The sequence below is a fragment of the Agrobacterium sp. YIC 4121 genome, from assembly GCF_002008205.1.
Classification (GTDB): domain Bacteria; phylum Pseudomonadota; class Alphaproteobacteria; order Rhizobiales; family Rhizobiaceae; genus Agrobacterium; species Agrobacterium leguminum.
The window spans coordinates 285178-400520 of record NZ_MRDI01000004.1 but is presented as its reverse complement, the minus strand read 5'-3'; the positions used below and the strand labels follow the sequence as shown (position 1 = coordinate 400520).

Here is a 115343-nt window from a genome sequence, read left to right as displayed (position 1 = left end):
GGCACGCTGGAGGCTGGAAAATCCGCGGATTTTGCCATCTGGGACATCGAGCGTCCGGCAGAACTCGTCTACCGCATCGGTTTCAATCCGCTCCACGCCCGCATTTTCAAGGGACAGAAGGTTTGCCCATGACCATGAAGACCATCACGCTTCACCCCGGCAATGTGACCTTGGCCGATCTCGCCGCGATATACTGGGAGAACGGCAGCGCCAAACTCGACCGCAGCTTCGATAAAGGCATTGAAAAGGCGGCGGCCCGCATTGCGGAGATCGCTGCCGGCAATGCGCCGGTCTATGGCATCAATACCGGTTTCGGCAAGCTCGCTTCCATCAAGATCGACGCGGCCGATGTGGCGACGCTGCAGCGCAATCTCATCCTGTCGCATTGCTGCGGGGTCGGCGCACCGCTTCCTGAAAATGTCGTGCGGCTGATCATGGCGCTGAAGCTGGTTTCGCTCGGTCGCGGCGCATCCGGCGTGCGGCTGCAACTTGTGCGGCTGATCGAAGCCATGCTGGAGAAGGGCGTCATCCCCGTCATTCCAGAAAAGGGTTCGGTTGGGGCTTCCGGCGATCTCGCGCCGCTTGCCCATATGGCGGCGGTGATGATGGGCGAAGGCGAGGCCTTTTATGCGGGCGCGCTTCTGCCGGCCGGCGAAGCGCTTGCGAAAGCCGGACTGTCCCCGGTGGTGCTTGCCGCCAAGGAAGGACTGGCGCTGATCAACGGCACGCAGACTTCGACGGCGCTGGCGCTCGCCGGTCTTTTCCGAGCCCACCGCGCAGCACAGGCGGCACTTATTACCGGTGCGCTTTCCACCGATGCCGCCATGGGCTCATCTGCACCTTTCCATCCCGATATTCACAGCCTGCGGGGTCATAAGGGCCAGATCGACGCGGGAGCTGCGCTTCGTAATCTGCTGGAGGGTTCGGAAATCCGCGTCAGCCATATCGAGGGCGATGAGCGGGTGCAGGATCCCTATTGCATTCGCTGCCAGCCGCAGGTGGATGGCGCCTGCCTCGATCTTCTGCGGCAGGTGGCCCGCACGCTGGAAATCGAAGCCAATGCCGTGACCGACAATCCGCTGGTGCTTTCAGACAATTCCGTCGTCTCCGGCGGCAATTTCCACGCCGAACCGGTGGCCTTTGCCGCCGACCAGACGGCGCTCGCCATTTGCGAGATCGGCGCAATCGCCCAGCGACGCGTGGCGCTGCTGGTCGATCCGGCCCTCTCCTATGGTCTGCCGGCCTTTCTTTCCAGGAAGCCCGGGCTGAATTCCGGCCTGATGATCGCGGAAGTCACCTCCGCCGCGCTGATGAGCGAGAACAAGCAGATGGCGCATCCGGCGTCGGTGGATTCCACGCCGACCTCCGCCAATCAGGAAGACCATGTCTCCATGGCCTGCCATGGCGCGCGCCGCCTGCTGCCGATGACGGACAATCTCTTCGCCATTCTCGGCATCGAGGCGCTTTCGGCCGTGCAGGGCGTGGAACTGCGCGGGCCGCTGAAAACGAGCCCCGAACTGCAAAAGGCGATTGCGGCGTTGCGCGCGGCGGTCCCTTCGCTGGAGGAAGACCGCTATATGGCGCCGGACCTGAAGGCTGCGGCGGAATTGATTGCCTCCGGCGCGCTGGTCGCGACGATTTCGGACGGCATTCTGCCGAAGCTGGAGGTTTGAGATGCGTGTCTTCGACGTCAAGGAAGGTTCATCGCCGATCATTCTCGGCTTGCCCCACACCGGCACGGATGTCCCGGCGGATATCTGGCAACGCCTGAACGATAACGGCAAGATTCTCGCCGATACGGACTGGCATATCCATGAGCTCTATGCCAGCCTTCTCGAAAGCGCGACAACCGTAAGGGCGACCTTCCATCGTTATGTGATCGACGCCAACCGCGATCCGGCCGGGGTAAGCCTTTATCCGGGCCAGAACACAACCGGGCTTGTTCCGGAGACCGATTTCGACGGCGAGCCGATCTGGAATGAAGGACAGGAACCCGCAGCGGACGATATCGCCTACCGTCTGGAAAACTTCCACGCGCCCTATCACGCGGCCCTTGCGGCGGAAATCGAGCGGGTCAAATCCATCCACGGCATCGCGATTCTCTATGATTGCCATTCGATCCGTTCGCATATTCCCTTCCTGTTCGAAGGCAAGCTGCCGGATTTCAACATCGGCACGGATATGGGCAAGACCTGCGATCCGACCATCGAGAAGATCGCCGTCGAGGTGACCGCCGCAGCGGACGGCTACGACAGCATTCTGAACGGTCGTTTCAAGGGCGGCTGGACGACGCGCCATTACGGAAAACCGCAGAGCGGCGTGCACGCCATTCAGATGGAGCTGGCGCAATCCACCCATCTTCAAAGCGAGACGCCGCCTTTTGCCTATGACACGGGCAAGGCCGAACGGCTTCGCTCTCATCTCAAAACCATTCTCACGCGCATGGAAAAATTTGCGCTCGACACGAAACGATAAGGGGAAAACACATGAACAATCCACGCCACAATATTCGCGATGTCCGCTCGCCGCAGGGCACTGACCTCAATGCCAAAAGCTGGATGACGGAAGCGCCGCTGCGCATGCTGATGAACAATCTCGACCCTGACGTGGCCGAGCGCCCGCATGAGCTGGTGGTTTATGGCGGTATCGGCCGCGCCGCCCGCACCTGGGACGATTTCGACCGTATCGTCGCGACGCTGAAGGATCTGAACGAGGATGAAACCCTCGTCGTGCAGTCCGGCAAGCCGGTCGGCGTGTTCCGCACCCATAAGGACGCGCCGCGCGTCCTGATCGCCAATTCCAACCTTGTGCCGCATTGGGCGAACTGGGATCATTTCAACGAGCTGGATAAGAAGGGCCTTGCCATGTACGGCCAGATGACGGCCGGTTCGTGGATCTACATCGGTACGCAGGGCATCGTGCAGGGTACCTATGAAACCTTCGTCGAGGCCGGCCGCCAGCATTATGACGGCAACCTGAAGGGCAAGTGGATTCTCACCGGCGGTCTCGGCGGCATGGGCGGCGCACAGCCGCTCGCTGCCGTCATGGCCGGCGCCTGCTGCCTCGCCGTCGAATGCGATGAAACCCGCGTCGATTTCCGCCTGCGCACCCGTTATGTCGATGCGAAGGCGCATACACTCGATGAGGCACTGGCCCTGATCGACCAATGGACCAAGGCGGGCGAGGCGAAATCCGTCGGCTTGATCGGCAATGCGGCGGAAATCTTCCCGGAACTCGTCCGTCGCGGCGTTCGTCCCGATATCGTTACCGACCAGACCTCGGCGCACGATCCCGTCCATGGGTACCTTCCGGCCGGATGGACCGTTGCCGAATGGCGCGCCAAGCAGGAAAGCGACCCAAAGGCCGTTGCGGCTGCCGCCCGCGCCTCGATGAAGGTGCATGTGCAGGCCATGGTCGATTTCTGGAACGCCGGCGTTCCCACGCTCGATTACGGCAACAATATCCGCCAGGTCGCAAAGGATGAGGGCCTCGAAAACGCCTTCGCCTTTCCGGGCTTCGTGCCGGCCTATATCCGCCCGCTGTTTTGCCGCGGCATCGGCCCGTTCCGCTGGGCCGCCCTTTCCGGCGATCCGGAAGACATCTACAAGACCGACGCCAAGGTGAAGGAACTGCTGCCAGACAACAAGCACCTGCACAACTGGCTGGACATGGCGCGCGAGCGCATCGCTTTTCAGGGCCTGCCGGCGCGTATTTGCTGGGTCGGCCTTGGCGACCGCCACCGTCTCGGCCTCGCCTTCAACGAAATGGTGAGGAACGGTGAGCTGAAGGCGCCGATCGTCATCGGACGCGACCATCTGGATTCCGGCTCTGTCGCCTCGCCCAACCGCGAGACCGAGGCCATGAAGGATGGCTCGGACGCCGTTTCCGACTGGCCGCTCCTGAACGCGCTGCTCAACACCGCATCCGGCGCGACCTGGGTGTCGTTGCACCACGGCGGCGGCGTCGGCATGGGCTTCTCGCAACATTCCGGCATGGTCATCTGCGCCGATGGCACCGACGATGCCGCTCGCCGGCTGGAGCGCGTGCTTTGGAATGACCCGGCAACCGGCGTCATGCGCCATGCCGATGCCGGTTACGACATCGCCGTGGAATGCGCCAAGGAACAGGGCCTGCGCCTGCCCGGCATTCTCGGCAATTGATCCTCTTTCGGCCGGAAAGAGAAACACCTTTCCGGCCGATCCCTCTCAAAAGTGGAAAACCATGACCCTGCTGCGCGCAAGCGATTACAAGCGAATGCCCTGGAAAAACGGCGGCGGCGAAACGGTGGAAATCGCCATCTTTCCACCCGCCTCTTCCGTCGAGAATTTCGACTGGCGCATCAGCATGGCGACAGTGGCGAGCGACGGGCCGTTTTCGATCTTCCCCGGCATAGACCGCACCCTCTCCATTCTTGAGGGAAACGGCATGGCTCTGGCAATTGCGGCCGGCGATCCGCTGTTGCTGACAATGGAAAGCCCACCCCTGCCCTTTCCGGCCGATGTTCCCGTGAATGCGACCCTGCCCGATGGCGCGATCACCGATCTGAACGTCATGACTCGCCGCTCGCGCTTTCGTCATGTCGTTAAAAGGCATTCCGGCCCGTTTTCGGGAAAAGCCGCCGGAAACACGACGCTTGTGCTGGCACTCGACCCGCTGGCGGTTTTAACCGGTGAAGGCGAGAACCGATTGGGGAAGCTGGACGGTCTGCTGATCGAAGGCGGTTTACCGTTCACCGTCGAAGGAGATCGAAACGAAAGCGCGTTTTTCCTGATCACCCTCGAGCGTCTCTGAAGCCTTCGGGAAAAGGCTTCACAAATTTTGTCCAGATAACGCCCAAACCGCTGCCGCCTCAGTCCAGCCCCAGCGGATCGGCCACCCGTGGCCAAAGCTCAAGGCTCGCCTTGCGATAGGGCGTTTTCGCCGGATCGGTCGGATAGGATGTCGGGGCCGCTATGTAAACGATCTCGGAGGCTACAGGCGCAAACCCCGCATGGAAATGGTTGGTGGACTTGACCAGCAGCACGTCTTTTTTCGCGAAATCGACGCCGAGATTGGAAAAGATATCCGGCTCATAAGTTTGTGTGCGGCTGGTGATGAGGATGATATCGATCTGCGTACCGAGCGGCCGAACGACAGCGGCACGGCCGAGCGTGACGCGGCTGTTGCAGAAACTCTGCCAGCCGGCCTCGGTCGTGCGCATCACCTTTATGCGGAAATCGAGCGGCTCGCCGCCTTCCGGGCTGGATTTGCCGCCGATGCGCAGATCTATCTCCGCGCCCTCGCCCGCCGCGTGACAGAAGGAAACCGCAATCGGGTCCCAGATCGTCGCGACGGCGATATTGTCCATGCCGCGCTCCACCATGCGCCGCAGAATATGGGTGGCGTCACCGGCGACACCGCCGCCTGGATTGTCCCAGATATCCGATACGACGACCGGCCTGTCCGGATTGTTGCTGCGAATGGCAAGAACCTGGTCGAGACCGGATTCCGTATCCAGCATCGGCATGGCGGTCAGTTTCCGCATGACATAAAGCTCATGGCCGAGCTTTTCGGCCAGCGCATCGCCCTTTGCCCTGTCATTATCGGTCACGACAACGATGCGCGTTCCCATATCCGGCACATCGCCCGCCATAAAACCGTGAATGACGGAAATCGACAGGATGCCATCCTTGCCTTCCATCGCCTTCAACCGGTCGACGTAAGAGCGCATCGGCTCACGGCTGGTGGGATAAATGGTGATCATACGGCAATCGAAAGTGGAGATGACCGGCTTGATCTCCCCCCGAAGCGTGCGCAGCGCCATTTCCACGACATGCTCGCCGCGCTCTTCGAAATCCGTATGCGGAAACTCCAGAAACGTTGCCATAATATCGAGATTTTTGACCCGAAGCGCGGTCAGATGGCTGTGCGGATCGAATTCCGCCGCGACCAGTACATCCGGTCCAACCAATGCGCGGACGCGTGACAGGAAATCCCCCTCCGGATCGTCATAACCCTGCGCCACCATCGCGCCGTGCAGACCGAGCACCACGGCATCGACCGGCAGGGCAGCATGGAGTTCGGCAAGAATGGTGTCCCGCAGCGTTTCATAGGTCTGGCGCTGGATAAGGCCCGCCGGTTCCGCCCAGCAGGAAGTTCCTTCTATTACCGTAAACCCTTCCGCCTTACCGCGATGACGCAAGATCGGCACTGGCGATGAGCAGAGCGTCGGCGTTTCTGGATGTTCCCCCGGCCCGGCATAAAAAGCCGCGCGAAAGGCGTCCATATCCGTCGGGACGGGTGAAAACGTGTTGGTTTCGGTGGCGAGTGACGCCGTGAAGATGCGCATGTCTCTAGATTCTCGTTACCGCAGTCTGCCCTTCGGCAGCTTTATTTCAGAATTTAATTAGCCGGGTAATTTTACCAGACCGTACCGCGGGCCGCGACCTGCTCAACCCGCGTCACGACACCGTTTCGATGGAAAACCATCCTATCGAAAAGATTGCTGACAACGCAGGTGTGGTTCGGAACGACCTTGACCACATCGCCGATTTCAGGCCGGCCCGAGGCACAGCGGGATAGATCGACAACCGCATGTTCTTCCGAAAGCGAGATGATTTTCGCTCCTTCATAGCCTTCGAGCAGCCCGTAATCGCTGAAACCCAGAAGATCCGAGGTCAGGGCCTTGGAGCCGCAATCCAGCACCGCCCGATCGGCTGTCGGTCGCGATACGACGGTGGCAAGAACATGCATGGCGAGATCGTCCGCCGTGCAATGTCCGGCGCGCAGCATGGCGCGATCATTATAGACATAGGTGCCGGCCCGATGTTCGGTGGCGCAAGGAACGAGATGGGCGGCGTAAAAATCCGGAGAACCGCCGCTGGATCGCACCGGGCAATCCATGCCCTTTGCCGCCAGCAATGCCATGGTCTCGCGAAGGAAGTTCTCCACCGTCGCGGCGCCTCCCGGTGCCGGGTAGGTCAAAATGCCCTTGAATGTGAGGCCCGGTGCCGCCGCGATCTTTTCCGCAAGCGCCAGTGCCGCTTCCGGCGTCTGCACACCACAGCGCTTGCCGCCCGTGTCGCATTCGACCAGTACGGCAAGCGGCCTTGCCGCATCGAATGTATCGGCAAGGCCGGCAATCGTGACCACGCTATCGGCAACCACGCTCAACCGGCCGATGCGCGCATTCAGCGCCTTCAGCCGCGACAGCTTTGCTGCACCGAGAATATTATAGGTAATCAGAATGTCATCAAAACCGGCATCCGCAAAAACCTCCGCCTCACTGACTTTCTGGCAATTAATGCCGATGGCGCCGGCCTGAAGCTGCTGCTTTGCGACGGCGGGTATCTTGTGCGTCTTGATATGCGGCCGAAAGGCCTTGCCGTGGTCATCCAGATAAGATTGCGCCCTGAGGATATTGGCGGCGAGCCTGTCCTCGTCGATGACAGGCATCGGCGTCGAAATCGCATTGAGGGGTGTGCCCGCATCAGGCCAGGGATAGGTCATCATCTACTCTCAAACATCGGCAAATTGGGCTTCAGGTCAGCGGCTTATAGGCGATAACGTCCATTTCCACCTTGGCATCGACCATCAACGGAGATTGCACGGTGGAGCGTGCGGGCGGATGATCGATGAAATATTTCTGGAAGACAGCGTTAAAGCTCGAAAAATCCCGGGCATCGTCCAGCCAGACATTGACCTTGACCACATCCGCAAGCGTACAATCGGCAAGCGCCAGAACATCCTTGATATTCGCAACCACCTGCTCGGTCTGCGCCACGATTCCGCCGGTCACCACCTCGCCATCGACGGTCGGCACCTGCCCGGAAACATAAACGAAATCGCCGGCCCGGACGGCCTTGGCAAATGGTCGCCGCTGTCCACCAGCCTGATTGTCCGCCGCCTCATATCGTATCAGTTTCGGCTTTTGCATAAGTCCTCGCAAATTATTTTCATAATTTCAGAAATTTTCGCGATTTGTAGCCGATTTCATGGCGCATTTCCATAAGCAATGTAAATTATTTAGCAATCGGGCACATTACGTGCGAAATCCGCCGCCACGCTTTCTGCTGTTGATTACAGGGAAATATACGGCTTATGGTCGATATATGCCATGATTCAAGTAAGAACAGCGCGCTTATCCTGCGGTTCCCATCGGCATTCGCGCTGCGTTCCACTCGCCAATTGGGCATCCATGGAATTTCCAGCACATTATTCAGAGAACAAGTTTGCCGCGGCTAACCTCTTAGGACAGGTACTAGGCACGTCTGACTGCGGCCGGCCCTTCACCAGCTCATCCCCGTGCGGAAAGCCGATCGCTCGCTGTCACTCTGTCCGTGATCTCTTGCGCGATCTTCTGCGCCTGCACACGAATATCCGGAACGGCGGTAATTTCCCAGAAGCGGCCCGCCGTCAACGCACCGGCGGCGAAAAGACCGGGCCAGCTTCGTCCGTCAGTCCGCAGCAAACGAGACTGGCGATCGACTTCTACACCGAGCCCGAAGGGATCGAGCAAAATAACACCGTCCCCGCGCATCGTTTCAAGAAGCCGCGAATGGCCGATGCCGGCCCGCTCCATTCCCGTGCAATTGATGACCCAATCGACCTGCAGTTCCTTCAATATCTGCGTATGCCTGCGGCGGTAACGCACGGCGATCCCCTCCTCCCCTTCTTTTATGGAGCGAAGGTAACCCGCATGAATTTCAAGAACACCATCTGAAAGCAACTTCCCGAAAGCGCCAGACACTTCAGGCGCGATACGGTGCCGATGGATGTTCCACCACGGCAAGGCATGCCGAAGAAACCGGCTGCGCTGCGGAGGTGTAAGACGTTGCCAAAGCGATTGGGTTTGCGGCCGCAAGCCATCCATGACGGTGCGCCACGGCGCCCCATCGCGCACCTGCTTGCGCAGAGAGTGCAGCAACCAGCTAATCTCCGTCGAGCCTTCGGGTAAATTCGGCTCCACGGGCGGTGACGGTGGGCTGACATGCGGATGCGGCACCAGACCACGGCGGGACAGAACATGGATTGGCCCTTGATGTCCTTTTCCCCTCAGAGTCAAAACCTGATCGATCATCGTCAGGCCCGACCCCAGAATACAAATGCGATCTCCGGCTCTAATTTTGGACAACCATCCCGGCTGCCAGCAGTGGCCGATGACACGTTGCGGGCCCTCTTCTTCCCTTGCGACAGTTTGCACCGGCAAACTCGCCGCGCCGACACCCAGACACAGAACGACATTCTGCGCGCGCAGCTGCTCACCATTTTCCAGCGCAAAAGAAAACCCGCCTGCACCATCCGGCCGACAGGCAGAAGCCTTGGCCCGAACGAAGTCCACCCGGGCCCGTTGCTCCCTGCTTCTGAGCAGGCCGGCCAACCTGTCGCGAAGATAAAGACCGTAATCACCGCGCGAGGCGAACAGCAGGGGATTGTCCGCGATCCCGTTTTCCGCCAACCAGTCGACAAAGTCATCAGGCTTGTCAGGGAAGACACTCATTCGCCCGGCCGGCACATTCAGACGATGATAGGGCAGCTCCGTGCGATAGGCGGTGCCGCGCCCGAAATCCGACTCATCGCCGACGATAGCGATAGAGGCTTCCGCGGGCAGTGACGATAGAAGATGGGCAGCGGTACAGATTGCCGAAAAACCCGACCCGACGAGAGCGACATCATAGGACATTCATTCCTCCAACCTGCGACAGCTTGAACAGCCAGACGACGGGTGCCGAACCCAATGATACTCTAGTCAACGAGTAGAGATTAAACAGATGCGAATGTCCACCCTTCACTTTCTGGCGCCGGGATTATCGGAGGCATAGAAGATCAAACCCAAAAGTTAGCCGCGGCAAACTTCCGCACGGGGGCGGATATTCGGGCACCAAACGACGCGACAATGCCCTTCTTTATGATCAACAACGAGAAGTTAGCCGCGGCTAACCGTCAAACGGTCACAAAAAGCAAATGTGATTCTTCCACAATGCTTTAGCGGCACTTTCCAACCTGAGAAAAAAGCCTATTGCGCCAAAAAGAGAATCGGCGCTTATATCTCAGTTGCGGAAAAAACCGCCTTTTTCGAAAAAAACCGCTACTGCAATTTCGAGCGAAAGAAGACCGATGACACAGAGTGCCGATTTAAGACGTGCCGCAGGAGCACCCGACCTGACGAGTCTTATACAACAGCATTCGGCTGCGTTGTCAGCCCAATTGCAGGCTCATAATGCAAATACATTTTCACCGCACACCGAAAAGAGCATGCGCCATTTTTCACCGGCGGAAACCGCACGGTTGATCGGCATCGGCGAAGCCTATCTTCGCCAGATCGCCGCCGAGCGTCCGGAGCTCGATGCGGCGCAGGCTTCCGGCCGTCGTTCCTATTCCGTCGAGGATATGGACGAGATCAGAAAATTCCTCGATCAGGGCGCGCGTGGCACACGCCGTTATCTGCCGCATCGCCGTGACGGTGAAGAGTTGCAGGTCATTGCGGTCATGAACTTCAAGGGCGGTTCGGGCAAAACCACGACATCTGCGCATCTGGCGCAATATCTGGCGCTGCGCGGTTACCGGGTACTTGCCATCGATCTCGATCCGCAGGCCAGTCTGTCCGCTCTCTTCGGTCATCAGCCGGAGATCGATGTCGGTCCGAATGAAACGCTTTACGGCGCGATCCGCTACGACGATGAACGCCGACCGATCGCGGAGATCGTTCGTGGTACCTATATTCCCAATCTCCATATCGTTCCGGGCAATCTGGAACTTATGGAATTCGAACACGACACGCCCCGCGCGCTGATGCGTCGCGCACCGGGAGATACCTTGTTTTTTGCCCGCATCGGCCAGGCAATAGCCCAGGCGCAGAACTTCTATGACGTTGTGGTCATCGATTGCCCGCCACAGCTCGGTTATCTGACACTTTCGGCGCTGACGGCTGCCACATCGGTTCTTGTCACCGTTCATCCGCAAATGCTCGATGTGATGTCGATGAACCAGTTCCTTGCCATGACCGGCGATCTTCTCGCTGAAATCGGCAGGGCGGGCGCGCGTTCTGACTACAACTGGATGCGTTACCTGATCACCCGTTTTGAACCGAGCGATGGGCCGCAAAACCAGATGGTCGCGTTCCTGCGCTCGATTTTCGGTGAAAACGTCCTCATCCACCCGATGCTGAAGAGCACGGCCGTCTCGGATGCCGGACTGACCAACCAGACACTTTTTGAAGTGGAAAGAACCCAGTTCACCCGGTCCACCTATGACCGCGCACTGGAAGCCATGAACAACGTAAACGCTGAAATCGAAGGACTGATTAAAAAAGCGTGGGGTAGGGCAGCATGAGCAGAAAACAGATTTTCGCCAATCTCGGTACGCCGGGCGCCGACAGCAACGAGGCTGCCACCGAGCGGTCGCGTCCGCGTATCCGGCCCATCCTCGGTTCTCCTGAACTCGTGACGGATGTTCTGAATTCCCCGGTCGGCATGATCGGCCAGTCGCTCAACGAAGTATCGGAACGCGCCAAGCGGGCAGAAGAGATCGAAAAGCAGCTCGCCGAAGGTCTTACGATCGTTTCGCTCAACCCTGCCGACATCGATCCCTCTTTCATACCGGATCGCATGCCAGCCTCGGAAGAGGCGGATGCTGGCCTGATAGAGGCCATTCGTGAACAGGGCCAGCAGGTTCCCATTCTGGTGCGCCCGCATCCCGAATTCCCCGGCCGTTATCAGGTCGCCTTCGGCCATCGTCGCCTGCGCGCCGTTTCCAGCCTCGGTATTCCGGTCAAGGCGGTCGTTCGTGATCTCAGCGACGAGCAGCTTGTCGTTGCCCAGGGACAGGAAAACAACGAGCGCCGCGACCTCACCTATATCGAAAAGGCGCGTTTTGCCCAGAAACTGCAAATGCGGTTTCCTCGCGATACGATCATGGCCGCCATGTCGCTGCACAAGGGCGATCTCTCCAACATGCTTTCGGTTGTCGGCCGTATTCCCGAAGATTTGGTCGATCTGATTGGCCCGGCCCCGACTGTCGGCCGTCGTAACTGGATGGATCTTGCCGATCAGCTTTCCTCCTCTCAGGTCAAGGAAGCAGCCCGCGCCTATGTCAAGGACGCATCGGTTGCCGCCCTGCCATCGGAAGAACGTTTCAAGTCGCTTCTGGATTTTCTGAAGCCCAAGGCGCAGGCGAAAAAAACCGGCGTCTGGTCATCGCAAACCGGCGGTCGACTGGCAAAGGTGGTCGAAAGCGACCGCAAGCTGGATATCTCCATCGACAAGAACGAAGCCCCGGAATTTGCCGAGTTCGTTCTCGAACATCTTCAGACGCTGTTTGCCGAATACCGGTCCAAGCAGTGATTTTTAACTCGAACGACTAACAGGAGACGCATCACAAAAGAAAAAAGCCCCCGAACGTTGCCGCGCGGAAGCCTTTCTTTGATTTAAGCACCCGAAGAATCTCATTTCCGCGAATCATAGTCAAGAGTCTTGGCATCGAATTTTTCGGTGAGCGATTTTCTTTTGCCTTGTGAAAGGTGAAAGACATGGACAGCACATGTGTAACGACGCCCTTTGGGCGGCGAGCGATGTCGTTTGGCGTCCTCGCAACCCAGTTTGCCGCGCAGAAAAACAAGAAAATCGAAGCGGTCGATAAATGGAAACTCTATCGTTCGGTCTGCGAAGCCAGGCCATTGCTCCGCGTGACTGATCGCTCGCTCGCGGTTCTGAACGCGCTTTTGAGTTTTTATCCGAAGAACGAGCTTTCCAGCGAAGCCGGATTGGTCGTCTTCCCGTCGAATACGCAATTGTCACTCAGGGCCCATGGCATGGCCGAGCAGACGTTGCGGCGGCATCTCTCGGCTCTTGTCGAGGCCGGTCTTATCATTCGCAAGGACAGCCCGAACGGAAAACGATACGCCCGCAAGCATAGGGGAGGGGAAATCAGCGAGGCTTACGGTTTTTCGCTGGCGCCGCTTCTTGCCCGCAAAGCGGAAATCGAGGAACTGGCCGAACGCATCGTCAGCGAGCGGCTCGATCTTCAGCGGCTTCGTGAAAACATCAGCCTATGCCGCCGCGATATCCAGAAACTCTGCGAGATGATTGCCGCGAGCGGAGAAGTCGAAACCTTCGAAGGGTTTCAGACCCGCTACAATTCCATTGCCCGCTCTCTCGGCCGCAATTCCAAGCCGGCGGAGCTTCGAGAAATCGCCGGATTTTTGGCCTCGTTGCGCGCGGAAGTGACCAACTATCTGGAAAATATTGAAAAATCGGAAAAAACGGGCGGCAATGACTGCCAAAATGAGCGCCTCATAAAGAATTCAGAATCCGAATCCATATCTGAACGGCAAGATTTGTGCGAACCGGCAACCGTTGCACCTGCCAGCACGGCAAGCACCCAGCCGGCATATGTGGCACCCGTAAGTGCAAAAGCTTCGCCGCAGTCAGCAAAGCCTGTTCTTCATAAGCATTTTTTTGTTCCTGATATTGTTTTGGTTTTGAAGGCTTGCCCGGATATCTCGCTCTATGCCCCAGGCGGAGCGGTTACCGGATGGCGCGATCTTGAAGTGGCGACATCCGTCATCAAAACCATGTTCAACATCAGCCAGTCGGCGTATCAGGATGCCCTCCTCACATTCGGCCGACAGGGAACGGCAGCCATTCTCGCATGCCTTTTGCAGAAAGCGGACCAGATAAGCTCGCTCGGCGGATATCTGCGTAATCTGACCCGTAAGGCGCAGGAAGGCGGCTTCGATGTGCAGACAATGCTTCTGGCGCAGTTGCGAGGGCGTAAGGACACCATGGAGGCGAACATGCTTTCGTGAGTTCTCACGGGCCGCGCGAAATGGTCATCGCTTGCGGAAAAAGCAGACGGAAGTTACATTAACGCCGTTTCCGCAAGTAGAAAGAGATTCGCATGAGGGTGCTGTAGCAACAGTGCAGCCTGTGGATTTCTATGGTTAATGCAAAGTAATGAAAACTAAGTTCTGTTTAGCTTTCGTTTGCGTTTTTCCGTGATTGGTTTCAATCGCTTGAGTCGAGGGTGTTTTTCGTCGAAATTGCGACGAGAGGAGCGGAAAGCGCAATTTGTCTGCGCAGAGCACCTGGCAAAACAGGCGTGTGGTACTGAATAGAAGTGCATACGCGGGCGCCACAAAACCACGATATGGCCCGTCGGAAGTAAATGCACTGTCGACAGACAAAGCCCCGCGCCGAGGGCGGCGAAGTTGAACTTTCTGCAAGGTCCTGCGTTTGGGCTTGATTGCTTGAACGGATGGCTGAGCTGATGAATTTTCCGGATGACATGGAACTGGCCGTCGCCCTCTACATGGCGGATAACGCCTTGCCGCGGGAAAGGGCTATCGAAAAGCTCCTGAGAGCGGAGCTCGAAAACACTGGCCATCTGCCCGGTGGCGAAGGTCGACCGCCGGAGATTGTCGGTGGGCAACCAAGCGCCGACTATGTTCAATATAGCTCCTACCTTGATGGGGATCGCTGACGAGCGGCGGAACCAAAGCGGGCGAGGGCTGTTTATGGCGCAACTAATTGTGCCAGGATATGCGTCCCATGTTTCCAAGATCATTTATTCTCTCAGCCGCACTCACCGCAATGACGAGCCTGCCTGCAATTGCCCAGCCTCTCGAGGTCAGCACGCTTACGGTTTCCAGCGCCGACAGCATTCCACTTTCGCCCAAGGCTGCGACCCCGAACTACATTACCGACGTCTCTGGGAAGAAAGTCCGTCTGGTTGGGCCGCGCTTTTATCCCGACAATGCGCGGGCGCTGGAGCTTCCCGGCCGAAGGTCGAACCCGGTTGCATCGGGGAGCGAAGAGGCTTTGTCGCAACGGTGAGGGGGCGTGGTGAGAAGACCGGTCGAAATCTTGCGGCGGAGGTGGAATGAGAACCGGGGGTGAGCGTCAACGACGCAAAGCGGATGCGGAAAGCTGGATAAGGCAGGAGGGCCAGGACGCCGGCAAGGCCAGCTTCCCCGAACTGTTCTTCGATCTGGTCTTTGTTTTCGCGCTGATCCAACTCTCCCACGCTCTGGCCAAGGATTTTGGGCCGACGGCTGCGCTTGAGGCTGGCATCCTGATATTGTCGCTCTGGTGGCTATGGATACACACCACCTGGATCACAAACCTGCTGAACACGGAAAAGGAGCCAGTCAGGATCCTGCTGTTCGTGCTGATGTTCGGCGGCGTTCTGCTGGCGATCGCGCTGCCGGAGGCTTTTTCGGAACAGGGCCTTGTCTTCGCCCTGATCTACAGCGTGATGCAAGTCGGTCGAAGCCTGTTCGCCCTCTATGCGTTCAGGGGTGAAGACCGGCAGTCTTATCTGGTCTTCGTGCGCGTGACGATCTGGCTCGTGGTATCGAGCCTGTTCTGGCTGGCCGGTGGGCTCGTCGATCTGGCCGATCGCATTCTCCTGTGGGGCATCGCACTTGCAATTGAATATGCCGGCCCCGCCTGCCGTTATGTCGTGCCGGGCGTAGCCTCGAGCGACGAGGACAGGCTGCATCTTTCCGGCGAGCATCTGGCGGAGCGATGTGCGCTCTTCGTCATCATCTGCCTTGGCGAAACGATCCTGACCACGGGACGCACGGCCACCGAATATATGAATTCGGGCCTGACATTCATCGTCTTCTGCTCCGCTTTCGTCAGTACCGTGGCGATGTGGTGGATTTATTTCCATCACGGGCAGGAGGAGGCGTCGAGAAAAGCGGAGAATGCCGAAGAAAAGGCGAAGATCGCCCATAATCTTTTTAACTACGGGCATTTGCCCATCGTGGCCGGTATCATCCTGACGGCGGTGGGGGAGGATTTCAGCCTCTCCCATGCGCGGGATGGCGCAACGATGCGCGAGGCGCTCGCCATTCTCGGCGGTCCGGTTCTGTTTCTGGTCGGCAATATCGGCGTCAAGATCGCCGTCGCCTATCAGCGACCGGTTTCGCATTTTGCCGGCGTGGCGGCGCTCTGCCTGCTTTTGCCGGTGCCGGGTATTCCGCTTTTCGTGCTGCAACTGGTGAGCACGGCAATTCTTCTGCTTGTCGCCCTTTGGGAATATCTGGCGCTGAAAAGGGCCGTCGCCAATGCCTGATCGCTGATCAGGCGTTGACGAGATTGCGCGCCCTGTCGTTCCAGAGCCGAAGGCTGCGGGCATAGGCTTCCTCAAAGGGCAGAGCCATATCGTTGACCAGCATCAGCGCGATGGCTGCCGTCGAGATGATAATGGTTTCTGCCCTTTCGTCCCTTGCGGCACCCGTCCATACCGCCCGCCAATATTCGAAGGTTGTGAACATGGTCGGCATTTCGGCGGGCGGCGTTTCGCGTGCGGGAACGATAAATTCCACATCCCTGCCCTTTGAAAGACCGAAAATCCGGGTGCTGCGAAACGGCGTGAATTGCGCGAAATCCCGCGTATTGCCGAGAATGGCGAGGTTTTCCACCGAAAGCAGTCGCGCGGTGTCCCGATGAAGTTCCTGATAGGACGGGCGGGCGACGCCGATGATCGTGCTTCTGGCGCGAAGCGGATTGAGAAGATGCACGACCGTGTTGAGCGGCAGGCGCATCTCCAGAATGCCGTACAGGCCGAGCAGGCTTTGAAACTGCTGGGACAGACCACCGATCGGCAGGTAGGCGATGCGTTCCGAGGCTGTGGCTTTCGCCGCCTGCGAAAGCGAGTGGCAAAGGGGAATGCCGCAGGCCTGTGCTGCAAGTTCAAGCTTGCCGCCGTTTTCTCCCTGCCCCACATGCCCGTGCAGCAGGACGCTGTATCCCGCCATGGCGACAAGACGCGCGGAATGGAGGAACCACGGCGCATCGCGATGTTTCGGCGACATATAAGCGGGCCAGTCGAGATCCGCCGATGCAGGAGCTTGCTGGTCCCTCTCTATATGTCGCCACATGGCTTCGATGAAACCGGCAAGCTCCGCCGCGGTCACTCCGCGATAATTCATGGTGGCGAGCAGCGCGCCTATCTGTATAGGGTCGGCATCGCCGTCGAGAATGATCGAGAGCGCATCCATCGCTTCCACCTGGCTGAGCGGGCGGCTGTTGCCGATGCCCATCGCGCAGGTTGCGATATATTTGGCAAGCCTCTGCTGCGGATCGGCATTGTGGCCGATGCGCGCAAGACGGTCGGCGATGTTTTCCGGTGTTGGCTGACCTTCCAGAAGAACGCTGGGGCGAAGCGAAAGCGGCGGCGCCTTCATCAGCACGGGCCGCTCCCAGCCGCTTGCACTGGCGTTGGCCGGGGCGGCGGGTTTTTCCTGCGAATAGTCGATAAGGTTCTCGGCCTCCGCCGCCAGCGAACGAATGCGCAGCCGCATGTTTTCGGCAAAGGGGGTGGGACGCAGGCCCTGGCCGGTGCGCAGAAAAAGCTGATCGCCATATCTTTCGCGCAGCTGCTGCAAGATGCGGCTCATGGAAGATGTCGGCAGTCCCATGCCCGCCGCCGCGCGGCTGACGCTGCCTTCCCGCAACAACGCATCGAAAGCGACAAGTAGTTTCAGCTGCCCAAGCCTGTCGGGCCTTGTCGTGGAAGCTGGTTCATCTTTTCTCTTGCCGGTTGTCATCTTGCGATTTTTTTACTCCACCGCTTGTCCGGGGAGCCCTTTTTGCAATTTCTGGAATTTAGAACTGTTCGAAAACAAACGCGTTGCGCCCGCACTCCCTCCTAAATAAGTGGGGTTAAATTCTCAAGTTAAATGCGGGGGCATAACATGGAATTGAAGTACCGCGGCCGCGAAAAGTCCGCGACGGTAATAAAGGCCGGTCTTTCGGCAGCAATGGCGGGAACGGCCCTTAGCATTGCTCTGCCCGTTTTTGCGCAGCAGGCGTCTGAGGGGAACACGGTTCTTCAGCAGATCGTCGTCACCGCATCCGGTTTCGAGCAGAATGTGAAGGACGCTCCGGCCAGCATCACGGTTGTGACGCGGGAAGATCTGGAAAAGGGGTCCTATCGCGATCTGACCGATGCCCTGCGGGAAGTTCAGGGCGTATCCGTCACCGGCATTGCTAATGAAAAGGATATTTTCATTCGCGGTCTGCCCGGTGCTTACACGCTGGTTCTGGTTGACGGCAAGCGGCAGAGCACGCGCGATGCCCGCACCAACGGCAATTCCGGTTTCGAACAGAGTTTCGTGCCGCCGGTTTCGGCGATCGAGCGCATCGAAGTGGTGCGCGGGCCGATGTCCTCGCTTTATGGTTCGGATGCCATGGGCGGTGTCATCAACATCATCACCCGCAAGGTCGGCGATGTCTGGTCAGGTTCCGTCACCACCGAAGGCACGGTTCAGCAGCATTCCAAATTCGGCAATAGCGGCCAGGTCTCCTGGTACGCTAACGGACCGATCCTGAAGGACCAGCTCGGTCTGCAGCTCTGGGGCAGGGGTTTCACACGCGGCGAAGACCGTATTCTGAGCGGCACCACGGGCGCCAAGGAATATGATTTCAACGGTCGTCTGACGTTTACGCCGAACGAGGATCACGACATCTATCTCGAAGGCGGCAAGACGCGGCTGCGCCGCAGCGCCGAGCCCGGCGACACGCTGGCGGCAACCGACGCCAACGGCACCTACAATACCAATACGCGCGACCATTGGTCATTGTCGCATACCGGCCGCTGGGGGCCGACCACATCCGAATTCTCGTTCCAGCAGGAATGGGCGGAGCGTACCAACTTCACCAGAAATATCCGCACCGGCCGCGTGACTGAAAACCCGCGCTCGCCGGAAGTGCGTAACACCGTTCTCGATGGCAAGTTCACGACGCCGTTCGAATTGTTCGGCAACCACACGCTGGTCACGGGCGGACAATATTTCGAGGCGCGGCTGACCGACCAGAACCCGGGACGCCGCACCGGCCGCGATGAGACATTTTCGGCGACGCAATGGGCGCTCTTCCTTGAGGATGAATGGCGCATTGTCGATAATTTCGCGCTGACGGGCGGTCTTCGTCTCGATAATCACGAGAAATACGGCAATCATTTCAGCCCGCGCCTTTATGGCGTCTGGAGCGCGACCGAGGAACTGACCATCAAAGGCGGCATCTCTACCGGTTTCCGTGCCCCGGAAATCCGCCAGATCGCACCGGGTTATGCCTATACGACGGGCGGCGGCGGTTGCACCTATGGCCCGAGCGGCACCTGCGGCGTGATCATCGGCGATCCTAGCCTCGAAGCGGAAAAGAGCTCGAGCTATGAAGTGGCTGCGCTTTGGGACAATGGCGACGTCGCTCTCGGCGCTACCTATTTCTATACCGATTTCAAGGACAAGATTTCCAACGCGCTGGTGCTCAATCCGGATGGAACGCCTGCCCGCTGGAGCGAAGACCGCAACTATCGTCTCTGGTACAATTACAACATCGATGATGCGGTCATTCAGGGCGTGGAACTGACGGCGACATGGTATGCGACGCCGGACCTGACGCTGCGCGGCAACTATACCTATACCCATTCCGAACAGAAAACCGGCGATTATGAAGGCTTCCCGCTGGCGCGCACGCCGGAGCATATGGCCAATCTGCGCGGCGACTGGGTGACCCCAATCGACGGTCTGGAAGCCTGGGCCTCGCTGAACTACCACGGGTCGGAAATCAATGCCGGCCCGCGCATCGGCACCAACGGCACGCCTGTGACGATCAACGGCAAGGCCGGGCGTAAATATGACGCCTACACGACCCTCGATATCGGCGCGAAATATGCGGTTGCCGAAAATGTCGACCTCAATGCCGCCATTTACAATGTCTTCGACAAGGATGTCGGCACCGACGATTTCAACACCGTCATGGAAGGCCGCCGTTTCTGGATCAGCATGACAGCGAAGTTCTGATCCGTGGCCACATTCACGAAATTTGGAGGCGCCTTTGGGCGCCTCTTTTTTTTGGGCTATCGCCTATTGACCTCAACTATGGTTGAGGAATTATACCGGCTGCTCTTTACTATGTTTCCGCGTTTCCGAGCGGAAATCGTGACGGAAGCAGGAGCCAGAATGGAAAGTACCGTATTCAAGCACAGCCTGACGGTTGGGGAGGTTGCCCGCCGCAGCGGCATCGCCGTGTCCACCATCCATTTTTACGAGGCGAAGGGGCTGATTGAAGGTTGGCGAACCGCCGGTAACCAGCGTCGTTATCATCGCGCCGTCCTGCGGCGTATCGCCATCATCCGCATCGCGCAGCGGGCGGGTATACAGCTCAGCATCATCAGGGATGCGATGGCCGATCTGCCGCAGGATCGGGTGGCAACGACGGCCGATTGGCGCAGGTTTTCCCAATCCTGGCGGGAAATGCTGCAGCTTCGCATCAACAGCCTTATCATGCTGCGCGATCAGCTTACCGGCTGCATCGGTTGCGGGTGTCTTTCGCTGGATGATTGTCCGTTGCGCAATCCGAACGATGTTCTGGCCGATGACGGCGCAGGTCCGCGCCGCCTCGTTTCTGCGGAATGAACGGGATTTCCGAACCGGAACGCTTGTTTCTCACTCGGAATCGGCGGCAACCCAGACGCTGACGCTGCCGCCATTGGTGGGAAAGACGCCCTTGCCGCTCTCATCGAGGGTAATCCGTTCTTCACGGTGCCCGAGAAAGTCATGCCAGACCGCCCCGGCGTGATCGGGACCGAGATCGATCTGCTTTTCTGCGGGCTCGCCATTCGACATCACCACCACGCAGCCCGGCGCATCGGCGGCGCCGTGGCGAATAAAGGCGATGCAGCTTGCATCGTCGAGAATATCCGTCTGGGCTCCGTTGGCGAAACGGCTGCGGGCCTCGATGAGTTTCGGCAGGCATTCAATGGCGGGCATATCGATTTTATATTCGTTGCCGTCATTGCCGGTGTCGGTATAGCTCGTGCCGAACAGATCGGGATAAAAGACGCAGGGCACACCCTCTTCGCGCAGCAGAATGATTGCATAGGCCAGAGGCTTGAACCAGGGCTCCACCGGCGCTTCCAGCGATTGAAGCGGCTGCGTGTCGTGATTGTCGACCAGCGTGACGGCATGGTCTGGAACGGCGGACACAAGCGAACCATCGAAGATGCTGCGCATATCGAAATCGCCGCCCTGTTTCGAGGCGTCGTGGAAGCTGTGATGAAGCGCGACATCGAAAAGCATCAGCTGCTTGTCGACGAGTTCGAGATAGCTTTTCAGCGCCTCGAGATCGGGGTGCCAATATTCCGCCACGACGAAAAGATCGGGATCGACCGTTTCGCGCATATGGCCGACCCAGTCGCGGAAGAACCAGGCCGGAATATGTTTGGCGGCATCGAGGCGGAAGCCATCGACCTGCACCTGCTCGGAGAGCCAGCGGCCCCAATATTTGAGCTCTTCGTAAACCGCCCGGTTCCTGAACTCGACATCGGCACCCATCAGATAATCGAAATTGCCGTTTTCCTGATCGACTTCCTCATTCCATTCCCCGTCGCCATACTCATTGACGAGGCGGAATATACCGTCTTCGGTCGGCTCTTCGATGTGATCGACACCGCTGAAGCACTTCAGGTCCCAGATGAATTTGGAGTGTTTGCCGTTGCGGCCGGGAAAGGTGAAGCGGGTAAAAGCCAGCGCCTGAAAGTCTTCATCGTCGATTTCGGTACGGTCTTCGGGATTGACGCGGCGAACCCGTACCTTTTCCTTTTCATCCGCACCCATCTTGTGATTGAGAACCACGTCATGAATAACGCGGATGCCGTTTTCCTTCAGCGCCCGGCCCGCATGTTCGAGGGCGGCGCGATCGCCATATTTGGTGGCGACGGTGCCCTTCTGGTCGAATTCACCGAGATCGAAAAGATCGTAGGTATCGTAACCGACCGAATAACCGCCGGCAGCACCCTTATAGGCGGGTGGCAGCCAGATATCGGTGATGCCCATTTTCGCAAGGCTTTCGGCCTTTTCGGCTACCTCGCTCCATAATTTCCCTCCGTCCGGATAATACCAATGGAAGAACTGAAGCAAGGTGCGTCCGGCCATATTTCCCTCACAGTCGTTAGCAGGTCGCGCCATAAACGGCCCGGCGGCGAAAGGGTTCCGCCGCCGGCCATGCGCGATCTGCAATTGTGAGGCCGCTGGCCTGTCCGTATATTAGCCGGCTATCTCGAGAAGGGCTGCGCCCGCCTGCAGATAGTCGCCTTCCTTGACAATGAGGCGGACTTTGCCCGCCTTGGTGGCGACAATCTGCGTCTCCATCTTCATGGCTTCCATGACGGCCAGAAGATCGCCTTGCGACACCGCATCACCGTCTTTTACTTTGAAGGATTGCAGGGTGCCGGAAACCGGGGCGGTGATTTCGCCTTCCTTTTCCTTGGGGGCGGCGGTGCCGGGAACGGCCCCGCTGTTGCCGCTAACCGCACCGAGGCTGGAGAGCAGCAGGCTGGGCAGACCTACCGATACACGCTTGCCGTCGATTTCCAGAAAAGTGCGGGTGACGGAAGGGTCGTCGGCCGGTGCCGGGCGCTCCATGGCATCCGGCATGGCGGCGAAATCGGTCTCGATCCAGCGGGTGTGAACCTTGAAACCGTCAGTTCCGACGAAGTCTTCGGTTTCGATTGCGGCCCGATGGAACGGCAGGACGGTGGCGATGCCTTCGATGCGGAATTCTTTGAGCGCGCGGCGGGCGCGGCGCAGAACCTGATCGCGGTCGGCGCCGGTGACGATCAGCTTCGCCATAAGCGAGTCGAATACGCCCGGCACGCTGGAGCCGCTGACGACGCCGCTATCCACGCGAATGCCGGGACCGGAGGGGGCGTTGAAAACCGAGATCGACCCGGGGGTCGGCAGGAAGCCCCGGCCGGGATCTTCGGCATTGATGCGGAATTCCATCGAATGGCCACGCGGTTCCGGCGTTTCGAGAACCCGCAGCTTTTGGCCTTCAGCAATACGGAACTGCTCGATGACGAGATCGATACCGGTGGTTTCTTCGGTAACGGGATGTTCCACCTGCAGGCGCGTATTGACCTCGAGGAAAGAAATCGTGCCATCGACGCCGAGCAGGAATTCGACCGTGCCGGCGCCGGAATAACCGGCAGCGGCGCAGATAGCTTTTGCAGCCGCATGGATTTTCTGCCGCTGTTCGGCGGAGAGGAACGGGGCGGGAGCCTCTTCGATCAGCTTCTGGTTCCGGCGCTGCAGCGAACAATCGCGGGTGCCAAGGACGAGCACATTGCCATGCTTGTCGGCCAGAACCTGCGCCTCGATATGGCGGGGCCGGTCAAGGAAGCGCTCAAGGAAACACTCGCCGCGGCCAAAGGCGGCCGTTGCCTCGCGCACGGCGGATTCGTAGAGATCGGCGATCTCTTCCATCTTCCACGCAACCTTCAGACCGCGACCGCCGCCGCCATGGGCCGCCTTGATGGCGACGGGCAGGCCGTGTTCTTCGGCGAAGGCCGTGACTTCGGCAGCGGAAGAAACCGGGCCGTCACTGCCGGCGACCAGCGGTGCGCCGACGCCGGTGGCAATGCGCCGTGCCTCTACCTTGTCGCCCAGTGCCTCGATGACGTGCGGGTCGGGGCCGATCCAGATGAGGCCGGCATCGAAAACGGCACGCGCAAATTCGGCGCGTTCGGACAGGAAACCGTAACCGGGATGAATGGCATCCGCGCCGGCGCGTTTGGCAATCGCAATCAGCTTGGCGATATCGAGATAGGTCTCGGCGGGACGCACGCCCTCCAGCGCATAGGCCTCATCCGCGAGCCGGACGAAGAGCGCATCCTGATCGGGATCGGCATAAACGGCGACCGATTGCAGGCCGTAATCGCGACATGCGCGGATGATGCGGACCGCGATCTCGCCGCGATTGGCAATCAGCACTTTTTTCATCGCTCTTCTCCTCGGAATTCTGTGTTCTTGGCCGCGATTTCGGCGAAGGGGCCGATTGGGCGGAATTTGATTTTGGCGTTGACGGGGATTTGTCCCGCAAGATCGAGATGATATTCGGCGACAGCGCCGATGACGGGATAACCGCCGGTTAGCGGATGGTCGGCAAGGAAGAGAACCGGCTGGCCGCTATGGGGAATCTGGATCGCCCCTGTCGCCGTGCCTTCGCTCGGCAATTCGGCGCTGTCCTTGCGCTCCACCGGCACGTCGCCGGCAAGGCGGATGCCAACGCGGTTCGATTGCGGCGTGACCTGCCAGAGCTGGCCGGTCAGCGTCTCGACGCCCTTTTGCGTGAACCAGTCGGTGCGGGGGCCGAGAACGACGTCCAGCGTGACGACCTCGCCCATTGCCGGCGCTTCGAAGGCCGGAACCTCGTCGATCGATACGCTGGAAAGGCCGGTCTTTTCGCCTTTGAGGGAAAGGATGGCGCCTGTACCCACCGGCTCTGGGCCGACGACAGCCAGCGTATCCGTTGCGAAACTGCCGAGCACCGGCTCGACATCGAAGCCGCCGCGCACCGCAAGATAACAGCGCATGCCCTTTGGCGGCTGGCCGAAAGTGACCACATCACCGGGTTCGAGCGGCACCGGGCCAAGGGTCTTTGCCGCGAAGCTGCGATCTGCCGTGGTGATCGTGACGGGGCAGGGGGCGCCTGCAATGCCGATGACGACGCGGCTTGTGCTTTTAAAGGAAAATCCGCCGAGCGTCAGTTCGAGACAGGGCGTGTTGACCGGATTGCCGACGATGCGGTTTGCGGCATTAAACGCGCCGCGATCCAGCGCGCCGGAGGCGGAGACACCCTGCCCGGTCTGGCCGAAACGGCCGAGATCCTGAAAGATGGCAGGCATCGGCGCGGCCAGCACCTCGAAATGCGGGCCATCCTTTCTTGGTACTTTCCTGGCCGGTGCCGGAGCTGGGATATCGACCGTTCGGCCGGTCCTGTCCATGTCGAAGAAACGCACACGGTAGCCCGGCTGGAAAAGCGCGCCGGGATCGCGGTCTATATCCCACATCTTCACCGGCGTGGTGCCGATGATCTGCCAGCCGCCGGGGCTGTTTTGCGGGTAGACGCCGCTGAAGGCGCCGGCCAGCGCCACCGAACCTGCCGGAATGCGGGTGCGCGGGCTTTGCCGGCGTGGCACATGCAGCGCCGGATCGCCGCCGACCAAATAACCGAAGCCGGGAGCGAAGCCGCAAAAGGCCACGGTGAATTCGCTTTCGGTGTGGCGGCGGATGACCTCTTCGATGCTCATGCCGGTCAGTTCGGCAACATCGGCGAGATCCTCACCATTATAGTGGACGGGGATTTCCACGAGATTGTCCGAAGGCGCGATTTTTGCCGAGAGATCGCGGCTTGCCAGTCGCGCGGCCAGCGCTTCGGCATCGATCTTCTCAGGGCGAAAGCGGATCATCAGGGTGCGGGCAGCCGGCACCGTCTCTTCGATACCTTCGACCGGATCGTTCTGAAGCGAGGCGAAAAGCGCCAGCGTTTCATCGAGATCGGCGAGTTCGACAAGAATGGTGGTGAGGCTGACGGGGAGAAAACGCATCATGTCCTCACGCGTGATAGGCTGAATCGGGAATGTCGGTGATGAACATGTGCCCCGGCGCATGGGTGATCGCAAAGGGCACGCCCGACGCCATCACGGCGGCCTGGGGTGTGACGCCGCAGGCCCAGAACACCGGAACTTCGCCCGGCTCGATTCGCACCGCATCGCCGAAATCAGGTTTCGAAAGATCGGTAATGCCGATCTCTTCCGGTGCGCCGACATGCACGGGCGACCCGTGTACGGCCGGAAAACGTCCCGAAATGGTCGCAGCATCGGCGACCCGCGAGGCCGGGATCGGCCGCATGGAAACGACCATATTGCCCTTCAGCCGACCGGCCGGGCGGCAGGGCCGGTTGGTGAGATACATCGGCACATTGCTCTTGTCGGTCATATGGCGGATTTCGATGCCCGCTTCCACCATCGGCGTTTCGAAGGTGAAGCTGCAGCCGATCAGGAAGGCGACGAGATCGTCACGCTCCGCCCAGGCGGCGGTTGCATCCGCTGTTTCCTCGACGAGCTTGCCGTCCCGCCAGATGCGGTAGAGCGGCAGGTCGGTTCTCAGATCTGCGCCGGGCGCGAGCAGTGTTGTCGGCGAACCGGGATCGGAGACATCCAGCACCGGGCAGGGTTTGGGATTGCGCTGCGCGTAAAGCAGGAAATCGAAGGCCCAGTCGCGCGGCAGCACAATCATGTTCGCCTGCGTGAAGCCGGGCGCAATGCCGGAAGTTGGGGCGACGAGGCCGTCGCGATAGGTCGCACGGGCCTTTCGTGCGGCGTCCGCGTCGGTGTGGTTGAGATAGGATGTCGGTATCGTCATCGGCTATCCTTTCAACGATTGGATGCGAAAGAGCGGATGTCGATACCATCAGCCTCGAAACGGCGACGGATTTCCTGGGCGATGGCGACGGCACCGGGGCTGTCTCCGTGCACGCAGATGGATTGCGCTTCGATTTTTATGATGCTGCCATCGATGGCCTCCAGCGTGCCTTCGCGGGCAAGCTGCACCATGCGGTCGGCGATTTTGGCCGCGTCATGCAGCACGGCACCGGCTTCGCGGCGGGAGACGAGTTGGCCCTGAGGCGTATAGGCGCGATCCGCGAAAGCTTCTGCGACGACGGCAAGACCTGCCTTGCGGGCAAGATCGAGGATGGGCGCGTTCGCAAGACCCATCAGCACCAGCGAAGGATCGACGGCCTTGATGCCGTCAATGACGGCCTGCCCCTGTTTCGCATCGTTGGCGATGCGGTTGTAAAGCGCGCCATGCGGCTTGACGTAACGCACCGTTGTGCCGGCAGCGGCGGCGACGCCTTTCAGTGCGCCGATCTGGTAGATGACATCGGCGATCAGTTCTTCCGAGGTCGCGTCCAGATCGCGGCGGCCGAAGCCGACGCGGTCCGGATAGGAGACATGGGCCCCAACGACCACGCCTTTTTCGGCGGCGGCCTTGACGGTGCGGTAGATACCGGCCGGATCGCCGGCATGAAATCCGCAGGCGATGTTGGCGCTTGAAACGATAGCGAGCATCGCTTCGTCGTCTCCCATGCGCCATGCGCCGTAACTTTCGCCAAGATCGCTGTTGAGATCGATAGCGGCCATGTTTGCCTCCCTTCAGAGCATTTCCAGCAAAAGTGCGTAGCGGTTTTGCGTCCGGAAAATGCGTAAAACACTAGTTTATTACAGGCCGAGCAGGCCGAAGATGGTGCCGGCGGACTTGTAGCCCATGTACCATGTCAATGCGCAGGTCAGGACGCCAAGCACAAGCAGGATGCGTGGGTAACGATAGCCGCCCATCAGGTCTTCGCGTTTCCATGCGGCGAACAGGAAGATGCTGAGGCCGATGGGCAGGATGAGGCCGTTCAGGCCGCCGACGAAGACCAGCATGGCGGCGGGCGGCGTGGTGATCAGCAGGTAGCAGACAAGCGAGACGGCGATGAAAACGACCGTCGCCATGTTGCGGGCACGTTCGGTCATGTCCTGCTTGAAGACGGGCAGGAATGAAACCGAGGTATAGGCCGCGCCGATGACGCTGGTGATGGCCGCTGCCCAGAAGATGATGCCGAAGAGCCGGAAGCCGAGATCGCCCGCGGCCGAACGGAAGGCCTGTGCGGCCGGATTGGCGGCCTGGCCCGACGTATCGATGATGACGCCGCTGGCGACGACGCCGAGAATGGCGAGGAACAGCACATAGCGCATGACGCCGGTGACGGCGATGCCGGTCAGCGCCGCGCGGTTGACGGCAGGCAGGTTTTCGATGCCGACCATGCCCCGGTCCAGCAGCCGGTGTGCGCCGGAATAGGTGATGTAGCCGCCGACGGTGCCGCCGACGATGGTGGTGATGGTTGCGAAATTGATCGTATCCGGCAGGAAGGTCTGGCGGAAGGCGTCACTCACCGGCGGTGCGGAAACGAAGGCCACATAAAGCGTCAGCACGATCATCAGGATGCCGGCGAAGATGATGAACCGGTCGACGGCAAGGCCTGCGCGTTTGGAAACGAAGATGGCAATGGAAAAGACCGCGCTGATGGCGCCGCCGATTTTCGGGTCCAGCCCGAAAATGGCGTTCAGGCCAAGGCCGGTGCCGCCAATATTACCGATGTTGAAGAACAGGCCGCCGATAATGACGAGAATGGCCAGAAGATAACCGGAACCGGGAATGGCGGCATTGGCGATGTCGGATGCGCGCATGCGCGTCAGTGTAACGATACGCCAGATGTTGAGCTGGACGACGAAGTCGATGAGGATGGAGGCGAGGATGCCGAAGGCGAAGGCGGCACCGAGCTGGGTCGTGAATGTCGCCGTCTGCGTGATGAAGCCGGGACCGATGGCGGATGTCGCCATCAGGAAGATCGCCCCCATCAGGGATGCGCGTTTTGACATTTTCATATCGGCAGTCGGGGTGAGCTTTTTCTGCTCCATGGATTTTCTCCGCTCCTGTCGCAATCCGCCCCTCGCGGATGCTTTATGCGGACGATCTTGTCCTGTTCTGCGAAATTGTCAACTTTGTTCAACAATATAAAGTTATCGTTCTTTCATTTTGTCCATTTGTTGGACGTAATGAGCAGGATTTAATCACGTTTTTTTCGTGCTTTGCTAATGCTTTGTGCTATGGGCAATCATGCCGTGTCCGAACATGCCTGTCACGGAATTCCCGATGCTGCATTGCTCTTAAGGAAAGGAGCGCCATGACCGAAACGATAGAGGGTCTGCCGCTTGCGGATCGATTGGCCAAGGGTATTCGCACCCTGCTGATCTCCGGCGAGTTGATGCCGGGACAGCGCCTATCAGAGGCAGCCTTCAGTGAACGTTTCGACGTCTCGCGCAATTCGCTGCGCGAAGCTTTCCGGCTGCTGACCAAGGACGGGCTTCTGCGCCACGAGGCAAATCGCGGCGTGTTCGTCGCCGTTCCCACCATATCCTCGGTCATCGATATTTACCGGGTGCGACGCATGGTGGAATGCGGCGCACTTCGCCAGGCCTGGCACAAGCATCCCGCAATCAAGACGATGCGGGCAGCGGTCGAGGACGCCAAGGTCAAGCGTGAAGATGCAGACTGGCTGGGTGTGGGCAGCGCCAACATGAAATTTCACGCCGCCGTCGTCGATCTTCTCGACAGCGCTCGCCTCAGCGATTTTTACGAGCGTATCGCCGCTGAACTCAGGCTTTGTTTCGGCTTGCTGAAAGATCCCGAACAGCTTCATTCCCCCTTCGTGGACATGAACAGCAAGATCCTGTCGCTGATGGAAGAGGGCAAGGCGCAAGAGGCCGGCGACGAGATGGAAATCTATCTCAATCTGTCCGAGCGGACGGTTCTGAAGGCGCTTGAACGCGCCGTCGAACACGCTTCCTGACATGACGGGCGGCAGGGTAGGAAACGACCCTTGCCGCTCCCGCCATTTTTTGCATCCGCAACCGATTGCCAAGTTTGCTGCGCTGCGTCATCAATGCTGACATGACGCTTCGCGACCTGACCATTCTCGTTATCGACGAAAACGCGATCCGCGCCTCCATCATCGAGGAGGGGCTGCGCGAGGCCGGCTATCATCGCGTCACGGTCATCCATGAGGTGAACGGGGTGGCGCGCACCATCGAGACGCTGCAGCCCGATGTCATCTTCATCGATCTTGAAAATCCCAATCGTGACATGATGGAGCATTTGTTCCAGCTTACCCGCACGGTCGGCCGGCCGATCGCCATGTTTGTCGATCGCTCCGATACCGCGTCCATCGAGGCGGCCGTCGAGGCGGGCGTTTCCGCCTATGTGGTGGACGGGCTGAAGAAGGAGCGGGTCAAACCCATTCTCGATATGGCGGTCAGCCGCTTCAATGCCTTCAGCCGTTTGCAGCGGGAACTTGCCGAAGCGAAATCGGCGCTTGAGGAACGTAAGGTCATCGAGCGTGCCAAGGGCATTTTGATGAAGATGCGCGGCCTTTCCGAAGAGGAGGCCTTTGCGCTTTTGCGGCAAACGGCGATGAACGAGAAGAAGAAGATTTCCGAGATCGCGCAAAGCGTGGTCACCGCGGCCGGTCTGTTGATGTGACGAACCGCCGGTCGGACAGTGTGGAGTGAATGATATGGCGGCACCGGAAAAAACGGCCGGATCAGACAGCGGCGTAACGCAAGCACCGGCAATCGTCGGCAGCGACCGGCAGAAAATCCTGCGCGCCGGCTTTATTCCGCTTGTCGACGCATCCGTCCTGATTGCTGCGGCCGAATTCGGTTTCGCGGAACGCGAAGGCCTTTCGCTCGATCTCGTCAAGGATGTTTCCTGGGCGAATGTGCGCGACCGGCTGGCGTTTCGGCAATTCGATATCGCCCACATGCTGTCGCCGATGCCCGTCGCCTCCATGCTCGGGCTTGGCTCAAATCCGTCGCCGACGATCACGCCCTTTTCACTCGGGCGCGGCGGCAATGCGATCACGCTTTCGACCCGGCTGTTTGCACGGATGAAGGCTTTGACCGGGCTTTCCGAAACGGCCGGAGCGCTCGAAAATGCCGAGGCGTTGAAGCGGGTGCTCGATGATATGCGCGCCCGCGGCGAACCGACTCCGACGCTCGGCATGACCTATCCGTTTTCATCGCACAATTACGAGTTCCGCTACTGGCTTGCCGCCGGCGGCATTCACCCCGATCACGATGTCAAGCTTGTGGTCGTGCCGCCGCCATTGACCTCGGATGCGCTTGCCGCAGGGGCCATTGACGGTTTCTGCGTCGGAGCGCCGTGGAACATCGTCGCCGCCGAGCGCGGTGTCGGCCGGATCGTTGCGGCCAAGCAGGATTTGTGGCCTTCCGCACCGGAAAAAGTCATCGGCATGCGACCCGAATGGGCGGAAAACCAGCAGGAAACGGTCGGACGGTTGCTGAAGGCGCTCGATGCCGCCGCGCGCTGGTGCGACCTAGCCGAAAATCACGATGATCTCAGCGCTGCCCTTGCCGATCCCCGTTATATCGGCGCACCGGAAGGTATCATTCGCCGTGTGCTTGCCGGTGAATTCAGTATCGATAGCCAGGGCAACCGCCGGGTGATCGACAATTATTTCATCTTCCACGGTGGTCACGCCAATTATCCGCGCCAGAGCCAGGCATTGTGGATCTACAGCCAGATGATCCGCTGGGGGCAGGCCGAGTTTTCACCGGCCGGTGTGGAGGCCGCCCTGTCTGCCTACCGGCCGGATATTTATCGGGCGGCGCTGGGCGACGCCAATGCACCTGACGATGCCGATATCCGCATCGAGGGGCAGGAAGAGCAGGACCGTTTCGTTGATGGCCTCGTATTCGATCCCGCCGACATTGCAGGCTACGTGAACGCCTTTTCCGTGCGCACCGCCGCACCGTTTTCTCCGACTTCAGGCGAGACGTAAGCGGCGTCATGCCTTGCGGGCTGCGCAAATTTCAAGCGCAGGATTCTGCTCTTTGCACAAATGGAAGACACAAAATGCGCTGGTTAAAATTTAATCAGTAGATAGATTTTTAAAAATACTCTTTTATTTTCAATAATATAATCTGGTCTTTATAAACTGGCACGCCTCTTGCTTCTTGTTTTTTGCACCGGTCAACGGCGATCGGGGCAAAGCAAGGCGCGGCATAGGCGCTTTCAGAAGACACAGACGTCGCAAGGTTTTGCTGCCCGGAACACCTCCCGTTCCGCAGGCGCAAACACCGAGCGGCGTTTTTTTATTTTCAGGTTTTTTCGCAAGCGAAAGCGTCACCCGCAGAGGTGGGCCAATAAGGGGAACATGCGAATGAAAAAGATATTCTCCGGCGATGTCAGCCGCCGCACGATACTGAAGACGACAGCCACCGCCGCCCTTGTCAGCGCCGTGCGCGTGGCCTTTCCGTGCGGTGCTTTCGCAGCCACCGCTGAGCCCGAGGTGAAAGGCGCGAAAATCGGCTTCATCGCGCTCACCGATGCCGCCCCGCTCATCATTGCGGCGGAAAAGGGCCTGTTCGCCAAACACGGCATGCCGGATGTCGAGGTTCTGAAACAGGCCTCCTGGGGCGCGACGCGCGACAATCTCGTGCTCGGCGGCGCATCGAACGGCATCGACGGTGCGCATATTCTGACGCCCATGCCCTATCTCATGCATACCGGCAAGGTGACCCAGAACAATGTGCCGGTGCCGATGGCCATCCTCGCCCGCCTCAACCTCGACAGCCAGGGCATTTCCGTTGCCAAGGAATATGCCGAAACCGGCGTTCAGCTGGATGCCTCCAAGCTGAAGGCGGCTTTCGAGAAAAAGAAGGCCGAGGGCAAGGAAATCAAGGCCGCCATGACCTTCCCCGGCGGCACGCATGATCTCTGGATCCGCTACTGGCTGGCCGCCGGCGGCATCGATCCGGACAAGGACGTCTCGACCATCGTTGTTCCGCCGCCGCAGATGGTCGCCAATATGAAGGTGGGCAATATGGACGTCTTCTGTGTGGGCGAACCCTGGAACGAACAGCTCGTCAATCAGGGCATCGGTTTCACCGCCTGTACCACCGGCGAACTCTGGAAGGGCCATCCGGAAAAGGCGCTCGGCATGCGCGCCGACTGGGTGGAAAAGAACCCCAATGCCACCAAGGCGCTGCTGATGGCGGTGATGGAAGCGCAGCAATGGTGCGACGAGATGGCGAACAAGGAGGAAATGTCCACCATCCTCGGCAAACGCCAATGGTTCAACGTGCCGCCGAAGGATGTGCTTGGCCGCCTGAAGGGCAATATCAATTACGGCAACGGCCGCGTGCTCGAAAATACCGGCCTGCAGATGAAGTTCTGGCAGGACCATGCCTCCTATCCCTTCCGCAGCCACGACAGCTGGTTCATCGCGGAAAACATCCGCTGGGGCAAATTCGCACCCGATACGGATGTGAAAGCGCTGGTGGAGAAGGTGAACCGTGAAGATATCTGGCGCGCGGCGGCCAAGGATCTCGGCGTTGCCGATCTTCCCGCCTCCACCTCGCGCGGCAAGGAAACCTTCTTCGACGGCAAGGTCTTCGACCCGGAAAATCCGTCGGCCTATCTCGAAAGCCTGTCCATCAAGGCGGCCTCCTGAGGAGGAGACCCGGGGTATCGCCCCTCATCCGCCAGATGCGCTGCCCAACCGGCGCGACTGAAGACCGGATGAGGGGCGAGCCCCAGACCGCAACCGAAATCAAGAGGAAACGCCCATGTCCGCATTGGCCCGAAAATTCAACGAAGAGCCGCAGCAGCCGGTAGCGCAGAAGGCAAACGTCGTGTCGCTTGCGCCGAAACAGTCGCCGCGGATCGATCTGCGCAAATGGGGTGCGGCCGCTGCCCGCAACATTGTACCGCCGTTCATCGTCCTCGCCATTCTGCTGGGCGTCTGGCAATTGCTCTGTTCCGCCCCCGGCTCATCGCTGCCGCCCCCGAGCCAGGTTTTCGAGGAGAGCTACGATCTCATCGTATCGCCGTTCTTCCATAATGGTTCGCAGGATATCGGCCTTGGCTGGCGCGTGCTGGTCTCGCTGGAGCGTGTGGCTTACGGTTTCGGCCTCGCCGCTATTGCCGGTATCATTCTCGGCGCTGTCGTCGGTCAGTCGGTCTGGGCCATGCGCGGTCTCGATCCGATCTTCCAGGTGCTGCGCACCGTGCCGCCGCTTGCCTGGCTGCCGCTTTCGCTGGCCGCCTTTCAGGACAGCAATCCTTCGGCCATTTTCGTGATCTTCATCACCTCCATCTGGCCGGTCATCATCAATACCGCAGTCGGCGTGCGCAATATTCCGCAGGACTACCGCAACGTGGCGCAGGTACTGCGACTCAACCAGCTGGAATTCTTCTTCAAGATCATGCTGCCTTCGGCGGCACCCTACATCTTCACCGGCCTGCGTATCGGTGTCGGCCTTTCGTGGCTCGCAATCGTCGCGGCGGAAATGCTGACCGGCGGCGTCGGCATCGGTTTCTTCATCTGGGATGCGTGGAATTCCTCGCGCCTGCCCGACATCATCGTGGCGCTCGTCTACATCGGCGTCGTCGGCTTCGTGCTCGACAAGCTGGTGGCGGCGCTTGGCAAGGTCATCACCCGCGGCGCTGCGGCAAATTAAGAGGGCGACGATCATGAACGCTTATCTGAAGCTCGATCACATCGACAAATATTTCGACAAGGGCGGTTCGCGCGCCGAGGTGCTGAAAGGCATCAATCTCACCATCGAAAAAGGCGAATTCGTCTCCGTCATCGGCCATTCCGGTTGCGGCAAATCCACCATGCTCAATCTCATCGCCGGACTGACGAAAGTGTCTGCCGGCGCCGTTCTGCTCGAAAACCGCGAGGTCAACGAGCCCGGCCCGGAACGCGCCGTCGTGTTCCAGAACCACAGCCTGCTGCCATGGCTTTCGGTTTATGAAAACGTCAATCTTGCCGTGGAAAAGGTCTTCCGCAACACCAAGACCCGGGCCGAGCGGCATGACTGGGTCATGCGCAATCTCGATCTCGTGCAGATGGCCCATGCCAGAGATAAGAAACCCTCTGAAATTTCCGGCGGCATGAAACAGCGCGTCGGAATTGCCCGCGCGCTCGCCATGGAGCCCAAGATCCTGCTGCTCGACGAGCCTTTCGGTGCGCTGGACGCGCTGACCCGCGCCCATCTCCAGGACGCGGTGATGGAAATCCACGCCCGGCTTGGCAACACCATGGTCATGATCACTCATGATGTCGACGAGGCGGTGCTGCTTTCCGACCGTATCGTAATGATGACCAACGGTCCGGCAGCCCACATCGGCGAAGTGCTGGAGGTGCCGCTGGCACGCCCGCGCAACCGCATCGAGCTCGCATCCGACAAAACCTACCTCAAATGCCGCGAGGCCGTGCTGAAGTTCCTTTACGAACGTCACCGCTTCGTCGAAGCTGCGGAGTAACGCCCATGACGCAAAAACTCGTCATCATCGGCAATGGCATGGCGCCGGGACGCATGCTGGAAAACCTGTTCGAAACCGCTCCCGGCCTCTACGACGTCACCATTTTCAACGCCGAGCCGCGCGTCAATTACGACCGCATCATGCTCTCGCCGGTGCTTTCTGGCGAAAAGAGCTATGAAGACATCGTCATCCACAATGACGAATGGTATGCGGCTAACAATGTCACGCTGCATAAGGGCGCGAAGGTCACCGGCATCGACCGCGACAGGAAGACCGTGTCCAGCGAAAACGGCATCACGGTTTCCTACGACAAGCTGGTGATCGCCACCGGTTCGTTGCCCTTCATCATTCCCGTCCCCGGCCATCAATTACCGGGCGTGCTCGCCTACCGCGATCTCGACGATGTGACGAAGATGCTGGAAATCGCCGAGGGCAAGGGCCGCGCCATCGTCATCGGCGCTGGTCTTCTCGGACTCGAAGCCGCTTATGGCCTCAAGCGTCAGGGCATGGATGTCACCGTCATCCACCTGATGCCGACGATCATGGAGCGCCAGCTCGATCCGGCAGCGGCCTATCTTCTCGAAAAGGCGCTCAATGAGCGCGGCATCGACATCATCACCAAGGCCAATACCAAATGCATTCTTGGTGAGGAGAAGGTCGAAGGCATCGAGCTGGAAGACGGCCGGGTCATCAAGGGCGACATGGTGGTGATGGCGGTCGGCATCCGTCCTGCCTCGGGTCTCGCCAAGGAGGCGGGTATAGCCGTCAATCGCGGCATTGTGGTGGATGACGGCATGATGACGTCCGACGCTTCGATCTATGCGCTTGGCGAATGCGCCGAGCATCGTGGCATGTGTTATGGCCTCGTTGCGCCGCTTTATGAATCGGCACGGGTGCTGGCGGACCGGCTGTGTGGCGGCTCGGCCGAATATCACGGCTCTGTCACCAATACCAAGCTGAAGGTCACCGGCATCAACCTGTTTTCCGCCGGTGATTTTGCAGAAGGCGACGACCGCGAGGAAATCGTGCTGCGCGATGCCACCGCCGGTGTCTATAAGCGCCTGATTCTCAAGGAAAACCGCATCATCGGCGCGGTGCTTTACGGCGAGACGGCGGACGGCTCGTGGTTCTTCGATCTGATGAAGAAATCGACCGATATTTCCGCCATGCGCGAAACCCTGATTTTCGGCCAGGCCTATCAGGGAGGGTCGCCGCTGGACCCTATGGCGGCCGTTGCAGCCTTGCCGGATGATGCGGAAATCTGCGGCTGCAACGGCGTCTGCAAGGGCAAGATCACATCGGCCATCACCTCCAAGGGGCTGACATCGCTGGACGATGTGCGCGCCCACACCAAGGCGTCCGCCTCCTGCGGCAATTGCACCGGCCTCGTCGAGCAGCTCATGACGATAACGCTCGGCGACAGCTACAATCCCGCTGCCGTGCAGCCCATGTGCAAATGCACCGATCTCGGCCATGACGATGTGCGCCGTCTCATCAAGGCCAAGGGGCTGAAGACCATCCCGGCCGTGATGCAGGAGCTGGAATGGAAGACCTCCTGCGGCTGCGCCAAATGCCGACCGGCGCTTAATTATTACCTCGTCTGCGACTGGCCGGATGAATATGCCGACGATTACCAGTCGCGTTTCATCAATGAGCGCGTCCACGCCAATATCCAGAAGGACGGCACCTATTCCGTCGTGCCCCGCATGTGGGGCGGCGTCACCTCTTCCTCCGAACTGAGGGCGATTGCGGATGTGGTCGACAAGTTCGAAATCCCGATGGTGAAGGTGACGGGCGGCCAGCGCATCGATCTTCTCGGCATCGAGAAAGAGGATTTGCCGGCGGTCTGGGCCGATCTCGGCAAGGCCGGCTTCATTTCCGGCCAGGCCTACGCCAAAGGTTTGCGCACGGTCAAAACCTGCGTCGGCCAGCAATGGTGCCGCTTCGGCACGCAGGATTCCACCGGACTTGGCATCCGCATCGAAAAATTCATGTGGGGTTCGTGGACGCCCGCCAAGCTGAAGCTTGCCGTTTCCGGCTGTCCGCGCAACTGCGCGGAGGCCACCTGCAAGGATATCGGCGTCATCTGCGTCGATTCCGGTTTCGAGATCCATTTCGCCGGTGCCGCCGGTCTCGATATCAAGGGCACGGAAGTTCTGGGTCTCGTCAAAACCGAGGATGAGGCGCTGGAACATATCGTGGCGCTGACGCAGATGTATCGCGAACAGGCGCGCTATCTCGAGCGCATCTACAAATGGGCCAAGCGCATCGGTTACGACGAAATCCGCCGCCAGATCATGGACGATGCGGAAAAGCGCAAGGCCTATTTCGATCGCTTCGTCTTCAGCCAAAAATTCGCGCAGGTCGATCCCTGGTCGGAACGCGTATCCGGCCACGACAAGCACGAGTTCAGGCCCATGGCGGCGATCGGTTTCAATCAGGCGGCGGAGTGAGAACGATGGACAGCAACTGGATCGATATTGGCGATATCTCCGACATTCCCCTGCGCGGCGCGCGTTGCGTCAAAACGCCGATGGGCAAGATCGCCGTGTTCCGCACGGCGGAAAATCAGGTCTTCGCCATCGAGGACCACTGCCCGCACAAGGGCGGGCCGCTGAGCCAGGGCATCGTGCATGGCGCTTCGGTGACATGTCCTTTGCATAATTGGGTCATTTCGCTGGAAACTGGCAAGGCGCTGGGGGCGGATGAGGGCGAGGTGCGGACCATTCCAGTGCGTAATCTGGATGGGAGGCTTTCGATAGCGCTCGAAACCCTGATGATTGCGGCGGAGTGAATTGCGATGGCGGTGGCATTACCCCCCTCTGTCCTGCCGGACATCTCCCCCTCAAGGAGGGAGATCACTCGCGGCACAAACTTCCATTCACAACTGGCGTCGTTGCCGGTGGAGAGGGAACGGGGAGCCATCCGCTTTTCGATCTCCCCCCTTGAGGGGGAGATGCCCGGCAGGGCAGAGGGGGGTAACCGCCACGCACTGAGGCGGGGTAAGCGCCACCCACTGAGGGGGCAAACCCATGCCCGTTGAAACAAAAACCACCTGTCCCTATTGCGGCGTTGGCTGCGGCGTCATCGCCACCGTCAACGACGATGGCGCGGTATCCGTCAGAGGCGATCGGGACCACCCCGCCAATTTCGGAAGACTGTGTTCCAAAGGTTCGGCTCTGGCCGAAACCATCGACCTCGACGGTCGCCTGCTCCACCCGGAAATCGCCGGCAGGCGGGCGTCATGGGACGAAGCCCTTGACCTCGTCGCTTCCCGGTTTTCTCAAGCCATCGCCGAACACGGCCCGGACTCTGTTGCCTTTTACGTCTCCGGCCAATTGCTGACAGAAGATTATTACCTCGCCAACAAGCTGATGAAGGGTTTCATCGGCTCGGCCAATATCGATACCAATTCAAGGCTGTGCATGTCGTCTTCCGTCGCCGGCCATCGCCGTGCCTTCGGTGCCGATACGGTGCCGGGCACCTATGAGGATATGGAGCTTGCCGATCTGGTGATCCTCACCGGTTCCAATCTCGCCTGGTGCCATCCAGTGCTTTACCAAAGGCTTGCGGCGGCAAAGGCGGCGCGGCCGGAAATGAAAGTCGTCGTTATCGATCCGCGCCGGACGATGAGCGCCGATATTGCCGACATGCACCTCGCCATCCGCCCGGATGGAGATGTGGCGCTGTTTACCGGTTTGCTGGCGCATCTTTCAGATAGTCCTGCAGTCGATCGCGGTTATGTGGAAAATCACACGGTCGGTTTTGATGCAGCGATGCAGGCAGCAAACGAGCATAGCCTGCCGGAGATCGCCGAAGCCACCGGCCTGACGATTGCCGAACTGATTTCCTTTTACGAATTGTTCGAACGCACCGAAAAAACCGTCACCTGCTACAGTCAGGGTGTCAACCAGTCTGAAAGCGGCACCGACAAGGTCAACGCGATCATCAATTGCCACCTTGCCACCGGCCGCATCGGCAGGCCGGGCATGGGTCCCTTTTCGCTCACCGGCCAGCCGAACGCCATGGGTGGGCGTGAGGTCGGCGGGCTCGCCAACATGCTGGCCGCCCATATGGCCATCGAAAATGCCGAGGATCGCGACCGTGTGCGGCGCTTCTGGGCCTCGCCCGCCATTGCGGAAAAACCCGGACTGAAGGCGGTGGACATGTTCAGGGCCGTGGCCGATGGCCGCATCAAGGCGCTGTGGATCATGGCGACCAACCCGGTGGTTTCCATGCCGGATGCCGGTGCCGTCGAGGCGGCCATCAAGGCGTGTCCTTTCGTCGTGGTGTCCGATGTCATGGCGAGTACCGATACGGCCCGCCATGCGCATGTGCTTCTGCCATCGCGTGGCTGGGGTGAAAAGGACGGCACCGTCACCAATTCCGAGCGGCGCATTTCCCGCCAGCGCGGTTTTCTCGATGCGCCCGGTGAAGCGAAATCGGACTGGTGGCAAATGGCGGAAGTGGGCCGGCGCATGGGTTTCGGCACGGCCTTCGCCTACGGCCAGCCATCGGATATTTTTGCCGAACATGCCGCTCTTTCAGGTTTCGAGAATGCCGGCAGTCGCGATTTCGATATCAGCGGCGTCGAGCGGAATTCCTATGATGCGATGACGCCGTTTCAATGGCCGAAGGCCGGGCAGGGCGATGCCGTCGTTACCCGCTTTTTTTCGGATGGGCGGTTTTACCATGCCGATGGCAAGGCGCGGTTCATCGCCACCGCTTTGCCGGAGACAGGCAGGACATCGGCGGATTACCCGCTGACACTGAATACCGGCCGTATCCGCGATCAATGGCACACCATGACCCGCACCGGCAAAAGTGCGCGCCTGACCGCCCATATCGCCGAGCCCTTCGCCGAGCTTCATCCGCGCGATGCGCAGGCGCTGGGAATCGAAAGTGCCGATCTGGTGGAACTGGAAAGCCCTCATGGCAAGGTTCTGCTGCGGGCGCTGGTGAGCGAAAGGCAGGCGCGCGGCTCGGTGTTTGCGCCGATGCACTGGAACGACCAGTTCGCCTCGCAGGCGCGCATCGATGTTGTGGTTGCGCCGGTGACGGACCCCTATTCCGGCCAGCCCGCCTCGAAAAACGTGGCAGTAAGGGCAAGGCGCTTCGAAGCTAAAGCCTATGGTTTCGCCATCTCCCGCATCCGGCCGGATGCGCCGGATTGTGCGTACTGGGCCACGGCCAAAGCGGATGGCGGCTATCGCATGGAGCTTGCCTTTGCCGAGGAGCCGCAGGACTGGACACTCTGGGCGCGACAGGTCTTCGGCATCGAGGCCAGGGTCGAGCCGCTGGGTTATAGTGACCGGCAGACGGGTGACCTGCGCCTCGCCTTCTTCGACCGCGATATCCTGCTGGCGGCGCTGTTCGTCGCCAGGCAGCCGGTGGCCGTTGCCCGCAACTGGGCCATCTCGCAACTTGCCGAGCGTCATGAGGATCTGCGCATGCGTTTTGCGCTGGTCGCTGGTCGCCCCGGTGCCGGCCGCGCCGATCCGGGCGCCACCGTCTGCTCCTGCTTTAACGTCGGAGTGAACCAGATTACCGCGGCCATCCGCGAAGGCTGCCGCAGCGTCGAAGCCATCGGCAAGGCGTTGAATGCCGGAACCAATTGCGGCTCCTGCCGCGCCGAAATCAGGGGGATCATCGATGGATGCCTTAAAACCGCAGCGGAATGAACCGGCCCGCATGGAAAGATTAGCCAAGTTGCCGGTCTTCTGGGGGCTTGAGGGCAAGCGCGTGGTGCTGGCGGGCGGATCGGACGGGGCCGCCTGGAAGGCGGAACTGCTGCTGGCCTGCGGGGCGGAATTGCATCTTTATTGCGAGGCAAGCGAGCTTTCGGAAAGCTTTGCAGTGCTTGTCGCAAAAAGCCAGATGCTGAGATGGCATGACCGTCCGTGGGGTTCGGATATCTTCGGCGGCGCGGAACTGGCGCTGGCGGATTGCGAAACCGATGCGGAAGCCGCGAGCTTCTACGCTGCCGCGCGCGCGGCCGGCGTTCCCGTCAATGTCATCGACAAGCCGAAATTCTGCCAGTTCCAGTTTGGCTCCATCGTCAATCGCTCGCCCGTGGTGGTGTCGATCTCTACCGATGGCGCAGCACCCATTCTGGCGCAGGCTATCCGCCGGCGCATTGAGACATTGCTGCCGCTTTCGCTGAGGGATTGGGGCGCGCTTGCCCAGACAATCCGCGAGCGCGTCAATCTGCGGCTCGCTCCCGGTGCGTCGCGGCGCTCTTTCTGGGAAAAATTCGTCGATCGGGCTTTTACCGAAAGGCTGGATGAGGGCAGCGAGGAACGGCTGCTTGCGGATATCGGAATGCAGGCTGCGCGGGCAGGATCGGGGCGAGGCCTTGTGACGCTTGTGGGCGCCGGACCGGGCGATGCCGAACTGCTGACACTGAAAGCGGTGCGCGCTTTGCAGGCGGCCGATGTCATCCTGTTCGACGATCTCGTCTCGGCGGAAGTGCTGGAACTGGCGCGGCGGGAGGCGAAACGCATGCTGGTCGGAAAGCGTGGCGGCCGGGAAAGCTGCAGGCAGGAAGATATCAATGACATGATGATCCGTCTCGCCAAGGCCGGCAAACGGGTGGTGCGGTTGAAATCCGGCGATCCAATGATTTTCGGGCGCGCCGGCGAGGAAATCGCTGCGCTTGAGGCTGAAAATATCCCGGTCGAGATCGTTCCCGGCATCACTGCCGCAAGCGCCATGGCCTCGCGTCTGGGTGTGTCCCTGACCCATCGCGACCATGCCCAGTCGGTACGCTTCATCACCGGCCATTCCCGGCAGGGAAGGCTGCCGGAGAATATCGACTGGAAATCGCTGTCTGACCCTTCCGTAACCACGGTCTTTTACATGGGTGGGCGCACCGCAGCCGAGATCGAAGCTGTCCTGCTTGCCCATGGCATGCCTGCCTTGACGCCCGTTGCCATCATGATTTCCGTCAGTCGCTCAAACGAACAGCGTTGGTGCGGTTCGCTTACGCAACTGGCTGCGGCCGTTGAGAGGCTGGGTGTAAACGAACCGGTGCTAATCGGCATCGGCGATGCATTTGGTGCCGCGTCCTCGGCGATGTCCCGTTCCAGCCCGCTCATTCAGAAAGTCGGCTAAATAATATCGTCAAATGGCGTCGTGGGGTTCACGACCTGTTTTCATCCCGCCACTATCGCTGCTGCAAAACCGTCCCTTGACATTGGTTTTTCGTTCGCTCTTCAATAAAACGAAAAAATTGAAAGAGGAGGGAGGGTGAAATGCTGCTCACACCGCGTCAGGATGAAATCGTTGCGCTGGCGAAAGCGAACGGGCGGGTGCTGGTCGACGAGCTGGCGGCGCGGTTCTCCGTCACTCCCCAGACGATCCGTAAGGATCTGAACGATCTCTGCGATACGCGGGTTTTGACCCGCATCCACGGCGGCGCGCTTTTTCCAAGCGGCAATGAAAACGTCAAATACGAGGCGCGTCGGGCGATAGCCTCTTCCGAAAAGCAGGCGATAGGCGCCGCCGCCGCCGCCCTTATCCCGAACAACTCGTCACTCTTCATCAATATCGGCACGACGACCGAAGCCGTGGGCGAAGCGCTGGCGGATCATCACGAGTTGATGGTCATTACCAACAACATCAATGTTGCCAACAGGTTGCGTGTCTTCCCCGGTATCGAGGTGGTGATTGCCGGCGGTGTCGTGCGCGGTTCCGATGGCGGTATCGTCGGCGAGGCGGCGGTGGATTTCATTCGCCAGTTCAAGGTGGATTTTGCGGTCATCGGCGTTTCGGCCATCGATGAGGATGGCGCTTTGCTGGATTTCGACTTTCGTGAGGTCAAGGTCGCGCAGGCAATCATCTCCAATGCACGCCATGTCATTCTGGTGTCGGATTCGCTCAAATTCGAGCGCACGGCTCCGGTTCGTATCGGCCATCTTTCCCAGGTGCATACTTTCATCACCGATCATTGTCCGGTGGATTCGATCCGGGCCATCTGTGCCGATCATGACGTCCGGTTGATCGAAACCGAGATGGTCGAGTCCTGATCGGGATAGCCCATGAATTTCGTTTGACATTCGTTTTGTCTTCGAATTAGATGTCCGTGCTTTCAGTATATCGATGAGGAGAGCGTCGATGAAAGCGCGGGAGGGTCCATGTCTGACGAGGCAATCCACGATATTTTCGTGATCGGCGGCGGTATCAATGGCTGCGGCATCGCGCGTGACGCCGTGGGCAGGGGCTATTCCGTCGCGCTTGCGGAAATGAACGATTTCGCCTCCGGCACCTCTTCCGCCGCTACCAAGCTTATCCATGGCGGTTTGCGTTATCTCGAACATTACGAGTTTCGTCTGGTGCGCGAAGCGCTGATGGAACGTGAGGTGCTGTGGGCCATGGCGCCGCACATCATCTGGCCCATGCGCTTCGTATTGCCGTTCCAGAAAGGTGGCGTGCGCCCGGCCTGGCTCGTGCGTCTCGGGCTGTTTCTGTACGACCATCTCGGCGGCCGCAAGCTTCTGCCCGCGACCCGCTCGCTCGATCTGCGCCGCGATCCCGCCGGGAAACCTTTGAAACCGATTTTTGCCCGCGCCTTCGAATATTCGGATGGCTGGGTGGATGATGCCCGCCTGGTGGTGCTGAATGCCCGCGACGCTGCCAATCGCGGCGCGCTCATCCTCAACCGCACGCAGGTGGTTTCGGCCCGACGCGAAGGCACCTTCTGGCATGTCGAAACGAAAAATGCGGCCGGAGAGGCCAAAACCTACCGGGCGCGCATGCTGGTGAATGCCGCGGGTCCCTGGGTGGACAAGGTGCTGTCCTCGGCGTTCGGCAAAAACAATGTCCATAATGTCCGCCTGGTGCAGGGCAGCCACATCATCGTGCGCAAGAAATTTTCCGATCCGCGTGCCTATTTTTTCCAGAATCCGGACGGGCGGATCATCTTCGCCATTCCCTATGAACAGGACTTTACGCTGATCGGCACGACGGATCGCGACTATACCGCCGACCCCCGGGCTGTTAAGATCAGCGACGAGGAGATCAGCTATCTTTGCAATGCGGCGAGCGAATATTTCGCTGAACCGGTGGAGCCGGCGGATATCGTCTGGACCTATTCCGGCGTGCGCCCGCTGTTCGATGACGGAGCATCGAAAGCGCAGGAAGCGACCCGCGATTATGTGCTGAAAACCGAAGGGGCGGAAGGTGAAGCGCCGCTTCTCAATATTTTCGGCGGCAAGCTCACCACCTATCGGCGGCTTGCCGAACATGCTCTTGAAAAAATCGGCGATGCGCTGGGTGAAAAGGGTGCGCCATGGACGGCGGGCTCGCATTTGCCGGGTGGAAATTTCGGCGCCGAGGCCTACACCGCGGAAGTTTCGGCGCTGCGGTCGCGTTACCCCTTTCTTGAAGAGCGTCATGCGGAGCGGCTTGTGCGCTGCTACGGAACGGATGCGGCGGTGCTGATCGGCAATGCCACGGAGGCGGCGGCGCTCGGGCGGTATTTCGGCGGTACGCTGTACGAGGCTGAGGTTCGCTGGCTGATGGCGCGGGAATGGGCGCTGACGGCGGAGGATATTCTGTGGCGTCGCACCAAGCAGGGGCTCTTTTTTACCCCGGAAGAGGTGCGTGAGCTGGAGGATTATGTCGAAGACATTGCAGGTGGGCGCTTAAGGGCAATCTGACGATCCGGATAAAAGCGGAGGAGGCTTTGGATCACCATGCTTGAATTGCGAAACGTCTCTAAGATGGTTGGCGGTGAATATCATATTCACCCGACCGATCTGACGTTGCAGCGCGGAAGCCTGAACGTCCTGCTTGGACCGACACTTTCGGGCAAGACGACGCTAATGCGGCTGATGGCCGGGCTGGACAAGCCGAGCGCCGGCTCGATCTTTTTCAATGGCGAAGATGTGACGGGATGGCCGGTGCAGAAGCGCAACGTCGCCATGGTCTATCAGCAGTTCATCAACTATCCGGCGCTCAGCGTTTACGAAAACATCGCTTCGCCCATGCGCGTTGCGGGCAAGGACCAGGCGACCATCGACAGGGAAGTGAGGAAAGCCGCCGAGCTTCTGAAGCTGACGCCCTATCTCGACCGTACGCCGCTCAATCTTTCCGGTGGCCAGCAGCAGCGCACAGCACTTGCCCGCGCCATCGTCAAGAACGCCAATCTGGTGCTGCTCGATGAGCCGCTGGCCAATCTGGATTACAAGCTGCGCGAAGAGCTGCGCGAAGAACTGCCGCGCATTTTCGCCGAATCCGGCGCCATCTTCGTTTATGCCACCACCGAACCTTCCGAGGCGCTGCTTTTGGGCGGCAATACCGCAACGCTCAACGAGGGCAGGGTAACGCAGTTCAGCCGTACCATCGAGGTTTACCGGCGTCCGGTGGATATCGTCACCGCGGAAATTTTTGCAGACCCGCCGCTCAACACCATCGAGGTCATCAAGGCGGGCGGTGCATTCACCCGTGCCGACCAGGCGGTGATTGCGGTGCCGGCGCATCTTGCCGCCGTGCCGGATGGACCTTTGACCATTGCGTTCCAACCGCATCATCTTTTCCCGCAGGCGAAGGGCGAGGCCCGGCAGTCGATCCGGGCGCGGACGCTGATTTCGGAAATCGCCGGATCGGAAAGCTTCGTGCATGTGGAATTTTCGGGCCGGCGCTGGGTCATGCTCGCGCATGGCATTCACGACATCGAGCCGGACAGGGACATAGAGCTGTTTCTCGATACAAAACACCTGATGGCCTTTGACGCGAATGGCCGCGCCATCGGCGAAGCGGCTTGAGGGAGATCGGTCATGGCACGCATCACGCTCGATCACATCCGCCACGCCTATAACGCAAAGGCGCAGGCTGCCGGCGACTATGCGCTGAAGGAAGTCCACCATGAATGGGAGGACGGCGGCGCCTATGCGCTGCTCGGCCCTTCCGGCTGCGGCAAGACAACGCTGCTCAACATCATTTCCGGGCTGCTGCGCCCCTCCGAAGGCCGCATCGCCTTTGATGGAACCGACGTGACGGATTTCGCCACGGAAGACCGCAATATTGCGCAGGTATTCCAGTTCCCGGTCGTCTACGACACGATGACGGTCTATGACAATCTGGCCTTTCCGCTGCGCAACCGGCATGTGCCGGAGGCCGAGGTGGACCGTCGGGTGCGGGAAATTCTCGAAATGACCGATCTTTCCGGCATGGCCAAACGCCATGCGCGTGGTCTGACGGCGGATCAGAAACAGAAGATTTCGCTGGCGCGCGGGCTGGTGCGGTCCGATGTCAACGCCATCCTCTTCGACGAGCCGCTGACGGTGATCGATCCGCATATGAAATGGGTGCTGCGCTCGCAGCTGAAACGGCTGCATCGCCAGTCCGGTTTCACCATGGTCTATGTGACCCATGACCAGACCGAAGCGCTGACCTTCGCCGATAAGGTTGTGGTCATGTACGACGGGCAGATCGTCCAGATTGGCACGCCGGCTGAGCTTTTCGAACGGCCGGGACATACCTTCGTCGGTTATTTCATCGGGTCGCCCGGCATGAACGTGCTGCCCGCCAGTATCGACGGCGCGACCGCAATGGTCGGCGGGCTTGGTGTGCCGCTCGCCGGTGCGCCAAAGGTTGAAGGAGCGCAACGCATCGAGATCGGCATCCGCCCGGAATTCGTCCGGCTGGAACGGGGCGGCATGCCCATAACTGTCGACAAGGTCGAGGATATCGGCCGGCAGAAGATCGTGCGCGCCCGGTTCGCCGGCCAGAAACTCGCGATCGTCGTTGCCGAAGACGAGGAAATCCCGGCGGAAGCGGGTGTTCGCTTCGATCCGGCCGCCATCGGCGTCTTCGCCGACTCGTGGCGTGTAAAGATGGGGGCCTGACCATGGAAAAGAGCTGGAACAACAAGGCATGGTTCATGGTGCTGCCGGTGCTGGTGCTGGTCGCCTTTTCCGCCGTCATTCCGCTGATGACCGTCGTGAATTATTCGGTGCAGGATACGTTCGGCAATAACCAGTTCTTCTGGGCTGGAACGCAATGGTTCGAGGAAATTCTGGCCTCGGACCGTTTCTGGGATGCGCTGGGGCGCAACCTGCTGTTCTCCGGCATTATCCTGGCAATTGAAATTCCGCTCGGCATCTTCATCGCGCTCAAGATGCCGAAATCCGGCATCGGCGTGCCGGTCTGCCTCGTCACCATGGCGCTGCCGCTGCTGGTGCCGTGGAATGTCGTCGGCACCATCTGGCAGGTTTTCGGCCGCAGCGATATCGGGCTGCTCGGTTATTATGCCAATCAGCTCGGGCTCGACTACAACTATGTCAACGATCCCGTCGATGCATGGATCACCGTCGTTATCATGGATGTGTGGCACTGGACGAGCCTTGTCGTCCTTCTGTGTTATGCCAGCCTCGTTTCCATTCCGGATGCCTATTATCAGGCGGCAAGGATCGACGGCGCCTCGCGTTTCGCGGTGTTCCGGTTCATCCAGCTGCCGAAGATGAAGCGGGTGCTGCTGATCGCCTTCCTCCTGCGCTTCATGGATAGTTTCATGATCTACACCGAGCCTTTCGTCGTTACCGGCGGCGGGCCAGGTAATTCCACAACATTCCTGTCCATCGATCTCGTGAAGATGGCGCTCGGCCAGTTCGACCTCGGGCCGGCGGCGGCCATGTCGCTGATCTACTTCCTCATCATCCTGCTGCTGTCCTGGGTGTTCTACACCGTCATGACCAGCCACGACGCGGAGACTTGAGACATGAGCGCCTCGAATGTCACCACAAGCGTGGAGCGCAACGGCATCGGCAGTTCGCCGGTGAGAGCCACTGCGACGGGACGATCCGGCCTTGCCGTCAATGCGCGGCGTCGCCACCATGGGCCGTCGCGTTTTTCCTGGCTGGTGCCGACGATCTATATCCTGCTGCTGCTGGTTCCGATCTACTGGCTCGTCAATATGAGCTTCAAGACGAACACGGAAATCGTCTCCTCCATGACGCTTTATCCGCATCAGCCGACGTTGCAGAACTACCGGACGATCTTCACGGATTCATCCTGGTATTCGGGCTATATCAATTCGATCATCTATGTCTTCATGAACATGGTGATCTCGGTCGCGGTGGCGTTGCCGGCGGCTTACGCCTTCTCGCGCTATCGTTTTCTGGGCGACAAGCACCTGTTCTTCTGGCTTTTGACCAACCGCATGGCCCCGCCCGCCGTCTTCGCGCTGCCGTTCTTCCAGCTTTATTCGGCTTTTGGCCTGATCGACACGCATATCGCCGTGGCGCTGGCGCATTGCCTGTTCAACGTGCCGCTGGCGGTGTGGATCCTCGAAGGTTTCATGTCGGGCGTGCCGAAGGAAATCGACGAGACAGCCTATATTGACGGCTATTCCTTCCCGAAATTCTTCGTGAAGATTTTCATGCCGCTCATCGCTTCCGGCATCGGTGTCGCCTGCTTCTTCAGCTTCATGTTCTCGTGGGTCGAGCTTCTGATCGCCCGCACGCTGACGACGACGGACGCCAAGCCGATTGCCGCGACGATGACGCGCACCGTTTCTGCCGCCGGCATGGATTGGGGCCTGCTTGCCGCCGCCGGCGTGCTGACACTGATCCCCGGCGCGCTGGTGATCTGGTTCGTGCGCAATTACATCGCCAAGGGCTTTGCGCTCGGGAGGGTTTGACCATGACGAAGATGCCCGATTTTACCTGGATGGCATGGACTTGGCAGACGGCGGCCTTTTTTGGCGCCATCGCCCTGCTGCTCGTCGGCATGTGGTTTTGGGAATATCTCTCGCCCGGCGGTAATCCCCGCTTCGGCCTTTTGCGCTTCGAGACCACGCGCGGTGACAGGCTGTTCATCTCGCTGCTCGGCAGCGCCTTCATTCATCTCGCATGGCTCGGGCTGGTCGGCCCGAACCTGTGGTGGGCTCTCGCTCTATCCTTGGTTTACGCCATCGGCGTTTTCCGTTTTGTCTAGAGCAGGAAAACGGTGCGGCGGAGGAAAACCGCACCCGCAGACTTCATGCAATCGCAAACCCCTGGGAGGACTGATATGCGACGGCATCTGATGACGACGACGGCGGCCATGCTGCTGGCAATGACGGGTTCCGCTTTCGCCGGAATGGAGGAAGCAAAGCAGTTTCTGGACAAGGAAATCGGCGATCTTTCGTCGCTTTCGCGTGGCGATCAGGAAAAGGAGCTGCAATGGTTTGTCGATGCCGCGAAACCCTTCGCGGGCATGGAAATCAAGGTCGTTTCCGAATCTCTGACGACCCATGAATATGAATCCAAGGTTCTGGCTCCGGCCTTCACCGCCATTACCGGCATCAAGGTCACGCACGACCTGATCCAGGAAGGCGACGTCGTCGAAAAAATCCAGACCCAGATGCAGACCGGCCAGAACCTTTATGACGGCTGGGTCAACGACAGCGACCTTATCGGCACGCATTGGCGCTACCAGCAGGTGCGCAACCTGACCGACTTCATGGCCAATGAAGGCAAGGACGTCACCAATCCCGGCCTCGACCTCAAGGACTTCATCGGCAGCGCCTTTACGACGGCGCCGGACAAGAAGCTCTACCAGCTTCCCGACCAGCAGTTCGCGAACCTCTACTGGTTCCGTTACGACTGGTTCAACAACGAAAAGAACAAGGCCGATTTCAAGGCCAAATATGGTTATGACCTCGGCGTGCCGGTCAACTGGTCGGCCTATGAGGATATTGCCGAATTCTTCACCGGCCGCGATGTCGACGGCAAGAAGGTCTTCGGTCATATGGATTACGGCAAGAAGGATCCGTCGCTCGGCTGGCGCTTCACCGATGCCTGGCTCTCCATGGCCGGCAACGGCGACAAGGGCCTGCCGAACGGTTTGCCGGTCGATGAATGGGGCATCAAGGTCAACGACAAGTCACAGCCGGTCGGCTCCTGCGTGGCGCGCGGCGGCGATACCAACGGTCCGGCGTCGGTCTATTCCATCGAGAAATACCTCGAATGGCTGAAGAAATATGCGCCGCCGGAAGCGCAGGGCATGACCTTCTCCGAATCCGGTCCGGTGCCGGCGCAGGGCAACATCGCCCAGCAGATCTTCTGGTACACGGCGTTTACCGCCGATATGGCCAAGCCCGGCCTGCCAGTCGTGAACGAGGACGGTTCGCCGAAATGGCGCGTCGCACCTTCGCCGCACGGCGTCTACTGGAAGGACGGTATGAAGCTCGGTTATCAGGACGTGGGTTCGTGGACGCTGATGAAATCCACCCCCGACGACCGCGCCAAGGCCGCCTGGCTCTATGCGCAGTTCGTGACCTCCAAGACCGTGGATGTGAAGAAGAGCCATGTGGGCCTGACCTTCATTCGCGACACCACCATCCACCACAAGAGCTTCACGGACCGGGCGTCCAAACTCGGCGGTCTCATCGAGTTCTATCGTTCGCCGGCCCGCGTGCAGTGGTCGCCGACCGGCACCAACGTTCCGGATTATCCGAAGCTGGCGCAGCTTTGGTGGCAGGCGATCGGCGATGCTTCGTCGGGTGCGAAAACCGCCCAAGCGGCGATGGACTCTCTCTGCGCCGAGCAGGAAAAGGTCATGAGCCGTCTGGAACGCGCTGGCGTGCAGGGCTATATCGGCCCGAAACTGGCGGAAGAGCACGATATCGAATACTGGAACAAGGATGCCGTTTCGAAGGGCAATCTGGCGCCGCAGCTGAAGATTGCCAACGAAAAGGAAAAGCCGGTCACCGTCAATTACGACGAACTGGTCAAAAGCTGGCAGAAGTAATGTCTGCGTAAAATCTGAAACCGGGGCGGCTTGCCGCCCCGGTCATTGCGTCTGAAAGGGAGTAGCATGATGGGCGGTTATATTCTGGCGATCGATCAGGGAACGACATCGACACGGTCGATGGTCTTTGATCGCGACATGCGGGTCATCGGTGTCGGACAGCGAGAATTTCCGCAGCATTTTCCGGCCTCCGGCTGGGTCGAACACGATGCCGAGGATATCTGGAAAAGCGTGCTCGAAACCATCCGGCTGGCGCTTGCCGATGCCGGCATCGCCGCCTCCGATATCGAGGCCATCGGCATTACCAACCAGCGCGAAACGACCGTGCTGTGGGACCGGAACACGGGCGAGGCCGTGCATCGGGCCGTGGTTTGGCAGGATCGACGCGCTGCTCCCGTCTGCGAGGAGCTGAAAAGAAGGGGGCTGGAGCCGCTTTTTTCGAAAAAGACCGGTCTGCTGCTCGATCCCTATTTTTCCGGCACGAAGCTGAAATGGCTTCTCGATAGTGTCAGCGGCCTTCGCGAAAAAGCCGTCAAGGGCGAAATCTGCTTCGGCACGGTCGACAGTTTCCTGATCTACCGTCTCACCGGCGGCCGCCGCCATGTGACCGACGCCACCAATGCCTCTCGAACGCTGATCTACAATATCGAAGACAATGCATGGGACGATGAACTCCTGTCGATCCTCGATATCCCCCGCGCCATGCTGCCGGAAGTGCTGGATTGCGCCGCCGATTTCGGCGTGACGGATAAATCGCTTCTGGGCGCGGAAATTCCGATCCTTGGTGTCGCCGGCGATCAGCAGGCAGCCGTGATCGGCAATGCCTGCTTCGAGCCGGGCATGATGAAATCCACCTACGGCACGGGCTGCTTTGCATTGCTCAACACCGGCACGGATCGCGTCGCCTCCACCAACCGGCTGCTGACGACCATCGCTTACCGTCTCGACGGCGTCACCACCTATGCGCTGGAAGGCTCCATCTTCATTGCCGGTGCCGCCGTGCAATGGCTGCGCGATGAGCTTGGTTTCATCTCGGTCGCTTCCGAGGTCAGCGCGCTTGCGGAAAAGGCCGACGCCAATCAGCGTGTTTATCTGGTTCCGGCCTTCACCGGCCTTGGTGCACCCTACTGGGACGCGGAGGCGCGTGGCGCTATTTTCGGGCTGACGCGTGGCACCGGTCCGGCGGAATTCGCCCGCGCGGCGCTGGAAAGCGTCGCCTATCAGACCTTCGACCTGCTGGACGCCATGCGCAAGGACTGGGCGGGTGACAATGGCAAGACGGTGCTCCGGGTCGATGGTGGCATGGTCGCTTCCGATTGGACCATGCAACGGCTGGCGGATATTCTTGCGGCGCCGGTCGACCGGCCGGTCTTCCTGGAAACGACCATTCTCGGAGCGGCCTGGCTTGCCGCCTCACGCGCCGGCATCTGGCCGGATCGCAAGGCCTTTGCTGAACATTGGCGGCGTGACCGCCGTTTCAGCCCCGCAATGGAAGAGGCTAAACGGAAAGACGCCATTGCCGGCTGGCGTGACAGCGTCGGCCGCTGCCTGTCGCGGCGGGAGAATTGAACAGGCTATACGAAACTGCCGGGTGCGATGCTCTTGCTGGAAACGAGATCGGAAAGGGCGCGCACCAGCTTCGCATCCGCGCCCTTGCTCGGCTGAAGCACAAATTCCACGTCCTCCAGCGGTGGTAGCACGCCTGCGGCAATCTCCTTCAGACCTGCCGGCACCATGCTGCGCGGCTGCACCAGAATGCCCATGCCCGCTCTTGCCGCAGCGGTCAGTCCGCTGAGACTGCCGCAGGTGCAGACGATCCGCCAGGCGAGGCCGGCCCGGTCTAGCGCCTCCTGCGCCGCCTTTCGGGTGATGCTCGGCGGCGGAAAGGCAATCAGGGGCAGGGCGTCCGGCTGGTTCAGCATTCGCTCCGGGTCGCGCGCTAGCCACACGAGCGGTTCGCGGTAGAGAAAGTGCCCGAGCTTGTCGCCGAGACGGCGTTTGGCAAGCACCACATCCAGTTCGCCATTGTCCTGCATCTGGTAAAGCACGCCGCTCAACGAAACCGTCAGTTCCAGATCGACGAGGGGATAAAGGCGGATGAACTCTTCCAGAATGGCGGTCAGCCGGCTGGCGACGAAATCTTCCGAAACGCCAAGCCTCAGCCGTCCGCGCAGACGGTTCTCGCTGAATAGCGATGACACCTTGCTGTCGATTTCCAGCATGTTGCGGGCGTAACCCAGCAGCGCCTCACCTTCGCCCGTCAGTTTCACCTGATGGGTGCTGCGGGCAATCAGCCGGCGGCCAAGTGCGGCCTCAAGCCTTTGAATATGCTGGCTGACAGTGGACTGGCCAATCCCCAGCCGTTCGGCCGCCAGCGTGAAGCTGCCGGTTTGCTGAAGCATCACGAAGCTCGCAAGATGTTGAAGGTTCAGCATTATCCTGAATCACGATAACTGTTAATCTTTGCATCGGAATTCATGATGAGCGATAGTAGCGCGCGTTTCAAGCAAAACCGATGCCGGAAAGATCTCCCATGACCCGCTTCCTACCTGATCGCTTCACCATGATGCTGGTCGCCACCGTGATTTTGGCCTCCATTTTGCCGATCAGCGGTGAGCCGGCGGAGTATTTCGGGCTTGCGACAAAACTCGCGATAGCGTTGTTGTTTTTCCTCCACGGCGCGCGGCTTTCCCGGGATGTGGTGATTGCAGGTATTCTGCACTGGCGCCTGCATCTGGCGATCCTTCTCGTGACCTTCGGCCTGTTCCCGCTGCTTGGTGTGGCAATCGGCTTCATTCCCGAGAATATTCTGCCTGCGCCGCTTTATATGGGCGTGTTGTTCCTCTGCGTCCTGCCATCCACCGTGCAGTCCTCCATTGCCTTCACCTCCATGGCGGGCGGAAACGTGCCGGCTGCGATCTGTTCGGCCTCCGCTTCGAATATTTTCGGCATGTTCCTGACCCCGCTGCTGGTCGGCCTTCTGTTTACGGTGGGAGGCCATGGCGGTGGATTTTCGCTGGATGCGTTCCTGCAGATATTCCTGCAGCTGCTTTTGCCCTTCATCGTCGGTCAGGTGCTGCAGCCGTGGATCGGCGACTGGATCAGGGCGCGCAAGAAACTGCTGGCTCCGGTCGATCGCGGCTCCATCCTGATGGTCGTTTATCTGGCTTTTTCCGATGCGGTCATCGAAGGCATCTGGCACACGTTTTCGCTCAGGGATATCGGTGTGGTCATCGTCATCAATATCCTGCTGCTGGCGCTTGTCCTGTGTGTGACGATGTTCGGCAGCCGTTTGCTGGGTTTCGACAAGGCCGATGAAATCACCATCACCTTCTGCGGCTCGAAAAAGAGCCTCGCCAGTGGCGTGCCCATGGCGGGCGCGATTTTCGCCGGCCAAAGCATTGGTGCAATCGTCCTGCCGATCATGCTTTTCCACCAGATCCAGCTGATGGTCTGCGCGGTGCTGGCCCAACGTTATGCCAGAAAGGCCCATGAAAAAGCGGCCATATCGGAAGCCGCTGCCGCAGAAGGTGCGGTAGTCTCCACCCGCTGAAGAGCGAATTTTCATCAAACAAAAAACGGCCCCTTTACGGGGCCGTTCGTTTGAGGTCCGGATCGGTTTAGTTGACCTGAGCCGGCGAAATCTGGGCTTCGATGGTCTTCGGCGCATCGGCGCTGTCGGACGAGATCGCAATGCGGCGCGGTTTCATCGCTTCGGGAATATTGCGGACAAGATCGATGTGGAGCAGGCCGTTCTTCAGGGAAGCGGTCTGGACCTCGACATGGTCGGCAAGCTGGAAGCGGCGCTCGAAAGCGCGGGTGGCAATGCCGCGATACAGGAACTCACCTTCGGATGACTTCTCATCTGCGGCCTTCTCGGCCTTCACCGTCAGCGTATTCGCGCGGGATTCGATGCTGAGTTCAGTTTCATCGAAACCGGCAACGGCCATGGTGATGCGATAGGTGTTTTCGCCGGTCCGCTCGATATTGTAGGGCGGATAGGACTGGGCCTGTTCAGGCTGGCCGAGGCCGTCAAGCATCGAAAAAAGACGGTCGAAGCCGACGGTGGAACGATAGAGGGGGGAAAAATCAACGTGACGCATGGTGTCCTCCTTAAGAAGCGACTGTTTGCGGTTAAGCCCGGCGTCCCGTTCTGGCAACGGCCGGACATGTGGCGCGGTCCCGTTCTGGCGACCGCATGAATGAGATGGGAATGGCCTGCCGCTGCGTCAAGGGGCGCGTGAAAAGGCGAAAGAAACATGAACCATGGCTGAACGTCAGGTTCCGGCATCGTTCAGTTTGAGAGCCATAAAACATCGGTCATCGGAGACATTCTCCGTGGACAGAAGCAATAACGTCCCTTCTTCTTCTGTCTTATTCGCCGGAACCGCGACTGCTTTAACCGACGGTTCCGGCAATTTTTTCTTTGACCTTCCCGCGCCGCCGACCTATCCCGAAAAGGCAGAAAAGCCGGAAAAGACCGATGATCGAAGCCACATTGCGCGCCAGCGAAGACAACCCGGTTCCCGGCAACCATACCGTCGGTTATTTTACCGGCGATCGCGGCAAACAGCTTCGCTACGCGATCTTTCGCGCCAGCCGCCAGGTGGCTCGCGGAACCGTGGTTCTGCTGCATGGCAGGAACGAATGTATCGAGAAATATTTCGAAACGGTCGGCGATCTCACCGCCATGGGTTTCTGGGTTGCGACCTTCGATACGCGCGGGCAGGGCGGTTCCGAAAGATTGCTGAAAAAACCGGGTGCCGGGCATGTGCGGCGGTTCTCCGACTATCAGCGTGATATCGGCCTTTTTCTCGAACAGGTGGTGTTGCCGGATACGCGGCTGCCATTCTTCATGATCGCGCATTCCACCGGCGCGCTTGCAGCGCTTGCCGCTGCACCCGGCCTGTCGAACCGGATCGACCGTCTGGCGCTTTGTTCGCCTTTCATCGAGCTGGACAGCCAGCAATCCGTCCCCTCATCCGTCATTCGGGCGGTGGCGACGGCTTTAAGTCTCGTTGGCCTTGGGCGGGTGCAGCTCGGCAAGGATCAGCGCGAGCGGGATTTCGACGGCAATCCGCTCACCTCGGACCCCAGACGTTTTAAAAGAAATCTCTCGCTGCACAGGCAGTTTCCGGAACTTTTTATCGGTGCGCCGACGGCGCGCTGGGTGTATGAGGCGCTGAAGACCATGGGACGGGTGGTCCGTCAGGATCATCTGACGAATATCACCATTCCGACCCTTATTCTGGCGCCGATGCTGGATACCATCACGCCCTATAAGGCGCAGGAGGAACTCTCACGCAATTTCCGGGCAGCGCAGCTTCTTCCGATCACCGGTGCGCGCCACGAATTGCTGCATGAGCGTGACGTTTTCCGCAAACAGGCGCTGGCGGCCATCGACGCGTTTTTCGCGCCGGAGTGATGGCCGCTTAAGCGCGCTGCCTCAGAGTTTTGAGAGAATGGCGAGCGCCTGTTCGTGCACTGCCTTTGAGCCGGCTGCGAGAATGCGGCCGCCATTTTCCGGACGCCCGCCATCCCAGGTCGTCATAATGCCGCCGGCCTGCTCGATGACAGGGATCAACGCGCCGACATCATAGGGCTTCAGGCCGGATTCGATCACCAGATCGACGTGGCCGGCTGCAAGCAGGCAATAGGCGTAACAATCCACGCCGTAGCGGAAAAGGCGAACCTGATCCTGTACCTTTTCATAGAAGGGCTTTTCTTCCGCAGTGAAGATATGCGGGGTAGTGGTGAACAGCACCGCATCCGACAAAGACGCGCAATCACGCGTCCGGAGTTTCTTTTCGCCGTCGGGTCCGAAATACCAGGCTGTCTCGCCATCGGCGAAATAGCGCTCTTTCGTGAAAGGCTGGTCCATGATGCCCATGGAGGCGCGGCCGGCCGACTGGAAACCGATCAGCGTGCCCCAGACCGGCACGCCGGAAATGAAGGCGCGGGTGCCATCGATCGGGTCGATGACCCAGATATGCTCGCGGTCGAGACCGATATTGCCGTGTTCTTCGCCCAGAATGCCATGCTGTGGAAACCGGGCCTCGATCAGGGCGCGAATGGCTGTTTCTGCGGCCTGATCGCCTTCCGTCACCGGATCGTAGCCGCCATCCTCTTTGTTGGCGACGGCAATGCCCGTGCGGAAGCGGGGAAGCGTTTCAGCGCTGGCGGCATCGGCAAGTTTGAAGAAGAAATCCCGGTCGGGCAGCATGCGAAACCTCATTGCCTGAATATTGGGTCTGAATTCTATTGCGGCAATGCATAGACCGGAATCGCATCCGCCGTCCACTCATACGAATGACGGCGCCGGTGTTTCCATATTTTCAGCACAAGCCCAAAAAATATGCATAAAATAAAATGATTGACAATTGTGCAATTACTGCGTAGCGTGATCCTACAGTCTTTGACTGTAAATACCCTCCTTGGGTGTTTCCTCCCTAGACTTGACCGCGCCAAGGCGCGGTTTTTTTTGTCCGGCGGGCTGCCAGACGATCCGGGATAAAAGATTGAGATAGCGGATGATTTGAACTGCTATTCAGCGGCGAGCGACGTTTCTATCGCGTATTCGGAAACGAAGGCGCCGAGCTGGCGCATGAAGATTTCAAGCGACGCCTGAATGGCAGGAAAATCGGCTTTTTTCAAAAGCGTCTTTTCATCCACGTAAAGCGCCCGGTTGACTTCGATCTGCAGCGCATGGAGAGAGCGGATGGGCCGGCCATAATGTTCGGTGATGAAGCCGCCGGCATAGGGTTTGTTGCAGACCGCGACGAAACCCAGTTCCTCAAGGAAATGCAGCGCGGCGCGGGAGACTTCCTGGGATGCGCTGGTGCCGTAGCGATCGCCGATGATTACATCCGGCCTGAGATTCGAGCCGGCAACGCGGATATTGCCCGGCATGGAATGGCAGTCGATCAGTACCGCCATTCCGAAATTGGCGTGGGTGCGAGACAGCAGGCGGCGCAGGCAGGCATGATAGGGCTTGTAGATCGTCTCGATCCGCGAAAGCGCCTCGTCGACCGGCAGGCGGTGGGCATAGATATCCATATTCTCGGCGACGATGCGTGGCACCGTTCCCAGGCCACCTGCGACCCGCATGGAGCCGATATTGGCATAAGGCGGAAGCGTGCCTTCGAACATGCGGGGATCGAGCTCGTAGGGCTCGCGATTGACGTCCAGATAGGCGCGCGGGAAATTCGCTTTGAGAAGCGGCGCGCCGATCTCCGGTGCCGCCGCGAACAGCTCATCGACGAAATGATCTTCGGAGCGGCGGATCTCATGCGAATCGAGCCTTGCCGATTCCAGGAAGGAGATGGGGTAGCAGCGGCCGCTATGGGGGGAATTATAGACGAATGGCAGGGTTTGAACGGCAGGTTCCGTTACTTCAAACAGCTCATATTCACCCGTTATCCAGTCCATTCAGGGTCATTTACCATGTCGCAAAACTATCAGGATGTTCATGTTGCCAGTTACGGCGCGGCAAGTCCATACTATCGCCCAATCAGCGCTATACCGATTCACGCGTTCACAGGATATTTACCGTGAAAATCCTATAATCGGGCTAGGGTATTCCAAACATTGAGTAGTTACGGTCACTTATGATGAATCAGAAAATTCTTCTCGCTGAAGACGACAACGATATGCGCCGCTTCCTCGTCAAGGCGCTGGAAAAAGCCGGTTACAAGGTTTCTTCCTTCGACAATGGCGCCAGCGCCTATGACCGGCTTCGCGAAGAGCCCTTTTCGCTTCTGCTGACCGATATCGTCATGCCCGAGATGGACGGCATCGAGCTTGCGCGGCGCGCGACCGAACTCGACCCGGACCTGAAAGTCATGTTCATTACCGGCTTTGCAGCCGTTGCGCTGAATGCCGATTCGAAGGCTCCGAAGGACGCCAAGGTGCTTTCCAAGCCGTTCCATCTGCGCGATCTGGTGGATGAGGTCAACAAACTCCTTGTGGCATAAGGCCTCTCAAAAAACCTTCACAAAACCGAAAAAAAGCAGTTGACGCATGAACCGGTTTTGTGGTCTATCCGCCGCCACGGAGGGCGTGTAGCTCAGCGGGAGAGCACTACGTTGACATCGTAGGGGTCACAGGTTCAATCCCTGTCACGCCCACCATCCGAATTCTTAAGTATCAAGGCCTTGCGAGAGATCGCAGGGCCTTTTTACATAGTGGCCCCAGCAAGTGACACTTGCGTCTGCCTTACTGTCTTCGACGCCACGCGATTAGGAGATAAGGTTCGTATCGCGCAGGTCTTTCACGACAGAGCAACCCCCGGGTTGCGATTGTGGCGCCTCGGGTATTAAGAACAATTGTCCACAGTCCTGGCATTAAAAGAGCACCGACGAGGTCAAGGCTTCCCATCAACTCACAATTTATTGTTGTTGCGCTTCGGAGCAATATCGCCTTGTTTGTAGACTCAAAAATCTTCACGGGGAGAGAAACGATGTCGATAAAAACAACAACTCGCGCCACTCTGCTGGTAGGATCGCTTCTGATTGGGGCGAGTTCTGCACTTGCAGAAACAGTTCTACACCGCGGCAATGCCGGGGAACCGCAGACGCTCGATCAGGCGCAGACCTCCATCAACATCGAAGCCTTTATCCTGAAAGACCTTTATGAAGGTCTCACCATTTACGATGCCGCCGGCAAGATCGTTCCCGGTACGGCGGAAAGCTGGACACTGTCTGAGGATGGCACCGTCTACACGTTCAAACTGCGTGCGGATGCGAAGTGGTCGGATGGCACACCTGTAACGGCCGGAGATTTTGTGTTCTCCTACCAGCGCGTCGAAGATCCAAAGACTGCAGCAAAATATGCAAATATTCTTTACCCGATCAAGAACGCCGAAAAGATCAACAAGGGCGATGTTCCGGTTGACCAGCTTGGCGTCAAGGCGGTGGATGACAAGACCCTTGAGATCACACTCGAGCGCCCGACACCTTTCTTCCTTGAACTCCTTTCTCACCAGGCGGCTCTGCCAATCTCCAAGGCAAGCTACGAAAAGAATGGCACCGACTTCGTAAAGCCCGGCGTCATGGTCTCGAACGGCGCCTATAAACTCGAAGCGCATGTTCCCAATGACAGCTTGACGGTCGTCAAGAACACCAGTTTCTGGGATGCATCCAACACCAAGATCGACAAGGTCATCTTCTACCCGATCGACGATCAGGCCGCATCCGTCCGTCGTTTCGAAGCAAAGGAAATGGACCTCGCCTACAACTTTTCCGCGGATCAGATCGACCGTCTGCGCAAGGCCTACGGCGAACAGGTTCACGTTTCGCCGACGCTTGCCACCTATTACTACACCTTCGATACCCGCGAAGCGCCGTATAACGATGTCCGTGTCCGCCAGGCGCTCTCCATGGCAGTGGACCGTGATTTCCTCGCCAAGGAAATCTATAGCGGTTCTCAGATTCCGGCCTACTCCATGGTTCCTCCGGGCATGGATTCCTACAAAGAGCCGGCAAAGGCCGACTTTGCCACGCTGTCTCAGCTTGATCGCGAAGACGAAGCCCTCAAGCTCATGAAGGACGCTGGTTACGGTGAGGGCGGCAAGCCGCTTTCCATCGAAATCCGTTACAACACCAACCCGAACCATGAACGCGTCGCGACGGCTATCGCTGATATGTGGAAGAACACCTTCGGCGCGAAGGTGTCGCTGGTGAATCTCGACGTCGCCTCGCACTATGGCTACCTTCAGGAAGGCGGCAAATTCAACGTGGCGCGTGCCGGTTGGGTTGCCGACTATGCGGATGCCGAAAACTTCCTCGCGCTTTCGGTATCTTCCAACAAGACCTTCAACTATTCCAAGTTCAACAACGCCGAATATGACGCGCTGATGCAGAAGTCCTACGACGAGAAGGATCCTGCCGCTCGCTCCAAGCTCCTGCATGAGGCAGAAACCATCCTCATGAAGGAACAGCCGGTTGTTCCGCTTCTGACGCAGGCCGATCTCTGGCTGGTTTCCAACCGCGTCAAGGGTTGGGTCGACAACGCTGCCAACGCACACCTCAGCCGCTTCCTGAGCGTTTCCGAATAAGCAGCGTCGGCACGGTGGCTCACACCACCGTGCCATGCCGGAGCCCGAAAAAGCATGATCTCGTTTATCCTGCGCCGTTTGGCGAGTGCGGTGCCGACGTTGTTTATCGTCGTCACGATTTCGTTTTTCCTGATGCGTTTCGCACCGGGCGGTCCGTTCAATCTTGAACGTCCCCTGCCGCCGCAGACGATGGAAAACCTGATGAGAACCTATCATCTGGATGAACCATTGTGGCGCCAGTATCTCATCTATCTCGGCAATGCCGTCACCGGCGATTTCGGTCCGAGCTACGTCTACAAGGACAATACCGTCGCGCAGTTGATCGGCAAGGGTCTGCCCTATTCGCTGGAACTCGGCAGCTATGCTCTTTTGCTTGCGCTGGTCGGCGGCGTTCTTGCTGGTACCCTGGCCGCGCTCAGGCAGAATAGTGCCTTCGATTTCTCGATCATGTCGATTTCGACGGTTGGCGTTACCGTGCCGAACTTCGTTGTCGCACCCGTTCTCACGCTTGTCTTTGCCGTCATACTCGGGCTTCTGCCCGCCGGCAGCTGGGGCGACGGATCGCTGCGATATCTCATCCTTCCGATGATCGCGCTCGCTTTGCCGCAGCTTGCGGTCATCGCGCGTCTGACACGCGGCGCAATGATCGAGGCTTTGCGAATGGACCACATCCGCACCGCCAAGGCTTACGGCCTTCCAGCGCGCAACGTGGTGGTATTCCACGCCATGCGCGCGGCGATGCTTCCGGTCGTTTCCTATCTGGCTCCGTGCGCCGCAGCACTGCTGACGGGTTCGGCCGTCATCGAGACGATCTTCACTATTCCGGGTGTGGGCCGCTACTTCGTTCTTGGTGCGATCAATCGTGACTATACCTTGGTGATGGGAACCGTCGTTCTCGTCGCCATTTTTGTCATCCTTTTCAATCTCGTGGTCGATATTCTCTACGGCCTGCTGGATCCGAGGGTCAGACATGACTGATATCCCCGGCAATATTGCCCCTCAACCATCGGTGAAAAGCCGAAGCCTGTTCCAGCTGGCAGCCCTGCGTTTCAAACGAAACAAGGCCGCCATGGCAGGTTCCGTCATGCTGCTGCTGATCACGCTTTTCTCGTTCATCGGCCCGCATTTCCTCACGAACACCTACGATCAGGTGTTCTCGTCCTATGTCTCCGTCCCGCCGAGCCTTGAGCCACGCCCGGATGTGAACAACCTGCAAGACGTGATGGAGGGCGTTGCCAGCCGGGCGCGCGTCGAGCTGAAGGAATTCTCCGTCGAAGGGCAGGCCTTCACGGCAACCGTCACCTCCAGCAGCACGATTGACCCGCGCACCACACGCTATTTCGACCGCGCCAACGAATTCGAAAATACGAAGGTCGTCGCCACCGAAGATGAGGGGCGAACGCTGAAGCTGGAAGGCGACGTCAACCGCGAATACTTCTTCTTTGGCACGGATTCCAACGGTCGCGACATGCTGGCGCGCGTGATGCTGGGTGGGCAAATCTCGATCGCCGTCGGCGTTCTCGCCAGCCTCGTTTCGCTCGGAATCGGCGTTCTTTACGGCGCAACCGCGGGATATATCGGTGGGCGTGTCGACAATGTGATGATGCGTTTCGTCGAAATTCTCTATTCGCTGCCCTTCGTCTTTCTGGTGGTCGTGCTGGTGGTGTTTTTCGGCCGCAGCTTCATCCTGATCTTCCTGGTCATCGGTGCGGTGGAATGGCTGGACATGGCGCGTATCGTCCGCGGTCAGACGCTTGCCCTGAAACGGCGGGAATTTGTGGGCGCCGCACAGGCCTTGGGTTTGAGCGACTGGCAGATCATCCGCCGTCACATCATCCCGAATACGATCGGGCCCGTCGTCGTGTTCGTTACGGTCGTCGTACCCAAGGTCATTCTTCTGGAAAGCTTCCTCTCCTTCCTCGGTCTTGGCGTGCAGGCGCCGCTGACGAGCTGGGGTGCGCTGATTTCCGAAGGTGCCAACAATATCCAATCGGCCCCATGGCTACTGATATTTCCGGCGATCTTCTTCGTACTGACCCTGTTTTCGCTGAATTTCGTGGGTGACGGGTTGCGTGATGCACTCGATCCCAAGGATCGTTGACATGAATACGACATCTGAAACCATTCTGACCGTCCGTAATCTCAAGGTCGATTTCACGACGCCGGACGGCACGGTGAAAGCCGTCAAGGGCATCGATCTTGACGTCAAGCAGGGTGAAACGCTTGCCGTTGTCGGAGAATCCGGTTCCGGCAAAAGCCAGACCATGATGGCCATCATGGGGCTGCTGGCATCCAACGGCGTTATTGAAGGCTCGGCAAAATATCGCGGACGCGAGCTGATCGGTCTGCCGGTCGGCGAGCTGAACGATATCCGGGGTGCGAAAATCACCATGATTTTCCAGGAGCCGATGACCTCGCTCGATCCTCTCTACCGGATCGGCGCGCAAATCGCCGAACCTATCCTGCACCACAGGGGCGGCAGTAAAAAAGAGGCGCGCGCCCGCGTTCTCGAACTGCTGAAGCTCGTGGGAATTCCCGAGCCGGAGCGGCGCATAGACAGCTATCCCCATGAACTTTCCGGTGGCCAGCGCCAGCGCGTCATGATCGCCATGGCTCTCGCGAATGAACCGGATATTCTGATTGCGGATGAGCCGACCACTGCGCTGGACGTGACGATCCAGGCGCAAATCCTCGACCTCCTGAAGTCGTTGCAACAACGCTTCGGCATGGCCATCGTCCTGATCACGCATGATCTTGGCGTGGTCCGCCATTTTGCCAATCGTGTGGCTGTCATGCGCCGTGGTGAGATTGTCGAGTCCGGTACGACGGAAGATATCTTCGATCGCCCGCAGGCGGATTACACCAGGATGCTTCTCGACGCCGAACCCAAGGGACACAAGCCGGCAATTAGTACAGAGGCGCCGGTCGTGCTCTCCGGCCAGGGCGTGACGATCGATTATACAATTCCTGGTGGCTTCTTGTCGAAGTCTCGCAGGTTCCGAGCCGTAGACGGCGTCAATGTCAACCTTCACCAGGGACAGACCATAGGCATCGTCGGTGAGTCCGGATCAGGCAAGTCCACGCTCGGTCGTGCGCTTCTGCGTCTAATTGTGGCAGATGGCCGTATCTTCTTCGACGGGAGGGAAATTACCGGACTTGATCGGAAGGCAATGCGGCCATTGCGGCGGCGTCTGCAGCTTGTGTTCCAGGACCCCTATGGCTCGCTTTCGCCAAGACAGACGGTCGGAGAGATCATCACGGAAGGCCTGTTTGTGCATGAGCAACGGCTGAGCCGAGCGGAACGGGACAAGCGGGCAATAGAAGCACTGAAAGAAGTCGGCCTCGATCCCGCCGCTCGCAACCGTTACCCTCACGAGTTTTCAGGCGGACAACGTCAGCGTATCGCAATCGCCCGCGCGATCATCCTCAAACCGGATGTCGTCATTCTCGACGAACCGACATCCGCACTGGACCGATCCGTTCAGGGACAAGTTATCGATCTGCTGCGTGATTTGCAGAAGACGCATGGCCTTTCTTACATCTTCATCAGCCACGACCTTTCTGTCATCAAGGCGATTTCGGATTACGTCATCGTCATGAGAAACGGGAAGATTGTGGAGGAAGGAGAAACGGATGTGATATTCAACAATCCGACGGCTGAATATACCGAAACACTCATCAAATCTGCTTTTTCAGTGGAGGCGGCACCATAGATTATCGCACGGCCGTGGCAGGCCTTCTCTGGCCCTGCGCCGCGATTTCCGCGACGGTTCTATACGCACGCTTCCGGTTTTCATCGACGCTAGTTGAGGCGTTGACTGGTTCTGGCATCGAACAGGTGGATCGATGCCAGATCCGGCTGAACCTGGATGGTCGCGCCCGGCTGCGCTTGTACGCGCTCGCGGAAGACACCAATGACCTGGTGATCGCCGATCATCATTGTGACCTGCGTTTCCGACCCCATCGGCTCCACCAATAAAACGGTTGCGGCGAGGCCATGGTTGACCAGTTCGAAATGTTCCGGGCGGATGCCGTAGATCGCTTCGCCTGTGGCATGGCTGGGCGGGAGGGGCAGGACGACGCCGTCAGCCTCGAAACCATCGGCGGTCAATCGCCCATTGATGAAATTCATTGCCGGGGAACCGATGAAACCGGCGACGAAGGGATTGGCGGGCCGGTCATAAAGCTCGAGCGGCGCTCCGCATTGCTCGACCCGTCCGGCATTCATCACCACGATCTTGTCGGCCATGGTCATGGCTTCCACCTGATCATGCGTGACATAAACGGTCGTGACCCCCAGACGCTGATGCAACGCCTTGATTTCACCGCGCATCACCACACGCAGCTTGGCATCGAGATTGCTGAGCGGTTCGTCGAACAGAAAAACCTGAGGATTGCGGACGATTGCGCGGCCCATGGCGACACGCTGCCGTTGCCCGCCGGAAAGCTGGCGGGGGAAGCGTTCGAGCAATGGCGTCAGCCCCAATATCTCCGCTGCCCAGCTCACCCGCTCGGCGATCTCGGCCTTGCTGCCGCCGCGATGCTCCAGCGAAAAAGCCATGTTTTTCGCCACGCTCATGTGCGGATACAGCGCGTAGTTCTGGAAGACCATGGCGATGTCGCGGTCTTTCGGCTCGATCTCGTTGACGACACGGCTGCTGATCGAGATATCACCGCTGGTCACGGTTTCAAGCCCCGCGATCATCCGCAGTAAAGTGGATTTGCCGCAGCCCGAAGGGCCGACGAGGACAACGAATTCGCCATCGGCAATATCGATATCGACGCCGTGGATGGTGGCGAATGCGCCATAGCTTTTCTTGACGGATCTAAGGGTAACGGGTGCCATGGGTCAGCCTTTCGATTAGCCTTTAAGCCCGGTATGGGCGAGGCCTTCGACGAATTGTTTCTGCGCAACGATGAAGACGATGAGTACGGGGATGGCGGTCATCGTCGCGGCGGCAAGCTGGATGTTCCACATCGGTCCGCCGTAGGCGTCGGTAAATTGTGTCAGCGCCTGGGGCAGGGTGAACTTGTCGGGGCTGGAAAGAAAGACGATGGGTTCGAGATAAAGGTTCCAGCTGCCGAGAAATGTGAAGATTGCAACGGCGGCCAGCGCCGGACGGGCAAGCGGCAGGGCGATGGTCCAGAATATCTTTAGCCGGCCGAGGCCATCGACCCGTGCGGCTTCTTCCAGTTCCACGGGCAGGGAGATGAAGAACTGGCGCATGATGAAGGTGGCGAAGACCGCCGGCGCACCGAAGATCGGCACCAGGATCAGCGGCCAATGCGTGTTGATCATGCCCCATTTGAGAAACATCCGGAACAACGGAACCAGCGTCACTTCGGATGGGATCAGCAACCCCACCAGAACCACCATGAAGATGGCGTTGGCAAAGGGGAACCTGATACGCGCAAAGGCATATCCGGCCATCGACGCCACTGCCATGGTGCCGATGGTGACGATCGCCGCGATATAGGCGGAGTTCCAGTATTGCAGCGCGAAGGGCTGTATTCTGAAGACGTCGGAATAGGAGGAAAAATCGAAGGCGCGCGGCCAGATATCCGGCGGAAAGGCAAATATCTGGCTGACGGGTTTGACCGACGACGTGACCATCCACCAGGTCGGGAAGACGAAGGGGACAAGCAGCACGCAGAGTATGAAATAGATCAGCGCCTGCGCGCGTGGGCTGAGTTCAGTTTTCATAGAATACGAACTTTCTGCGCAGGTGCCATTGGATGAAGGTGAGAGCGCCGACAATGACCAGCAGAATGATGGAGAGTGTCGAACCGTAACCGAAGAGGTAGAACTGGAAGGCCTGCTGATAGAGGTAATAAACGAGAACCGTCGTGGAAAAGCCCGGCCCGCCCTGCGTGAGGATCATGATCTGCGCAAAGACCTGCAACGCGCCGACGATGGTGACGATGGAGGCGAGCAGGATCGTCGGGCTGATCATCGGGAGGGTAATGCGATAGAACTGCTTGAAGCGCGGCACACCGTCGACGCGTGCGGCTTCGAACAGTTCCCGCGGCACGCCCTGCAGTGCTGCGAGAAACAGGATCATGTTGAGGCCGAGATTCTTGAGCGCCTGCACGACGATGACCGAGATCATCGCGGTCGTTGGGTGGCGCAGCCAGTTGGGACCCTCGACGCCGATCATTTGCAGGAGGCCGTTGATACCGCCATTGTTCTGCAACAGGAAACTCCAGACGATTGTCCAGGCGACCAGCGACACCACCACCGGCGAAAAGAACAGTGTGCGGAACACGGTCATGAAGGCCAGCTTCTGGTTTAAGAGCAACGCAAGCCCCAGCGCCAGGCTCATATTGAGCAGGGCAAGTCCGGCCGAGAACACGGCGGTCACGGCCAGTACTTCGCCTATGGCCGGGTCGCTGAGCAGCTTCTGGTAATTGGCGACGCCGGTGAACCGGAACGATCCCGCCAGCACGTTCCACTCATGCAGCGAATACCAGAAGACCAGCACCAGCGGCACGAGCACGAAGACAACGATACCGATGAGTTGCGGCGCGATGAACAGATAACCGGTGGCGGCGTCACGCCGCGCCATGGTCCAGAAACCGCGCCGGGCCTGTGTTTGCGCTGTTTGGAGGGCAAGCGTCATGGCTCTTCTTCCTTCTGCCTTTCGCATCCACCGGATGACTGCGAAGCGTCAATTGGCCGCCAGCAATGGGTCAAGACGGCTGCAAAGCGCTTGCAGGACAGCCGCGACATCGGCATCTGGTCGCCAGAGACCATCGAGGCCAGCGCGAACGGTCTGTTGCAGCCGGGCAAAATTGAGAACCTGCTGCGTCGATTGACCGGTGGCGACGCCGCGAATGACCACGGCCTCTATCTGCTCGCGCGACAGCAATGGGTTGGCGGCCGCAAGCACATCGGCGGTCAGCAGGCTCTTCCGTGCTGGCGGGAAAAACCGCGCGAGCTTGGCTACATTAGGCTTCGAGGAGAAAAACGCCAGGAATTCCGCTGCGAGCTTGGGATTTTTGCCGCTGGCCATGACGCCAATGCCTGCTCGACCTGTAACGGCATAATCGCCGGCAGGCCCCGTGGGCAACGGCACGAGATCCCAGTCGAAGGCCTTGTCGCCTTTCGGCAGCAGCGATGCGCGGCTGATCTGGGTGGTCGTCATCGCCGCATCCCCGGCAAAGAAATCGGCCGAAACGCCAGGCCCCGGCATGGCTTTCTTCACGAAGATCGCATCGTGGATGAAGCGCATGGCCTCAACCATCTCCGGGCTGGCAAAAGCGCAGGATTTTGTATCTTTCGACCAGGGATAAGCATTCCAGCCGGTATAGATTTCGGCAAGATTCTCCCACGCCTTGTATTCGAAATCACGAATGATCAATCCCTGTTTGCCGGTCGTCGCGACTTTTGCGGCCGTCGCAATGGCATTGTCCCAGTTCCATTCGCCGGCAGTGATCATCTCGGCGGGCGTCTTTGCGCCCGCCGCCCGGATCATGTCGTTGTTAACAAAGACGCCGAAGGGCGATGTCGAGAACGGATAGAGATATTGTACCCCTTCATACGACCAGGCGGTGAGCGTTGCCGGGGGGAAGTCGCCCATGTCGTAACCTTCGGTATTGGCAAAGGTTTCGGTGAGGGGATAAAGCGCTCCGGCCGCCATGAAGTCAGGCGCGGTCGTGTCGAACAGCCAGGCCAGATCGGGGGGATTACCGCCGGCGATCTGGGTTGTCAGAGTGGTGGCATAGCCTTCGTAGGCAAGCGAATCGTAGGTGATCTTGACGCCGGGATGGCTCGCCTCGAACTCATCGGCGATTTCGTTGAACAGAGCCAGATGGGCTTCGTTGGCGCTCCATATGGCCATCCGCAATTCCTGCGACAAAGCCGGCGAAACCAGCCCGGATGTGACCAAAAAACCGGCCACTGCAATTTTCACTATACTCCTGCGCATGAATAATCCTCCCAGATTATACGTATTAGCTAGTAGCCGCGAATATCAGGCCAATGGCGCTCCACCCCTTGGCGTTCGATGTGGGTGTGAAACTCCGCCAGGCGCTTTTCATTGGCATGGACGCCATGCGGGGTCTCGCCCCTGTCGAGGCAGTAGGCGGCCAGCATGCCGGCCACTTCGCCAATGTTCCATTCGACCGGATGCAGCCTGTAACAACCATTGGTGATATGCGTGGTGCCGATATTCTTGGATGCCGCCAGCAGGTTCGTTTTATGGCGGGGAATAAGGGCACCCAGCGGAATTTCGAAAGGGCAGGCCCCCACATCGATATAATTATCACCACCCGTCGAGGGGTGCAGGTCGATGCGATACATGCCGATACCGATGCTATCAGGGTAATGCACCGCGCCGCGATCGCCGCGCACCGCAAGCGACAAATCCTGTTCCACCACCGTGGTCAGGGCGCGAATGCGGCGGCTTTCACGGATATAGGGCGCCATGGCCAAGCCGTGCTCCGTGCCGGTAATGTCGCCGCGCAGACGCAGACCCGGAAAGCCCTGACCACCATCCGGGCGAGGCGCCTCGGTCTGCATCCAGTAGAACATGGAATAGGACAGGCTTGCCGCGTCGGCCAGCCGCTCGGCATATTGTTCTAGGGTAACATCAATGATCGGCGCCTCGAAATAATCGATCATCGGCCAGTTAACGAGGCAGATATCGCTGGCATAGGCGCCGGGTCGAAATGTATGGCGGGCGGCAATACGGCGGAATATCCACAGGCTCATATCGCCGGCGCTGTGACGCTGGTCGGCAACGTCGCGTGTTGCGTTGTCGGCTGGGTTGGGATCGAAGAACCGGCGGCTGCGCTCCAGTGTGCGCGGATTGGGCGAGTCCCAGCTCAATAGCGGGCCGCCCCAAAATTCGGGGGCAACCTGACGCCAGTGGTCGTACCGGGCAGGTTTGTCGATGACATGATTGCCGTCAACCTGATCGATGGCGAAGCAGATAGAGACGGCTTGCTGATTGTCCGGTTGCGCCTCCGCCGGCGCGCTCGGCTCGCCGGTTTCGGATTGGGCTTCGAAGCCCGTGACATAGTCAGTTGCGGTCAGCGGCAGCAGATCGCCCAATTCGGTCGCGTCGATGATATAGCGGGCCGAGCAGGAAATGAGGTCGCCGGTATTGCAATGGCGTAGCGTCACGGCCCGCACGGTGTCGCCGTCGACCTCCGCTGATATCGGCTCATAGGGCTTGAGGACGGTCAGCTTGCCGCCGGCGGCGTAAGGCGCAAGCATTGCCTCCATCACCGCCAGCGAAACGCGTGGTTCATGGCACAGGCGAGACACGTTGCCGTCTCCGGGGTTGAGCGTCAGATCGGCCCGCGCGGCGTCCGTCAGCGGATAGTGGTCACGGTAATATTGCCGCACACCCGTGCGCAGGGCGCGATAGCTGGCGGTGATCCCGAATTGTTCGACCCAGCTGTGCTCGTCGGGCGGCACGGCCTGGCTGGTCAACTGGCCGCCAATCCACTCGAATGCTTCGGTCAGGATAACGCTGCGGCCATTGCGCAGGGCCCCAAGCGCCGCCGCCACGCCACCAAGGCCACCGCCAACCACAAGAATATCTGCATTGTATTCTCTCACGTCAGGTTCTCTTTCCTTAAGTTGGGCCTTGATTTGGGGAGGCGAGCGTTTCGCCCGCCACGATGTCGCAGCCCAGCAGTATCTGCCGTACAGGGCCGGGGGGGCTGGTAAGGGTTTCGACCAGCATGGAGGTCGCCTGCCTGCCCATCTCTTCGCGGGGGATGGCATAGGAGGTGAAGACGCGTTGCGACCGGAGCGTATGCGTGCGTGTGCCGCTGCCCAGCACCACGATGGAAAGATCGCCGGGGACGCTCACCTCCTGGGCGCGGGCCTGATTGTCGAAGACCACCGCTTCGGCTACTTCGGCAAAAAAAACGACGCTCGCTCCGCTGGCGCGAACGGCGGCCAGTTGCTCGGCCGGATCGCCATTTTCGCTTTCGTGGGAATAGACCAGCGCCGCCGCGCCCTCGATTGCGGCGCGAAAACCACGCCAGCGGTCGCTGATGGATTCCGCCGGACCCGTCGCGCCGATAAAGGCGAAGCGGCGATGGCCCGCGGCAAGTGCCTCTCGTACAAGAGCATGCGTGGCTGTCACATAGTCCGCGCCAACATAACGCACCGGCCCGCCGGCATCGTCACGACGACCGACTGCGACGTAAGGGTAGTCGCCGGCAACCAGCTGGGCCAATTCATCGCGGTCGAACTGGCTGCCCAGAATGAGGCATCCGTCAGCTAGTCGAAGCCGACCTGTTTCTCCGAAGATGCGCTTGCGGCCGTTATCGTCGCGCGCCGCAGCCGTCATCAGCAGAAGGTCGTAGCTCAGCCTCTCCGCTTCCTCTTCTATCCCCATCAGAAAAGGCGTGTAGAAATCTGCCTGCGCAATCGGGAAAGCCGGCTGATAGGTGAAAACACCCAGAATCCGATTAGCGCCTTTGACCATGCTGCGCGCGATGGGGTCCGCCACATAACCCGTGTCCCGAATGGCCTTCAGCACACGCTCTCGCGTTTCAGGCGGGATACGACCCTCAGCGGATTTCGCCTCGTTGAGCACGAGCGAAACCGTCGCCTGGCTGACCCCCGCGAAGATCGCAATGTCCCGTTGCGTCAAGCGCCTAACCATCGAAACCTCGTTTCCTGTCGACTGCTAATTCGTATTAGCTGCTTATGCGTATAAACAAGGTTTGCGAGAGGATGTCAAGAGTGAGGTACTCCGCGACGATGTGTTGGTTCCGGTACGGAGCGTGGTGCCGCTAAACGGTTTCCGGCACATACGATCCAGCGTCCGCGCGGCCCCTCACCGAGACAGTCTTTCCCAGATATTTCGCTTAGGGCCGGATGAAGCATGACTATCCATGTCACCGGAGTGCGCCTGCGAGCCGGATACAATTCATGAAAGCCGGAAAAGTTCCGAGACAGAGAGCGGTCTAAAAGCCGGTTACGGGCAACAATAAATTACAAAATCTTCATTGCAGGTCACTCATTCCGAAGCTTAGATTTTATCGGGGGGAGAAATGAGAGAGCAATGTCGAACCTGGGTAGCCCCATATCCCTTTTTGTCTTCGCGATGGACTTTTTCGCCTTCTATCGATGGACGTCGGACGACATCGGCACGGAGAACAGGACGTCGGAATCGAGATGGTGAGTTTTTCGGTCCCGACAGACACTGCAGTGTCCGAGATAAGAAACCGGGTGGCAAAAATCATCGGCGAGCAGCTCGGAATAGCTGATGATAAAATCGTCGATACAGCTGATTTTTCCGAAGATCTGAATGCGGATTCGCTTGAGGTCGTTCAGATCGTCATGGAGATCGAAGAGGAATTTGGCATAGAAATTCCCGATGCTGCCGCAGACAGTCTTTCCACTGTCGGTGATGCCATTCGCTTCATTCAGTTGGCAACCACTTAGTCGATCTGGAAAGGGCGCGTTTGATATGGCGATAATCAATCCATTCATGCACTTTCTTCCCGCCGTTGTCGGCGCCTATGTCCTCTACAAATTCATCCTCTATTTGCTCGGCGCCGATTAGGCGCTGGCCATCGCTTCCGTGCCTTGCGGCTGAACTGAAATAAATTTCACATCATAAAATAAAATTCAAACGGCATTGACGGCCGCGAGGTTTCCGGCTATCCCAATTCCTATGCAATAAATTACATCGAATAAAATTTATTGCGGACTAAGTCATTGTCCTTGGGAGGGGAATATGTTGGCTTTTCTGAAATCGACCGCTGCCGCGGGTGTTTTAGCCGTGGCGATTGCCGCTGGTGCCGGTTCGCAGGCCGCCGCCGCGGGCAAGTTTGCCTGCGAGCCGGGTGAGACCTATGTGATGAACGTCATGGTTTCCAGCCACCCCTATTGGGTGCCGGTCTTCGAGGGGTTCAAGCAGGCCGCAAAGGCGCTCGGCTGCGAAGCCGTTTTCACCGGCACCCCGGAATATGACATCACCAAGCAGATCGCATCTTTCGAGCAGGAACTGGTGAAGAAGCCGAAGGGCATTCTGCTGCATCCGATGCAGGCCGATCCCTTTATCGAACCGATCAACAAGGCGATCGGCTCCGGCGTTTCGGTGACGACTTTTGCGGCGGATTCCCCGAAGTCGAAACGCACCGCCTATATCACTTCGGACAATGTCGCCGAGGCGAAATTTGCGGCGGATGAAATCGTCAAGAAACTTGGCGAAAAAGGCGAATATGCCGTTCTGGAAAATCCGGGACAGAGCAATCACGATCTGCGCGTCACGGCCCTCATCGACTATATGGGGCGCACCTATCCGCAGATGAAGCTGGTCGGTCGCCAGGCGACCAATCAGGATTCGAACCTTGCCTACCAGGCCGTTGGCGCATTGTTGCAGGCCAATCCCAATCTGGGTGCCCTGTGGATTCCCGAAGCCGGTTCGGCCGAAGGCGCGACGGCTGCGGTCCTTGAGGCGAAGAAGAAGGTCCTGATCCTGCATGCGGATATCACCCCCGCCACGCTGGAACATATCAAGCAGGGCAATATCTACATGTCCATCAATCCCAATCAGGGTGTGCAGGGCTTCATGGGTTTCATGAACACGTTTCTGGGCGCCCATTCGGACCTTATCGACCCGTTCAACGACTACAAGGTTTCCGGCTTCAATCCGATGCAGGTTCCTTCGATGGACAATGGTTTCGCTGTCATCACCAAGGCGAACGCCGCTTCCTTCGATCTCAACGACTATATGAAGGGGCGCTGACGCGTCGCTCTGGACCCGGCGGGGTTTGCACCTCGCCGGCCACAAGGGGAAGCAGGTTCGGGAGGGCGTTATGGGTGAGGTCATCCTCAGCATGACGAATATTCACAAGGCGTTCGGCCCCGTGCGGGCGCTGCGCAATGCGGCACTCGAGTTGCGGCGCGGCGAAATCCATGCGCTGGCCGGTGAAAACGGCGCCGGCAAGTCGACGCTGATGCATATCATCGACGGCATTCTGCAGCCGGATGGCGGGGAAATCGTGCTGGATGGCAAACCGGTCAAGATATCCTCGCCCAATGCGGCGAACCGGCTTGGCATCGGTTTCGTGCATCAGGAAATCGCGCTCTGCCCGGAGATTTCGGTCGCCGAGAACATGTTTATGTCGCAGACGGGCCAAAGCCGCTCCTGGTTCATGAACTATCGCGATCTCGAAAAGCGGGCGGCAATTGTGCTGCGGGAAATCGGTGATATCGATCCCAGCCGCCGCGCCGGCGACCTTTCGATTTCGCAACAGCAGATCGTCGAAATCGCCAAGGCGCTGACACTCGATTGCCGCATCCTGATCCTCGACGAGCCGACGGCGGCTCTGACCGAAACCGAAGCGCAGACGCTTTTCAGGATCATGCACCGGCTGGCGGAACGGGGCATTGCCATCGTTTATATCTCGCATCGTATGGCGGAGATTTTCGAACATTGCGACCGCATCACTGTGATGCGCGACGGCTGCCATATCAGGACGGAGAATATTGCCGATATTTCCCCCGAGGAAGTCGTCAACAGCATGGTGGGACGGGTGCTCGACAAGCTCTACCCGCCAAAGCTTTCGGAGGATGAAAAATCGGATGACGTCATTCTCTCTGTGCGGGGCCTGAACGAACGAAAGCGGGTTTTCGATGTCGATTTCGATCTGCGCCGCGGCGAAATCCTGGGGCTTGCCGGGCTGATTGGTGCGGGAAGAAGCGAGATCGCCCGGGCGGTCTGCCGGCTGGAGGGGAAGCCGAGAGGCGAGGTTACGCTGCGCGGCCGGCCATTAAGGCTCAAGGATTATCGCGACAGCATCCGCGAGGGGCTGGTCTATCTGTCCGAGGATCGCAAGGGGGACGGGCTTTTCCTCAACATGTCCATCGCCTCAAATGTCTCTGCGCTCGATATCGGCAGGGTATCGAACGGCATGGGCTTCATCGAACGGCGCAAGGAAATGAAGCGTGCCGATGAGCTGGGACGCCGGCTGAAATTGCGGGCGAACAGCATCGGCGATGCGGTATCGACCCTGAGCGGCGGCAACCAGCAGAAGGTGGCGCTGGCGAAGATGCTCTCGGTGGAGCCGGAGGTCATCTTTCTGGATGAGCCAACACGCGGGGTAGATGTGGGCGCGAAGGCCGAAATCCACCGCCAGATCCGGGAACTGGCGCGTGAGGGCGTCGGTGTGGTCGTCATCTCTTCGGAACTGCCGGAACTTATCGGCGTCAGCGACCGCGTGCTGGTCGTGCGCGAGGGTCGGATTACGGGTGAGGTCGAGGGCGACGACATGACGGAGGAAAAGATCATGCAGCTCGCATCGATCAATATTGTGCATAGCCCGGAAAGGGCCTGAGGGAGCGGGAAAATGGCAACATCGGAAACACCTTCGGGCATAGCTGAGACGGCGGTTCGCCGCACCGCCTGGTGGGAGCCGGCGCTCAAGGCGCGGGAAACCGGGCTGATCGTCATCATCCTCGCGCTTTTTGCGGTGATGTCCTTCATATCTCCGTATTTCCTGACCGTGGACAATCTGCGGGCCATGGCCATGGTCTTCGCCATCGAAAGCATCGTCGTGGTGGGCATGACGATCCTGCTGATTTCTGGCGGCATCGATCTTTCGGTCGGCTCCGTCACTGCACTTGCGATGGTGGCGGCTGGCTGGCTGTTCCTCAATGGCGTCGATCCATGGGTGGCGGCGGGGCTGGCAATCTGCCTTACGACCTTGATTGGCATGGCCATGGGATTCCTGACGACGGTGATCGGGCTGCATCATTTCATCGTGTCGCTGGGTGTCATGGTGATTGCGCGCGGTGTGTGCCTGCTGGCGACGGGCGGGCGGCCGCTTGGGCTCTATTCCCTGCCGCCGGAATTCAAGTTCATCGGTCAGGGCGCGCTTGGCGGCATTCCGCTGGTGCTGATTATCTTCGCGGTGGTGGTTGTCGTTTTCGATCTGCTGCTGCGGCGCACGACCGCCTTCCGCAAGGTGTTCTATACCGGCAGCAATCCGAAAGCCGCGGCCTATTCCGGTATCCGCGTCGGCCGGGTGGTGTTTGCCACCACCACGCTTTGTTCGATGTTGTGCGGTGTTGCAGGCGTTATCTATATGGCCCGTTTCGGCTCTGCCCAGCCAAGCTTCGGCGTCGGCATGGAACTTAACGTGATTGCGGCGGCGGTCATCGGCGGCGCGAGCCTTTCGGGCGGCTCGGGCACCATTCTCGGCGCGATCCTTGGGGCGATCCTTCTTTCGGTGGTTTCCAGTTCGCTTGCCTTGCTCAATGTGTCTGTCTACTGGCAGGACATCATCAGGGGCAGCATATTGCTGACTGCGGTCCTGTTCGACCACTATCTGGTCAGGCGCCGCCGTTGAGCGCCCTTCGCTCGCCCGAGGGTAACTGGAGAAATACGACCATGCTGGATATCAAGGACGATTTCGATCAACAGAGGCAGATGTATTCCGTCCTGGTGCTGCATTTCATCGAGGGTGTGAAGCAGTCGGAAATCGCCGAGCGGCTCAATCTTTCCCACACCAAGGTCAACCGCATGATTGCGGCCGGCCGCAAGGCGGGCATGGTGAAGATCACCATCGCCAGTCCCTATCAGAGGCTGGTGGACCTCGAAAACGAGATTACCCGCCGTTTCGGCCTCAGGCAGTCGGTGGTGACGCCGACGGTCTCCGATAATCCGGAAACCGCCTTGCAGATGGTGGGTCGGGTGGCCGCCAACCATTTGCTGGAGACCATTCGTGACGGCGATGTGATCGCGATTACCGGCGGCAAGGCGGTGAGTGCCGTTGTCGACAATCTTGAGGCGGAGCGTCGTTTCGATGTGCGGGTGGTGCCGCTGACCGGCGGCGTGCAGGGCAAGCACTATACGGATGTCAATCATCTCGCCACGCAACTGGCGGAGAAGCTCGGCGGCAGCGCATCGCTCGTTCATGCGCCGCTGTTTGCCGAGGATGAGGAACAGCGCGATCTGCTGATGAATGTCGCATCGATCCGTGAGGTCTTCGATCTGGCCCGGCAGGCGCAGGTGGCGCTGGTCGGCATCGGCTCCGTGGAGGCTCCTGGCTCCGGCTATTACGATCTTCTGCCGGATGCGGCCCGTGGCGGGCAGGCGCTGGTGGATGCGGGCATTGCCGGCGAGTTTCTCGCCCATCTTACCATGGCGGACGGGCAGCTGGCGCGCATCGATCTCAACTCGCGCGTGGTGGCGCTGGACCCCGGGCAGCTTGCCCGGTGCCCGAATATCATCGGTGTGGCGGCAGGCGCCATCAAGGCCGGACCGGTGGCGGCCACGCTTGCCGGCCGCTATCTGACCTCGCTCGTCGTGGACGAGGCGATAGCCGGCTATTTACTGGATCACGAAGGAGGGGAAACCGCGTGACGGACAATGCAATATTGACCCGGACGATCGGCAGAAGCGGCATCGGCGCATCCGCCGTGGGGCTCGGCACCTGGGCCATCGGCGGCTGGATGTGGGGCGGCACCGACGAGCGGCAATCCATCGCCGCCATCCAGGCCTCCATCGATGCGGGTATTTCCCTGATCGACACCGCACCGGCCTATGGCATGGGGCTTGCGGAAACCATCGTTGGCAAGGCAATTGCCGGCAGGCGCGAGGAGGTGGTGCTGGTTACCAAATGCGGGCTGGTCTGGCATGTGAATGAGGGTGCTTATTTCTTCCATCAGGATGGCAAGCCCGTTCATCGTTATCTCGGTCCTGCCTCTATCCGTTTCGAGGTCGAAGAAAGTCTGAAACGGCTCGGAACCGATTATATCGATCACTACGTGACCCATTGGCAGGACGCCACGACGCCTATTGCCGAAACGGTCGGGGCTTTGGTGCGGCTGAAAGAGGAGGGGAAGATCCGCTCCATCGGCGCAAGCAACGTCTCGCCCGGCGATCTTGAGGCTTATATCGCCACCGGCGCGCTGGATGCCATTCAGGAAGAATATTCCATGGTGAAGCGCGATATCGAGACGACGCTGCTGCCGCTTTGCCAAAAGAACGATGTCTCGGTTCTCAGCTATTCGTCGCTGGCGCTCGGTCTCCTCTCGGGCAAGGTCGGGCCTGAACGGGTCTTTGCGGACGACGACCAGCGCCACGGCAACCCGCGCTTCAGCCAGGCGAACCGTCAGAAAATCGCGCGATTGATGGGCGTGCTGGAACCGGTGGCGGCCGCCCACAGGGCTTCGGTCGCGCAGGTGGTGATCGCCTGGACGATTGCCCAGCCGGGCATAACATTCTCGCTCTGCGGCGCGCGCGATCCGGCTCAGGCGGTTGAAAACGCTGCCGCGGCACGTCTTCGCCTCACGGAGAGTGAGCTGGCGCACATCAGCGCCGGTGTCGCGGAGCATCTTGTGGGGCTCGATACCTGATTATGTAGGCTGAGACGGGACTTCAGGCGAACAGCGCATCATTTTCGTTCCGTCTCTCACGTCGCTTTAAACGGTCAACAACATTGGGACGCTGGTCATCCGCCAGCGAACGGTATTTCTATGCCCAATTTTCGCGAGGACGCTCTGCGCCGCATCCGGCTCGATGGTGATTTCGATGCCGTCGTGATCGGCGGCGGCATCAACGGAATTGCCGCCTATCGCGATCTCGCCTTGCAGGGGCTGCGGGTGCTGCTGGTGGAGCGCAACGATTTCTCCTCCGGTTGCAGCGCCGCACCCTCACGCATGATCCATGGCGGCCTGCGTTATCTCGAAAACGGTGAATTCGGCCTCGTGGCAGAATCGTTGCGGGAGCGGGATGCACTTCTCAGGCTCGCGCCGCATATGGTTCGTCCGCTGCCGACCACGATTCCGATCTTTTCGACTTTCAGCGGCCTGTTCAACGCGGCGGCAACCTTTGCCGGTTCCGGCGGAAAACCCGCAAGCCGTGGCGCTCTCGCCATCAAGGCGGGTCTGATGCTCTATGATTTCGTCACCCGCAAAAACCGCATCCTGCCCCGTCATGCGTTTCGCGGTGCGTCCGGGACTTTGCAGCATTGGCCAGATCTGACGCCGGAAATCAGATATTCGGCTACCTATTACGATGCGTGGATAAGCCAGCCCGAACGGCTTGCACTGGAGCTTCTGATCGACACCCATGCCGATGCGCCGCAAAGCATTGCGCTCAACTATGCGGAGCTTGTCCGTCTCGGCGACGCGTATCGTCTTCGGCTGGAGGGTATGGATGAAGCCCTGCCTATCCGCCCAAGGATCATTGTTAATGCGACCGGCGCCTGGATCGACGAGACGATTGACACGCTGGCTGCACCCCCGGCGGCGGAGACAGCAAAACCGACCGTCTCCGGAACCAAGGGATCGCATCTGATTATCGCTAACGAGGCGCTTTTGAAGGCCCTGAACGGCCATATGATCTTCTTCGAGAATGACGATAATCGCGTCTGTATCCTCTTTCCCTATCTCGGCCGGGTTCTCGCAGGCTCGACCGATATCAAGGTGGATCGTCCCGAGCGGGTGCGCTGCGAGCCCGAGGAACGGGATTATATTCTGGATGCGATCCGGCAGGTCTTTCCGCAGATTGCCATTACCCATTCCGACATCGTTTTCAGTTTCAGCGGCATCCGTCCGCTGCCGCGCAGCGATGCCGCCTTTACCGGAAGAATTTCCCGCAGCCATTTCATCCATCGCGTTGCGGGCGATCCGCCGCAGCTCTGCATGATCGGCGGCAAGTGGACCACTTTCAGGGCTTTTGGCGAACAGGTGACCGACGAGGTTCTGGCCTTTCTTGGACGCCGACGGCTGACCGGCACCCTGGACCGCCCGATCGGCGGCGGCAGGAATTTTCCAACCGGTGCCAGCAGCCTGCCCGCCTTGCTGTCGGAGGAATTTTCGATTGCCGGAGAGCGGGCGGAGCATCTGGCTCTGGCTTACGGCTCCCGTGCCTTCGATCTGATGGGCTTTTGCCGGGGCCGTGCGGATGATGTGCGGCTTTCGGAAAAATCGCCGATCACGGCCGCGGAGGTGGTCTGGCTGATCCGCTTCGAACACGTGCGCCACCTGACCGATCTCGCCCTGCGGCGCACGACGCTCGCCATCACCGGCGTCATCGATGCCGATCTGATCGACGAGATCCTCGCCGTTACGGCCCGCGAGCTTGGCTGGCCGGCCACCCAGGCGGCGGCGGAACGGCAGCGGCTTATCCATGAGCTGGAGACTTTTTATGGAGTCACGCCGGCAATGCTTCAACACAGATGCAAGGAGAATGCATGATGATGCGGATTTCGAAAAAGGCGCGCATGAACCGGCTGTTCCGCAATGGCGGTTGCCTGGATGTGGCCATCGATCACGGGGTTTGCAACGAACCGAGCTTCCTCGTTGGGCTGGAGGATATGGCGCAGACCGTGGACAGGCTGGCCGAGGCCGGTCCCGATGCCATCCAGATGGCCTATGGGCAGGCGGATCTGCTGCAGCAGAGGCCGGAGCGCGACAAGCCGGCCCTCGTCATGCGTATCGACATGGGCAACCCTTACAATTCCACGCGCCACAGAACCATGTGGTCGCAGCTCCAGAACCATCACGATCCGATCATCGGTGCGCTGGAAATGGACGCCGCCTGCGTCGTCGTGAACCTGTTCATGCTGCCGGATGAGCCGGAGCTGTTTCGTCAATGCGTCGAAAACATCAGCCGTGTGCGGGCAGATTGCCATCGTTTCGGCATGCCGCTGATGATCGAGCCGCTGGTGATGCTGCCGAATGATGTGCGCGGCGGTTATCAGGTGGATGGCGACGCCGAAAAGATCGTCACGCTGGTGCGCCTTGCCTCGGAAATGGGAGCCGATATCATCAAGGCCGATCCGACCAGCGATCCGCGCGATTTTCACAAGGTGATCGAAGCCGCGCGGTGCCCGGTGCTGGTGCGGGGCGGGGGGCGTGAGGACTTGCGTAACGTGCTTACGAAATCGGCGGCTCTTGTGGCCGAAGGTGCGAACGGGATGGTCTATGGGCGCAATATTTACCAGCACGACAATCCCAAGGCCGTCGTTGCGGCTTTGATGGCCATCATCCATCAGGGTGCGGGCGGTGAGGAAGCATGGGATATCTATAATCGTGGCTGACAAAAATTACATATTGGGTCTCGATGTCGGCAACACGGTCATCAAGGCCGTGCTGTTCGACACGGAAGGCCGGCAGGTTGCGCAACATGCCATCGACGGACAGTCGACATTTCCTGAGCCCGGCTATGTCGAGCGCGATCTCGAGGAATTGTGGCGGAACGGCTGCGAGGCAATCCGCCAGCTTCTGGTGAAATCGTCCGCCGATCCCCGCAGCATCCTGGCAGTGGGCTGCGCCGGCCACGGCAATGGCCTGTATCTTCTGGACAAGGACCGGCAGCCCCTGATCGGCATCCAGTCGCTCGACAGCCGTGCTGCCGATGTGGCGGCCGAGCTTGACCGGAAAAGCGGAGCACAATTGCAGGCCCGTTGCCTGCAGCGGCCATGGCCTGCGCAAACACCCAGCCTTCTCGCTTGGGTGAAGCGACATGCACCCGATCTTTATGCCCGGACCGGCACGGTCCTGTTCTGCAAGGATTTTGTCAATTTCCGCCTGACGGGGTGCCTTGCCAATGATATTTCCGATCTCAGCGGCGCTGGGCTACTAGCCTTGCCGGAAGCGCGGCTCGACCGCGAGCTTCTGTCGCTTTACGATCTTGAGGACGCGTTCGCGTTTTTCCCCCGTTGCGTGGAATCGGCTGACATCGTCGGCCAGGTGACGGGCGAGGCTGCGGCTATGACGGGCCTGTCCGAAGGCACACCCGTGATCGGCGGTTTCTTCGATGTGGTCTCCAGCGCCATGGGGTCCGGGGTCATCAATGCCGGGGAAGCTTCCATCATCGCCGGCACCTGGAGCATCAACCAGGTTTTCGCGGACAAGCCGGTCATCAGTCCCGATGTCTTCATGGTCACCACCTTCGGCCGTGACCGTTATGTCAATATCGAATCCAGCGCCACCTCCGCCGCCAACCTCGAATGGTACGTGCACCGCGTTCGCGGCGATCATGGCGACCACGCGTTCGAGCGATGCAACGAATTGGTCGGCTCCGTCTCACCCCGCGCCGACGATCCGTTCTTCCATCCGTTCATTTTCGGCTCGCGGCTGGGTGCGGAATTTCGCGGCGGCTTTTACGGCCTCGCGGGATGGCACGGCGAAGGTCACATGTTGCGGGCCCTATTCGAAGGGGTGTGTTTCGAACATCGCCGCCATATCGGCGTTCTGCGCGAAGCGGGACTGCCGGTGGAAAGCGCCGTGATGTCCGGCGGCGGTTCCCGCAGCCAGCATTGGCCGCAGATCATGGCGGATGTTCTGGAAATTCCGCTACGTGTCGCGGAGGCCCGCGAGACGGGCGCGCTCGGCGCGGCCATTGGCGCGGCCGTGGCGATCGGGCTTTATCCTGATTATGAGGAGGCGGTTGCGGCGATGACACGGGTTGCGAATGCTTACCGGCCCGATGCTGCGCAAGTCTCGCACTATGGGCGGCGCTACGGTCTCTATGCAGAATTAACCGCGCAGTTGCGTGGCTTCTGGAACGCTTTGCGGTTACCGCAATAGTCTCCGGTTTCTGCAGGGCGCAATCGCGCGCCCGCATCGAGCAGAGCCCCTTCGCAGAGCAAAAGTATCTGTGCAGGGGTGAAGATTATCTCGCAATAGTTTGTATATACTTCAATATTGCAACTTTATAAAGTATTGATGTTTTGATGTGGCGCTTTAAAAATAGAATTGAAAGTAAATTTTAAACATAAATTCTTAAGCTCACCCTCCAGCCCGGTCGCCAACAGTTGCGCACGCACCCGTAACTCTCGCCACCGTCGCAGCATAGTTTTGGGGGATGGGACATGCTTTTTAAATCGACAACGGGTCGGAATATTTTTGCGGTCGCCGCATGCGGCGTCTTTGCGACGATCGCGGCCTCGGCCGTGCTGTTTTATCGGTCCATTGAGGATACCAGGGCCAACAATCTCGAGCGTATGCGGCAGATCGCCCACAGCGAAGCCCTGGCGACCGAAAAGAATATCGGCGGCACGATCCATATCGTCAACAGCCTCGTCTCGGTTCTGGAATCGATGAAACAGTCAGGCGATGCCGACCGGGGTAAGGTCGATCAGATCATTCACCAGATGCTGGCCAATAACACCGACATCCTTGGCCTCTGGACCGGATGGGAGCCAAATGCGTTTGACGGCAAGGATGCGGAATTCGCCAACAGGGAGGGGCATGACGCGACCGGCCGGTACATACCCTATTGGGTGCGCAGCGGCGGCAAAATAAGCAATACCGCTTTGACGGACTATGCCACCGCAGGTCCGGGCGATTATTATCAATTGCCCTTCACCCTGAAGAAAACGGTCGTCGTCGAGCCCTATTCCTATGCAATCGACGGCAAGGAGGTCCTGATTACCTCGATCGCCAAGCCGGTTATGGTCGATGGCAAACCTCAGGGGGTCGCTGGCCTCGACCTGTCGCTCGATGAAACGAGCAAGGCGCTTTCGACGGTGCGGCCCATGGGAACGGGGTTCGTCAGTCTGGTCAGCGGCGGCGGCAAGATCATCAGTCATCCGGATGCGGCGATCATGGGAAAAAGCCTCGCGGACGGCGGTGCGAAGACCGCCGGTTGGGACCAGTTGATTGCAAATCCCGGTGCGGAGCGCGAGATCACCGCACAGGATGGAACGGCGTCCTTCGCCATCGCCTTGCCGGTCATGCTTACCCAGGACATGAAATGGTACGCAATCATCTCGGTGCCGGAAGAAACGGTGTTTGCGCAGCTGCATGCCATGATGCGTGACACCGCTTTGACCATAGTGACGGCCACCGTCCTGCTGGCGCTGGCGGGATGGTTCATCGCGCGGCGGTTCATCGGGCGCATCGCAAACATCATCGATGAGACCGCCCAGATTGCACAGGGAAATCTTCATCTGACACTGAAGGATATCGGGACAAGGGACGAAATTGGCGATCTTGCCCGCTCTCTCGATGTTCTGCGCGAAAACAACCGGCAGAAGGCCTCGCTGGAACAGGAGGCCGAGACCAACCGCACGCTTGGTGAAGAAGAGCGTGCGGCCCGGGAACGCAGGGCCGCCGATGAGGCGGGCAGCATCCGCTTTGCCGTCGACAGCCTGGCTTATGCGCTGGCGAAGCTCGCTGACGGAGACCTGTCCTGCCGTATCGACAATCCCTTTGTCGAGCAGCTCGACGCGGTGCGTGGCGATTTCAACGGCTCGGCCGGGAAATTGCAGGACGCGCTTCTGCGGGTATCGGAAAATGCTTCCGGCATCGACGTCGGCGCCAATGAAATCAAGGCGGCGTCCGATGATCTGGCGCGGCGAACGGAGCAGCAGGCGGCGGCCGTTGAAGAAACCGCTGCCGCCCTTGAAGAGATTACGACAACGGTAAAAGACGCCGCGAACCGTGCGCATGAGGCGGGCCGGCTGGTTTCCCGCACGCGCATCGGCGCGGAACGGTCGGGTGAAGTCGTGCGTCAGGCCGTGATGGCGATGGAGCGGATCGAAAAATCGTCGAACGAAATTTCCAGCATCATCGGCGTGATCGACGAGATCGCCTTCCAGACGAATTTGCTGGCGCTGAATGCCGGGGTGGAAGCGGCACGTGCCGGTGAGGCGGGCAAGGGTTTTGCCGTGGTGGCGCAGGAAGTGCGGGAGCTTGCCCAACGCTCCGCCGCTGCGGCGAAAGAAATCAAGTCGCTGATCACCAAGTCGAACCAGCAGGTCGAAGAGGGCGTGCATCTTGTCGGCGATACCGGCAAGGCGCTCGATGTCATCGTTGCCGAAGTGCAGGAAATCAACCAGCACGTCGCCGCGATCGTGGAATCCGCGCAGGAGCAGTCATCCGGCCTCCAGCAGATCAACGTCGCCGTCAACCAGATGGACCAGGAGACGCAGAAAAATGCCGCGATGGTCGAGGAGATGACCGCCGCAAGCCACACGCTGGCAACGGAGGTCGATGCGCTAAACCGGCTGCTCGGCCAGTTCGAACTCGGTTCGGGAGCGGACGCTTATCGGGGGTCTCTGAAGGCGGCCTGACTGGACGCCCTGAGCGGCCGTGTCCATCGGCTCCGATGGACACGGCGAGGAAATGGAAGATGGACTTTGTCTGCAAATTGAGCATCTTATTTCTTGCAAGCAAGTAATGGGATGATCAACAGCAGATGGATATCAGGCGCCTGAAATCGTTTATCACGATTGTCGACATGGGGAGCATAACAAGAGCGGCCGATGTGCTGCATATTGCCCAGCCGGCGCTCAGCCAGCAGCTGGCAAGCATCGAGGAGCATTTCCGCCAGAAACTGCTGACCCGAAGCCAGCAGGGTGTGGTCATGACCGATGCCGGCAAGGTTGTCTACAGGCATGCGCAGGTCATTTTGCGGCAGATGGAGCAGGCGCAGGCGGAGGCGCTGGAAGCGGGGGCTGTGCTTTCCGGCAAGGTGTCGGTGGGCCTTGCGCCCTTCAGCAGCGCCGCCACGCTTTCGCTGCGTCTGATGGAGGAAACCAAGCGGCTTCATCCCGGCATTCTGCTGCACATCACGGAAAGCGTCAGCCAGCCCTATAGCCAGATGATCATGAACGGCCGTCTGGAAATGGGTTTGATCCACGGCGTCGGGCCGATCCGGGGTGTCAAGTTCACGCCGCTGTTCCGTGAGGAATTCGTCCTCGTCGTGCATCGCAGCTTTGGCGTGGAACCGGGCGATGCGCCGATCACGGTCGCCGATCTGGCGTTTTTGCCCTTTCTTCTGCCGCCGACCTATAATTTCGTGCGCCGCGCCATCAATCTCGCCTTCACCCGCAGCCGCAAGGATCTGATCGTGATGGCGGAGCTGGAATCGGTGAGGACTATCGCGCGCGGCGTGGATGCCGGGCTTGGCGCGACCATAACGCCCAAGGCCATTGCCGACCGCATCGTCGCAGAATCCAATGAGGACATCGTCGTGAGGCAGATCGCCAGCCCGATGATCGAGGAAACGCTGTCCTTCTGCGTATCGGACAATACGCCGCTCTCCGAGCCCGCGCTTGCCGTGAAGGAGATATTGCTGCAACTGGCGGAGACCCTGAAATAAAAGGGTCCGGCCGGTTCTAAAGCCACGCGCGGCACCGTTTCCCGGTGCCGCGCATGGAAAAGATCAAAGCATTGCTTCCTTGCGGCAGTTCACCAGCAATTCTGCCACCGAAAGATTGTTCGGCAGGCGAAGCAGGGTTTCGACCATTTCGGCGAGATCGTCCGGCTGGGTCATATCCTCGCGGCTGACTTCCGTTTCGCCGACCGTCATATCGGTTGCGATATAGCCAGGGCAAAGCGCGGTGGCGCGCACGCCGCTGTCCCACAATTCCTGCCGGATGCCGTGGGTGAGGGCGACAACGGCGAATTTCGTCATGGCATAACCCACATTTGACCCCACGCGGCGTCCCGCCAGCGAAGCGACATTGATAACCCTGCCCTGTCCGGTTTTTACGAGATGGGGAATGGCGGCGCGGGTTACCCTCAGCGGACCCTTGACGTTGATACGCCACATCTGGTCGAGGCTTTCTTCGCCCGCATCCATGACCCGGACTTTGGGGTTGATGCCGGCGCAATTCACCAGCCCGTCGATCCGGCCATATCTGGCGGCAACGGCCTCAACCCAGGCCTCCGCCGAACCAGCCTCTTCCGCATCGTAGCGATCGGCCGAAAGCCGGTCCTTCACCGCAACGGCGGCCGGATTTCGCGCTCCCGCCGCCACCGTGAAACCCGCTTCGTGAAGCCTTTTGGCGATCGCAAGGCCGAGACCCCGCGATGCGCCGGAAACCATGATGACACGGCCACTTCCTCCCAACATGCTGTTCTCCCTATTTCATTCCATTGCAGAATTCGGCGATGCGGGCGCAGCCTTCGGCAAGGTTTTCCATGCTGGTGGCATAGGAAAGCCGGAAGAAGGGGCTGAGGCCATAGGCCGCGCCCTGCACTGTCGCAACGTGATGTTCGGCGAGAAGCGCCATGACGAAATCGGTATCGTTCTCGATCTTCGTGCCGCCCTTCGTCGTCTTGCCGATCAGCGCGGCAATATTCGGGAAGATATAGAAGGCGCCTTCCGGCTTGTGGCAGCGAAGCCCCTCGATTTCCGAAAGCTTGCCGAGCACGAAGTCGCGGCGCGTCTTGTAGATATCGGCGCGCTCCTTCAGCAGATCCTGCGGGCCGTCGAGAACCGCGACGGCGGCAGCCTGCACGATGGTCGCGACACCGCCGCTGTTCTGGGTATTGACGTTGCTGATGGCCTTGATGAGATCCTTCGGGCCGCCGCAGAAACCGAGACGCCAGCCGGTCATGGCATAGGCTTTCGATGCGCCGTTGACGGTCAGGACCCGGTCATAGAGGCGGGGTTCGACTTCGGCGATGGTGCAGAATTCGAAATCGTCATAGATCAGGTGCTCATACATATCGTCGGTCATGATCCAGACATGCGGATGCCGCAGCATGACCTCGGCGATTTCCTTCATTTCCGCGCGGGAGCAGGCGGCGCCCGTCGGGTTGTTGGGGAAGTTGAAAAGCAGCCACTTGGTCTTCGGGGTAATCGCGGCTTCGAGATCTTCGGCGCGCAGGCGGAAACCGTTATTCTCCGGGCAAACCACCGGCACGGGCACGCCGCCCGCGAACTTCACGATATCGGCATAGCTGATCCAGGACGGCGCGGGAATGACGACTTCATCGCCCGGGTCGCAGGTAGCCATGATGGCGTTGAAGATGATCTGCTTGCCGCCGCCCGCCACCAGAATCTGGCTCGGATCGTAGTCGAGATTATTGTCGCGTTTGAACTTCCGCTGGATCGCGGCCCGCAGCGCCGGGGTTCCGTCGGCTGGCGGATATTTCGTGTCGCCGGCAAGGGCCGCCGCATGCGCCGCCTCGACCGCGTGGGCAGGCGTCGGGAAATCCGGCTCGCCGGACGACAGGCTGATGACCTTGATGCCCTGAGCGGCGAGATCGCGCGCTTTCTGGGTCATGGCGAGCGAAGCTGACACGGTGACGTTGTTAAGGCGTTGGGCGATAGTGGGCATGGATTATTTCCGATTGTAACGGTGAAGGCAGGCATCGTCGCGACGCCAGTGCATGACAAAGAGGTTACGGGAATTTTCCGCTATTTCCCCAATACGACTTCGATGTGACGTCATACGGGATTTTGATGCATCGCCGCCAAAATGGGGTGAGCAGTCCATATGCGTATGCGATGACCTCAGAGGAATAAAATATTATGCAGCCCGTCGGCTTAGCCCCTAAGCTCGGCTTAACAACAAGGGAACGACGCGTCGGGCAATGTTACCCAGAGAGGTAACCGGCGCGAAAATGCAGACATATGCGACAGGCGCCGGCAAAAGACCGGATGCCTCGACAGGGAGCACACCCAGCAAATTCTAGTCATAGGGTCTGGACAATCTCGTTCGGCTCAAAGCGATGCCTCGTGCCGTATTCAACGCGACGGGAGTATAGATGTCGGATATTGCGATCATGGAACCACATGCCCCGCCACGCCATGGAGTTTCCGGCTGGAAGGCCCTCGAGCGTCGGCTGTTTTCGCCCGGCATCCTCATCCTGCCACTGCTGATCTTTCTGCTGATCTTTTTCTTCTGGCCGGCGGTTCGGCTGATGAGTTTCAGCGTCATGACCCAGAATTCGCAGGGGCTGATCGGCTCCCCCTTCACGCTTGCCCATTATGTCAGGTTTTTTGAGGTCGATCTTTACCAGAAGGTGCTCTGGGCGACGATCCGCATCAGCCTGATCACCTCAATTCTTGCGGCGATACTGGCCTATCCGGTCGCGACCGTTCTCGTGCGCGGCAATATCGTCACGACCCGTATCATCACGCTGATCGTGATTGCGCCGCTGGCCGTCAGCGTCGTGGTGCGCGCCTATGGCTGGCAGCTCATTCTCGGCAACGGTCCGACCGGCCTTCTGAACTACGTATTGATGAATCTGGGCATCATAGACAGTCCGATGACGCTGCTGTTTTCGGATGCCGCCGTCATTATCGGTTCGCTGCACATTTTCTTCCCGATGATGGTGCTGCCGCTGTCCTCCGCGCTTGGCAAGATCGATCCGAACCTGCAGCAGGCCGCCCGCACGCTCGGCGCGCCGGCATGGAAAGTGTTCCTGCGGATCACCTTCCCGCTCAGCCTTCCCGGTCTGCTAGCGGGTTTCACGTTGGTGTTTTCGCTCGCTTCCGCATCCTACGTCATTCCCGCTCTGATCGGCGGTCCCGGCTCGCAGATGCTTGGCAACATGGTCGAACAGCAGGTTCTCGCGGTCTATGACTGGCCGTTCGGCGCCACCATCGCCACCATCCTCGTTTTCATCGTCATTCTGATCAACGCCGTCTCGATGCGGCTGCTCGGCGGGCGTCGTATCAAGGCAAGCGCGTCATGAACAACAAGCTGACTGGCACTTCCGCCATCGTCTTTTACGCGATCACCGCCGCCATGATGGTCTTCATCCTGGCACCGATCATTCTCGTCGTCGCCATCTCGTTCTCCGACAGTTATTTCGTCACCTTCCCGCCACAGGGTTTCACCTTCCGCTGGTATGCAGCGGTAATGCAGAACGAGGAATTCACCGCTGGTCTCACCTTCAGTGCGGCGCTGGCGGTGGCGACCACCATCCTTTCACTGGCGCTCGGCGTTCCGGCAGCCTTCGCACTCTCCCGCGGAAAATTCATCGGCCGCTCGTTGATGAAGGGACTGCTGCTTTCGCCGCTGATCTTTCCCGTGCTGGTGACCGGCCTGGCATTGCTGCAGCTTTTCTCCGGCTATGGCTGGATGGATACCAAGCTGAAGCTTCTCATCGCCCACACCGTCGTGACGTCGCCCTATGTGATCCGCACGGTGCTGACCAGCCTTCAGCTCGTCAATGTCAGCCTTGAGGAAGCGGCGCGCACGCTTGGCGCCACGCGCTGGAAAACCTTCACGCGGGTGATCTTTCCGCAGATCGCGCCCGGCGTCGCCTCCGGCTCGATCTTCTGCTTCATGGTTTCTTTCGACAATTATCCCGTTTCGATGTGGCTGGCGGATTCCGCGAACCTGCCCGTGCCCATCGTTCTTTATCGCCAGATCGGCACGGTCTTTGATCCTTCGGTCGCGACCATGTCCACCATCATCATCCTTCTGGCGGTGACCGTCGTGCTCGTCCTCGACAGGCTGGTGGGTCTGCGCCGGGCAATGGCTATGTAAATCAACAACAAGAGGGGTACCGGAAATGACAGACAAGACCATCATCATGAAACGGCGCAGTTTCCTGACAGTCACCGCAGGCGCGCTCGCCACACCCTATTTCTACACCGCGGCTTCCGCACAGGACCGCACCATGTATGTCGGCGTCTATAATTCGGCGCAGGGCGGGCTGATCAAGAAGGAAGTGATCCCGGCTTTCGAGAAGGAATATAAGTGCCGGGTGCTGACGACCGAAGGCGCAACGCTCGCCAATATCGCCACGCTGCGCGCCACCCGCGAAAATCCGCAATATAGCGTGATGTCGATGGACGATGTCGGCGTGCCGCAGGCCAAGGAGGAAGGCCTGATCGAGCAATTGCCGGCGGACGAAATCCCCAACCTCAAGAACGTCTATTCTCGCTATCTTTTCGAAGACAATTTCGGCGTCGGTTTTGCAATCTCGATTGCCGGCCTGTTCTATAATCCGACGACGGGCAAGCCGTTCGAAAGCTACGAACAGATGTTCGACAAGAAATATGCCCGCCGCATGCTTCTCAACACACCGAAGAACACCCAGAGCGTTCTGATGCTGATGGTGGCGGCCGCCCTTGCGACCGGCAAGCCGCTGAAGGAAGCGCAATATGATACGGATGCCGGCTGGGCGAAACTCGCCGAGCTGAAGCCGAACGTGCTCTCGATCTATGACGCGGAAGCGCAGACGATGATGGTGGCGCAGGGCCAGGCGGATTTCGGCGGTATCGAATACTCCAAGGCGGTTTATCCGCACACCAAGAAGGGCGTGCCGCTGGACATGACCTTCCCGAAGGAAGGGGCATTCACCGGCATCAATTCCATCGCCCTGGTAAAGGGCGGACCGCACCGCGATCTCGCGCTTGCCTATATCAACCGCATCCTCGATCCCGGTGTGCAGAAGATGCTTTCGGAAGCGACGCTGAGCGCGCCCTCCGTCAAGGGCATCGAGTTCGGCGCAGATACGGCGAAGTTCCTTGCCTACCCGGAAACGAAGATGGAATCGCTGAACCTGTTCACGCCGGACTGGAAATACATCATTCCGCGCCGCGCCCAATGGCTCGAAAAATACAACCAGACCTTTAACGGCTGAGGAACGCTGATGAAATCCGTAGAAGTCCGCCTGGAGAGACTGACCAAACATTACAGCGGTCAGGTCGTTGCCGTCGATGATGTTTCGCTTACCGTCAAGGCAGGGGAAATCCTGGCGCTTCTCGGCCCGAGCGGCTGCGGGAAAACGACCTGCCTGCGCATGATTGCGGGGCTTGTCGATCCTACCTCGGGTGAAATCGTGGTCGGCGGCAAGCCGACCACGCGCACCCCGGTTCACCGCCGCAATGTTGGCATGCTTTTCCAGAACTACGCCCTGTTTCCCCACATGACCGTTGCCGAAAACGTCGCCTTCGGGCTGGAGATGCGGGGCGTTTCCAAGGCTGACCGGGAAGGGCGCGTGAAGCAGGCGCTCGATCTCGTTCAGCTGCACGCCTTCGGCGACCGACTGCCGGTGCAGCTTTCCGGCGGCCAGCAGCAGCGTGTGGCGCTGGCGCGCGCGCTGGTGATCGAGCCTTCGATGCTGCTTCTGGACGAACCGCTCGGTGCGCTCGACAAGGGCCTGAGGGAAAGCATGCAGGTCGAAATCCGCAGCCTGCAGCAGCGGCTTGGCCTCACCACCATCATGGTGACGCATGATCAGGACGAGGCCCTGACCATGGCGGACCAGATCGCCGTGATGCGGGATGGCAATCTCGAGCAGATCGCACCGGCCGGCGAAATCTACCAGAAGCCGCTGACCCGCTTCGTCGCGGGTTTCATCGGCGCTTCGAACTTCTTCGAGGCGAGCGTGGCGGAGCGCAATAGTCGTTCCGCAAGGCTGGTCACCGGTTCCGGCGTCCGGCTCGATGTCGAGGATATGGGGGCGGTTCAGGGCGACAAGGTCGTCGTCACCGTTCGCCCCGAAGCGATCTCGGTCTCACCGCTTGCGGTGGACTCAGGTGAAAACACCGGCAATTCCACCACGGCGCGGGTGGAGCAGGTCGTCTATCGCGGCTTCATGCTGCATTATTACCTGCGTCTGGACAATGGCGAGCCGATGATCGCTTACCGGCAGACCCAGACCCAAGGTTTCACCAATGCCGTCAGCGCCGCTGGCGACCGGGTGAGACTGAGCTGGACGAGCGACAGCAATCACGTGATCCAGCTGAATTGATGATTTCGCGGCCGGGTCGCTCAGGCGGCCCGGCTGGCGACGGATCGAAATCCGGTCCGTATCCATAGCCGACAAAATTACGGCACCGCGCTCCTGACATAGAATGCGGTGCCGTGCTTTTTGTGCTTCAGGATATGAGGCGTATGCCGCTTCAGGCAACCACTTCGCGAGCCGGCACGACGCTGCCGCCACAGGCTTCCACTTCGCTGCGCACCGTGCGCGCAAGCTCCAGCGAGCCGGGCGTATCGCTGTGGACGAGGATCGATCTGGCACGAACGGTGATGGTTTCGCCCTCGATGGTCGTGACCGTGCCTTTTTCCAGAAACTGGCGCACGCGCGCACGAACTTTTCCCTCTTCCTTGATGACGGAATTGGGCAGCTTGCGTGGCACAAGTTGGCCCTTCACATCGTAGGCCCGGTCGGCAAGAAAGAGGTTGAGCACTTTCAGCCCGCAATCCAGAGCCGCCTTTTCGATCAGCATGTCCGGCATCGAAAAGACGATGAGATTGGGATCGACCGCTTTGATCTTTTTCATGATCCGTTCGGCAAGCGCCGCGTCGCGGTTGATCATGTTGCCCATGGCGGCATGGAAGCTGATATGGGAGAGGGAGACATCCTGCGCCCTGGCAATCGCCGAGAGCGCGCCGAGCTGGTAGAGAACCTGCTGTTCCATTTCTTCCGCATCGACGGGAATTTCGCGGCGGCCGAAGCCGAGACGGTCGGCGAGGCCTGGATGGGCGCCGACACCGACGCCGTTCTGTTTGGCGAGACGCACCATGCGCGCCATCATTTCCGGATCGCCGGCATGGAATCCGCAGGCGATATTCGCCGAAGAGACGACTTCCATAAGCTTCTCGTCGTCGCAGACCTTATAGACGCCGAAACCTTCGCCCATATCGGAATTAACATCGATCTTCATGGTTCCTCTCCGTATTTTTAAGGATTATCGTTTTGCGAGCGTGCCGAGTGCGGCGGCGACCAGCGGCAGGGTTTTGCGGATATCGGCGAAATAGGCGTCGATTGCCTGTTCGACCTCCAGCGCCTCGCGCACCGTTGCCTGCACGAAACGGATGCGACTGCCGATGCGCGCCTGGCCGAGCCGCCAAAGATCGCTGTCGATGATACCAGCCATCTTCGGATAACCGCCGGCCGTGTTGGCGTCGCTCATCTGGATGATCGGCTCGCCGCCCGGCGGCACCTGAACCACGCCCGGAATGACGCCATAGGAGCGCAACTCGACGGGAGCCGAAAGCATAAGTGGCGTGCCGGCAAGCCGGTAGCCGGTGCGGTCGCTCTGCGAGGTGATTTTCCAGGCTTCGGACCAGAAACGTTCCGCACCTTCGCCGAAAAGATCGTGTTCGGCGGCGGGAATGGCTCTCAGCAGCAATTCGCCCTTGTCCGATATCGGAAACATGTCCGGCATCGACTCGGCAAGCGGCATGACGCCGAGGCCGCTTGACGGCAGCGCCGATGGTTCGGATGGCAGAACGGACAGCCTGTCGCCGGTGGTGAGGTGGCGTCCCTCATGGCCGCCGAAGGAGCCGCGAAGTGAGGTGCTTCGTGATCCCATCACCACGGGAACGTCTATGCCGCCCTGAAGGCAGAGATAGGCGCGCGCATTCTTCAGCGGCGTCGAAAATTCGAGAATCTGACCCTTTTCTGCCCGCGCGCACCAGTAGGGCGGCAGATCAGCACCATTGAGCCGGGCGGCGCAATCCGCACCGGTTACGGCGAAGGTCAGCGCCTCTTCGAATTCGATGCGGAACGGAAAGGTCTGGATTTCAATCGCCGCGGCATCCTCGCCGTTGCCGACAAGAATATTGCCGACCCTGAGCGCGATGGGGTCCATCGCGCCCGTGGCGGTGATGCCGATATTGCGGTAACCGGCACGGCCGAGATCCTGCACGGTGTTCAGCGGTCCGCAGGCAAGAATATGGATCATAGTTCGATCCTTTCGGGAAGGAAACGAACGCGGTCACCGGGCGCCAGCACCGCCGGCTGCTCGGCGGTGGCGTCGAACATGGTGATTTCGGTGAAGCCCAGCGAATTCCAGCCATTCGGCCCGGTGAGAACCGAGATGCCGGATTGCATGCCGCCGATCGTCACCATGCCCTTCAACATGCGGAGCGACGGGACTTTCTTGCGCGGCATGAAAATGCGCGGATCGAGGCCGCCGAGATAACCGAAGCCCGGCGCGCTGCCGACGGCGAAAACCGTATAGGTCCGCTCGAAATGCAGGCGCACGACTTCCTTGTCCGGCAGGCCGGAATAATCGCAGATCGCCGCAAGGTCTATGGCGTGCTCGCCGCCATAGGTCGTGGGCACTTCGATGGTCTTGCCCAGAAGATCGAGTTCCGCCGTCCTTTGCCAGATGTCGAGAAGCTCATCCTGCAGATGCCCGGCATCTTCAGGCGTGCTGCGTAGCACGATCAGCAGGTTGGTCATGCCGGGTATCAGCTCCAGCACCTCGGGGCGGTCCTTCAATGCGCGCGTCAGCGCCCAGATACGCCGCTGGGCGGGCAAGTCCAGCTCGCCGGGCGCTTCGATCAGAAACGTCTTGTTGCCGATCATCGAGATTTTCGGCAGGCCCAGATGGGCGGGGGTGAGGTGGGGCGTTTTCAGCGGGAGGTTGCTCATCGACGTCACCATCATGTTTCGGTCTTGAGAAGGGTGGAGCCATAGCCGACAAGCGCACTCGTTTCCGTCACGATTTCGCTGACGGTGCCGGCTTTTTCGGCGATAACCGGAACAAGCACGGGGCCGGCTGCGACGAATGCGACGATCTCGCCTTTCGCTACGGATTGTCCTGCCCGAACCGCCCGCTCGGGGCGCTGCGGATGCGCGGGCGTGAAGATGCCGGCCATCGGTGCACGGGCAAGAATATCCGCCTTTACCGGCGCTTTGGCCGCTTCGATGGGCCGCTGCGCTGCGGGGGGCTGAGCGCCTGCCATGGCAACGATCTTCAATGATCCATCCGGCGTCTCTATTTCAATGGCGGAGACGTTGTTGCGCTCGAGATGAGCGGCAAGATCGGCAATCGTGCCGGGCTCGCTGTAGCGGGAAATGGAAACAGGCTGTCGCTTCACTTTGCACTCCGCGCTGCAAGCCAATGTTCGAGGTAATGAATATCCGTGCCGCCTTCGGAAAAGGCCGGGTCCTGCAATATTTCCCGGTGCAGCGGCAGGTTGGTGAAAACGCCTTCGATGCGCATTTCGTCAAGTGCGCGCCGCATGCGCAGGATTGCCTGCTCGCGGGTCGGGGCATGGACGATGAGCTTGGCGATCAGGGAATCGTAATGAGCCGAAACGCTGTAACCCGCCCTCACATGGGTATCGACCCTGACGCCGGGACCGCCCGGCAGGTGAAGCGCCGTGATAAGGCCGGGGCAGGGAATGAAGCTATAGGGGTCTTCAGCATTGATGCGGCACTCGATGGAGTGGCCTTCGCAGACGATATCCTCCTGCGAAATCTCAAGCGGATGGCCAAGAGCGACGAGAAGCTGCTGGCGCACCAGATCCACGCCCGAGGTCATTTCCGTGACCGGATGTTCGACCTGCAGGCGGGTATTCATCTCGATGAAATAAAATTCGCCATTCTCGTAAAGAAACTCGAAGGTGCCGACGCCGCGATAACCGATCTGGCGGCAGGCTTCGACACAGCGATTGCCGACGAAAGCCGCGACATCGGGCGGGATGCCGATGGCCGGGCCTTCTTCGACGACCTTCTGGTGGCGGCGCTGCATGGAACAATCGCGCAGGCCCACCCAGACCCCGTTGCCCTGACCATCGCAGAGAACCTGAATTTCGACATGGCGCGGATGTTCGAGGAATTTTTCGATATAGAGTTCCGGCGTTCCGAATGCCCGGCTTGCCTCCTCACGCGTGACGAGAACGGCATCCTGAAGGGCGGAGGCATCGTGCACCACACGCATGCCGCGCCCGCCGCCGCCGCCAGCCGCCTTGACGATGACGGGATAGCCGATTTCGGCGGCGATTTTCGAGACTTCGGCCATGTCATCCGGCAGGGCGGAATCGGGACCGGGAACGCAGGGCACGCCGGCCTCCATCATCGCCCGCTTCGCCGCTATCTTGTCACCCATGGTGCGGATGGCGTCGGCGCGCGGGCCGATGAAGACCGCCCCCGCCGCCTCCACGGCTTCCGAAAAAGACGCTCTTTCGGACAGGAAACCATAGCCGGGGTGAACCGCGCCAGCGCCGGTCAGCTCCATCGCAAGCAATATGGCCGGCACGTTGAGGTAGCTCTGGGCGGGAGAGGCCGGGCCGATGCAGATGGCGGTGTCGGCTGCCTTCAGATAGTCGGCATCCTTATCGGCTTCCGAATAGATCATGACGGTCTTCAGGCCGAGTTCACGGCAGGCGCGCTGTACCCGCAAGGCAATCTCGCCGCGATTGGCGATCAGGACGCTATCGAATGCTCTTGGCTCAGCCACTTTTGGGAGTGTCGCGTCCATCATTCGAACTCCAGCACCGGCTGTCCAAGTTCGACGTCTTCGCCGTCATTGGCGATAAATCTGGCGATCCTGCCGCTTCGTTCGGCCCTCACGGTGTTGAACACTTTCATCGCCTCTATGATGAAGAGTTCCTGTCCTTGCCTGACCTCGTCGCCGGCTTCGGCGAAAGGCGCCGCGCCCGGGCTCGGGGCGCGATGGAAAAGGCCGAATGAGGGTGCTGCGACGATGCCGGATGACGCCGGTGCGGCTGCGGCGGATGCCGACGCATGTTCTTCGGCACGGGGTGTCGCGGATGCCGTTTCGGCTACCGCAACGGGCCGGGGCTGCGATGATGGCGTCTGCGGCGAAACGGCATTGTTTTCGCGGATGATCCGGACCGTGGTTCCCTCCTGGCTCACGGTCAATTCGGATACTCGCGAAGAGCCAACGAACTCGATCAGTTTCTTGATCTTTTCCAGATCCATATTGGTTTCCAACGTCTTTTTTGTCCCCACGGCGGCAGGCGGGCGGAGCGGAATCCGCACCCTGTCCATCAGCAATAGCTACCATGGGGGCGGGATTGATGGGGTCAGACGAAGTTCCTATGGACATTGCTTTCCAGTTTGATATCCCGCCGCCGCGTGGTGAAACGGTTCGAAGACTCCGAAGGAACGAACCATGGATTCCCGCAAAGGCATTCTCCTCAAAATCTCCGCAGCGCTCGCTCTGGTGCTGATGGGCGCCTGCATCAGCGGCCTCAGGGGCGAAATACCCATCGGGCAGGTGGTCTTCTTCAGATCGGCTGTGGCCATGCTGCCGCTCTGTCTGTGGATGGCGGCGCAGGGCGGTTTTCGAAGGCAGGTGGCAACCAGCCATATTGGCGGCCATCTGGTGCGGAGTTTTTCCGGCACCGGCGGCATGGTCTTCAGCTATCTGGCGCTCGCCTATATTCCGCTGGCCGACGCGACGGCCATCAGTTATGCGACACCGCTCTTCACCGTCATTCTGGCGGTGTTGCTTTTGAAGGAAGTCGTCAGGATTTACCGCTGGACGGCGGTGGTCGTCGGGCTCTGCGGAATCGTGCTGATCCTGTCGCCGCATTTTTCCTTCGATGTTTCGGATGTCGCTTCCGGCTCTGGCGTCGCCATGCTCGGCGGTCTGTTCGGTCTGGCGGCTGCTTTTTTCTCCGCCATATCGATGATCCAAATCCGGCATTTGACGCAGACGGAAAATACCGGCGCAATCATCTTCTATTTCACCCTGCTCACCACCGTCATCGGCTTTGCCAGCATCGGCATGGGCTGGAAAATGCCGACCGCGTGGCAATGGACCCTGCTGATCGGCACCGGTCTTATTGGCGGTATCGCGCAGATATTGGTGACGCTCAGCCTGCGTTATGCCGAGGCCTCGCTGCTCGCGCCGTTCGACTATACGACGATGATCTGGGCGCTGTTGATCGGTTATGCCTTCATGGATCAGGTTCCGGCCCTGACGACCATTCTGGGGGCTTCTATCGTGGTTGCCGCCGGTTTGTTCACCCTGTGGCGGGAAAGGCGGCTGCACAAAAAGCGCGTTACGGAACAGTTGACGCTGTCGGCTCCCTGACAGCCCGTTTCGCCAGCCGGTTTTCGCGCCACATCGCAAAAAGCCCGGCGGCGATGACCGTCAAGGCGCCAATGATGGTCGCACCCGTCGGCACTTCGGCCATGAAGAGATAACCGAGGGCGATTGCCCATATCATGGTGGTGTAATCGAACGGCGCGAGCAGCGAGGCCTGGGCGTGGCGCAGGCTGAGCGTCATGGCGATCTGGCCGATGCCGCCGGCAAGGCCCCCGCCGGCGAGCAGCAGGAACTGGTGAAAATCCGGCATCTTCCATCCAAATCCGAGCGTGGCGAGGCCGGCCACCACACCCGTCAGCGTATAGATGAGCACGATGCGCGACGGCTTTTCGATGCTGTTCAGATGGCGGACGGCGATGGAGGAAAAGGCTGCGCAAAGCGCACCGGTGAGCGCCAGCGCGGTTCCGATCATTGCGACGCAGTCTGTTTGAGCGGGGCCTGAGGCGGCATCGAAGATCAGTTTCGGCGAGAGCGTGATGAAGACACCGATGAAACCGGTCAGTACGGCGGACCAGCGATATATCCGCACTTTTTCGCCAAGCAGCAGCGCCGCCAGCATGATGGTGAAAAGCGGTGTCGTGTAGCTCAGCACCGTCACATTCACCAGCGGCAGATAGGCGAGGGCGAGAAAGCCGAAGAACATGCCGCCAAGCCCGGCCGAGCTGCCCGCGAGCAGGCTGCCGATGTTCTTCGCGGCCGGCACGGTTATCCGCTCCGAGGAGGCGATGAACCAGAGACAGAGGGGAATGAGGGCAAAAAATCCCCGGCAGAAAACGACTTCGCCGACCGGGATCGCCCCGTCCAGGCCCTTCACGCAGGCGGACATGACTGTGAATGCCAGCATGGCCGCCAGCTTGAGCAAAATTCCGGTCTTAGGATTCATCCCGCTCCCCATCGCAGCCAGGACCGTGTCATGGGGAAGACGTCGAGAAAAGCCTTAGCCGGCTGTCATAAGAATCTTGTCTTACCCCATCACTTCCTTGAAGTCCGGCAGGACTAGTGGACGGCGCTTTTCCCCTAGGCCCCCGCGGTGATTTGATGTCATGATCGCATTTCTAACCGGCGGGAGGTTTAAGCGGGCATGTTGGATTTGCGCAGGCTGCGATATCTGGTCGCGATTGCCGATTGCGGCTCCATGTCGGCGGCGGCGCGGCAGTTGGGGATAGCCCAGCCGGCGCTCAGCCATCACATTACGGAACTGGAACGGCTGGTTGGTTTTCCAGTGCTGCACCGGCTGGCGCGCGGTGTGAAGGCGACGGAAAAGGGTGAAGTCCTGCTTTCCCATGCGCGCGAGATTACCGAGAAGGTTCGGCAGGCGGAAGCGGAAATCCGGGCCATGGCCTATCTGGATGAGAGGGTGATCCGGCTGAGCCTCATCCCCTCCTGGGCGACCGCCTTTGCGCCGAGCATCATCAGCGAAGTTGCCGCTTCGATGCCCAAGGTTTCGCTGCGGCTGATAGAGGCGCGCAATGACGAATCCCTGCGCCTTATTCGTCTCGGCAAGGTGGATATGGCCGTTGCGCTGGTGGGTGCGGAGGACAAGGCCGACGATCTTATCGTCAAGGAGAGCCTGTTTGCCGTTTCCTCAAGGCCTATCGGCCGGTCGATACCGCTTGAGGCTGCAGCAGGGCTCAACCTGATCCTGCCGCCGAAAGACAATCCACTGCGCATATCGATCGACGAGGCCGCCGCCCGCGCCGGAATAACACTGAACGTGACCATGGAGATCGACGGGCAGGACACGATCAAACGCGCCGTCAGCGCCGGTATCGGTGCGACGATCCTGTCATGGAATTCGGTGCAGCAGGAGCAGGAGGCCGGTCAGCTTCAGGCCGCCCATATCACCCAGCCCGTCATTTATCGCTCCATCCATCTGTTAAAGGGTAGGGAAGTGGATGAGCGAACGTTCAGGCTGTTCCGCGACCTTTTGCGGGCCGTCGCGAGACGCGAGCCGGCATTCAACCCATAAACGATCTGTATGGGTAAATTGAAAACTCGGTATTTGTATTGTTGATGGCTTCTTCCTAGCCTCCCCGGTGAAAGCGTATCGGGGAGGAAAAGATATGCGTTTGAAGACATCTCTGCTTGGTGTGCTGGCGGCTGCGGGAATCTTTGCTGCGGGAGGGGCGGCGGCGGAATATCCGGAGCGGCCGGTGACGCTGGTCATCGGTTATCCGGCCGGTGGCGGCACCGATATCCAGTCGCGGGCGCTGGTGCCCTATCTTGAAAAATATCTCGGCACATCGGTCGTGGTGGAAAACCGCGAAGGTGCCGGCGGGCTGATCGGCGCCACCTATATCGCCAATGCCAAGCCTGATGGCTACACCATCGGTGCGTTGAATTTTCCGTCCATGTATTCGCCGATCGTGCAGGGCAACGCCAGCTACAAGGAGGACGCCTTCACGCCGCTCGCAAACCAGATCGGCGGCGATATGGCGCTGACCGTCAACAAGGTGTCGCCGATCAAGACCGCCAGGGAATTCGTCGAAGCGGCCAAGGCGAACCCGGTCGTCGTCGGCGTGACCGGCATCGGTCATCCGAGCCAGATCACTGCGCTGCTGTTTGAAGATGCGGCGGGTGTGAAGCTTAACTTCGTACCCTTCAATGGCGGCGGACCGGCAAGGCTCGCCATGCTTGGCAACCACGTCACGCTCGGTTTCATGAACCTCAACGAGGTTTTTGCCGACAATCGTTCCGGCGCACTTCGTGTACTGGCCACATCAGGTACCGAGCGCTCCCCGCTCTCGCCTGACGTGCCGACTTTCAAGGAGGCGGGCTACGATGTTCAGTTCAGCCTGCTTGCCGGTTTCGGTGCGCCGAAAGGTCTGCCGGCGGATGTGGAGGCAAAGTTGGTGGATGCCTTCCAGAAGGCGCTGAAGGACCCGGATTATCTTGCCGACGCCAAGAAGCGCGAACTGACCACGCTGCCGCTGACCCAGGCCGAATTTGCCGAGGCGCTCAAGAAGGGCAACGCCAATCTGGCCGAGCTCTGGAAAAGCAAGCCCTGGACGAAATAAGCGGCCGGTACCGACCGCTTCTCTCACCCCTAATCAAAATGACGCTTGGGCCGCGTTTGGTCCGGGCATGACCCACTGTTGAAAGGAACCCGGCCAATGGCCCATGTCATCCGCAATTTCCAGCGCCCTTCCAAGGCCGATATCGAGGCGATCAGCAAATTCAGCCCCGCCACCATTCATGAGGCGCAGGGCAAGCTCGGCGCTCTCGATTATCGTATCAAGCCGATCAAACCCGGCCTGAAAATCTGCGGCCCGGCGATCACCGCGAAATGCCACATCGGCGATAATCTGATGATTTTCGAAGCCATCAATCTGGCGAAGCCCGGCGATGTGCTGGTCATCGATGGCGGTGACAATCCCAATCAGGGCGGCTTTGGCGATGTGCTGGCTGCCGCTTGCATCGGCAAGGGCATTGTCGGTTTCGTGGTCAGCGCCGCCGTGCGTGATGGCAAGGGGCTGCGCGAGATCGGTTTCCCGGTGTTCTCGCTCGGGCTTTGCATGAAGGGCACCTCAAAGGACACACTCGGCACCATCAACCATCCGGTCGTGGTCGGCGGTGAACTGATCAGCCCCGGCGATATCGTCTGCGGCGATGATGACGGCGTCGTCGTCGTTCGCGAGAAGGATATCCCGAAACTCGTCAAGGCCTGCCGGGAGCGCGACGATCACGAGAACCACATGATGGAACTGCACCGTCAGGGCAAGATGGATATCGAAGATCGCTACGACATGATGCGCTCGAAGGGATGTGTCTGGGCCGATTGAGCCAGTGATTAAACGTCGGATACGCCGTGTCGGGAGGCGCGGCGTATTTCCGATGAGGAGGGGAGATAATCATGGCCGAAAACGGCTCGAAACTGACCGCGAATATTCTGTCCGGGGCCTTCTTTCTGGCCGCCGCCGCAGGGCTTTATTATGGCGCGCGGCCGCTGAGCATGGGCACCAATTTCCAGCCCGGACCCGGCTATATGCCGACGGTCATCGCGGCTTTGATGTTCGCACTCGGCATCGCGCTGCTTTTGCAGGATTTGCTGGGAAAGACACCGTCCGAAGCCTGGGTGGCGCCGAAAATGCGTCCGTTTCTGGCGGTCGCCGGCATTGTCGGTTTTGCGCTGCTGATCGAGCCATTGGGCTTCATCGCCGCCGCTTTCGTGCTGATCGTGCTCGCCTGCATCGCCTATGGCAGGATCCGGCCGGTTGAAGTTCTGCTGCTTTCGGCGGTGCTCATCCTTGCCTGCATCCTCATTTTTGTTGTCGGCCTCGGACAGAGGATACCGCTGCTGCCATGACTGATCTTTTTTCTAATATCATCCTCGGGTTCGGTGTGGCCGTCACGCCAGTAAACCTTTTCTACTGCCTGCTTGGCGTCACGCTCGGCACGATGATCGGCATCCTGCCGGGCATCGGCCCTTCCGCCACCGTCGCGCTGCTTCTGCCCATCACCTATACGATGCCGGATACGGCCGCACTGATCATGCTGGCGGGCATTTTTTATGGCGCGCAATATGGCGGCTCGACAACGGCGATCCTCGTCAATCTGCCGGGCGAATCCTCGTCCGTCGTCACCTGCATCGATGGTTATGCCATGGCCCGGCAGGGCAGGGCGGGTGTGGCGCTGGCCACGGCGGCGCTCGGGTCGTTTTTTGCCGGCACGGTGGCGACCATCCTGATCGTCGTTGTCGCAAAGCCGCTTTCTGCCGTGGCACTGGCCTTCGGGCCGGCCGATTATTTCAGTCTGGTGATCTTCGGGTTGCTGTTTGCCGTGTTCCTGTCGAGCGGATCACCGGTCAAGGCGGTCGGCATGGTCGCCTTCGGCATTGCACTCAGCCTCGTCGGCATCGATCCGACATCGGGTGAGCAGCGCTTCACCTTCGGCATGGCGGAACTGTTCGACGGTATCGATTTCGTCGTTCTCGCCATCGGGCTTCTCGGCGTCAGCGAAATCCTCTTCAACCTGCAGCAGGGCGTGGAGCGCGATGCGGACACGGTAAAAACCGGATCGCTGATGCCGACCCGGCAGGATTTCAAGCAAGCCTTTCCGGCCGTGCTGCGCGGCACGGCGCTCGGCTCTTTCCTCGGCGTGCTGCCCGGCGGCGGTGCGATTATGAGTTCTTTCGCGAGCTACGCGCTGGAGCGCAAGATCGCCAAGGATCCATCCCGTTTCGGCAAGGGCGCAATCGAAGGGCTGGCGGGGCCGGAAAGCGCCAACAATGCCGGCGCGCAGACCTCCTTCATCCCGCTTCTGACGCTCGGTATTCCCGCCAACGGCCTGATGGCGCTGATGGTCGGGGCGATGATGATACAGGGCATTACACCGGGACCTGAAGTCATGCAGTCGCGGCCCGATCTCTTCTGGGGGCTTATCGCCAGCATGTGGGTGGGCAATCTTCTGCTCCTGGTGCTGAACCTGCCGCTCATCGGCATCTGGGTTCGCCTTCTCGGCATTCCCTACCGCTTCTTGTGCCCCGCCATTTTGATGTTCTGCGCCATCGGGGCTTACGGGCTTTCCTACAGCGTCGTCGACGTTCTGTTCTGCGCGGTTTTCGGCATTGTCGGCTTCTTCCTGCGCAAGATCGGCTGCGAGCCAGCACCGCTGGTGCTGGGCTTCGTTCTCGGTCCGCTTCTGGAGCAGAACATGCGTCTCGGGCTGCTGATTTCGCAGGGCAGTTTCTCGACATTCGTCACCCATCCGATCAGCGCCACCCTGCTCGCCTTGTCCGGCATGGTCGTCATCATGATGGCGATGCCGGCGATCATGCGCCGTCGCGAGGTGGTGTTTCAGGGTGATGACGACTGACGATCAATCGAGCCGGCGCGGCCGGCCAAAGTAAAGGTGAAGCATGCATATTCTGATAATCGGCGCGGCCGGAATGATCGGCCGCAAATTGACGCAACGTCTCGCTTCTGACGGAACGCTTGGCGGTGAGAAGATCACGGAAATGACGCTGACGGATGTTTTCGAGCCGGCCGCGCCGAAGGGCTTTGGCGGCAAGCTGACCATCGAGCGCAGCGATCTGTCGAATGCCGGCGTCGCCGAAAAGCTGATTGCCAAGCGACCGGATGTGATCTTCAACCTCGCCGCCGTGGTTTCGGGCGAGGCGGAGGCCGATTTCGAGAAAGGCTATCGCATCAATCTCGATGGCGGGCGTTCGCTGTTCGAGGCCATTCGTCTGGAGCATCAGAAGGATGGATACCGCCCGCGTGTGGTCTTCTGCTCGTCGCTCGCGGTTTTCGGGTCGCCTTTCCCCAAGGTAATTGGCGACGAGTTCCTGCCGGCGCCGCTGACCAGCTATGGCACGCAGAAGGCGATCGTGGAGCTGTTGCTTGCGGATTATAGCCGTCGCGGTTTCTTCGATGGCGTCAGCATCCGCCTGCCCACCATCTGTATCCGCCCCGGCAAGCCGAATGCGGCCGCCTCCGGCTTCTTCTCCAATATTCTGCGCGAACCGCTGGTGGGCCAAGAAGCGGTGTTGCCCGTTGCCGATACCGTGCGCCACTGGTTCGCCAGCCCGCGCTCGGCGGTCGCTTTCCTGCTGCGCGCCGCGAGCGTTGATCTCTCCGGGCTTGGCGTTCGCCGCAATCTCATCATGCCGGGGCTTTCGGCCACGGTGGCCGATGAAATCGAGGCCCTGCGCGCCTTTGCCGGGGAAAAGGCCGTGGCGCTTATCAAGCGTGTTCCCGATGAGCGTATCATCCGGATCGTCGACGGCTGGGCCGAGGATTACGATCCGCAACTGGCGCTGTCGCTTGGCTTCAGGGCGGAAACGTCCTTTGCCGAGATCATTCAGGCGCATGTGGAAGATGAGTTGGAGGGGAAAGCAGCATGAGTAATGGAAAGATCGCGCTCGTTACGGGCGGCGGAACAGGAGTTGGCAAGGCGATTGCCGAGGCGCTTCTGGAGGATGGTTACAGCGTCGCGATCACCGGGCGGCGGCGTGAGGTTCTGGATGCCGCCGTTGGCGAATGGCGCGAATATGGAGACCGTATTCTGACCGTCGCGGCCGATATTTCCGTTCCGGCCGATGTCGAACGGCTGTTTGCGGAGGTCACCGGCCGTTTTGGCCGCCTCGACCTTCTGGTCAACAATGCCGGCATGTCGGCGCCGGCTGTCCATATCGAAGATGTGCCATTCGAAACCTGGAACGCGGTGGTCGGGGCCAATCTCACGGGCGCCTTTCTCTGCACCCAGGCGGCATTTCGCCAGATGAAGGCGCAATCGCCGCAGGGCGGGCGCATCATCAATAATGGCTCGATTTCGGCCACCACGCCGCGGCCGCGTTCGGCGCCCTATACCGCGACCAAACACGCGATCACCGGCCTTACCAAGTCGGCCGCGCTGGATGGCCGGGCATTCAACATCGCCTGCGGGCAGATCGATATCGGCAATGCTAGCACGGAAATGACGCGCGCCATGGCAACCGGTGTGTTGCAGGCGGATGGCAGCACCGCCGTCGAACCGACCATCGATGCCAGCATCGTCGCCAAAGCCGTGGTGCATATGGCCTCGCTGCCGCTCGAGGCGAATGTGCTGACCATGACGGTGATGGCGAGCGGCATGCCTTTCGTCGGTCGCGGCTAAGGAGCGCGCATGAAGCCCGATCTTCTGCAAACCTACCCGCTTCAGCCACAGATAGAAGCCGAACTGCAAAAGCGCTTCCGGGTCCATCGCTGGCACGAAATATCCGACAAACAGACGTTTCTGCAGGCGGAGGCGGCGTCGATAAAGGCTGTCGTCACCGGCGGTCATATCGGCCTTGCCCCTGATCTCGCCGCCTGCCTGCCCGCTCTCGAAATCGTCGCCATTAACGGCGTCGGTTTCGACAAGGTTGATCTCGATCAGGCCCGCGCGCGCGGCTTCAGGGTCACGAACACGCCGGACGTGCTGACCGAGGATGTCGCCGATCTCGCCATTGGCCTTTCCATCATGCTGCTGCGCCAGCTCGTCAGCGCGGATCACCATGTCCGCTCGGGGGAGTGGAAAAAAGCCGAGATGCCGCTTGGCAACAAGGCCTCGCGGCGGCGTTACGGTATTTACGGGCTTGGCCGCATAGGCCGCGCCATCGCGGCGCGGCTGGAAGCCTTCGATGCGGAGATTTCCTATTTCAGCCGGCGGAAACAGGACGTGGCCTATGATTATCATTCAACGGCAGTGTCGCTCGCAAGCGCCTGCAATGTCCTGATCGTCGCGGCGGCGGCGACGCCGGAGACCAGACACGCGATCAACCGCGAGGTGCTGGAGGTGCTGGGGCCGGACGGCGTGCTCGTCAACGTCGCTAGAGGATCGCTGGTGGATGAAAAGGCGCTGGTCGATATTCTGATGGCAGGTGGGCTGAAGGGTGCGGCACTCGATGTTTTTGAGAACGAGCCGCATGTTCCCGAGGCGCTGATCGGCATGCGCAATGTCGTTCTCGCCCCGCATATCGGCGCTGCGACCCATGAGACGCGGCTTCAGATGGGCGCTCTGGTTCTCGCCAATCTGGATGCGCATTTCGCAGGACAGGACCTGCCGACGGCGGTGGTCTAGAATGTACCTGTGGCCGGCACGGGGAACATATGCCCTGCCGGCCGGATTGCCGCATCGCTTAAAGTGGTGCAATCGCCATCCATACAAGTTGCTTATTACTCCAAAAAAAATCGGTCTTAGGCAAGCGATGAAAGCTTCACTAATGTTTGCTCAACGATAGGGGACAAACATGCCATTCTCAGACTACAAGACCGCACTCGTAACCGGCGCATCTTCCGGAATTGGCGCCGCCGTCGTCGAGCGCCTTTGCCGCGAAGGGCTGGAAGTGCATGCGGTTGCCAGAAGCGCGGACGCTCTCAACAAGCTGGCGAAGCGCACGGGCTGCTTCGCACATGCCATCGATGTGACGGACCGGCCGGCGCTTGCAAAGCTGACGAGCGAAGTTGCGTTCGATGTCCTCGTGAACAATGCCGGCGTCGACCGCCCGAAGAAGTTTCTCGAAGCGGATGAGAGCGATATCGATCTCCTGATCGACGTCAACCTGCGCGCCGTGCTGCATCTGTGCCGCATGGTGGTGCCGGGCATGGTGGCGCGCGATCGCGGCCACGTCATCAACATCTCCTCCATTGCCGGCAATTATAATTTCGGCGGCAATTCCACCTATCATGCCAGCAAGGCCGGCGTGGCGATGCTGTCCAACCAGCTGCGCATCGATGCTTTCGGCAAACGCGTGCGGGTGACGGAAATCTGCCCCGGCCGCGTCGCGACCGATATTTTCAACCATGTGCATGGCGATGATCCGAGCATTCGCGAACGTTTCATCGATGGTTTCGAATTGCCGCAGGCATCCGATATCGCCGATGCGATTGCGTTTGCCATCGCCGCACCCGTGGCCATGAATATCGGCCACATGGAAATTACCCCGACGCTTCAGGTCATGGGCGGGCTGCAGACGGCCAAGCCCCAAACGGTTGAAAATCGGCCGGCTGAAAAGGTCGCGGCGGGCGGAGCCGGAGGAAAAGTCGCGTGAGCGGTTTTGACCTCGGCGCAATTTTGAACAATGCGGACTACGTCTCGATGCTTTTGCATGGCATCCAGATGACGTTCATCATCTATGCCGGCTCGTGGCTGCTCGCCATGTCGCTCGCCATCGTGCTTCTCGCCATCCGCCTCTCGCCCTTCCGCTTCGGCGATCCGCTGGTGGCGGCCTATGTGTCCTATCACCGCAATGTGCCGACGCTCGTGCAGCTGATGCTCTGGTATTTCGGCGTCTTCACGCTGCTGCCGAGCGGGCTGGCCAGCTGGCTTTCCAGCCATAATGCGGAAGCGATCTTCGCCATTATCGGCCTCGGTCTCTGTCAGGCCGCCTATTTCAGCGAGGATCTGCGTTCGGGCGTTCGCTCCATCAATCCCGGCCAGATGGAGGCCGCACGTGCACTCGGGCATAGCTATGTCTCAGCCATGCGGTTCGTCATCATGCCGCAGGGCGTTCGCAACGCGCTGCCGCCGCTTATCAACCACAGCACCTCGCTTTTCAAGAACAGCAGTCTCGGCGTTCTGATCGGCGCACCGGAACTCACCCATGCGGTTAAGGAAGTCGAAAATCTGAGTTTCCGGACGTTTGAGGTCTATCTGGTCGCCACCGTGCTTTATCTGTTCTTCTCGCTGCTGATCATGGGTCTCGGAGCCTATATCTCCATGCGTGCCGATCCTCTGCGGAGGGCGCGGGCATGATCCACGACATGATCGCAATCATCCAGGATTACTGGCTGCTGCTCCTGATCGGCCAATATCCCAACGGTCCGCTCGGCGGCCTTGCCAACACGCTCATCCTGTCGGCTCTCAGCATTGCGCTTGCCTTCCCCGTCAGCATTCTGATGGCGCTGGCGCGGCTGTCGAAATGGCGGGCCCTGCGCTGGCCGGTGACCGCAGTGGTTTATTTCACCCGTGGAGTGCCGCTGCTGATGCTCATTCTCTGGAGCTATTTTCTCGTTCCGCTCTGGACCGGCGCCGATGTGCCGAGCTTCGTGACGATGCTCACCACGCTCGTCATCTATCAGGGCGCTTTCATGAGCGAAGTCGTCCGCGCCGGCATCGTATCGCTGGGCACGGGGCAGATGGATGCGGCACGGGCGCTCGGCCACGGTTATTTCGGCGCGATGCGCTATGTCATCCTGCCGCAGGCGCTCTACAACATGATCCCGAGCCTGATCTCGACTTTCGTGTCCACCATAAAGGATACGACGCTCGGTTATGTCATCAATGTGCCTGATCTGACCTTTGCGGCAAACCAGGTGAACAACCAGCTCCTGACCCAGCCCTTCCAGGTCTTCCTCATTCTGGCGCTGGTTTATTACATCATCTGCTGGTCGCTCACCCATGTCGCCAATCTTCTCGAGCGGCGTATCGCCCGCCGCCGGGCCGGCCCGCGTGGCAAGCTTGCCGCAGACACGGCACCGGCCCCCGCCAATATCGCTACGGAGCAGCTATGACCGCGCCAGTTTCCGCCACTCAGGACTACACCATCACGCTTTCGCAGGTCTGCAAAAGCTATGGCGATTATCAGGTGCTCAAGGATGTCAACGAAAACGTCACCCGTGGCGAGGTCGTGGTCATCTGCGGGCCGTCGGGCTCCGGCAAATCCACCCTCATCCGCACGATCAACCGTCTGGAAGAGATCAGCAGCGGCTCGATCATGCTGGATGGCAGGAACATCCATGCCCAGATGCGCGCAAAGGAGCTGAACGCACTGCGCAGCCGTGTGGGCTTCGTCTTCCAGAGCTTCAACCTCTTCCCGCATCTGTCGGTGGTGGAGAATGTCTCCATGTCGCCGGTCCGGGTGAAGGGCGTTTCTCCGGCCGTCGCCCATGACAAGGCGCTGAAGCTTCTCGACCGCGTCGGTCTAGCCGACAAAGCCAGTTCCTATCCCGCGCAGCTTTCCGGCGGTCAGCAGCAGCGCGTCGCCATCGCGCGGGCGCTCGCCATGGAGCCGCCGGTCATGCTGTTCGACGAGCCGACCTCAGCGCTCGATCCGGAAATGGTTGGCGAAGTGCTCGCCGTCATGAAGAGCCTCGCCGCCGAAGGCATGACCATGCTCTGCGTCACCCATGAAATGGGCTTTGCCCGGGAAGTGGCCGACCGCATCTGGTTCATCGATGCCGGGCGCATTCTCGAAACGGCAAAACCGGACGAGTTTTTCAAAAATCCGCAACATCCGCGTGCCCAGCGGTTTCTTGCCGATTTGAGACACTAGACCCAACCTCTATATAATAACGGGAGAACTGAAATGAACTGGAAGTGCATTACTCTTACCGCCATATTGGCAACCTCGGCTGCTGTCCTGCCGGCCAAGGCCGACCAGCTCGACACGATCATGGCGAACAAGACGCTGCGTTGCGCGACATTCGCTGATGTGCCGCCTTTCGCCTCACCGGACCCGAAGACGCGCGAAATGGCAGGCTTCGACGTCGATCTGTGCGGCGCTATCGCCAAGGAATTGGGCGTCAAGGCCGAGATCAAGCCAGTGTCGGTCGAAGCGCGCGTTCCCGAAGTCAAGCTCGGCCGCGTCGACCTCTCGGTCGCCAACCTCGCTTACACCCAGAGCCGCGCCGAGCAGATCCAGTTCAGCGACCCATATTACTTGGCGAAGGAAATGCTGATCGTTCCGGTCGATGACCCCGGCACCAAGAAGTCCGATTTCGTCGGCCAGCGCATCGCGTCCAGCAAGGGCTCGACATCGGAACTCTCCGTCAAGCTCAACAAGTCCGAGCCGCTGACGTTCCAAGACACGGCATCCGCCTATCTCGCCGTGCAGCAGGGCAAGGCGCGCGGCATCGTCGGCAACACCATGACGATGACCAAGTTCGTCAATGAATCCAAGACCAAGGGCAAGCAGATGCGCATGATCGAAGAGCCGATGCTCTTCCAGCCCATCGGCATCGGCATGGCCAAGGACAACCCGGCGCTGACCGCGAAGATCAACGAAATCCTGCGCAAGCTCGATGCGGATGGTGAAATCAACCGCATCTGGGACAAGTGGCTTGGCCCGAACACCGAATACAAGATGACGCGGACCGACAAGGTCGTGCCTCTGTCCGAACTGAAGTTCGACCCGATCCCCTGAGCTTCGGCTCAGCCTCGGCCAATTTCCAACTCTTCAACACTATCGGTCGGCGAGACGCTCTCGCCGACAGCTTCAACGTGGGAGGTTTTCATGATCCACATTAAAGATATCGCGCAGCGTCCGGCCAAGGCGGATGTCGAAGCGCTTGCCAAATTCTCTCCCGCCACGATCCATGAGGCGCAGGGACGTCGCGGCGCATTGTCCTCGCGGCTGAAGCCGGTCGATTATCGCATGAAACTCTGCGGCCCGGCCTTCACGGTCAAATGCGCGCCGCGCGACAACATCATGCTGCAGCTTGCCATCAACTATGCCAAGCCGGGTGACATCATCGTCGTTTCCGCCGGCGAATATGAAGAAGCCGGCTCCTTCGGTGACGTGCTCGCCAATGCTTGCCTCGCAAAAGGCATCGGCGGCCTGGTAACGGATACCGGCGTGCGCGACACGCTGCAGCTGCGGGACCTCGGCTTTCCGGTCTTCTCGCTCAGCGTCTGCATCAAGGGTACGGTCAAGGAGACCATTGCGGCGGTCAACGATCAGGTGATCGTCGGCGGCGAGATCATCAATCCGGGCGATATCATCGTCGGCGACGCTGATGGCCTTGTGGTCGTCAGGCGCGAGGAGGCACAGGAAGCGGCCAGGCTTTCGCAGGCCCGCGAAGATGCCGAGGCCGGTTACATCGAAGCCTACAAGCAGGGCAAGTCGGTGATCGAGGTCAGCAAGCTCGAGCCGGTTCTGAAAGCCAAGGGCCTCGTGGTCGATATCTGAGACAGGTCCGGACAATGGGCAACGGCGGCGACTGCCGCCGTGTGAGCCTTATGGGAGGAGAGACTATGAAAGCGGTTGTCATCCACGCGGCGAAGGATCTGCGGATCGAGGAACGGGAGACCGGGCAGCCCGGTCCGGGACAGGTCGAGGTCGCCATCGAAGCGGGTGGCATCTGCGGCTCCGACCTGCATTATTACAATCATGGCGGCTTCGGCACCGTGCGCGTGCGGGAGCCGATGATCCTCGGCCATGAGGTCGCCGGCACCATCAAGGCTTTGGGAGAGGGTGTCTCCGGTCTCGCCGTTGGCGACCGTGTTGCCGTATCGCCGAGCCGGCCCTGCAACCATTGCGAATTCTGCCTGAAGGGTCAGCAGAATCAGTGCCTGAACATGCGCTTTTATGGCTCCGCCATGCCCATGCCGCATATTCAGGGCGCATTCCGTCAGCGTCTCGTCGCCGAGGCATATCAGTGCCACAAGGTGCGGGATGGCGTCTCCATTCATGAAGCGGCCATGGCCGAACCTTTCGCGGTAACGCTGCATGGGGTCAACCGCGCCGGTGCCTTAACCGACAAACGCGTTCTGGTCACCGGCTGCGGGCCGATCGGTGCGTTGGCGATCATTGCCGCCCGCGCCCACGGCGCCCGGGAAATCGTCGCGACTGATGTCATGGATGCGGTTCTGCAAAAGGCGCTCGCCATCGGCGCCGACCGTGTCATCAATGTCGCCGATGACCCGGATGCGCTCTCCGCCTATTCGGCAAACAAGGGTTATTTCGATGTGCAATTCGAGGCGTCCGGCAATGAGAGAGCCGTCCGTTCTGGTCTTGAAGCGCTGAAACCGCGTTCCACGGTGGTTCAGCTCGGTCTTGGCGGCGATGTGTCCATTCCGCAGAATATGGTGGTCGCCAAGGAAATCGAGATGAAGGGCACCTTCCGGTTCCATGAGGAGTTCGGGCTTGCCGTCGATTTCATCAACCAGCGCCGTGTCGACCTCAAGCCCCTTTTGACCGGAACCTTCCCGTTGGAGGAGGCAGTTGCAGCATTCGAAGCCGCCGGCGACCGAAGCAGGTCGATGAAGGTTCAACTCGCCTTTTAACGGGTGCCGGTACCTGATTTCGAAACGGCCGCAGGACGATTCCGATTGCGGCCGTTTGTGCGCGGTTGAAAGATCATTCGGGCCGTGACCGGACAAAGCGCTGTTCCAGAACCTCGCTTCCCCACTGGCTGCCCGGATGTTCCTCGACGCATGCGAAACCATGGGCTTGGTAAAGGTGCCGTGCGGCCAGGAGGCCGTTGAATGTCCAGAGATGGGTTTCGGCAAAGCCTTTTTCATCGACGAAGGCCAGTGCGGTTTCCAGCAGCCTGCGTCCGACACCGCCACCGCGCACGCCGTCATCAACGATGAACCAGCGCAGATGCGCAATATCCGCTCCAAGATCTTCGCCATCGATAGCGACGGAGCCAATGATCTCCTGTCCGCGCATTGCGACCCAGATCGCATTCTTCGGGCTTTCGAGCCGGTTGCAAAAAGCGGCAAGGCCTTCGGCCACGACGGATTCGAAGCGTTGGCCGAAGCCGGATGTCCGGGCGTAATAGAGCGCATGCATCTGCGTGATCCGGGCAATGATGCCCGGCCTGTATCCCTCCAGGATCTCCATGGAGGGAGCAACGGTATCGGTCCTATCCCCCAGCGCGTCGGCGTAAAGACGAAGTCCCTGGAGGATCGTGTCGGCATCCGCCCATGTAAGCTGCGTCAGGGCGCCGGAGACCTGCCGGTTCGCGAAGCCATGAATGGCGCTCACCTGTTCTTGTCCCTGACCCGTAAGACGCAGCCGCTTGATGCGGCTGTCTCCTTCATCCGTTTCTTCGCGAACATCGCCCGACAGGACGAGCTTGCGCAGCATGCGGCTGACACTCGATTTTTCAAGCCGCAGAAGTTTTCCCAAATCCCGCGCCGTGATGTCGGGGCGCGCCTCAATCTCGATCAGGGCATGCACGGCGGAGGGCGGCAGATCGGTGCCGGCAAAGTCTCCCCCCATGAAGCCGAGTTCGCGGACGAGCCGGCGGGAGGTGGAACGGATGTCGTTTATGGGGAATGGCTGTTGGGGCACGTTCAATCCATTATGGTTGCATCATGCAACCATAATCATATTCCGCCTGACTTGCCAAGATTGCTCCTGACGTAAAAGGCTGGCTTTCTCAGCAAAAGCGGGCAATCTGCTCTTCCGGTCGCCGACAATGGCGGCTAAACCGATATTATCGGCAAGATGGATATTCGCTGAGATCGCGCGGCGGGACCTTACCTGCGCGGTTTGCGGCAGTTGATTATCCGGCTATGGAGCAGGCATGCCCGACACGCCTCGATTTTTCCGTTACGCAGTTTTAGCGGCCATGTTTCCGGTGGCCGTCCTCGGCCTGGTGGCAACCCCGAATGAATATCGCGCCATCGGCGTCGAGGCCGTCGATTGCGATGGCCCCATATCCGTTCTGATTGCCGCGGTGCCGGCGCTTGCGGCCTACGCAATTATCGGCTGGATGTTTCTCTCCGGAGCCAAACGCCATCGCTCGCTGATTTCAGCCTGTTTTTGCGGACTTGTTTGCCTGGCGCTCGTGTGGAATATCGGCATGGCGCTTCAGGAACAGCGACGAAACGCGACTGAAACGGCATGCGGTTTCAGTAGTCGGTTGTGATCGCGCTCCGCCCCAGTTCTCCTCTAACGTCCTGCCTGTTCAACGGAACCGAAGGTTCCGGCGTGTGAGTTGATCGACGGAGGTGCAGCCCATCAGCTTCATGCCGCGCTCTATTTCGATACGCATCAGCTCAAGTGCCCGTTCGACGCCCGGTTGCCCGGCAGCAGCCAGGGGGAAAAGATAATAGCGGCCGAGCCCCACCGCTTTTGCGCCGAGAGACAGTGCTTTCAGAACATGGGTGCCGCGCTGTACGCCGCCATCCATCATCACGTCGATCCGGTCGCCGACCGCATCGACGATCTCGGCCAGCTGATCGAAGGCGCTGCGGGAGCCATCGAGTTGGCGGCCGCCGTGATTGGAAAGCACAATGCCGCTGCAGCCGATCTCCACGGCGCGTCTGGCGTCGTCCACCGACATGATGCCTTTAAGGCAGAACGGCCCGCCCCATTCGCGCACCATCTGTGCCACGTCGTCCCAGTTCATCGAAGGGTCGAGCATGTCGGTGAAATAGCGGCTGATGGAAAGAGCGCCGCCGTCCATTTTAATGTGGTCGTCGAGCTGCGGCAGGCTGAAGCGCTCATGCGTCAGGTAATTGATGCCCCAGGCCGGCTTGATGGCGAATTGCGCGATGCCGGAAAGATTGAGCTTGAACGGAATGGCAAAACCGGTGCGCTTGTCGCGCTCGCGGTTGCCGCCGGTAATACTGTCCACCGTCAGCATCATCGTCTCGACGCCGGCGCTCTTGGCGCGCGCCATCATATCGCGGTTGAGGCCGCGGTCCTTATGGAAATAGAACTGATAGACCTGCGGGCCGCCGCTGATCCGGCGCGCTTCTTCAAGGCTCGTGGTGCCGAGCGAGGAGACGCCGAACATCGTGCCGTATTTCCCCGCCGCTGCCGCAACCGCCCGTTCCCCCTGATGGTGGAAGAGGCGTTGCAGCGCCGTCGGCGAACAATAGACCGGCATGGAAAGCTTCTGCCCCATGACGGTGACCGACATATCCACATCCGCTACGCCCCGCAGCACATCGGGAACGAGATCGCATTTTTCAAAGGCGGCCGTGTTTCGCCGATACGTCACCTCGTCATCGGCGGCGCCGTCTATATAATTGAAGATCGGTCCGGGCAGACGCTGTTTGGCCATGCGGCGAAAATCGTGGAAATTATAGCAGTCTTTGAGTTGCATCTTTTACTCGACCGGTCCGGTTTGAAAGCTTTCAAAAGAGTGTCGGAAACCTATACCGGAGATTTAGAGCGGGCAATCAGGCCACGGACGATTTCCGCAGGCTCGAAGCGATGGATGCCGCGAGG

Annotated in this window: 104 protein-coding genes and 1 tRNA gene (2 of these 105 only partly in view); 72 read left to right on the top strand and 33 right to left on the bottom strand. The window is 59.7% G+C overall.

All coding sequences use genetic code 11. The features are described from left to right. The 5 genes from hutI to BTE54_RS09125 form a co-directional block, all read left to right on the top strand. Window positions 1-132 carry the final stretch of an imidazolonepropionase gene (gene hutI, locus BTE54_RS09145; RefSeq protein WP_078052207.1) on the top strand. It extends 1128 nt beyond the left edge of the window, so the window shows 132 of its 1260 coding nt (coding positions 1129-1260); its start codon lies off the left edge, out of view; its stop codon occupies window positions 130-132. After that, window positions 129-1673 carry a histidine ammonia-lyase gene (hutH, locus tag BTE54_RS09140; protein WP_078052206.1) on the top strand — a complete coding sequence of 515 codons (1545 nt, stop codon included), beginning with the start codon at window positions 129-131 and terminating at the stop codon, window positions 1671-1673. The genes hutI and hutH overlap by 4 nt, the downstream gene beginning before the upstream one ends. Before the next feature lies 1 nt (window position 1674). After that, a complete protein-coding gene (hutG, locus tag BTE54_RS09135) occupies window positions 1675-2475 on the top strand; it encodes an N-formylglutamate deformylase (RefSeq protein WP_065656681.1) in 801 nt (266 codons plus the stop codon). An 11-nt stretch (window positions 2476-2486) separates the two neighbouring features. After that, entirely contained in the window at window positions 2487-4160 is a 1674-nt protein-coding gene (gene hutU / locus BTE54_RS09130; protein ID WP_065656680.1) for a urocanate hydratase, read from the top strand. Window positions 4161-4221: 61 nt separating this feature from the next. Then, complete coding sequence (locus BTE54_RS09125) at window positions 4222-4791, top strand: HutD family protein (RefSeq protein WP_078052205.1); 570 nt, start codon at window positions 4222-4224, stop codon at window positions 4789-4791. A 58-nt stretch (window positions 4792-4849) separates the two neighbouring features. On the opposite strand, the gene BTE54_RS09120 is transcribed toward BTE54_RS09125, so the two are convergent. The 4 genes from BTE54_RS09120 to BTE54_RS09105 form a co-directional block, all read right to left on the bottom strand. Then, window positions 4850-6328, bottom strand: a complete 1479-nt coding sequence (locus tag BTE54_RS09120) for a M81 family metallopeptidase (RefSeq protein ID WP_078052204.1) — start codon at window positions 6326-6328, stop codon at window positions 4850-4852. 71 nt (window positions 6329-6399) lie between these two features. Further along, window positions 6400-7488 (bottom strand): D-TA family PLP-dependent enzyme, encoded by a 1089-nt coding sequence (locus BTE54_RS09115; RefSeq protein WP_078052239.1) that lies wholly within the window; start codon window positions 7486-7488, stop codon window positions 6400-6402. 31 nt (window positions 7489-7519) lie between these two features. Then, on the bottom strand, window positions 7520-7915 hold the full coding sequence (locus BTE54_RS09110; protein ID WP_065656677.1) for a RidA family protein: 396 nt from the start codon (window positions 7913-7915) through the stop codon (window positions 7520-7522). 360 nt (window positions 7916-8275) lie between these two features. Then, a complete protein-coding gene (locus tag BTE54_RS09105; protein ID WP_078052203.1) occupies window positions 8276-9661 on the bottom strand; it encodes an FAD/NAD(P)-binding protein in 1386 nt (461 codons plus the stop codon). Window positions 9662-10095: 434 nt separating this feature from the next. Between BTE54_RS09105 and repA the strand changes: the two genes are divergently transcribed. The 6 genes from repA (at window position 10096) to BTE54_RS09075 (ending at window position 16056) form a co-directional block, all read left to right on the top strand. Continuing rightward, window positions 10096-11310 (top strand): plasmid partitioning protein RepA, encoded by a 1215-nt coding sequence (gene repA / locus BTE54_RS09100; protein ID WP_026363408.1) that lies wholly within the window; start codon window positions 10096-10098, stop codon window positions 11308-11310. Then, window positions 11307-12320, top strand: a complete 1014-nt coding sequence (gene repB / locus BTE54_RS09095; RefSeq protein ID WP_065656675.1) for a plasmid partitioning protein RepB — start codon at window positions 11307-11309, stop codon at window positions 12318-12320. Before repA ends, repB begins: the two co-directional genes overlap by 4 nt. Window positions 12321-12505: 185 nt before the next feature. Then, window positions 12506-13783 (top strand): plasmid replication protein RepC, encoded by a 1278-nt coding sequence (gene repC / locus BTE54_RS09090; protein ID WP_078052202.1) that lies wholly within the window; start codon window positions 12506-12508, stop codon window positions 13781-13783. A gap of 461 nt (window positions 13784-14244) precedes the next feature. Next, a complete protein-coding gene (locus BTE54_RS09085; protein WP_065656707.1) occupies window positions 14245-14457 on the top strand; it encodes a hypothetical protein in 213 nt (70 codons plus the stop codon). A 68-nt stretch (window positions 14458-14525) separates the two neighbouring features. After that, window positions 14526-14810, top strand: coding sequence for a hypothetical protein (locus BTE54_RS09080; protein ID WP_078052238.1), 285 nt, complete (start codon window positions 14526-14528; stop codon window positions 14808-14810). A gap of 46 nt (window positions 14811-14856) precedes the next feature. Then, window positions 14857-16056: a low temperature requirement protein A gene (locus BTE54_RS09075; protein ID WP_078052201.1), complete on the top strand. Its 1200-nt coding sequence runs from the start codon at window positions 14857-14859 to the stop codon at window positions 16054-16056. 7 nt (window positions 16057-16063) lie between these two features. On the opposite strand, the gene BTE54_RS09070 is transcribed toward BTE54_RS09075, so the two are convergent. Then, window positions 16064-17533 (bottom strand): glycosyl transferase family protein, encoded by a 1470-nt coding sequence (locus tag BTE54_RS09070; RefSeq protein ID WP_078052200.1) that lies wholly within the window; start codon window positions 17531-17533, stop codon window positions 16064-16066. 147 nt (window positions 17534-17680) lie between these two features. On the opposite strand from BTE54_RS09070, the gene BTE54_RS09065 reads away from it, so the two are divergent. Both BTE54_RS09065 and soxR read left to right on the top strand, forming a co-directional pair. Further along, a complete protein-coding gene (locus BTE54_RS09065) occupies window positions 17681-19789 on the top strand; it encodes a TonB-dependent siderophore receptor (RefSeq protein WP_078052199.1) in 2109 nt (702 codons plus the stop codon). A 159-nt stretch (window positions 19790-19948) separates the two neighbouring features. Next, on the top strand, window positions 19949-20404 hold the full coding sequence (gene soxR / locus BTE54_RS09060) for a redox-sensitive transcriptional activator SoxR (RefSeq protein WP_078052237.1): 456 nt from the start codon (window positions 19949-19951) through the stop codon (window positions 20402-20404). A 30-nt stretch (window positions 20405-20434) separates the two neighbouring features. Here soxR and amyA read toward each other — a convergent pair whose 3' ends face one another. The 6 genes from amyA to BTE54_RS09030 all read right to left on the bottom strand — a co-directional run bounded on the left by amyA (window position 20435) and on the right by BTE54_RS09030 (window position 28290). Beyond that, window positions 20435-21922, bottom strand: a complete 1488-nt coding sequence (amyA, locus tag BTE54_RS09055; RefSeq protein WP_078052198.1) for an alpha-amylase — start codon at window positions 21920-21922, stop codon at window positions 20435-20437. A gap of 111 nt (window positions 21923-22033) precedes the next feature. Further along, complete coding sequence (locus BTE54_RS09050; protein ID WP_078052197.1) at window positions 22034-23767, bottom strand: biotin carboxylase N-terminal domain-containing protein; 1734 nt, start codon at window positions 23765-23767, stop codon at window positions 22034-22036. After that, the gene (locus BTE54_RS09045; protein ID WP_078052236.1) at window positions 23764-25374 is read right to left on the bottom strand and encodes a 5-oxoprolinase/urea amidolyase family protein; all 1611 of its coding nucleotides are present in this window, start codon (window positions 25372-25374) and stop codon (window positions 23764-23766) included. The genes BTE54_RS09050 and BTE54_RS09045 overlap by 4 nt, the downstream gene beginning before the upstream one ends. 7 nt (window positions 25375-25381) lie before the next feature. Next, window positions 25382-26191: a putative hydro-lyase gene (locus tag BTE54_RS09040; RefSeq protein WP_078052196.1), complete on the bottom strand. Its 810-nt coding sequence runs from the start codon at window positions 26189-26191 to the stop codon at window positions 25382-25384. 11 nt (window positions 26192-26202) lie between these two features. Continuing rightward, complete coding sequence (locus BTE54_RS09035) at window positions 26203-26970, bottom strand: 5-oxoprolinase subunit PxpA (RefSeq protein ID WP_078052195.1); 768 nt, start codon at window positions 26968-26970, stop codon at window positions 26203-26205. A 78-nt stretch (window positions 26971-27048) separates the two neighbouring features. Further along, on the bottom strand, window positions 27049-28290 hold the full coding sequence (locus tag BTE54_RS09030) for an NRAMP family divalent metal transporter (RefSeq protein WP_078052194.1): 1242 nt from the start codon (window positions 28288-28290) through the stop codon (window positions 27049-27051). 266 nt (window positions 28291-28556) lie between these two features. Here BTE54_RS09030 and BTE54_RS09025 point away from each other — a divergent pair, with 266 nt between their 5' ends. From BTE54_RS09025 to glpK, 19 genes are all read left to right on the top strand, one after another. Then, on the top strand, window positions 28557-29222 hold the full coding sequence (locus tag BTE54_RS09025; RefSeq protein WP_078052193.1) for a GntR family transcriptional regulator: 666 nt from the start codon (window positions 28557-28559) through the stop codon (window positions 29220-29222). Between the two features lie 101 nt (window positions 29223-29323). Then, a complete protein-coding gene (locus tag BTE54_RS09020) occupies window positions 29324-29911 on the top strand; it encodes an ANTAR domain-containing response regulator (protein WP_003519752.1) in 588 nt (195 codons plus the stop codon). A 34-nt stretch (window positions 29912-29945) separates the two neighbouring features. Then, window positions 29946-31232 (top strand): CmpA/NrtA family ABC transporter substrate-binding protein, encoded by a 1287-nt coding sequence (locus tag BTE54_RS09015; protein ID WP_078052192.1) that lies wholly within the window; start codon window positions 29946-29948, stop codon window positions 31230-31232. 381 nt (window positions 31233-31613) lie between these two features. Further along, window positions 31614-32906 (top strand): CmpA/NrtA family ABC transporter substrate-binding protein, encoded by a 1293-nt coding sequence (locus BTE54_RS09010; protein ID WP_078052191.1) that lies wholly within the window; start codon window positions 31614-31616, stop codon window positions 32904-32906. A 115-nt stretch (window positions 32907-33021) separates the two neighbouring features. Further along, a complete protein-coding gene (gene ntrB, locus BTE54_RS09005; protein WP_078052190.1) occupies window positions 33022-33915 on the top strand; it encodes a nitrate ABC transporter permease in 894 nt (297 codons plus the stop codon). 13 nt (window positions 33916-33928) lie between these two features. Further along, window positions 33929-34726, top strand: coding sequence for an ABC transporter ATP-binding protein (locus BTE54_RS09000; RefSeq protein ID WP_078052189.1), 798 nt, complete (start codon window positions 33929-33931; stop codon window positions 34724-34726). Window positions 34727-34731: 5 nt separating this feature from the next. Beyond that, the gene (gene nirB / locus BTE54_RS08995; protein ID WP_078052188.1) at window positions 34732-37179 is read left to right on the top strand and encodes a nitrite reductase large subunit NirB; all 2448 of its coding nucleotides are present in this window, start codon (window positions 34732-34734) and stop codon (window positions 37177-37179) included. Between the two features lie 5 nt (window positions 37180-37184). Further along, window positions 37185-37520: a nitrite reductase small subunit NirD gene (gene nirD / locus BTE54_RS08990; RefSeq protein ID WP_003519747.1), complete on the top strand. Its 336-nt coding sequence runs from the start codon at window positions 37185-37187 to the stop codon at window positions 37518-37520. 238 nt (window positions 37521-37758) lie between these two features. Continuing rightward, on the top strand, window positions 37759-40407 hold the full coding sequence (locus tag BTE54_RS08985) for a nitrate reductase (RefSeq protein ID WP_078052187.1): 2649 nt from the start codon (window positions 37759-37761) through the stop codon (window positions 40405-40407). Further along, on the top strand, window positions 40379-41839 hold the full coding sequence (cysG, locus tag BTE54_RS08980; protein WP_198939108.1) for a siroheme synthase CysG: 1461 nt from the start codon (window positions 40379-40381) through the stop codon (window positions 41837-41839). The genes BTE54_RS08985 and cysG overlap by 29 nt, the downstream gene beginning before the upstream one ends. Window positions 41840-41979: 140 nt before the next feature. Next, window positions 41980-42753 (top strand): DeoR/GlpR family DNA-binding transcription regulator, encoded by a 774-nt coding sequence (locus BTE54_RS08975; protein ID WP_078052186.1) that lies wholly within the window; start codon window positions 41980-41982, stop codon window positions 42751-42753. 108 nt (window positions 42754-42861) lie between these two features. Further along, window positions 42862-44385: a glycerol-3-phosphate dehydrogenase gene (gene glpD, locus BTE54_RS08970; protein ID WP_078052185.1), complete on the top strand. Its 1524-nt coding sequence runs from the start codon at window positions 42862-42864 to the stop codon at window positions 44383-44385. Window positions 44386-44421: 36 nt separating this feature from the next. Beyond that, a complete protein-coding gene (locus BTE54_RS08965) occupies window positions 44422-45492 on the top strand; it encodes an ABC transporter ATP-binding protein (protein WP_078052184.1) in 1071 nt (356 codons plus the stop codon). Window positions 45493-45504: 12 nt separating this feature from the next. Then, window positions 45505-46575, top strand: coding sequence for an ABC transporter ATP-binding protein (locus BTE54_RS08960; RefSeq protein WP_078052183.1), 1071 nt, complete (start codon window positions 45505-45507; stop codon window positions 46573-46575). 2 nt (window positions 46576-46577) lie between these two features. Next, a complete protein-coding gene (locus BTE54_RS08955; RefSeq protein WP_065117167.1) occupies window positions 46578-47444 on the top strand; it encodes a sugar ABC transporter permease in 867 nt (288 codons plus the stop codon). A gap of 3 nt (window positions 47445-47447) precedes the next feature. Then, complete coding sequence (locus BTE54_RS08950; protein ID WP_078052182.1) at window positions 47448-48368, top strand: carbohydrate ABC transporter permease; 921 nt, start codon at window positions 47448-47450, stop codon at window positions 48366-48368. A 2-nt stretch (window positions 48369-48370) separates the two neighbouring features. Beyond that, window positions 48371-48664 carry a DUF2160 domain-containing protein gene (locus tag BTE54_RS08945; RefSeq protein WP_003519736.1) on the top strand — a complete coding sequence of 98 codons (294 nt, stop codon included), beginning with the start codon at window positions 48371-48373 and terminating at the stop codon, window positions 48662-48664. A gap of 75 nt (window positions 48665-48739) precedes the next feature. Further along, window positions 48740-50461 carry an ABC transporter substrate-binding protein gene (locus tag BTE54_RS08940; RefSeq protein WP_078052181.1) on the top strand — a complete coding sequence of 574 codons (1722 nt, stop codon included), beginning with the start codon at window positions 48740-48742 and terminating at the stop codon, window positions 50459-50461. A gap of 69 nt (window positions 50462-50530) precedes the next feature. Further along, window positions 50531-52030 (top strand): glycerol kinase GlpK, encoded by a 1500-nt coding sequence (gene glpK / locus BTE54_RS08935; RefSeq protein ID WP_078052234.1) that lies wholly within the window; start codon window positions 50531-50533, stop codon window positions 52028-52030. A gap of 5 nt (window positions 52031-52035) precedes the next feature. Here glpK and BTE54_RS08930 read toward each other — a convergent pair whose 3' ends face one another. Next, on the bottom strand, window positions 52036-52896 hold the full coding sequence (locus BTE54_RS08930) for a LysR family transcriptional regulator (RefSeq protein WP_078052180.1): 861 nt from the start codon (window positions 52894-52896) through the stop codon (window positions 52036-52038). A gap of 98 nt (window positions 52897-52994) precedes the next feature. Between BTE54_RS08930 and BTE54_RS08925 the strand changes: the two genes are divergently transcribed. After that, window positions 52995-54014: a bile acid:sodium symporter family protein gene (locus BTE54_RS08925; RefSeq protein WP_078052179.1), complete on the top strand. Its 1020-nt coding sequence runs from the start codon at window positions 52995-52997 to the stop codon at window positions 54012-54014. A gap of 67 nt (window positions 54015-54081) precedes the next feature. Here the strand turns inward: BTE54_RS08925 and hspL are convergent, their stop codons facing one another. Continuing rightward, window positions 54082-54564 carry a heat shock protein HspL gene (hspL, locus tag BTE54_RS08920; RefSeq protein WP_065656653.1) on the bottom strand — a complete coding sequence of 161 codons (483 nt, stop codon included), beginning with the start codon at window positions 54562-54564 and terminating at the stop codon, window positions 54082-54084. A 380-nt stretch (window positions 54565-54944) separates the two neighbouring features. Here hspL and BTE54_RS08910 point away from each other — a divergent pair, with 380 nt between their 5' ends. Next, complete coding sequence (locus BTE54_RS08910) at window positions 54945-55886, top strand: alpha/beta hydrolase (RefSeq protein WP_078052178.1); 942 nt, start codon at window positions 54945-54947, stop codon at window positions 55884-55886. 21 nt (window positions 55887-55907) lie between these two features. On the opposite strand, the gene hisN is transcribed toward BTE54_RS08910, so the two are convergent. Beyond that, on the bottom strand, window positions 55908-56684 hold the full coding sequence (hisN, locus tag BTE54_RS08905; protein ID WP_065656651.1) for a histidinol-phosphatase: 777 nt from the start codon (window positions 56682-56684) through the stop codon (window positions 55908-55910). A 320-nt stretch (window positions 56685-57004) separates the two neighbouring features. Continuing rightward, complete coding sequence (locus tag BTE54_RS08900) at window positions 57005-57889, bottom strand: N-formylglutamate amidohydrolase (RefSeq protein ID WP_003519728.1); 885 nt, start codon at window positions 57887-57889, stop codon at window positions 57005-57007. Between the two features lie 182 nt (window positions 57890-58071). Here BTE54_RS08900 and BTE54_RS08895 point away from each other — a divergent pair, with 182 nt between their 5' ends. The 6 genes from BTE54_RS08895 to BTE54_RS08870 all read left to right on the top strand — a co-directional run bounded on the left by BTE54_RS08895 (window position 58072) and on the right by BTE54_RS08870 (window position 64228). Beyond that, entirely contained in the window at window positions 58072-58434 is a 363-nt protein-coding gene (locus BTE54_RS08895; RefSeq protein WP_003497910.1) for a response regulator, read from the top strand. A gap of 81 nt (window positions 58435-58515) precedes the next feature. Next, window positions 58516-58590, top strand: a tRNA-Val gene (locus tag BTE54_RS08890). Between the two features lie 329 nt (window positions 58591-58919). Then, complete coding sequence (locus BTE54_RS08885; protein WP_078052177.1) at window positions 58920-60515, top strand: peptide ABC transporter substrate-binding protein; 1596 nt, start codon at window positions 58920-58922, stop codon at window positions 60513-60515. 54 nt (window positions 60516-60569) lie between these two features. Further along, entirely contained in the window at window positions 60570-61493 is a 924-nt protein-coding gene (oppB, locus tag BTE54_RS08880) for an oligopeptide ABC transporter permease OppB (protein ID WP_035265000.1), read from the top strand. Then, complete coding sequence (locus BTE54_RS08875) at window positions 61486-62616, top strand: ABC transporter permease subunit (protein WP_078052176.1); 1131 nt, start codon at window positions 61486-61488, stop codon at window positions 62614-62616. Before oppB ends, BTE54_RS08875 begins: the two co-directional genes overlap by 8 nt. Window position 62617: 1 nt before the next feature. Further along, complete coding sequence (locus BTE54_RS08870; protein ID WP_161987939.1) at window positions 62618-64228, top strand: ABC transporter ATP-binding protein; 1611 nt, start codon at window positions 62618-62620, stop codon at window positions 64226-64228. A gap of 89 nt (window positions 64229-64317) precedes the next feature. Here the strand turns inward: BTE54_RS08870 and ugpC are convergent, their stop codons facing one another. From ugpC to BTE54_RS08840, 6 genes are read right to left on the bottom strand one after another with little or no spacing between them, the layout of a single operon-like run. Then, window positions 64318-65361 (bottom strand): sn-glycerol-3-phosphate ABC transporter ATP-binding protein UgpC, encoded by a 1044-nt coding sequence (gene ugpC / locus BTE54_RS08865; protein WP_078052175.1) that lies wholly within the window; start codon window positions 65359-65361, stop codon window positions 64318-64320. Window positions 65362-65376: 15 nt separating this feature from the next. After that, a complete protein-coding gene (locus BTE54_RS08860; RefSeq protein WP_078052174.1) occupies window positions 65377-66219 on the bottom strand; it encodes a carbohydrate ABC transporter permease in 843 nt (280 codons plus the stop codon). Beyond that, complete coding sequence (locus BTE54_RS08855) at window positions 66209-67135, bottom strand: sugar ABC transporter permease (RefSeq protein WP_078052173.1); 927 nt, start codon at window positions 67133-67135, stop codon at window positions 66209-66211. The genes BTE54_RS08860 and BTE54_RS08855 overlap by 11 nt, the downstream gene beginning before the upstream one ends. Window positions 67136-67183: 48 nt before the next feature. Further along, window positions 67184-68443 (bottom strand): sugar ABC transporter substrate-binding protein, encoded by a 1260-nt coding sequence (locus BTE54_RS08850; protein ID WP_078052172.1) that lies wholly within the window; start codon window positions 68441-68443, stop codon window positions 67184-67186. Between the two features lie 29 nt (window positions 68444-68472). After that, complete coding sequence (locus tag BTE54_RS08845; RefSeq protein WP_078052171.1) at window positions 68473-70083, bottom strand: FAD-dependent oxidoreductase; 1611 nt, start codon at window positions 70081-70083, stop codon at window positions 68473-68475. Between the two features lie 16 nt (window positions 70084-70099). Then, a complete protein-coding gene (locus BTE54_RS08840; RefSeq protein WP_078052170.1) occupies window positions 70100-71143 on the bottom strand; it encodes a LacI family DNA-binding transcriptional regulator in 1044 nt (347 codons plus the stop codon). A gap of 548 nt (window positions 71144-71691) precedes the next feature. Here BTE54_RS08840 and BTE54_RS08835 point away from each other — a divergent pair. From BTE54_RS08835 to BTE54_RS08785, 11 genes are all read left to right on the top strand, one after another. Further along, window positions 71692-71928: an acyl carrier protein gene (locus tag BTE54_RS08835; protein ID WP_078052232.1), complete on the top strand. Its 237-nt coding sequence runs from the start codon at window positions 71692-71694 to the stop codon at window positions 71926-71928. A gap of 295 nt (window positions 71929-72223) precedes the next feature. Further along, window positions 72224-73237 carry a substrate-binding domain-containing protein gene (locus BTE54_RS08830; RefSeq protein WP_078052169.1) on the top strand — a complete coding sequence of 338 codons (1014 nt, stop codon included), beginning with the start codon at window positions 72224-72226 and terminating at the stop codon, window positions 73235-73237. A 70-nt stretch (window positions 73238-73307) separates the two neighbouring features. After that, window positions 73308-74828, top strand: a complete 1521-nt coding sequence (locus tag BTE54_RS08825) for a sugar ABC transporter ATP-binding protein (RefSeq protein WP_078052168.1) — start codon at window positions 73308-73310, stop codon at window positions 74826-74828. A gap of 12 nt (window positions 74829-74840) precedes the next feature. Beyond that, window positions 74841-75842, top strand: a complete 1002-nt coding sequence (locus tag BTE54_RS08820) for an ABC transporter permease (RefSeq protein WP_065656643.1) — start codon at window positions 74841-74843, stop codon at window positions 75840-75842. A gap of 41 nt (window positions 75843-75883) precedes the next feature. Continuing rightward, window positions 75884-76858 (top strand): sugar-binding transcriptional regulator, encoded by a 975-nt coding sequence (locus tag BTE54_RS08815; protein ID WP_059757988.1) that lies wholly within the window; start codon window positions 75884-75886, stop codon window positions 76856-76858. After that, a complete protein-coding gene (locus BTE54_RS08810) occupies window positions 76855-77853 on the top strand; it encodes an aldo/keto reductase (protein WP_078052167.1) in 999 nt (332 codons plus the stop codon). The genes BTE54_RS08815 and BTE54_RS08810 overlap by 4 nt, the downstream gene beginning before the upstream one ends. 120 nt (window positions 77854-77973) lie before the next feature. Next, a complete protein-coding gene (locus tag BTE54_RS08805) occupies window positions 77974-79698 on the top strand; it encodes a glycerol-3-phosphate dehydrogenase/oxidase (protein ID WP_078052166.1) in 1725 nt (574 codons plus the stop codon). Between the two features lie 2 nt (window positions 79699-79700). Further along, a complete protein-coding gene (locus tag BTE54_RS08800) occupies window positions 79701-80543 on the top strand; it encodes a class I fructose-bisphosphate aldolase (RefSeq protein WP_065656704.1) in 843 nt (280 codons plus the stop codon). Then, window positions 80536-82035 carry an FGGY-family carbohydrate kinase gene (locus BTE54_RS08795; protein ID WP_198939107.1) on the top strand — a complete coding sequence of 500 codons (1500 nt, stop codon included), beginning with the start codon at window positions 80536-80538 and terminating at the stop codon, window positions 82033-82035. The genes BTE54_RS08800 and BTE54_RS08795 overlap by 8 nt, the downstream gene beginning before the upstream one ends. A 284-nt stretch (window positions 82036-82319) precedes the next feature. Then, on the top strand, window positions 82320-84524 hold the full coding sequence (locus tag BTE54_RS08790; protein WP_078052165.1) for a methyl-accepting chemotaxis protein: 2205 nt from the start codon (window positions 82320-82322) through the stop codon (window positions 84522-84524). 125 nt (window positions 84525-84649) lie between these two features. Further along, window positions 84650-85555 (top strand): LysR substrate-binding domain-containing protein, encoded by a 906-nt coding sequence (locus tag BTE54_RS08785; protein ID WP_078052164.1) that lies wholly within the window; start codon window positions 84650-84652, stop codon window positions 85553-85555. Between the two features lie 63 nt (window positions 85556-85618). On the opposite strand, the gene BTE54_RS08780 is transcribed toward BTE54_RS08785, so the two are convergent. Beyond that, a complete protein-coding gene (locus BTE54_RS08780) occupies window positions 85619-86311 on the bottom strand; it encodes an SDR family NAD(P)-dependent oxidoreductase (RefSeq protein WP_078052163.1) in 693 nt (230 codons plus the stop codon). Between the two features lie 10 nt (window positions 86312-86321). Then, complete coding sequence (locus BTE54_RS08775; RefSeq protein ID WP_078052162.1) at window positions 86322-87524, bottom strand: pyridoxal phosphate-dependent aminotransferase; 1203 nt, start codon at window positions 87522-87524, stop codon at window positions 86322-86324. 448 nt (window positions 87525-87972) lie between these two features. Between BTE54_RS08775 and BTE54_RS08770 the strand changes: the two genes are divergently transcribed. The 4 genes from BTE54_RS08770 to BTE54_RS08755 are packed head-to-tail and all read left to right on the top strand — an operon-like array spanning window position 87973 to window position 91902. Then, on the top strand, window positions 87973-88887 hold the full coding sequence (locus tag BTE54_RS08770; protein WP_245316571.1) for an ABC transporter permease: 915 nt from the start codon (window positions 87973-87975) through the stop codon (window positions 88885-88887). Beyond that, window positions 88884-89687, top strand: a complete 804-nt coding sequence (locus BTE54_RS08765) for an ABC transporter permease (protein ID WP_078052160.1) — start codon at window positions 88884-88886, stop codon at window positions 89685-89687. Before BTE54_RS08770 ends, BTE54_RS08765 begins: the two co-directional genes overlap by 4 nt. 25 nt (window positions 89688-89712) lie before the next feature. After that, entirely contained in the window at window positions 89713-90789 is a 1077-nt protein-coding gene (locus BTE54_RS08760; RefSeq protein WP_065656633.1) for an ABC transporter substrate-binding protein, read from the top strand. Between the two features lie 9 nt (window positions 90790-90798). Further along, entirely contained in the window at window positions 90799-91902 is a 1104-nt protein-coding gene (locus BTE54_RS08755) for an ABC transporter ATP-binding protein (protein WP_078052159.1), read from the top strand. A 151-nt stretch (window positions 91903-92053) separates the two neighbouring features. Here the strand turns inward: BTE54_RS08755 and BTE54_RS08750 are convergent, their stop codons facing one another. Genes BTE54_RS08750 through accB form a run of 6 tightly spaced genes read right to left on the bottom strand, consistent with a single transcriptional unit; the run spans window position 92054 to window position 96837 of the window. Next, the gene (locus BTE54_RS08750) at window positions 92054-92821 is read right to left on the bottom strand and encodes a 5-oxoprolinase subunit PxpA (RefSeq protein WP_078052158.1); all 768 of its coding nucleotides are present in this window, start codon (window positions 92819-92821) and stop codon (window positions 92054-92056) included. A 24-nt stretch (window positions 92822-92845) separates the two neighbouring features. Further along, window positions 92846-93844: a biotin-dependent carboxyltransferase family protein gene (locus BTE54_RS08745; protein ID WP_078052157.1), complete on the bottom strand. Its 999-nt coding sequence runs from the start codon at window positions 93842-93844 to the stop codon at window positions 92846-92848. Then, window positions 93841-94554: a 5-oxoprolinase subunit PxpB gene (gene pxpB / locus BTE54_RS08740; protein ID WP_078052156.1), complete on the bottom strand. Its 714-nt coding sequence runs from the start codon at window positions 94552-94554 to the stop codon at window positions 93841-93843. Before pxpB ends, BTE54_RS08745 begins: the two co-directional genes overlap by 4 nt. Further along, window positions 94551-94988 (bottom strand): biotin/lipoyl-containing protein, encoded by a 438-nt coding sequence (locus tag BTE54_RS08735; protein ID WP_078052155.1) that lies wholly within the window; start codon window positions 94986-94988, stop codon window positions 94551-94553. Before BTE54_RS08735 ends, pxpB begins: the two co-directional genes overlap by 4 nt. After that, on the bottom strand, window positions 94985-96376 hold the full coding sequence (accC, locus tag BTE54_RS08730) for an acetyl-CoA carboxylase biotin carboxylase subunit (protein ID WP_078052154.1): 1392 nt from the start codon (window positions 96374-96376) through the stop codon (window positions 94985-94987). The genes BTE54_RS08735 and accC overlap by 4 nt, the downstream gene beginning before the upstream one ends. Further along, a complete protein-coding gene (gene accB, locus BTE54_RS08725; protein WP_078052153.1) occupies window positions 96373-96837 on the bottom strand; it encodes an acetyl-CoA carboxylase biotin carboxyl carrier protein in 465 nt (154 codons plus the stop codon). The genes accC and accB overlap by 4 nt, the downstream gene beginning before the upstream one ends. A 193-nt stretch (window positions 96838-97030) precedes the next feature. Between accB and BTE54_RS08720 the strand changes: the two genes are divergently transcribed. Next, window positions 97031-97957, top strand: a complete 927-nt coding sequence (locus tag BTE54_RS08720; RefSeq protein ID WP_078052152.1) for a DMT family transporter — start codon at window positions 97031-97033, stop codon at window positions 97955-97957. Here BTE54_RS08720 and BTE54_RS08715 read toward each other — a convergent pair. Then, window positions 97926-98855 (bottom strand): DMT family transporter, encoded by a 930-nt coding sequence (locus BTE54_RS08715; RefSeq protein WP_078052151.1) that lies wholly within the window; start codon window positions 98853-98855, stop codon window positions 97926-97928. The genes BTE54_RS08720 and BTE54_RS08715 overlap by 32 nt on opposite strands. 198 nt (window positions 98856-99053) lie before the next feature. Between BTE54_RS08715 and BTE54_RS08710 the strand changes: the two genes are divergently transcribed. The 15 genes from BTE54_RS08710 to BTE54_RS08640 all read left to right on the top strand — a co-directional run bounded on the left by BTE54_RS08710 (window position 99054) and on the right by BTE54_RS08640 (window position 112438). Then, window positions 99054-99941 carry a LysR family transcriptional regulator gene (locus tag BTE54_RS08710; RefSeq protein ID WP_065656623.1) on the top strand — a complete coding sequence of 296 codons (888 nt, stop codon included), beginning with the start codon at window positions 99054-99056 and terminating at the stop codon, window positions 99939-99941. Between the two features lie 94 nt (window positions 99942-100035). Continuing rightward, entirely contained in the window at window positions 100036-100989 is a 954-nt protein-coding gene (locus BTE54_RS08705) for a tripartite tricarboxylate transporter substrate binding protein (protein ID WP_078052150.1), read from the top strand. 96 nt (window positions 100990-101085) lie between these two features. After that, window positions 101086-101754 (top strand): 4-carboxy-4-hydroxy-2-oxoadipate aldolase/oxaloacetate decarboxylase, encoded by a 669-nt coding sequence (locus BTE54_RS08700; protein WP_078052149.1) that lies wholly within the window; start codon window positions 101086-101088, stop codon window positions 101752-101754. Window positions 101755-101825: 71 nt separating this feature from the next. Continuing rightward, a complete protein-coding gene (locus tag BTE54_RS08695; protein WP_078052148.1) occupies window positions 101826-102278 on the top strand; it encodes a tripartite tricarboxylate transporter TctB family protein in 453 nt (150 codons plus the stop codon). Further along, window positions 102275-103786, top strand: coding sequence for a tripartite tricarboxylate transporter permease (locus BTE54_RS08690; protein WP_078052147.1), 1512 nt, complete (start codon window positions 102275-102277; stop codon window positions 103784-103786). Before BTE54_RS08695 ends, BTE54_RS08690 begins: the two co-directional genes overlap by 4 nt. 43 nt (window positions 103787-103829) lie before the next feature. Next, window positions 103830-104816: a D-erythronate dehydrogenase gene (denD, locus tag BTE54_RS08685; RefSeq protein WP_078052146.1), complete on the top strand. Its 987-nt coding sequence runs from the start codon at window positions 103830-103832 to the stop codon at window positions 104814-104816. Then, window positions 104813-105568 (top strand): SDR family oxidoreductase, encoded by a 756-nt coding sequence (locus BTE54_RS08680; RefSeq protein WP_078052145.1) that lies wholly within the window; start codon window positions 104813-104815, stop codon window positions 105566-105568. The genes denD and BTE54_RS08680 overlap by 4 nt, the downstream gene beginning before the upstream one ends. Window positions 105569-105577: 9 nt before the next feature. Then, on the top strand, window positions 105578-106513 hold the full coding sequence (locus tag BTE54_RS08675; RefSeq protein WP_065656617.1) for a 2-hydroxyacid dehydrogenase: 936 nt from the start codon (window positions 105578-105580) through the stop codon (window positions 106511-106513). A 169-nt stretch (window positions 106514-106682) separates the two neighbouring features. Beyond that, the gene (locus tag BTE54_RS08670; protein WP_059757916.1) at window positions 106683-107483 is read left to right on the top strand and encodes an SDR family oxidoreductase; all 801 of its coding nucleotides are present in this window, start codon (window positions 106683-106685) and stop codon (window positions 107481-107483) included. Continuing rightward, a complete protein-coding gene (locus tag BTE54_RS08665) occupies window positions 107480-108187 on the top strand; it encodes an amino acid ABC transporter permease (protein WP_003519671.1) in 708 nt (235 codons plus the stop codon). The genes BTE54_RS08670 and BTE54_RS08665 overlap by 4 nt, the downstream gene beginning before the upstream one ends. Beyond that, window positions 108184-108945, top strand: a complete 762-nt coding sequence (locus BTE54_RS08660; RefSeq protein ID WP_035225052.1) for an amino acid ABC transporter permease — start codon at window positions 108184-108186, stop codon at window positions 108943-108945. The genes BTE54_RS08665 and BTE54_RS08660 overlap by 4 nt, the downstream gene beginning before the upstream one ends. After that, window positions 108942-109706, top strand: coding sequence for an amino acid ABC transporter ATP-binding protein (locus tag BTE54_RS08655; protein ID WP_078052144.1), 765 nt, complete (start codon window positions 108942-108944; stop codon window positions 109704-109706). Before BTE54_RS08660 ends, BTE54_RS08655 begins: the two co-directional genes overlap by 4 nt. A gap of 33 nt (window positions 109707-109739) precedes the next feature. Beyond that, on the top strand, window positions 109740-110576 hold the full coding sequence (locus BTE54_RS08650) for an ABC transporter substrate-binding protein (RefSeq protein ID WP_065656613.1): 837 nt from the start codon (window positions 109740-109742) through the stop codon (window positions 110574-110576). A gap of 90 nt (window positions 110577-110666) precedes the next feature. Next, window positions 110667-111341 carry a 4-carboxy-4-hydroxy-2-oxoadipate aldolase/oxaloacetate decarboxylase gene (locus tag BTE54_RS08645; RefSeq protein ID WP_078052143.1) on the top strand — a complete coding sequence of 225 codons (675 nt, stop codon included), beginning with the start codon at window positions 110667-110669 and terminating at the stop codon, window positions 111339-111341. A gap of 65 nt (window positions 111342-111406) precedes the next feature. Beyond that, window positions 111407-112438, top strand: a complete 1032-nt coding sequence (locus tag BTE54_RS08640) for an L-idonate 5-dehydrogenase (protein WP_078052142.1) — start codon at window positions 111407-111409, stop codon at window positions 112436-112438. A 73-nt stretch (window positions 112439-112511) separates the two neighbouring features. Here the strand turns inward: BTE54_RS08640 and BTE54_RS08635 are convergent, their stop codons facing one another. Next, entirely contained in the window at window positions 112512-113453 is a 942-nt protein-coding gene (locus tag BTE54_RS08635; RefSeq protein ID WP_078052229.1) for a bifunctional helix-turn-helix transcriptional regulator/GNAT family N-acetyltransferase, read from the bottom strand. Between the two features lie 235 nt (window positions 113454-113688). On the opposite strand from BTE54_RS08635, the gene BTE54_RS08630 reads away from it, so the two are divergent. Beyond that, entirely contained in the window at window positions 113689-114033 is a 345-nt protein-coding gene (locus tag BTE54_RS08630) for a hypothetical protein (RefSeq protein WP_003519655.1), read from the top strand. Between the two features lie 39 nt (window positions 114034-114072). Here BTE54_RS08630 and BTE54_RS08625 read toward each other — a convergent pair whose 3' ends face one another. Then, a complete protein-coding gene (locus BTE54_RS08625) occupies window positions 114073-115218 on the bottom strand; it encodes an alpha-hydroxy acid oxidase (RefSeq protein WP_003519654.1) in 1146 nt (381 codons plus the stop codon). 50 nt (window positions 115219-115268) lie between these two features. Continuing rightward, on the bottom strand, window positions 115269-115343 hold the 3' end of the coding sequence (locus BTE54_RS08620) for an acyltransferase (RefSeq protein ID WP_078052141.1). 1593 nt of this gene lie beyond the right edge of the window; the window shows 75 of its 1668 coding nt (coding positions 1594-1668); the start codon falls outside the window, past its right edge — the gene reads right to left on this strand; its stop codon occupies window positions 115269-115271.

Excerpts from the sequence above, each read along its gene's own strand:
- BTE54_RS08855 (WP_078052173.1), bottom strand. The coding sequence starts at position 67,135 with ATGACGCTTGCCCTCCAAACAGCGCAAACACAGGCCCGGCGCGGTTTC.
- BTE54_RS08720 (WP_078052152.1), top strand. The coding sequence starts at position 97,031 with ATGGATTCCCGCAAAGGCATTCTCCTCAAAATCTCCGCAGCGCTCGCT.
- BTE54_RS08765 (WP_078052160.1), top strand. The coding sequence starts at position 88,884 with ATGAACAACAAGCTGACTGGCACTTCCGCCATCGTCTTTTACGCGATC.
- BTE54_RS08670 (WP_059757916.1), top strand. The coding sequence starts at position 106,683 with ATGCCATTCTCAGACTACAAGACCGCACTCGTAACCGGCGCATCTTCC.
- BTE54_RS08985 (WP_078052187.1), top strand. The coding sequence starts at position 37,759 with ATGCCCGTTGAAACAAAAACCACCTGTCCCTATTGCGGCGTTGGCTGC.
- BTE54_RS08955 (WP_065117167.1), top strand. The coding sequence starts at position 46,578 with ATGGAAAAGAGCTGGAACAACAAGGCATGGTTCATGGTGCTGCCGGTG.
- BTE54_RS09045 (WP_078052236.1), bottom strand. The coding sequence starts at position 25,374 with ATGCGTTTTCTCCCCGTCAGCCTCACCACCATTCTTGTCGAACTCGCC.
- accB (WP_078052153.1), bottom strand. The coding sequence starts at position 96,837 with ATGGATCTGGAAAAGATCAAGAAACTGATCGAGTTCGTTGGCTCTTCG.
- ugpC (WP_078052175.1), bottom strand. The coding sequence starts at position 65,361 with ATGGCACCCGTTACCCTTAGATCCGTCAAGAAAAGCTATGGCGCATTC.
- BTE54_RS08930 (WP_078052180.1), bottom strand. The coding sequence starts at position 52,896 with ATGCTGAACCTTCAACATCTTGCGAGCTTCGTGATGCTTCAGCAAACC.
- BTE54_RS08660 (WP_035225052.1), top strand. The coding sequence starts at position 108,184 with ATGATCCACGACATGATCGCAATCATCCAGGATTACTGGCTGCTGCTC.
- cysG (WP_198939108.1), top strand. The coding sequence starts at position 40,379 with ATGGATGCCTTAAAACCGCAGCGGAATGAACCGGCCCGCATGGAAAGA.
- hutH (WP_078052206.1), top strand. The coding sequence starts at position 129 with ATGACCATGAAGACCATCACGCTTCACCCCGGCAATGTGACCTTGGCC.
- BTE54_RS08755 (WP_078052159.1), top strand. The coding sequence starts at position 90,799 with ATGAAATCCGTAGAAGTCCGCCTGGAGAGACTGACCAAACATTACAGC.
- BTE54_RS08775 (WP_078052162.1), bottom strand. The coding sequence starts at position 87,524 with ATGCCCACTATCGCCCAACGCCTTAACAACGTCACCGTGTCAGCTTCG.
- BTE54_RS08840 (WP_078052170.1), bottom strand. The coding sequence starts at position 71,143 with ATGGTTAGGCGCTTGACGCAACGGGACATTGCGATCTTCGCGGGGGTC.
- BTE54_RS09080 (WP_078052238.1), top strand. The coding sequence starts at position 14,526 with ATGTTTCCAAGATCATTTATTCTCTCAGCCGCACTCACCGCAATGACG.
- BTE54_RS08680 (WP_078052145.1), top strand. The coding sequence starts at position 104,813 with ATGAGTAATGGAAAGATCGCGCTCGTTACGGGCGGCGGAACAGGAGTT.
- BTE54_RS08715 (WP_078052151.1), bottom strand. The coding sequence starts at position 98,855 with ATGAATCCTAAGACCGGAATTTTGCTCAAGCTGGCGGCCATGCTGGCA.
- BTE54_RS08650 (WP_065656613.1), top strand. The coding sequence starts at position 109,740 with ATGAACTGGAAGTGCATTACTCTTACCGCCATATTGGCAACCTCGGCT.
- BTE54_RS08820 (WP_065656643.1), top strand. The coding sequence starts at position 74,841 with ATGGCAACATCGGAAACACCTTCGGGCATAGCTGAGACGGCGGTTCGC.
- BTE54_RS08760 (WP_065656633.1), top strand. The coding sequence starts at position 89,713 with ATGACAGACAAGACCATCATCATGAAACGGCGCAGTTTCCTGACAGTC.
- BTE54_RS09120 (WP_078052204.1), bottom strand. The coding sequence starts at position 6,328 with ATGCGCATCTTCACGGCGTCACTCGCCACCGAAACCAACACGTTTTCA.
- BTE54_RS08825 (WP_078052168.1), top strand. The coding sequence starts at position 73,308 with ATGGGTGAGGTCATCCTCAGCATGACGAATATTCACAAGGCGTTCGGC.
- BTE54_RS09015 (WP_078052192.1), top strand. The coding sequence starts at position 29,946 with ATGGCGGCACCGGAAAAAACGGCCGGATCAGACAGCGGCGTAACGCAA.
- BTE54_RS08940 (WP_078052181.1), top strand. The coding sequence starts at position 48,740 with ATGCGACGGCATCTGATGACGACGACGGCGGCCATGCTGCTGGCAATG.
- oppB (WP_035265000.1), top strand. The coding sequence starts at position 60,570 with ATGATCTCGTTTATCCTGCGCCGTTTGGCGAGTGCGGTGCCGACGTTG.
- hutU (WP_065656680.1), top strand. The coding sequence starts at position 2,487 with ATGAACAATCCACGCCACAATATTCGCGATGTCCGCTCGCCGCAGGGC.
- BTE54_RS08950 (WP_078052182.1), top strand. The coding sequence starts at position 47,448 with ATGAGCGCCTCGAATGTCACCACAAGCGTGGAGCGCAACGGCATCGGC.
- BTE54_RS08910 (WP_078052178.1), top strand. The coding sequence starts at position 54,945 with ATGATCGAAGCCACATTGCGCGCCAGCGAAGACAACCCGGTTCCCGGC.
- ntrB (WP_078052190.1), top strand. The coding sequence starts at position 33,022 with ATGTCCGCATTGGCCCGAAAATTCAACGAAGAGCCGCAGCAGCCGGTA.
- BTE54_RS08895 (WP_003497910.1), top strand. The coding sequence starts at position 58,072 with ATGAATCAGAAAATTCTTCTCGCTGAAGACGACAACGATATGCGCCGC.
- BTE54_RS09125 (WP_078052205.1), top strand. The coding sequence starts at position 4,222 with ATGACCCTGCTGCGCGCAAGCGATTACAAGCGAATGCCCTGGAAAAAC.
- BTE54_RS08860 (WP_078052174.1), bottom strand. The coding sequence starts at position 66,219 with ATGAAAACTGAACTCAGCCCACGCGCGCAGGCGCTGATCTATTTCATA.
- BTE54_RS09115 (WP_078052239.1), bottom strand. The coding sequence starts at position 7,488 with ATGACCTATCCCTGGCCTGATGCGGGCACACCCCTCAATGCGATTTCG.
- BTE54_RS09025 (WP_078052193.1), top strand. The coding sequence starts at position 28,557 with ATGACCGAAACGATAGAGGGTCTGCCGCTTGCGGATCGATTGGCCAAG.
- BTE54_RS08850 (WP_078052172.1), bottom strand. The coding sequence starts at position 68,443 with ATGCGCAGGAGTATAGTGAAAATTGCAGTGGCCGGTTTTTTGGTCACA.
- BTE54_RS08745 (WP_078052157.1), bottom strand. The coding sequence starts at position 93,844 with ATGATCCATATTCTTGCCTGCGGACCGCTGAACACCGTGCAGGATCTC.
- BTE54_RS08975 (WP_078052186.1), top strand. The coding sequence starts at position 41,980 with ATGCTGCTCACACCGCGTCAGGATGAAATCGTTGCGCTGGCGAAAGCG.
- BTE54_RS08630 (WP_003519655.1), top strand. The coding sequence starts at position 113,689 with ATGCCCGACACGCCTCGATTTTTCCGTTACGCAGTTTTAGCGGCCATG.
- BTE54_RS09110 (WP_065656677.1), bottom strand. The coding sequence starts at position 7,915 with ATGCAAAAGCCGAAACTGATACGATATGAGGCGGCGGACAATCAGGCT.
- repC (WP_078052202.1), top strand. The coding sequence starts at position 12,506 with ATGGACAGCACATGTGTAACGACGCCCTTTGGGCGGCGAGCGATGTCG.
- BTE54_RS08655 (WP_078052144.1), top strand. The coding sequence starts at position 108,942 with ATGACCGCGCCAGTTTCCGCCACTCAGGACTACACCATCACGCTTTCG.
- hutG (WP_065656681.1), top strand. The coding sequence starts at position 1,675 with ATGCGTGTCTTCGACGTCAAGGAAGGTTCATCGCCGATCATTCTCGGC.
- BTE54_RS09070 (WP_078052200.1), bottom strand. The coding sequence starts at position 17,533 with ATGACAACCGGCAAGAGAAAAGATGAACCAGCTTCCACGACAAGGCCC.
- BTE54_RS08790 (WP_078052165.1), top strand. The coding sequence starts at position 82,320 with ATGCTTTTTAAATCGACAACGGGTCGGAATATTTTTGCGGTCGCCGCA.
- BTE54_RS08690 (WP_078052147.1), top strand. The coding sequence starts at position 102,275 with ATGACTGATCTTTTTTCTAATATCATCCTCGGGTTCGGTGTGGCCGTC.
- glpD (WP_078052185.1), top strand. The coding sequence starts at position 42,862 with ATGTCTGACGAGGCAATCCACGATATTTTCGTGATCGGCGGCGGTATC.
- hisN (WP_065656651.1), bottom strand. The coding sequence starts at position 56,684 with ATGCTGCCCGACCGGGATTTCTTCTTCAAACTTGCCGATGCCGCCAGC.
- BTE54_RS09085 (WP_065656707.1), top strand. The coding sequence starts at position 14,245 with ATGAATTTTCCGGATGACATGGAACTGGCCGTCGCCCTCTACATGGCG.
- BTE54_RS08750 (WP_078052158.1), bottom strand. The coding sequence starts at position 92,821 with ATGAAGATCGATGTTAATTCCGATATGGGCGAAGGTTTCGGCGTCTAT.
- nirD (WP_003519747.1), top strand. The coding sequence starts at position 37,185 with ATGGACAGCAACTGGATCGATATTGGCGATATCTCCGACATTCCCCTG.
- BTE54_RS08870 (WP_161987939.1), top strand. The coding sequence starts at position 62,618 with ATGAATACGACATCTGAAACCATTCTGACCGTCCGTAATCTCAAGGTC.
- BTE54_RS08785 (WP_078052164.1), top strand. The coding sequence starts at position 84,650 with ATGGATATCAGGCGCCTGAAATCGTTTATCACGATTGTCGACATGGGG.
- repA (WP_026363408.1), top strand. The coding sequence starts at position 10,096 with ATGACACAGAGTGCCGATTTAAGACGTGCCGCAGGAGCACCCGACCTG.
- BTE54_RS08800 (WP_065656704.1), top strand. The coding sequence starts at position 79,701 with ATGCGGATTTCGAAAAAGGCGCGCATGAACCGGCTGTTCCGCAATGGC.
- BTE54_RS08960 (WP_078052183.1), top strand. The coding sequence starts at position 45,505 with ATGGCACGCATCACGCTCGATCACATCCGCCACGCCTATAACGCAAAG.
- BTE54_RS08700 (WP_078052149.1), top strand. The coding sequence starts at position 101,086 with ATGGCCCATGTCATCCGCAATTTCCAGCGCCCTTCCAAGGCCGATATC.
- BTE54_RS08645 (WP_078052143.1), top strand. The coding sequence starts at position 110,667 with ATGATCCACATTAAAGATATCGCGCAGCGTCCGGCCAAGGCGGATGTC.
- BTE54_RS08625 (WP_003519654.1), bottom strand. The coding sequence starts at position 115,218 with ATGCAACTCAAAGACTGCTATAATTTCCACGATTTTCGCCGCATGGCC.
- BTE54_RS08830 (WP_078052169.1), top strand. The coding sequence starts at position 72,224 with ATGTTGGCTTTTCTGAAATCGACCGCTGCCGCGGGTGTTTTAGCCGTG.
- BTE54_RS08640 (WP_078052142.1), top strand. The coding sequence starts at position 111,407 with ATGAAAGCGGTTGTCATCCACGCGGCGAAGGATCTGCGGATCGAGGAA.
- BTE54_RS09020 (WP_003519752.1), top strand. The coding sequence starts at position 29,324 with ATGACGCTTCGCGACCTGACCATTCTCGTTATCGACGAAAACGCGATC.
- BTE54_RS09035 (WP_078052195.1), bottom strand. The coding sequence starts at position 26,970 with ATGGCCGCTATCGATCTCAACAGCGATCTTGGCGAAAGTTACGGCGCA.
- accC (WP_078052154.1), bottom strand. The coding sequence starts at position 96,376 with ATGATGGACGCGACACTCCCAAAAGTGGCTGAGCCAAGAGCATTCGAT.
- BTE54_RS09105 (WP_078052203.1), bottom strand. The coding sequence starts at position 9,661 with ATGTCCTATGATGTCGCTCTCGTCGGGTCGGGTTTTTCGGCAATCTGT.
- nirB (WP_078052188.1), top strand. The coding sequence starts at position 34,732 with ATGACGCAAAAACTCGTCATCATCGGCAATGGCATGGCGCCGGGACGC.
- BTE54_RS08945 (WP_003519736.1), top strand. The coding sequence starts at position 48,371 with ATGACGAAGATGCCCGATTTTACCTGGATGGCATGGACTTGGCAGACG.
- BTE54_RS09065 (WP_078052199.1), top strand. The coding sequence starts at position 17,681 with ATGGAATTGAAGTACCGCGGCCGCGAAAAGTCCGCGACGGTAATAAAG.
- BTE54_RS08965 (WP_078052184.1), top strand. The coding sequence starts at position 44,422 with ATGCTTGAATTGCGAAACGTCTCTAAGATGGTTGGCGGTGAATATCAT.
- BTE54_RS08675 (WP_065656617.1), top strand. The coding sequence starts at position 105,578 with ATGAAGCCCGATCTTCTGCAAACCTACCCGCTTCAGCCACAGATAGAA.
- BTE54_RS08710 (WP_065656623.1), top strand. The coding sequence starts at position 99,054 with ATGTTGGATTTGCGCAGGCTGCGATATCTGGTCGCGATTGCCGATTGC.
- BTE54_RS08815 (WP_059757988.1), top strand. The coding sequence starts at position 75,884 with ATGCTGGATATCAAGGACGATTTCGATCAACAGAGGCAGATGTATTCC.
- repB (WP_065656675.1), top strand. The coding sequence starts at position 11,307 with ATGAGCAGAAAACAGATTTTCGCCAATCTCGGTACGCCGGGCGCCGAC.
- BTE54_RS09040 (WP_078052196.1), bottom strand. The coding sequence starts at position 26,191 with ATGACGATACCGACATCCTATCTCAACCACACCGACGCGGACGCCGCA.
- denD (WP_078052146.1), top strand. The coding sequence starts at position 103,830 with ATGCATATTCTGATAATCGGCGCGGCCGGAATGATCGGCCGCAAATTG.
- BTE54_RS09050 (WP_078052197.1), bottom strand. The coding sequence starts at position 23,767 with ATGAAAAAAGTGCTGATTGCCAATCGCGGCGAGATCGCGGTCCGCATC.
- pxpB (WP_078052156.1), bottom strand. The coding sequence starts at position 94,554 with ATGATGGTGACGTCGATGAGCAACCTCCCGCTGAAAACGCCCCACCTC.
- BTE54_RS08875 (WP_078052176.1), top strand. The coding sequence starts at position 61,486 with ATGACTGATATCCCCGGCAATATTGCCCCTCAACCATCGGTGAAAAGC.
- BTE54_RS08900 (WP_003519728.1), bottom strand. The coding sequence starts at position 57,889 with ATGGACTGGATAACGGGTGAATATGAGCTGTTTGAAGTAACGGAACCT.
- BTE54_RS09000 (WP_078052189.1), top strand. The coding sequence starts at position 33,929 with ATGAACGCTTATCTGAAGCTCGATCACATCGACAAATATTTCGACAAG.
- glpK (WP_078052234.1), top strand. The coding sequence starts at position 50,531 with ATGGGCGGTTATATTCTGGCGATCGATCAGGGAACGACATCGACACGG.
- soxR (WP_078052237.1), top strand. The coding sequence starts at position 19,949 with ATGGAAAGTACCGTATTCAAGCACAGCCTGACGGTTGGGGAGGTTGCC.
- BTE54_RS08780 (WP_078052163.1), bottom strand. The coding sequence starts at position 86,311 with ATGTTGGGAGGAAGTGGCCGTGTCATCATGGTTTCCGGCGCATCGCGG.
- BTE54_RS08705 (WP_078052150.1), top strand. The coding sequence starts at position 100,036 with ATGCGTTTGAAGACATCTCTGCTTGGTGTGCTGGCGGCTGCGGGAATC.
- BTE54_RS08805 (WP_078052166.1), top strand. The coding sequence starts at position 77,974 with ATGCCCAATTTTCGCGAGGACGCTCTGCGCCGCATCCGGCTCGATGGT.
- BTE54_RS09075 (WP_078052201.1), top strand. The coding sequence starts at position 14,857 with ATGAGAACCGGGGGTGAGCGTCAACGACGCAAAGCGGATGCGGAAAGC.
- BTE54_RS08770 (WP_245316571.1), top strand. The coding sequence starts at position 87,973 with ATGGAACCACATGCCCCGCCACGCCATGGAGTTTCCGGCTGGAAGGCC.
- hspL (WP_065656653.1), bottom strand. The coding sequence starts at position 54,564 with ATGCGTCACGTTGATTTTTCCCCCCTCTATCGTTCCACCGTCGGCTTC.
- BTE54_RS08925 (WP_078052179.1), top strand. The coding sequence starts at position 52,995 with ATGACCCGCTTCCTACCTGATCGCTTCACCATGATGCTGGTCGCCACC.
- BTE54_RS09030 (WP_078052194.1), bottom strand. The coding sequence starts at position 28,290 with ATGGAGCAGAAAAAGCTCACCCCGACTGCCGATATGAAAATGTCAAAA.
- BTE54_RS08695 (WP_078052148.1), top strand. The coding sequence starts at position 101,826 with ATGGCCGAAAACGGCTCGAAACTGACCGCGAATATTCTGTCCGGGGCC.
- amyA (WP_078052198.1), bottom strand. The coding sequence starts at position 21,922 with ATGGCCGGACGCACCTTGCTTCAGTTCTTCCATTGGTATTATCCGGAC.
- BTE54_RS08885 (WP_078052177.1), top strand. The coding sequence starts at position 58,920 with ATGTCGATAAAAACAACAACTCGCGCCACTCTGCTGGTAGGATCGCTT.
- BTE54_RS09010 (WP_078052191.1), top strand. The coding sequence starts at position 31,614 with ATGAAAAAGATATTCTCCGGCGATGTCAGCCGCCGCACGATACTGAAG.